90 protein-coding genes and 17 pseudogenes (2 of these 107 running past the window's edge) are annotated in these 115343 nt (G+C 69.0%); 48 read left to right on the top strand and 59 right to left on the bottom strand.

Annotated features, from left to right (window positions below):
• On the bottom strand, positions 1 to 922 hold the 5' portion of the coding sequence (locus tag ACH4TV_RS33000; protein ID WP_398404569.1) for a recombinase family protein. Its footprint begins 80 nt before the window's first position; only the first 922 of its 1002 coding nucleotides appear in the window; the start codon lies at positions 920 to 922; its stop codon lies beyond the left edge, outside the window.
• A gap of 265 nt (positions 923 to 1187) precedes the next feature.
• Here ACH4TV_RS33000 and ACH4TV_RS32995 point away from each other — a divergent pair.
• Positions 1188 to 1571, top strand: a pseudogene (locus ACH4TV_RS32995) (transposase); the annotation flags it as partial.
• Positions 1572 to 1781: 210 nt separating this feature from the next.
• Here the strand turns inward: ACH4TV_RS32995 and ACH4TV_RS32990 are convergent.
• Together ACH4TV_RS32990 and ACH4TV_RS32985 are read right to left on the bottom strand one after the other, a co-directional pair.
• Positions 1782 to 2156, bottom strand: a complete 375-nt coding sequence (locus ACH4TV_RS32990) for an ArsR/SmtB family transcription factor (protein WP_398404567.1) — start codon at positions 2154 to 2156, stop codon at positions 1782 to 1784.
• 198 nt (positions 2157 to 2354) lie between these two features.
• The gene (locus tag ACH4TV_RS32985) at positions 2355 to 2729 is read right to left on the bottom strand and encodes a hypothetical protein (RefSeq protein ID WP_398404565.1); all 375 of its coding nucleotides are present in this window, start codon (positions 2727 to 2729) and stop codon (positions 2355 to 2357) included.
• 650 nt (positions 2730 to 3379) lie between these two features.
• Between ACH4TV_RS32985 and ACH4TV_RS32980 the strand changes: the two genes are divergently transcribed.
• The 4 genes from ACH4TV_RS32980 (at position 3380) to ACH4TV_RS32965 (ending at position 4639) form a co-directional block, all read left to right on the top strand.
• Entirely contained in the window at positions 3380 to 3586 is a 207-nt protein-coding gene (locus tag ACH4TV_RS32980) for a hypothetical protein (RefSeq protein ID WP_398404563.1), read from the top strand.
• 5 nt (positions 3587 to 3591) lie between these two features.
• Positions 3592 to 3930, top strand: a complete 339-nt coding sequence (locus ACH4TV_RS32975) for an ArsR/SmtB family transcription factor (protein WP_398404561.1) — start codon at positions 3592 to 3594, stop codon at positions 3928 to 3930.
• Between the two features lie 62 nt (positions 3931 to 3992).
• Positions 3993 to 4400, top strand: coding sequence for an ATP-binding protein (locus tag ACH4TV_RS32970; protein ID WP_398404559.1), 408 nt, complete (start codon positions 3993 to 3995; stop codon positions 4398 to 4400).
• Between the two features lie 53 nt (positions 4401 to 4453).
• Positions 4454 to 4639, top strand: a complete 186-nt coding sequence (locus ACH4TV_RS32965) for a DUF6126 family protein (protein WP_398404557.1) — start codon at positions 4454 to 4456, stop codon at positions 4637 to 4639.
• A gap of 124 nt (positions 4640 to 4763) precedes the next feature.
• On the opposite strand, the gene ACH4TV_RS32960 is transcribed toward ACH4TV_RS32965, so the two are convergent.
• The 7 genes from ACH4TV_RS32960 to ACH4TV_RS32930 all read right to left on the bottom strand — a co-directional run bounded on the left by ACH4TV_RS32960 (position 4764) and on the right by ACH4TV_RS32930 (position 12726).
• Entirely contained in the window at positions 4764 to 6242 is a 1479-nt protein-coding gene (locus ACH4TV_RS32960; RefSeq protein ID WP_398404555.1) for an NADH-quinone oxidoreductase subunit C, read from the bottom strand.
• Between the two features lie 3 nt (positions 6243 to 6245).
• A complete protein-coding gene (locus tag ACH4TV_RS32955; RefSeq protein ID WP_398404553.1) occupies positions 6246 to 8009 on the bottom strand; it encodes a proton-conducting transporter membrane subunit in 1764 nt (587 codons plus the stop codon).
• Positions 8009 to 8713, bottom strand: a complete 705-nt coding sequence (locus ACH4TV_RS32950; RefSeq protein WP_398404551.1) for a hypothetical protein — start codon at positions 8711 to 8713, stop codon at positions 8009 to 8011. The genes ACH4TV_RS32955 and ACH4TV_RS32950 overlap by 1 nt, the downstream gene beginning before the upstream one ends.
• Entirely contained in the window at positions 8710 to 9675 is a 966-nt protein-coding gene (locus ACH4TV_RS32945) for a respiratory chain complex I subunit 1 family protein (RefSeq protein WP_398404549.1), read from the bottom strand. Before ACH4TV_RS32945 ends, ACH4TV_RS32950 begins: the two co-directional genes overlap by 4 nt.
• Positions 9672 to 11708 (bottom strand): proton-conducting transporter membrane subunit, encoded by a 2037-nt coding sequence (locus tag ACH4TV_RS32940; protein ID WP_398404547.1) that lies wholly within the window; start codon positions 11706 to 11708, stop codon positions 9672 to 9674. The genes ACH4TV_RS32945 and ACH4TV_RS32940 overlap by 4 nt, the downstream gene beginning before the upstream one ends.
• Positions 11705 to 12187 (bottom strand): NADH-quinone oxidoreductase subunit B family protein, encoded by a 483-nt coding sequence (locus ACH4TV_RS32935; RefSeq protein ID WP_398404545.1) that lies wholly within the window; start codon positions 12185 to 12187, stop codon positions 11705 to 11707. The genes ACH4TV_RS32940 and ACH4TV_RS32935 overlap by 4 nt, the downstream gene beginning before the upstream one ends.
• Positions 12188 to 12375: 188 nt before the next feature.
• Entirely contained in the window at positions 12376 to 12726 is a 351-nt protein-coding gene (locus tag ACH4TV_RS32930; protein ID WP_398404614.1) for an ArsR/SmtB family transcription factor, read from the bottom strand.
• Between the two features lie 254 nt (positions 12727 to 12980).
• Here ACH4TV_RS32930 and ACH4TV_RS32925 point away from each other — a divergent pair, with 254 nt between their 5' ends.
• On the top strand, positions 12981 to 13166 hold the full coding sequence (locus ACH4TV_RS32925) for a hypothetical protein (protein ID WP_398404543.1): 186 nt from the start codon (positions 12981 to 12983) through the stop codon (positions 13164 to 13166).
• 39 nt (positions 13167 to 13205) lie between these two features.
• A complete protein-coding gene (locus ACH4TV_RS32920; protein WP_398404541.1) occupies positions 13206 to 14036 on the top strand; it encodes a 2-phosphosulfolactate phosphatase in 831 nt (276 codons plus the stop codon).
• 61 nt (positions 14037 to 14097) lie between these two features.
• Here the strand turns inward: ACH4TV_RS32920 and ACH4TV_RS32915 are convergent, their stop codons facing one another.
• The 7 genes and pseudogenes from ACH4TV_RS32915 to ACH4TV_RS32885 all read right to left on the bottom strand — a co-directional run.
• The gene (locus ACH4TV_RS32915) at positions 14098 to 14469 is read right to left on the bottom strand and encodes an STAS domain-containing protein (RefSeq protein WP_398404539.1); all 372 of its coding nucleotides are present in this window, start codon (positions 14467 to 14469) and stop codon (positions 14098 to 14100) included.
• A gap of 35 nt (positions 14470 to 14504) precedes the next feature.
• Complete coding sequence (locus ACH4TV_RS32910; protein WP_398404537.1) at positions 14505 to 14942, bottom strand: ATP-binding protein; 438 nt, start codon at positions 14940 to 14942, stop codon at positions 14505 to 14507.
• Entirely contained in the window at positions 14942 to 15352 is a 411-nt protein-coding gene (locus ACH4TV_RS32905; protein WP_398404535.1) for a pyridoxamine 5'-phosphate oxidase family protein, read from the bottom strand. Before ACH4TV_RS32905 ends, ACH4TV_RS32910 begins: the two co-directional genes overlap by 1 nt.
• Positions 15349 to 17085, bottom strand: coding sequence for a SulP family inorganic anion transporter (locus ACH4TV_RS32900; protein WP_398404533.1), 1737 nt, complete (start codon positions 17083 to 17085; stop codon positions 15349 to 15351). The genes ACH4TV_RS32905 and ACH4TV_RS32900 overlap by 4 nt, the downstream gene beginning before the upstream one ends.
• On the bottom strand, positions 17082 to 17423 hold the full coding sequence (locus ACH4TV_RS32895) for an ArsR/SmtB family transcription factor (protein ID WP_398404531.1): 342 nt from the start codon (positions 17421 to 17423) through the stop codon (positions 17082 to 17084). The genes ACH4TV_RS32900 and ACH4TV_RS32895 overlap by 4 nt, the downstream gene beginning before the upstream one ends.
• Before the next feature lie 163 nt (positions 17424 to 17586).
• Positions 17587 to 17943 carry a zinc ribbon domain-containing protein YjdM gene (locus ACH4TV_RS32890; protein ID WP_398404529.1) on the bottom strand — a complete coding sequence of 119 codons (357 nt, stop codon included), beginning with the start codon at positions 17941 to 17943 and terminating at the stop codon, positions 17587 to 17589.
• A 98-nt stretch (positions 17944 to 18041) separates the two neighbouring features.
• Positions 18042 to 18392, bottom strand: a pseudogene (locus ACH4TV_RS32885) (lipid II:glycine glycyltransferase FemX); the annotation flags it as partial.
• Positions 18393 to 18480: 88 nt separating this feature from the next.
• On the opposite strand from ACH4TV_RS32885, the gene ACH4TV_RS32880 reads away from it, so the two are divergent.
• The 3 genes and pseudogenes from ACH4TV_RS32880 to ACH4TV_RS32870 all read left to right on the top strand — a co-directional run.
• Positions 18481 to 18642: a hypothetical protein gene (locus ACH4TV_RS32880; RefSeq protein WP_398404527.1), complete on the top strand. Its 162-nt coding sequence runs from the start codon at positions 18481 to 18483 to the stop codon at positions 18640 to 18642.
• 303 nt (positions 18643 to 18945) lie between these two features.
• Entirely contained in the window at positions 18946 to 19272 is a 327-nt protein-coding gene (locus ACH4TV_RS32875; protein WP_398404525.1) for an ArsR/SmtB family transcription factor, read from the top strand.
• Positions 19272 to 19355, top strand: a pseudogene (locus tag ACH4TV_RS32870) (cation transporter); the annotation flags it as partial. The gene ACH4TV_RS32875 and the pseudogene ACH4TV_RS32870, both read left to right, overlap by 1 nt.
• Positions 19356 to 19840: 485 nt before the next feature.
• On the opposite strand, the gene ACH4TV_RS32865 reads toward ACH4TV_RS32870, so the two are convergent.
• Positions 19841 to 20047 (bottom strand): hypothetical protein, encoded by a 207-nt coding sequence (locus tag ACH4TV_RS32865; protein ID WP_398404523.1) that lies wholly within the window; start codon positions 20045 to 20047, stop codon positions 19841 to 19843.
• A 450-nt stretch (positions 20048 to 20497) separates the two neighbouring features.
• On the opposite strand from ACH4TV_RS32865, the gene ACH4TV_RS32860 reads away from it, so the two are divergent.
• Together ACH4TV_RS32860 and ACH4TV_RS32855 are read left to right on the top strand one after the other, a co-directional pair.
• Complete coding sequence (locus ACH4TV_RS32860; protein ID WP_334447345.1) at positions 20498 to 20815, top strand: helix-turn-helix transcriptional regulator; 318 nt, start codon at positions 20498 to 20500, stop codon at positions 20813 to 20815.
• The gene (locus tag ACH4TV_RS32855; protein WP_334447346.1) at positions 20802 to 21320 is read left to right on the top strand and encodes an ImmA/IrrE family metallo-endopeptidase; all 519 of its coding nucleotides are present in this window, start codon (positions 20802 to 20804) and stop codon (positions 21318 to 21320) included. Before ACH4TV_RS32860 ends, ACH4TV_RS32855 begins: the two co-directional genes overlap by 14 nt.
• Before the next feature lie 24 nt (positions 21321 to 21344).
• On the opposite strand, the gene ACH4TV_RS32850 is transcribed toward ACH4TV_RS32855, so the two are convergent.
• A complete protein-coding gene (locus ACH4TV_RS32850) occupies positions 21345 to 22943 on the bottom strand; it encodes an IS1634 family transposase (protein WP_398404520.1) in 1599 nt (532 codons plus the stop codon).
• A 777-nt stretch (positions 22944 to 23720) separates the two neighbouring features.
• On the opposite strand from ACH4TV_RS32850, the gene ACH4TV_RS32845 reads away from it, so the two are divergent.
• Together ACH4TV_RS32845 and ACH4TV_RS32840 are read left to right on the top strand one after the other, a co-directional pair.
• Positions 23721 to 24728, top strand: coding sequence for a cyclic GMP-AMP synthase DncV-like nucleotidyltransferase (locus tag ACH4TV_RS32845; RefSeq protein WP_398404518.1), 1008 nt, complete (start codon positions 23721 to 23723; stop codon positions 24726 to 24728).
• Positions 24725 to 26539, top strand: a complete 1815-nt coding sequence (locus tag ACH4TV_RS32840) for a ThiF family adenylyltransferase (protein ID WP_398404516.1) — start codon at positions 24725 to 24727, stop codon at positions 26537 to 26539. The genes ACH4TV_RS32845 and ACH4TV_RS32840 overlap by 4 nt, the downstream gene beginning before the upstream one ends.
• Here the strand turns inward: ACH4TV_RS32840 and ACH4TV_RS32835 are convergent.
• Positions 26467 to 27600 (bottom strand): SAVED domain-containing protein, encoded by a 1134-nt coding sequence (locus tag ACH4TV_RS32835; protein WP_398404514.1) that lies wholly within the window; start codon positions 27598 to 27600, stop codon positions 26467 to 26469. The two genes, ACH4TV_RS32840 and ACH4TV_RS32835, sit on opposite strands and share 73 nt — an antisense overlap.
• 922 nt (positions 27601 to 28522) lie before the next feature.
• On the opposite strand from ACH4TV_RS32835, the pseudogene ACH4TV_RS32830 reads away from it, so the two are divergent.
• Positions 28523 to 28676, top strand: a pseudogene (locus tag ACH4TV_RS32830) (ATP-binding protein); the annotation flags it as partial.
• 251 nt (positions 28677 to 28927) lie between these two features.
• Here the strand turns inward: ACH4TV_RS32830 and ACH4TV_RS32825 are convergent.
• Positions 28928 to 29746, bottom strand: a complete 819-nt coding sequence (locus tag ACH4TV_RS32825) for an NPP1 family protein (RefSeq protein ID WP_398404512.1) — start codon at positions 29744 to 29746, stop codon at positions 28928 to 28930.
• Between the two features lie 301 nt (positions 29747 to 30047).
• On the opposite strand from ACH4TV_RS32825, the gene ACH4TV_RS32820 reads away from it, so the two are divergent.
• Entirely contained in the window at positions 30048 to 33866 is a 3819-nt protein-coding gene (locus ACH4TV_RS32820; protein ID WP_398404612.1) for a helix-turn-helix domain-containing protein, read from the top strand.
• 69 nt (positions 33867 to 33935) lie between these two features.
• On the opposite strand, the gene ACH4TV_RS32815 is transcribed toward ACH4TV_RS32820, so the two are convergent.
• The 3 genes from ACH4TV_RS32815 to ACH4TV_RS32805 all read right to left on the bottom strand — a co-directional run bounded on the left by ACH4TV_RS32815 (position 33936) and on the right by ACH4TV_RS32805 (position 36525).
• Complete coding sequence (locus tag ACH4TV_RS32815; protein ID WP_398404510.1) at positions 33936 to 34163, bottom strand: hypothetical protein; 228 nt, start codon at positions 34161 to 34163, stop codon at positions 33936 to 33938.
• 16 nt (positions 34164 to 34179) lie between these two features.
• The gene (locus tag ACH4TV_RS32810) at positions 34180 to 35316 is read right to left on the bottom strand and encodes an IS30 family transposase (RefSeq protein ID WP_398404610.1); all 1137 of its coding nucleotides are present in this window, start codon (positions 35314 to 35316) and stop codon (positions 34180 to 34182) included.
• Between the two features lie 336 nt (positions 35317 to 35652).
• On the bottom strand, positions 35653 to 36525 hold the full coding sequence (locus tag ACH4TV_RS32805; protein WP_398404608.1) for an IS701 family transposase: 873 nt from the start codon (positions 36523 to 36525) through the stop codon (positions 35653 to 35655).
• Positions 36526 to 36563: 38 nt separating this feature from the next.
• Between ACH4TV_RS32805 and ACH4TV_RS32800 the strand changes: the two are divergent.
• From ACH4TV_RS32800 to ACH4TV_RS32790, 3 genes and pseudogenes are all read left to right on the top strand, one after another.
• Positions 36564 to 37550: pseudogene (locus tag ACH4TV_RS32800) on the top strand (ISAzo13 family transposase); the annotation flags it as partial.
• A gap of 468 nt (positions 37551 to 38018) precedes the next feature.
• Entirely contained in the window at positions 38019 to 39578 is a 1560-nt protein-coding gene (gene ltrA, locus ACH4TV_RS32795; protein WP_398404508.1) for a group II intron reverse transcriptase/maturase, read from the top strand.
• Between the two features lie 122 nt (positions 39579 to 39700).
• Positions 39701 to 40527: pseudogene (locus ACH4TV_RS32790) on the top strand (ISAzo13 family transposase); the annotation flags it as partial.
• Here ACH4TV_RS32790 and ACH4TV_RS32785 read toward each other — a convergent pair.
• The 7 genes and pseudogenes from ACH4TV_RS32785 to ACH4TV_RS32755 form a co-directional block, all read right to left on the bottom strand.
• Positions 40410 to 40742, bottom strand: a pseudogene (locus tag ACH4TV_RS32785) (transposase); the annotation flags it as partial. The pseudogenes ACH4TV_RS32790 and ACH4TV_RS32785 overlap by 118 nt on opposite strands.
• A gap of 35 nt (positions 40743 to 40777) precedes the next feature.
• A complete protein-coding gene (locus ACH4TV_RS32780) occupies positions 40778 to 41287 on the bottom strand; it encodes a transposase family protein (RefSeq protein ID WP_398404606.1) in 510 nt (169 codons plus the stop codon).
• Between the two features lie 235 nt (positions 41288 to 41522).
• Entirely contained in the window at positions 41523 to 41663 is a 141-nt protein-coding gene (locus ACH4TV_RS32775) for a hypothetical protein (protein WP_398404506.1), read from the bottom strand.
• Between the two features lie 264 nt (positions 41664 to 41927).
• On the bottom strand, positions 41928 to 43670 hold the full coding sequence (locus tag ACH4TV_RS32770) for a LamG domain-containing protein (RefSeq protein ID WP_398404504.1): 1743 nt from the start codon (positions 43668 to 43670) through the stop codon (positions 41928 to 41930).
• A gap of 112 nt (positions 43671 to 43782) precedes the next feature.
• A complete protein-coding gene (locus tag ACH4TV_RS32765; protein ID WP_398404502.1) occupies positions 43783 to 44877 on the bottom strand; it encodes a ribosome-inactivating family protein in 1095 nt (364 codons plus the stop codon).
• 149 nt (positions 44878 to 45026) lie between these two features.
• Positions 45027 to 47330, bottom strand: a complete 2304-nt coding sequence (locus ACH4TV_RS32760; RefSeq protein WP_398404604.1) for a LuxR C-terminal-related transcriptional regulator — start codon at positions 47328 to 47330, stop codon at positions 45027 to 45029.
• Positions 47331 to 47685: 355 nt separating this feature from the next.
• Entirely contained in the window at positions 47686 to 48336 is a 651-nt protein-coding gene (locus tag ACH4TV_RS32755) for a TetR family transcriptional regulator (RefSeq protein ID WP_398404501.1), read from the bottom strand.
• Positions 48337 to 48434: 98 nt separating this feature from the next.
• On the opposite strand from ACH4TV_RS32755, the pseudogene ACH4TV_RS32750 reads away from it, so the two are divergent.
• Both ACH4TV_RS32750 and ACH4TV_RS32745 read left to right on the top strand, forming a co-directional pair.
• Positions 48435 to 49429: pseudogene (locus tag ACH4TV_RS32750) on the top strand (aldo/keto reductase).
• 324 nt (positions 49430 to 49753) lie between these two features.
• Positions 49754 to 50125 carry a hypothetical protein gene (locus ACH4TV_RS32745; RefSeq protein WP_398404499.1) on the top strand — a complete coding sequence of 124 codons (372 nt, stop codon included), beginning with the start codon at positions 49754 to 49756 and terminating at the stop codon, positions 50123 to 50125.
• A gap of 78 nt (positions 50126 to 50203) precedes the next feature.
• On the opposite strand, the gene ACH4TV_RS32740 is transcribed toward ACH4TV_RS32745, so the two are convergent.
• Positions 50204 to 51232, bottom strand: coding sequence for an aldo/keto reductase (locus tag ACH4TV_RS32740; RefSeq protein WP_398404497.1), 1029 nt, complete (start codon positions 51230 to 51232; stop codon positions 50204 to 50206).
• A 126-nt stretch (positions 51233 to 51358) separates the two neighbouring features.
• Here ACH4TV_RS32740 and ACH4TV_RS32735 point away from each other — a divergent pair, with 126 nt between their 5' ends.
• Positions 51359 to 51985, top strand: a complete 627-nt coding sequence (locus tag ACH4TV_RS32735) for a TetR/AcrR family transcriptional regulator (protein WP_398404495.1) — start codon at positions 51359 to 51361, stop codon at positions 51983 to 51985.
• 230 nt (positions 51986 to 52215) lie between these two features.
• On the opposite strand, the gene ACH4TV_RS32730 is transcribed toward ACH4TV_RS32735, so the two are convergent.
• From ACH4TV_RS32730 to ACH4TV_RS32720, 3 genes and pseudogenes are all read right to left on the bottom strand, one after another.
• Positions 52216 to 54609, bottom strand: a complete 2394-nt coding sequence (locus ACH4TV_RS32730) for a SpoIIE family protein phosphatase (protein ID WP_398404493.1) — start codon at positions 54607 to 54609, stop codon at positions 52216 to 52218.
• 448 nt (positions 54610 to 55057) lie between these two features.
• Positions 55058 to 55171 (bottom strand): annotated as a pseudogene (locus ACH4TV_RS32725) (pirin-like C-terminal cupin domain-containing protein); the annotation flags it as partial.
• A 534-nt stretch (positions 55172 to 55705) separates the two neighbouring features.
• On the bottom strand, positions 55706 to 58588 hold the full coding sequence (locus tag ACH4TV_RS32720) for an FAD-binding and (Fe-S)-binding domain-containing protein (RefSeq protein ID WP_398404491.1): 2883 nt from the start codon (positions 58586 to 58588) through the stop codon (positions 55706 to 55708).
• A gap of 223 nt (positions 58589 to 58811) precedes the next feature.
• Here ACH4TV_RS32720 and ACH4TV_RS32715 point away from each other — a divergent pair, with 223 nt between their 5' ends.
• The gene (locus ACH4TV_RS32715) at positions 58812 to 61106 is read left to right on the top strand and encodes a molybdopterin-dependent oxidoreductase (RefSeq protein ID WP_398404489.1); all 2295 of its coding nucleotides are present in this window, start codon (positions 58812 to 58814) and stop codon (positions 61104 to 61106) included.
• A gap of 211 nt (positions 61107 to 61317) precedes the next feature.
• On the opposite strand, the pseudogene ACH4TV_RS32710 reads toward ACH4TV_RS32715, so the two are convergent.
• The 3 genes and pseudogenes from ACH4TV_RS32710 to ACH4TV_RS32700 all read right to left on the bottom strand — a co-directional run.
• Positions 61318 to 62133 (bottom strand): annotated as a pseudogene (locus ACH4TV_RS32710) (CocE/NonD family hydrolase); the annotation flags it as partial.
• The gene (gene rraA / locus ACH4TV_RS32705) at positions 62099 to 62584 is read right to left on the bottom strand and encodes a ribonuclease E activity regulator RraA (RefSeq protein WP_398404487.1); all 486 of its coding nucleotides are present in this window, start codon (positions 62582 to 62584) and stop codon (positions 62099 to 62101) included. The gene rraA and the pseudogene ACH4TV_RS32710, both read right to left, overlap by 35 nt.
• A gap of 199 nt (positions 62585 to 62783) precedes the next feature.
• A complete protein-coding gene (locus ACH4TV_RS32700; RefSeq protein WP_398404485.1) occupies positions 62784 to 63479 on the bottom strand; it encodes a GntR family transcriptional regulator in 696 nt (231 codons plus the stop codon).
• A gap of 537 nt (positions 63480 to 64016) precedes the next feature.
• Here ACH4TV_RS32700 and ACH4TV_RS32695 point away from each other — a divergent pair.
• The 8 genes from ACH4TV_RS32695 (at position 64017) to ACH4TV_RS32660 (ending at position 75028) form a co-directional block, all read left to right on the top strand.
• On the top strand, positions 64017 to 64883 hold the full coding sequence (locus ACH4TV_RS32695) for an ABC transporter substrate-binding protein (protein ID WP_398404602.1): 867 nt from the start codon (positions 64017 to 64019) through the stop codon (positions 64881 to 64883).
• A 32-nt stretch (positions 64884 to 64915) separates the two neighbouring features.
• The gene (locus ACH4TV_RS32690) at positions 64916 to 66694 is read left to right on the top strand and encodes an ABC transporter permease (protein WP_398404483.1); all 1779 of its coding nucleotides are present in this window, start codon (positions 64916 to 64918) and stop codon (positions 66692 to 66694) included.
• Positions 66687 to 67817: an ABC transporter ATP-binding protein gene (locus ACH4TV_RS32685; protein WP_398404482.1), complete on the top strand. Its 1131-nt coding sequence runs from the start codon at positions 66687 to 66689 to the stop codon at positions 67815 to 67817. The genes ACH4TV_RS32690 and ACH4TV_RS32685 overlap by 8 nt, the downstream gene beginning before the upstream one ends.
• Before the next feature lie 33 nt (positions 67818 to 67850).
• A complete protein-coding gene (locus ACH4TV_RS32680; RefSeq protein WP_398404480.1) occupies positions 67851 to 68942 on the top strand; it encodes an isocitrate/isopropylmalate dehydrogenase family protein in 1092 nt (363 codons plus the stop codon).
• Positions 68939 to 69655: an aspartate/glutamate racemase family protein gene (locus tag ACH4TV_RS32675; RefSeq protein ID WP_398404478.1), complete on the top strand. Its 717-nt coding sequence runs from the start codon at positions 68939 to 68941 to the stop codon at positions 69653 to 69655. The genes ACH4TV_RS32680 and ACH4TV_RS32675 overlap by 4 nt, the downstream gene beginning before the upstream one ends.
• A 127-nt stretch (positions 69656 to 69782) precedes the next feature.
• Positions 69783 to 72470, top strand: a complete 2688-nt coding sequence (acnA, locus tag ACH4TV_RS32670; protein ID WP_398404600.1) for an aconitate hydratase AcnA — start codon at positions 69783 to 69785, stop codon at positions 72468 to 72470.
• A 31-nt stretch (positions 72471 to 72501) separates the two neighbouring features.
• Positions 72502 to 73779, top strand: coding sequence for a lactonase family protein (locus tag ACH4TV_RS32665; protein ID WP_398404476.1), 1278 nt, complete (start codon positions 72502 to 72504; stop codon positions 73777 to 73779).
• A gap of 61 nt (positions 73780 to 73840) precedes the next feature.
• Complete coding sequence (locus tag ACH4TV_RS32660) at positions 73841 to 75028, top strand: MBL fold metallo-hydrolase (protein ID WP_398404474.1); 1188 nt, start codon at positions 73841 to 73843, stop codon at positions 75026 to 75028.
• A 116-nt stretch (positions 75029 to 75144) separates the two neighbouring features.
• Here the strand turns inward: ACH4TV_RS32660 and ACH4TV_RS32655 are convergent.
• The 4 genes and pseudogenes from ACH4TV_RS32655 to ACH4TV_RS32640 all read right to left on the bottom strand — a co-directional run.
• Positions 75145 to 75246: pseudogene (locus ACH4TV_RS32655) on the bottom strand (IS5/IS1182 family transposase); the annotation flags it as partial.
• A 38-nt stretch (positions 75247 to 75284) separates the two neighbouring features.
• A complete protein-coding gene (locus ACH4TV_RS32650; protein ID WP_398404472.1) occupies positions 75285 to 76403 on the bottom strand; it encodes a nitronate monooxygenase in 1119 nt (372 codons plus the stop codon).
• A complete protein-coding gene (locus tag ACH4TV_RS32645) occupies positions 76403 to 78064 on the bottom strand; it encodes a choline dehydrogenase (RefSeq protein ID WP_398404470.1) in 1662 nt (553 codons plus the stop codon). The genes ACH4TV_RS32650 and ACH4TV_RS32645 overlap by 1 nt, the downstream gene beginning before the upstream one ends.
• A 28-nt stretch (positions 78065 to 78092) precedes the next feature.
• On the bottom strand, positions 78093 to 79631 hold the full coding sequence (locus ACH4TV_RS32640; RefSeq protein WP_398404468.1) for a class I adenylate-forming enzyme family protein: 1539 nt from the start codon (positions 79629 to 79631) through the stop codon (positions 78093 to 78095).
• A gap of 252 nt (positions 79632 to 79883) precedes the next feature.
• Here ACH4TV_RS32640 and ACH4TV_RS32635 point away from each other — a divergent pair, with 252 nt between their 5' ends.
• From ACH4TV_RS32635 to ACH4TV_RS32595, 9 genes are all read left to right on the top strand, one after another.
• Complete coding sequence (locus tag ACH4TV_RS32635; RefSeq protein ID WP_398404466.1) at positions 79884 to 81110, top strand: NAD(P)/FAD-dependent oxidoreductase; 1227 nt, start codon at positions 79884 to 79886, stop codon at positions 81108 to 81110.
• Positions 81111 to 81186: 76 nt separating this feature from the next.
• Complete coding sequence (locus tag ACH4TV_RS32630; RefSeq protein WP_398404464.1) at positions 81187 to 81684, top strand: MaoC/PaaZ C-terminal domain-containing protein; 498 nt, start codon at positions 81187 to 81189, stop codon at positions 81682 to 81684.
• 6 nt (positions 81685 to 81690) lie between these two features.
• Entirely contained in the window at positions 81691 to 82533 is an 843-nt protein-coding gene (locus ACH4TV_RS32625) for a polysaccharide deacetylase (protein WP_398404462.1), read from the top strand.
• A gap of 3 nt (positions 82534 to 82536) precedes the next feature.
• The gene (locus tag ACH4TV_RS32620; RefSeq protein WP_398404460.1) at positions 82537 to 82875 is read left to right on the top strand and encodes a hypothetical protein; all 339 of its coding nucleotides are present in this window, start codon (positions 82537 to 82539) and stop codon (positions 82873 to 82875) included.
• Positions 82876 to 82894: 19 nt separating this feature from the next.
• Entirely contained in the window at positions 82895 to 83695 is an 801-nt protein-coding gene (locus ACH4TV_RS32615) for an electron transfer flavoprotein subunit beta/FixA family protein (RefSeq protein ID WP_398404458.1), read from the top strand.
• Between the two features lie 13 nt (positions 83696 to 83708).
• A complete protein-coding gene (locus ACH4TV_RS32610) occupies positions 83709 to 84662 on the top strand; it encodes an electron transfer flavoprotein subunit alpha/FixB family protein (protein WP_398404456.1) in 954 nt (317 codons plus the stop codon).
• A gap of 184 nt (positions 84663 to 84846) precedes the next feature.
• Positions 84847 to 85002 carry a hypothetical protein gene (locus tag ACH4TV_RS32605; protein ID WP_398404454.1) on the top strand — a complete coding sequence of 52 codons (156 nt, stop codon included), beginning with the start codon at positions 84847 to 84849 and terminating at the stop codon, positions 85000 to 85002.
• A 457-nt stretch (positions 85003 to 85459) separates the two neighbouring features.
• Positions 85460 to 87715 (top strand): ATP-binding protein, encoded by a 2256-nt coding sequence (locus tag ACH4TV_RS32600; protein ID WP_398404452.1) that lies wholly within the window; start codon positions 85460 to 85462, stop codon positions 87713 to 87715.
• Between the two features lie 366 nt (positions 87716 to 88081).
• Positions 88082 to 90004, top strand: a complete 1923-nt coding sequence (locus tag ACH4TV_RS32595; RefSeq protein WP_398404450.1) for a pectinesterase family protein — start codon at positions 88082 to 88084, stop codon at positions 90002 to 90004.
• Between the two features lie 122 nt (positions 90005 to 90126).
• Here ACH4TV_RS32595 and ACH4TV_RS32590 read toward each other — a convergent pair.
• Positions 90127 to 90270 (bottom strand): annotated as a pseudogene (locus ACH4TV_RS32590) (SpoIIE family protein phosphatase); the annotation flags it as partial.
• A gap of 380 nt (positions 90271 to 90650) precedes the next feature.
• On the opposite strand from ACH4TV_RS32590, the gene ACH4TV_RS32585 reads away from it, so the two are divergent.
• Entirely contained in the window at positions 90651 to 91328 is a 678-nt protein-coding gene (locus ACH4TV_RS32585) for a transposase family protein (RefSeq protein WP_398404448.1), read from the top strand.
• Here the strand turns inward: ACH4TV_RS32585 and ACH4TV_RS32580 are convergent.
• The 4 genes and pseudogenes from ACH4TV_RS32580 to ACH4TV_RS32565 form a co-directional block, all read right to left on the bottom strand.
• Positions 91255 to 91450: pseudogene (locus ACH4TV_RS32580) on the bottom strand (IS982 family transposase); the annotation flags it as partial. The gene ACH4TV_RS32585 and the pseudogene ACH4TV_RS32580 overlap by 74 nt on opposite strands.
• Before the next feature lie 128 nt (positions 91451 to 91578).
• Positions 91579 to 92508, bottom strand: coding sequence for an aldo/keto reductase (locus ACH4TV_RS32575; RefSeq protein WP_398404446.1), 930 nt, complete (start codon positions 92506 to 92508; stop codon positions 91579 to 91581).
• A 222-nt stretch (positions 92509 to 92730) separates the two neighbouring features.
• Positions 92731 to 93408, bottom strand: a complete 678-nt coding sequence (locus ACH4TV_RS32570) for a nuclear transport factor 2 family protein (protein WP_398404444.1) — start codon at positions 93406 to 93408, stop codon at positions 92731 to 92733.
• 403 nt (positions 93409 to 93811) lie between these two features.
• Positions 93812 to 94414 (bottom strand): isochorismatase family cysteine hydrolase, encoded by a 603-nt coding sequence (locus tag ACH4TV_RS32565; protein WP_398404442.1) that lies wholly within the window; start codon positions 94412 to 94414, stop codon positions 93812 to 93814.
• 402 nt (positions 94415 to 94816) lie between these two features.
• Between ACH4TV_RS32565 and ACH4TV_RS32560 the strand changes: the two are divergent.
• Both ACH4TV_RS32560 and ACH4TV_RS32555 read left to right on the top strand, forming a co-directional pair.
• A pseudogene (locus ACH4TV_RS32560) lies at positions 94817 to 94918 on the top strand (hypothetical protein); the annotation flags it as partial.
• A 223-nt stretch (positions 94919 to 95141) separates the two neighbouring features.
• A pseudogene (locus ACH4TV_RS32555) lies at positions 95142 to 95474 on the top strand (IS630 family transposase); the annotation flags it as partial.
• 216 nt (positions 95475 to 95690) lie between these two features.
• Here the strand turns inward: ACH4TV_RS32555 and ACH4TV_RS32550 are convergent.
• From ACH4TV_RS32550 to ACH4TV_RS32495, 12 genes and pseudogenes are all read right to left on the bottom strand, one after another.
• Positions 95691 to 96602 (bottom strand): annotated as a pseudogene (locus ACH4TV_RS32550) (FAD binding domain-containing protein); the annotation flags it as partial.
• Positions 96599 to 97138: a (2Fe-2S)-binding protein gene (locus tag ACH4TV_RS32545; RefSeq protein ID WP_398404440.1), complete on the bottom strand. Its 540-nt coding sequence runs from the start codon at positions 97136 to 97138 to the stop codon at positions 96599 to 96601. The pseudogene ACH4TV_RS32550 and the gene ACH4TV_RS32545, both read right to left, overlap by 4 nt.
• A gap of 432 nt (positions 97139 to 97570) precedes the next feature.
• A complete protein-coding gene (locus ACH4TV_RS32540; protein ID WP_398404438.1) occupies positions 97571 to 98281 on the bottom strand; it encodes a TetR/AcrR family transcriptional regulator in 711 nt (236 codons plus the stop codon).
• A gap of 40 nt (positions 98282 to 98321) precedes the next feature.
• Positions 98322 to 99083, bottom strand: a complete 762-nt coding sequence (locus ACH4TV_RS32535) for an SDR family oxidoreductase (protein WP_398404436.1) — start codon at positions 99081 to 99083, stop codon at positions 98322 to 98324.
• Positions 99084 to 99279: 196 nt separating this feature from the next.
• Positions 99280 to 99660 (bottom strand): MmcQ/YjbR family DNA-binding protein, encoded by a 381-nt coding sequence (locus ACH4TV_RS32530; RefSeq protein ID WP_398404434.1) that lies wholly within the window; start codon positions 99658 to 99660, stop codon positions 99280 to 99282.
• 218 nt (positions 99661 to 99878) lie between these two features.
• The gene (locus ACH4TV_RS32525; protein WP_398404432.1) at positions 99879 to 101483 is read right to left on the bottom strand and encodes an alpha/beta hydrolase; all 1605 of its coding nucleotides are present in this window, start codon (positions 101481 to 101483) and stop codon (positions 99879 to 99881) included.
• 758 nt (positions 101484 to 102241) lie between these two features.
• Positions 102242 to 102394, bottom strand: a pseudogene (locus ACH4TV_RS32520) (MmcQ/YjbR family DNA-binding protein); the annotation flags it as partial.
• Between the two features lie 1207 nt (positions 102395 to 103601).
• Positions 103602 to 104744 carry an alcohol dehydrogenase family protein gene (locus ACH4TV_RS32515; RefSeq protein ID WP_398404430.1) on the bottom strand — a complete coding sequence of 381 codons (1143 nt, stop codon included), beginning with the start codon at positions 104742 to 104744 and terminating at the stop codon, positions 103602 to 103604.
• A 25-nt stretch (positions 104745 to 104769) separates the two neighbouring features.
• On the bottom strand, positions 104770 to 106215 hold the full coding sequence (locus tag ACH4TV_RS32510; protein WP_398404428.1) for an aldehyde dehydrogenase family protein: 1446 nt from the start codon (positions 106213 to 106215) through the stop codon (positions 104770 to 104772).
• Positions 106216 to 106238: 23 nt separating this feature from the next.
• Positions 106239 to 107027 (bottom strand): thioesterase family protein, encoded by a 789-nt coding sequence (locus ACH4TV_RS32505; protein WP_398404427.1) that lies wholly within the window; start codon positions 107025 to 107027, stop codon positions 106239 to 106241.
• Between the two features lies 1 nt (position 107028).
• Complete coding sequence (locus ACH4TV_RS32500; protein ID WP_398404425.1) at positions 107029 to 107928, bottom strand: nitrilase-related carbon-nitrogen hydrolase; 900 nt, start codon at positions 107926 to 107928, stop codon at positions 107029 to 107031.
• Positions 107929 to 108115: 187 nt separating this feature from the next.
• Complete coding sequence (locus ACH4TV_RS32495; protein WP_398404423.1) at positions 108116 to 109822, bottom strand: PucR family transcriptional regulator; 1707 nt, start codon at positions 109820 to 109822, stop codon at positions 108116 to 108118.
• A 214-nt stretch (positions 109823 to 110036) separates the two neighbouring features.
• On the opposite strand from ACH4TV_RS32495, the gene ACH4TV_RS32490 reads away from it, so the two are divergent.
• The 5 genes from ACH4TV_RS32490 to ACH4TV_RS32470 form a co-directional block, all read left to right on the top strand.
• The gene (locus tag ACH4TV_RS32490) at positions 110037 to 110876 is read left to right on the top strand and encodes a citryl-CoA lyase (protein WP_398404421.1); all 840 of its coding nucleotides are present in this window, start codon (positions 110037 to 110039) and stop codon (positions 110874 to 110876) included.
• Between the two features lie 57 nt (positions 110877 to 110933).
• Positions 110934 to 112163, top strand: a complete 1230-nt coding sequence (locus ACH4TV_RS32485; protein WP_398404419.1) for an NAD(P)/FAD-dependent oxidoreductase — start codon at positions 110934 to 110936, stop codon at positions 112161 to 112163.
• Positions 112164 to 112205: 42 nt separating this feature from the next.
• On the top strand, positions 112206 to 112463 hold the full coding sequence (locus ACH4TV_RS32480) for an alcohol dehydrogenase catalytic domain-containing protein (RefSeq protein ID WP_398404417.1): 258 nt from the start codon (positions 112206 to 112208) through the stop codon (positions 112461 to 112463).
• A 519-nt stretch (positions 112464 to 112982) separates the two neighbouring features.
• Positions 112983 to 114419 (top strand): carboxylesterase family protein, encoded by a 1437-nt coding sequence (locus ACH4TV_RS32475; protein WP_398404415.1) that lies wholly within the window; start codon positions 112983 to 112985, stop codon positions 114417 to 114419.
• A gap of 59 nt (positions 114420 to 114478) precedes the next feature.
• On the top strand, positions 114479 to 115343 hold the 5' portion of the coding sequence (locus ACH4TV_RS32470) for an alcohol dehydrogenase catalytic domain-containing protein (protein ID WP_398404414.1). The gene runs 158 nt beyond the window's last position; only the first 865 of its 1023 coding nucleotides appear in the window; it begins with the start codon at positions 114479 to 114481; its stop codon lies beyond the right edge, outside the window.

Here is a 115343-nt window from a genome sequence, read left to right as displayed (position 1 = left end):
GCGGGCAAGTACACCAGCCAGTCCTCGCGCGGCTTGCGGACCCGGCCGGTGCTCGGGCGGTGCTCGGGCGGCCCGGCACCCGGCGGCGGGGGTCGGTGCGGCTGCGGCCATAGACATAGACCCCCGCGTAGGCCGGATGCCGGAGCATGTTCCGGATCACGATCCGGCTGGGCCGTCGCCACACCAGCAGCCCCTTCTCCGGCCCCTCGCGGGTGCGGATGCCCATCTGGATGCCGTGATCGACCAGGAACCGCAGCACCCCGTTGATCAGACCGAGTTCGTCGAACAGGTCGAAGACCAGGCGGACCACGGTCTGCACCTGCTCGTCCGGGTCCTTGACGACCTGGCCGTCCGCGAGCCGGAGATAGCCCACCGGCAGGGGCACCGCCAGCTCGCCGCGACGGGCCTTGCCGATCCTTCCGTTCCACATCCGCTGCTTGATCAGATGCAGTTCGGCCTCGCTGATCGTGCCCTTGAGCCCGAGCAACAAGCGGTCGTTGTGTCCGGCCGGGTCATAGACCCCGTCCGGGTCGGCGAGCAGGGCCCCGGCCAGAGCGCACAGTTCCAGCAGCTGGTGCCATTCACGGCCGCTTCGTGCCAGCCGGGACATCTCCACGCCGAGGACCAGGCCCACGTGGTCCAGGCCGACCTCGGAGACCAGCCGCTGAAAGCCGGGCCTGTCCACCAGACCGGACGCCGAATGGCCAAGGTCCTCGTCGATCACCAGGACCCGGGACAGCGCCCACCCCAAGTCGACCGCACGCTGGGTGAGTCCGTACTGCAGCCGGGTCGACTCCGCGTGGTCGAGGACCTGCTGCGGAGTCGACTGACGGACATAGACGACCGCGAGACGGTCGAGATGCCAGGGCTGGATCTTGCCCTCAAGCCGTTCCCACGGAGCCCTCACCACCACAGGACTCACCCCCGCCCCGTCCGGCCTCGACCACCATCCGTGTCGTCAGCTCGGCCAGCAGACACACCACCAGCTGACGGCTCAGTTCCGGAACGCTCTCCCACCGCGGCATCTGGGGAGCTCAGCGGACACTCCGACCCACCACCCTCGCCACCACCGACCTGTCGCTCCCGCAACCGCTGAACAACAACAGCGGCACGAAGCACGGCATCCACCTCTATGACAGGCACATTCCCCGCCCCAGAGTCGTCTATGTATGCATTACGGCTTGCTCCTTGAACACACCTTCCGGCTGTTCAAACAGACCCTGGGCTGGACGGTCCCCAAGGTCCGCGATCCGCACACGGCCGACCTGTGGACCTGGCTGATCATCGCCGCCCACACCCAACTCCGCCTCGCCCGGCCCCTCGCCGAGGACCTCCGCCGCCCCTGGGAACGACCCGCCGAGCCGCGCCGGCTCACCCCCGCCCGGGTCCGCCGGGGGTTCCGCCACCTCCGCGTGAAGACCGCCCGTCCCGCCGACGTGCCCCAACCCTCCAAGCCCGGGCCCGGACGCCCACCCGGCTCGAAGAACCATAGGTCAGCCCCACGTCACGAGCCGGGGAAGACCGTGAAACGAATCGAAACCCTCACCGAACACGTCCGCCTGAAACAGTAGCGAGGTTAATGATCAAGCTCAGTGTCCTCCCCGGAGTGAGCGAGCCTGGGCTCCCGCACCCGTGTCACGGGCCGTGGCCGCGTCCCCGCGATGCGTGTTCTCCTCGCAAATGCGGGTGGGATGAGCGGCACGGCGGCTCGCTGGCGCGGAGTCCGGCACGGCAGTGTGCCGGGGCGGAGAATGAAGGGTGGTGTCCAGCGCCGGAAGGAGTCAGGAGCGTCGGTCGGCTCCGCCCGCGGGGGTGAAGGTCGGCGGGGGGTCTGCCTGCTGGAGTTCGGCGAGCAACTGGCTCTGGCCGGTGATCAGTTCGGTCAGGATCCGGCGGGCCGCCCGCAGTAGCTCGGCGACATCGCCGCCGGCCAGGGCGTAGCTGACGGTGGAGCCCTCCCGGATGGACACCACGATCCCCGAGCGGCGTAGGACGGCCAGCTGCTGGGAGAGGCTGGAGGGTTCGATCTCGATGTCGCCGAGCAGGTCGCGTACGGGGACGGGGCCGTTCTGTAGGAGTTCCAGGACCCGGATGCGTACCGGGTGGCCGAGCATCCGGAAGAACTCGGCCTTGGCCTGGTAAAGGGGGACCTGCATGGTGAATCGCTCGCTCCCTGCCGCATTCGGCTGGCGCATCCGGGTTCGGTGGCCCTGTGCGTACCACCGCAGGCGGTCCTGTGGACCGATCCTCGTGCATCCGGCCCCGCACGCCCATGAGATTGATCTGATCTCGATGTTCCCATTTGAAGAAATCTTCAAGTCGTGGGCGTGCGGAGCTACGGAGCACGCGGCGTTCTACACGTCCAGTTGGCCTTCGATACTCCTGAGCTGGTGGCGGGCCATGGCGAGGTTCGACTTCTTCCTGTCGAGCACGAGGTAGAGGAACAAGCCGTTGCCGCCGCGGCCCTTGAGCGGCCGGAGGACGTGGTACTGGTTGCCGAGTGTGATCAGGATGTCCTCGATCTCGCCCTTGAGCCCGAGGTGTTCCATGGTGCGGGTCTTGGCCCGGATCACGTCCGTGTTGCCCGCGGCGGCGATCGTCAGGTCGAGGTCCTTGCCGCCCCCCAGCGTGCCCAGCGCCATCCCGCTGGTGTAGTCGACCAGGGCAGTTCCCAACGAGCCCTCGATCGACGTCATGATCTCCTTCAGGCAGATCTCCACATTGCTCATACGGGCATCTCCTCCTTGTCGCTGCGAGGCTCGGGCGCGGCCCTCCTCGCCGGTGCCCAGGACCCTACGTAGATGCCTGCGGCCGGCAGCCCTGTTGTTCCCGTACTGGCCGAGGGAGCCCTAAAAAGTCTGATGATGCGGTTTCTGTGACCGCTCGTGCTCGGCGAATGACAACCGCTACCGCAGGGGCCGAGGCAGCCGGCGTGGGCCGTGATGGCTGCTGCGCCGCCATCATCAGGCGGGAGAAGACACCTCATTGACGATGTGCGCCATGGCCCGTTGCGGGGCTCTTTCCACTCCGTCCCGCTCACCGTTCGAGGCTGCATGGCCCCCTGCGAAGGGCCGGTCGGCCCCTCCCCGTCCGGAGCGCCGGTGGCGACGGAGGGTTGGCGGAACGGGTACGGCTCCGGCTCCCACGACCGGCTGGACGTCGACCAACCGGTGACGTATGCCCACCGCCACAAGGTGCCGGTCCACGTACTGGGGCCGACCGGTGGGCGGCGCATCGCCCCCCTGTATGGCCCCTGCCGTCTCGGTGGACGGCGCGTGGGCCTGAAATGCGCCGTCCCACCTGCCCGCACCGGATCCCGACGGGGTGCGGAGCGTACTCTTGAAGAGTTCTTCAATTGGTTAGTTGCGGTGGTTTATAGATGATCCAGGGTGTGGAGGTCGGGGTGGGCGAGTTCGCCGAGGCGCTGCTGGCGCGGGTGCGGGCGGCCCGGGCCGGGCTGGCGGCCGCTGTGGCGGCCGAGGACGCGTACGCCGTCGCGGTGGCGCAGGACGACTTGGACGACCTGATGCGGCTGGCCCAATGGCACGGACTGGACGTCGAGGCGACGGGAACGGACGAGGAGTGAACGGCATGCCGGTACCGCTGTACGAGGCGAAGGCGGAGTTCTTCCGGATGCTCGGGCATCCGGTGCGGATAAGGGTGCTGGAGCTGCTGCAGGACGGGCCGATGCCGGTGCGTGACCTGCTGGCCGCGATCGAGGTCGAGCCGTCGAACCTGTCGCAGCAGCTGGCCGTGCTGCGCCGCTCCGGGATCGTCACCGCCACCCGGACCGGCTCCACCGTGGTGTACGAGCTGGCGGGCGGGGACGTGGCCGACTTGCTGGCCGCCGCTCGCCGGATCCTGTCCGTTCTGCTGGCGGGCCGTCAGGAGCTGCTGGCGGAGCTGCGTGCCACGGAGTCGGTGCGGTGATGGGCGCTGGGCGCTCGTTCCGGCCGTGGCACAGAGGCCGGCCCGTAGCGGTGACACAGCACGTGCCGGCGCCGGCACGGCGCTACCTCGTCTCGGTGCTGGTCGGGCCGGAGGCGGTGAGGCAGGCCCGTGAGGCGGTGGCCGAACGCTTCGGCGAGGTGGGCGTCGCGCCGGGCTCCGCGTTCGCCGACACCGTGCTGCTGGTGGTCAGTGAGCTGGTCGTGAACGTGCTGCGGCACGCGCCACAGTCCCCGGTCGCGGACGTGGGCATCTCGGTCGGGGAGGGACAGCTGGTGATCAGCGTCGCCGACGCCGAGCCACGCCTGCCGGACCTCGAACCGGGCGCGATGGGCGCGGGACTGCTGATGGTGGCCGAGCTGGCCGCCGAGTACGACGGCGACGTGCGCGCGGAACCTGCCGTCGGCCATGGCGGCAAGGTGGTCCTCGTCCGCTTCCGCGTGCCGTCGTAGAAACCATGCCTTCGTAAGAGGGACGTGGCGATCACAGGAAGCAGGGAGACACGATGACCGATCGGACAGCCAACGAGCCTGCGGGCGAGCGGCGCGAACGGAAAGCCAAGGACAGGGACAGGGAGTCGTGGATTGAGCGCGGTGTCGCGATCCGGGCGGGCTTCTACATCTTCGGCACCCATCTGTTCGCCGGGTTCGTGTGGCTGCTCTTTTATCTGGGCGAGCACGCGAACAAGTGATCGCTGTTGTGGGGCACGCGGATCTCACGCCCTGGATCGACACGGAGACGGAGCACGTGGTGCGGATCAGGGCCGACATCGTGACCGGGTTCCGGCTGGTGGGCGGGGGCCGGATTCCTCACCGTCAGAGGTCGTTGCCGGCGTAGGAGAGGTTGAAGCTCTTGTTGGTCAGGGGGAAGTCGGGGACGATCGTGTCGTTGAGCGCGACCGGTAGCGCGGGCCAGTTGAAGAAGGACGGGTCGACGGGCTTGACCCGGGACAGGGTGCCGTCATCGGCGAGTTCGACGCGGGTGGCGATGGTGCCGCGCCAGCCCTCGACGAGGCCGACACCGCTGCGCGGACCCTTCCCGGGGGCGGGCGGGGGGCCTAGGACCGGGCCGGTGGCGACGCGGTCGCCCAGTTCCCGGATCAGAGCGAGGGAGACGTCGATCTCCTCGGCGCGGACCAGGAAACGGGCCAGGACGTCGCCGCTGGTGTGGACGGGGACCCGGCCGGGTTGTCCGTGCGGGGTGAAGGGGTGCGCGATGCGGGCATCCATGGGCAGGCCGCTGGCGCGGGCGACGTAGCCGAGGCAGCCGATGCCGCGGGCGGCTTCGGCGGGCAGGATCGCGGTGCCGGTGAAGCGGTCGTGGACGGTGGAGTGGCCCAGCGCCAGCCGTACGATCTCGCGGATGTCGTCCCCGATGGCCTCCAGCTGCGTACGGTCGGGCAGGGTGCGCAGGGCGCTGCCGCCGGGGACGACGCCGCCGCGCAGGAGACGGTGTCCGGTCACCGTGTCGTTGAGGCGCAGGAGTTGTTCGCGGACGCGTTGGGCGTGGGCGTTGAGGATGCCGTGGCCGACGTCGTTGCAGAGCATGCCGAGGTCGGCGACGTGGTTGTGGAGGCGTTCGAGTTCGAGCAGCAGGGCGCGGGCGCACTGGGCCTGTTCGGGGACGCTCTGGCCGGTGGCCTCCTCGACGGCCAGGCAGTAGGCCAGCGCGTGGCCGACGGCGGTGTCGCCGCTGATGCGTTCGGCGAGCGGGAGCCCGGCGGTCAATGAGCGGCCCTGGAAGAGTTTTTCGATGCCCTTGTGGACGAACCAGAGGCGGGCCTTGAGTTTGAGGATGGTCTCGCCGACGACGGAGAAGCGGAAGTGGCCGGGTTCGATCAGTCCGGCGTGGACGGGGCCGACGGGGATCTCGTAAACGCCGTCTCCGGTGACTTCGAGGAAGGGGTAGGGGCCTTCCTGTTCGCCGAAGGCGGGCGGGTCCCCGGCATCGGGGTGCATGGGGTACCAGCCTTTGGGCCAGTGGAAGTGGCGTACCAGGCGGTGGGGCAGGGGGTGGTCGAGGGGGACGATGCCGTGCAGGTCGTGCATCTCGCGCTCGAAGCGGCCGGCGGGGAAGGAGAGCTGGGCCAGGCTGGGTACCTCGGGTCGGGACGGGTCGAGGCGTACGTGGAGTTCGGTGCGGGTGTCGGGCGGTCCGGAGACGAAGAGGTAGACGAGGCGTACGGCGTCGGTGTCGTGGTGGGCGGCGACCAGGGCCAGGCGGTGTCCGTCGCGCAGTAACGCCTGGGCCCGTTTGGGGAGTTCGGCGGTGTGGACGTCGTGCACGGTGCGCATCGGTCAGGGCCTTTCGAGGACGGCGGCGGCCTGGGTGAGCAGGTCGCCCAGCGGGCCGGCGGCGATACCGAGGGCTGCGCAGGCCGTCAGGCCCAGGGCGAGGGGCCACAGCGCGGCGGGGCTCTCGCGGGTCGGTTCCCCGGGGCCGAGGAGCATCCGTGCGGTGCGCACGGCCAGCGCGGCGAAGGCGATCAGGACCAGGAGGAGGGCTGCGGCCATGGCCCAGGCCAGGCCCGTTCCGGCGGCGAACCCGGCGCGGGCGATGGCCAGTTCGGAGGCGAAGAGGCTGAACGGCGGGAAGCCCAGGAGCGCGAGGACCGCGAGTCCGAACAGCGCGCCGAGCCAGGGTGCTTGGGCGATCAGCCCGCGTACCCGTCCGATCTTCGACGTGCCCCGCAGGTGGAGGATCTGGCCGGAGGCACAGAACGCGGTGGCCTTGGCGAGGCCGTGGCCGGCGATGTGGAGCAGGGCGGCGGACAGGGCGAGCGGGCTGCCGATCGCCGCGCCGAGGGCGATCAGGCTCATGTGCTCCATGCTCGAATAGGCCAGCATCCGCTTGTAGTCCCGCTGGGCCAGCAGCAGGCCGGCGGCGAGGGCGAGGGTGAGCAGGGCGATCCCGGCCAGCAGGACGCGGGTGAAGTCCGCGCCGAGGGCGGCGTCGGCGATGACCCGGTAGCGCAGGATCGCCGCGAAGGCGACCGACAGCAGGACGCCGGACATCAGCGCGGAGACCGGGGCCGGGGCCTGGCTGTGCGCGTCGGGCAGCCAGGCGTGCAGGGGCACCAGGCCCGCTTTGGCGCCGTAGCCGAGGACGACCAGGGTGATGCCTAGGCGGGTGACGGCGGGGTCGAGTTGGTGGGCGCGGGCGAGCAGGGTCGGCCAGTCCAGCGCCCATGCCTCGGAGATGCCTGCCTGCCGGGCTGCGTAGTAGATGAGCACGGTGCCCAGGAAGGCGAGCGCGATCCCGGCCGAGCAGATCACCACGTACTTCCAGGCGGCCTCCACGGAGTTGCGGGTGTGGCGGTGGCCGACGAGGAACGCGGTGACGATGGTGGTGGCCTCGATGGCCACCCACAGCACGCCGAGGTTCGCGGTGACCACGGCCAGGCACATCGCGGCGAGGAACGCGTGCACGAGGGCGTGGTAGCTCCCCCAAGCTTTCGACTTCTCCCCCACTCTCGGCTTCGCTCGAGCGGGGGGACCCCCATGACCAGTGGGGACCCCCGTCACGGCCGGGTCGGTGGCCCGTCCGGTGGCCTGTTCGCCCGCCAGGTAGGCCGGGGCCGAGGCGCAGGCGATCAGCGCGACCGTACCGACCACCAGCAGCATCCACACGGTCAGCGCGTCCGCGCGCAGCAGACCGGAGTATGCGGCCACGGATCCGCCGTCGCCGACCTCAGCGGCCAGCAGCGCACCGCAGGCCAAAATCGCCGCCGGAGACGTCAGCCCGGCCCAGTCGGCCGGATGGCGCCCGTGCGCCCGAGACGCGCCAACCGGCTTCCCGGACGCGGAGGCGTCTCCCGCTTCCCCTCTGTTGTCTGCCAGGCTCGCGCTCCCTCGCGCGGTTCCACGCGAGGGAGCGACGGCGCCTTCCTCCACCAACTGTGGACGGCGGCCCGCCTCCTGCCGGACCGTCGGCACCGCAAGGGGAGCTCCGCGCCCGGTCACGCCGATGAGGGCGTACGCGGCGGCCACGGCCAGCGGTGCAGCGGCCGGGGCGGTGAGCAGGAGCGCGGTCAGTGCGGGCTCCTGGGAAAGACGCAGCATCAGTCGTGCAGCTCCCGCAGGTCGTCGATGTCGGTGGTGCCGAACGCCTCCCGCACCCGCACGGTGAGCAGTTGCAGGACCAGCACGGCGAGCAGAACGTCGAAGGAGACGCCGAGTTCGACGATCAGCGGCACTCCGGAGGCGGCCAGGAAGGCGGTCGCGGTGATGCCGTTGTCCAGCAGCAGGAACCCGACCACCTGGGCGAGCGCCCGGCGCCGGGTCACCAGCACGAAGAAGCCGATCAGGACGACGGCCAGGCCGACCGGCAGGGCGCGGGTCGCCGGGGTCGGGTTCAGTTCGACCAGGGGGCGGGCGACGGCGTAGGCGAGCAGGGTGAGGGCGGCGGCCGTCAGCAGCGAGGCGGCCACGTTCACCAGCGGCTGCGTCTCGCGCACCTCCTCGCTGCGCACGTACCCCTGCCCCTGGTCGTCGGTCCGGCCGACGACGAGCGCGGCCAGGGCGCGGCGGATCAGGTACGGCAGCAGTCCGGCCCGCAGCGCCCCGATCCCGGCGGCGACCACGATCAGGTCCCAGCGCTCCTCGTGCAGCCCGAGCAGCAGGGCGATGGCGGCGAGGGCGAGTCCCTGGAGGGCGAAGAGCCGGACGATCGCGGCGAGTTCGCGCCGCCACAGCACGATGACGGCGGCCAGCAGGAACGCCCCGCAGGCCAGATTCAGCAGCTGGGTGAACAGGCTCTCGCTCACTGCGGTCCTCCTTCTCCGCCCAGGAAGTACGAGGCGGTCACCGCGAGCAGCGCCAGCAGGAAGGATCCGGCGAGGAGTTCGGGCACGCGGAACAGCCGCAGCTTCGCCCAGAACACCTCCGCCGCCGCCAGCGCCATCCCCAGCACCGTCACCTTGAGCACGACCAGCACCAGTGCCAGCAGGACGGCCGTGAGGGAGGCGCCGGTGGCGATGCCCCACGGAGCGAACAGCGAGGCCAACAGCCCCAGCAGTACGGTCAGGCGCACCTGGGCGCCGAACTCGACCAGCGCCAGGTCGGGTCCGGCGTATTCGAGGACCATGGCCTCGTGGACCATGGTCAGTTCCAGGTGGGTGGAGGGGTTGTCCACCGGCAGCCGGCCGCTCTCGGCCAGCACCGCCACCGTGAGCGCGGCGATGGCCAGCAGTCCGGCCGGGGAGGTCAGCCGGGCGGGCTCGTCGGCGGCCCCGGCGACGATGACGGGCAGGTTGGTCGACCCGGCCGGTATCGACAGGGCGAACACCGCCATCAGGATGGTCGGCTCCACGAGTGCGGCGATGGTCATCTCCCGCGAGGCACCCATCCCGCCGAACGCGGTGCCGGTGTCCAGACCCGCGAGCGCCAGGGCGAGTGTGCCCAGTGCGAGGAGAGCCACTACCAGGATCAGGTCCGCCCGGCCCCGGACCGGGGTGTCCGTGGAGATCAGCGGTACCAGGACGGCCAGCACCAGTGAGGTGGCGACCAGCAGCGGGGGCGCCCACCGGAAGGCGGGGCCGGTCCCGACCGGGGTGATCGCCTCCTTGCGCAGCAGTTTGCGTACGTCCCGCCAGGGCTGGAGGATCCCGGCGCCGGCCCGCCCCTCCAGGCGGGCCCTCGTTTGCCGCATGAGGCCGGTCAGCAGGGGTGCCCCTGCTGCCACCGCGCCGGTCTGGAGGGTGAGTGCCGTGTATCCGACCGTGTTCACCAGCCCACCACCAACACCACGAGCAGAGCGACCAGGCCGAAGAAGCCGTAGCCGAGATAGGCGTGCACGCTGCCGCCGGCCAGCCTGCGCGCCGACTGCCCGGCGGTGGCCAGCAGATCGAGGACGGGCCGGTACAGGCGGTGCTCGATCCGGTCAGGCACCCGGTTGCGGAAGTTCACCCGCTGAACGAGGTACGCCGACTCGCGCACCGGTGTGACGTCGACGTCCTGCTCGGGGGCGAGTACGTCGTCGAAGACCCGCTGCAGCGGCTCGGCGAACGAGGTCGCCGTATACGCCATGCGTGGCGTCGGTGCCCCGCCCCCGCAGTCCCACAACCGTGCCTGCGTACGCCGCTGTCGGCGCCGCCCTGCCCAGCCGGCCGTCGCCGTGACCGCGCCCAGCGCCACCGTCAGCGCGGCCACCACCCACAGCGGGGACAGGGTGGCGGACACCTCGTCCAGCCGCACGTGGAGCCCGCCACCGGACACCGGCCGTGTCCCCGTATGCCCGGCCGCCGCCACCGCGCGGTCCAGGCCCTCGCCCAGCAGCCCCGGTACCAGGGCCAGGGCAACGCACAGGGCCGCGAGCAGCCCCATTCCCACCCGCATGAGCAGCGGCGACTCCCTGGCCGCCGCGGCCGGTTCGCCGCGCGGCCGGGCGAAGAAGCCCACGCCGAGCGCCTTGACGAACACCGCCGCCGCGAGACCGGCCGACAGGGCGATCACCGCCACCGCGAGCGGCAGCACGATCGCCGTGGTCACCCCGGGCACCGTCAGCCCGTGGATCATCGACTGCAGCAGCAGCCACTCGCTGATGAATCCGTTGCCCGGCGGCAGTGCCACCGCCCCCAGCGCGCCGACCGCGAACAGCCCAGCTGTGACCGGCATCCGGGCCCGCAGTCCGCCCAGCAGATCCAGGTTCCGCTCGCCGGTGGCCCGCAGTACCGAACCGGCGGCGGTGAACAACAGGGCCTTGAACGCGGCGTGGTTGACCACGTGCAGCAGCGCGGCGGCCAGGGCCAGCCCGGCCAGCGGCGCGTTCCCGGCGTGGGCGAACAGCCCGGCCGCGCCCACGCCGAGCACGACCAGTCCCATGTTCTCGGACGTCGAGTACGCCAGCAGCCGTTTCAGGTCGGAGGCCATCGCCGCCTGCAGGATCCCGTACACCGCCGACAGCCCGCCCATGGCCATCACCAGCAGCCACCACCAGGCGGGTCCCCCGCCCAGCAGGTCGAACCCGACCCGGACGAGGCCGTAGATCCCGAGGTTGACCATGGCCGCGCTCATCAACGCCGAGACGGGGCTGGGTGCTTCGGGGTGGGCCCGCGGCAGCCAGGCGTGCAGCGGCACCAGACCGGCCTTGGAGGTGAACGCCACCGCCGTGAGCACGAAGACCAGCCCGCGGACGGTGGGCGAGATCCCCGCCGTACCGGCCCGCAGGGCGGCGAAGGTCTCGCCGCCGGCCTGGGCGGCGTACACGGACAGGCCCACCAGCAGCAGAACGAGCCCCAGGTGGGTCATCACCGCGTACCAGAGGCCCGCCTCCCGCACCGAAGGGCGCGCCCGGTGTTCGGCCAGGACCAGCAGCAGGGAGGTGAGCGCCATCAGTTCCCACAGCAGCAGGAACGTGGACACCGAGGCCGCCGCCGGCACCAGGATCAGAGTGAGTGCGAACAGCGGCAGTGCCGTCTGAGCGCCGTGCGAGCCGAACCCGTGCGAACCGTGCCCGGCCACATAGCCGATGCCGTAGACCGCCACCGCCGCCACCACGGCTCCGGCGACCGCCATGAACAGTCCGGACAGGGCGTCCACCGCGAAGTGCGCCCCGGCCAGCGGGAGCAGCCCGGGTACTGGGGCCGACCAGCGGCCTCCGCCCAGTGCAGCCACACCCGCCGTGCCACCCGCCACCCCCACGCCTGTTGTCAGTACACCCACCACCCAGCCGCGCACTTGCTGCGGCAGGACCAGCCCGGCCGACGCGCCCGCCCCGGCCAGTGCGGTAGCCGTCGCGAGGGCGGCCGGGACCGCGCTCATCTACCGGTCACCCTCCGCAGCGCCGCGACGATCTCCTCCGGCCGGGGCGGACACCCGGGCACCGCCAGATCCACCGGCACGACATCGCAGACGGCACCCTCGACGCCGTAACCGCCCGCGAACTCCCCGCAGTCGATCGCGCAGTCCCCGACCGCGACCACCAGCCGCGGCTCGGGCATCGCGGCCACCGTGCGGCGCAGCGGCTCGGCCATGTTCCGGGTCACCGGCCCGGTCACCAGCGCCACGTCCGCGTGCCGGGGCGAGGCCACCAGCCGGGCCCCGTACCGCTCCGCGTCGTACACCGGGTTGAAAGCCGCCGCGATCTCGATCTCGCAGCCGTTGCAGGACCCGGCGTCCACGCAGCGCACCTGCACCGAGCCGCCGAACTCGCGGGCCGCGGGCGGCTGTTCGCCCTCCGGCCTGGGCGGGGCGGGCTCGGCCGCCCGCCCGGTGTCGCGGATCCTGCGCAGCAGACTCATGAACGTCCCTCCCGAGCAGTGGTGAGGACTTGCTTCCGCGGATGCCTAACGGCTCTTTCCAGGGCCGGAGTTACGTCACTTTTCCTACGTTTTGCATTATTTGTGCCGTGCGGGCTTGAAGGTGACCGCCTCCCGCCGCACAGAGCGCTGTCAACTCCCGGGAGGCGGTCACCGCTTGAGGGGCGTCGTCACGACGGCGGTTTCGCCTGTATCTGGGCGGCCTGCAGATCGGCGAGGAGTTCGGCCTGCCCGGCCAGTACCCCGGACAGGATGGTGCGGGCGACCCTGAGCAGCTCGGCTACGTACGGGCTGGTGAGCGAGTAGTAGACGGTCGAGCCCTCCTTGCGGGTTGTCACCAGGTTCGCCCGGCGCAGCACCGCGAGCTGCTGCGACAGATGCGCGGGCTCGATGCCCACCTCGGGCAGCATCTCGGCGACCGCGTGCTCGCGTTCGCTCAGCAGCTCCAGGACTCGGATGCGCGCCGGATGGCCGATCGTCTTGAAGAACTCGGCCTTCAGTTGGTACAGCGGCGTCGTCATCGCGGCATCCCCTCCCCGGCCCAGCAGTACGGCCGTCCCGGCCGGTCCTCGGCGCATCCCATCCACCCTCGCCCACCCGTCGGGCGGGGAGACCCCCACCTGGCTTCGCTCGTCACACACATGCGGCCCATCCTCGCGCGCGGCCACGGCCCTGCCGAATCCGTGCACAAGAAGGGAACCGCCCGAAGGCTGTAGTGACGACCTCGACAATTGCTAAGATTAGCAAGTCTATACGTGATGTGAGGGAGGCTTGCGTGAGAATCATTCCGCTGCGCGGCGCCGGCGTCGCCTGGTACAAGTGCCCCGCCTGCCGCCTCAAGTGCCGGCCCAACGCCGTCGGCCCGGACGGCCACTGCCCCCGGTGCGAGCACACCCACATGATGAGGCTGTCCTTCGGCGGCCGGACCACCACGCCCGCGCCGGACCGCGAGCAGAACTGACCCGCACCCGCCACACGGATCCGCGAAGAGGGGTGGGGCATGGGTGACTGGGCCGTCCAGTCCGGCAGCGGGGTCCGCTTCGAATGGGAGCCCGCCGGAGCCGGCCGCCTCGCCGCCCGGGCCGCCTGCCTGGTCATCGTCGACGTGCTGTCCTTCACCACGGCGGTGAGCGTCGCCGTCCAGCAGGGCATCCGCATCCTCCCGTTCCGGCTCCCGGACGGCCCCGCCACCACGCCCGAGCGCAGCGAGATGAGGGTCCCCCCGGCCGAAGGCTGGGGGAGGGCCGCGGCACAGAAGGCCGCCGCAATCTACGCCCGCCAGTCCGGCGCGCGGCTGGCCGTCGCCCGCCGCGCCGTCACGCCCGACAGCCCCTGGTCCCTCTCCCCGGCCCACCTGCGCCGCGCCCCGTACGTCGCCCGCCTGGTCCTGCCGTCCCCGAACGGTGCGGCCATCGCCGCCGCCGCACCACCCGGCGTGCGGGTGGTCGCCCGCCTGCGCAACATCACCGCGGTCGGCAGCTGGCTCACATCCCATGGCTACGGCACGCCCGAGCGCCCGGTGGCTGTGATCGCCGCCGGTGAGCGTCGGCCGGACGGCAGCCTGCGTCCCTCGCTGGAGGACCTGCTGGGCGCCGGCGCCCTCATCTCCGACCTGTATGCCCAGGGAGCGGGGTCACTGTCCGCCGAGGCGTCCGCCGCGAAAGCGGCCTACGAGGGCACCGCCGACCTCCCGCACGCGGTCGCCGCCAGCGCCTCCGGCCGCGAGCGGGCCGCGGCGGGCTTCGTCGAGGACGTGGCCATCGCCGTGGAGGAGGACATCTGCACCGTCGTCCCCGTACGGGACAGCGACGGCGCCTTCGCCCCCGGCTGATCCCGGTGAACCCAGCGGGGCACTCGGCCGCGTCGTCTCCGCTCGGCCACCCCGTCGTCCGTTACTCGTGGCGGCCGTTCGACGGCTCGCTGTGCCGTGCACTGTGTGCCGCGAGTGCCCCGGCCAGGCCGGCGTGCACAGGGATGGGCGGGCAGTCGCCGTCGGGGACGAGGGAGCCGTCGGCGGGAATCGCGGCCAGCTCCAGGCTGCGGCCCGCTTCGGCGAGACGGCGCGCGGCCTCGATGATCGCCAGCTGTCCCTCGGCCGACCAGCCGCGCAGTCCGGTCAGGTCGACGACGACCGGACCGCTCCCGCGTCCCACCGCCCAGCCGACGGCGCCCTCGAAGCGGCGGACGGCGTCGGGGCCGAGGTATCCGGAGACGGACAGGATGCCGAGGTCCTGCTCGACGGTGTAGCGCCACTCGATGGTCATGCTCGTCAACTTCCTTGCGCGGTCAGCCTGTTGGGTCAGAGGGGGAGGGTGATCCAGATGCTTTTGCCCTGTCCGTCGGCGTCGCCGCGGACGACGGCGCTGCCGCCCAGGCCGAGGGTGAGTTCCATGACGGTGGCCAGGCCGCCCGTTCCGGTGCTGACGTCGGCACCGGTGACCGACGTGTACAGCAGCGGCTGGTAGGGGTGGCGGTCGTGCACGGCGAAGGCCAGGCAGTCCGTGCCCGCCGCGTAGATCACCGTCATCTCCGGCGAGAGCAGGGCGGCGTGGCGGACGCTGTTGGTGACCAGTTCGCCGAGTATCAGCAGGGCCGGGTCGATGGCGGGGTGGCGCAGGCTGATCCCCCACTCGGTCAGCGCCCGCTCGGCGGTCTGCCGGGACAGCCGGACGGCGGAGGGCTGGGTGGGCAGGGTGAGCACATGCCGGTGGGGCAGGGCTTCGAGGCGCGTGGACATCAACTCTCCGTCCCCCGGGCCAGCCGGAATCCGGAGACGGTCTGGGGATGGATCCGGATGATCGTGTCGTGGGGGCCGTACGTCCAGCCGGTGAGCGTACGGCGGTAGTGGGCGTCCTCGTTCGGATCGGTGATCACGTCGGCGGGCCCGGCCACCGTCACCGTCCAGCCGGTGCTGGTCGCCACACGTACCTCGTCGACCTGGTAGGTCGCCGTCAGCGGGATGGCTGCCGCCTGCACCGGAGTGCGCACCACCAGGCGGCCGTACTCCCAGGTGTGCCGGGCGGGCCGGATGACGGTCATCTCCCGCTGCACGTAGACCAGCCGTCCCAGCGTGCTGCCCTGCAGCAGCCACAGGGCTTCCGCGCCGGAGACCTCGACCATGCGCAGCGATGCGGGCTCAGTGCTCATGCGACGGTTTCCTCTGTTTCCTCGCTGATGGACCGGGACGCCTGGACGGGCAGCGGCGGAGGCATGACACCGGCGCACTCCAGGTAGATGCGGGCGCTGTGGATCGCTTCAGGCGTGGTGGCGTGCTCACGCCCCTCCCGGCACAGCAGCTCCAGCGCACCGACAGAGTCCAGGACCTGGCGCTGACCGGGGCGTACCCCGGAGGTCATGACGACGATGCCGCGCCGGTCGAGTTTGGTGACCGCGTCCTTGAGGACCAGGGCGCCGGTGGCGTCGATGGTGCTCACCCGGGACATGCGCAGGATGACCACGCGGACGTCGGCGACCTCGGCCAGCTCCAGCAGGAAGCGGTGCGCGGCGGCGAAGAACAGCGGGCCGTCGATGCGGTAGGCGACGATGTGCTCGGCCAGCAGGGCGTGCTCCTCGGCGCTGTGGTCGCCCCTGTCGAGGGGGATCTCTTCGAGGCGGGCCTGTTTGGCCACCGCGCGCAGGGCGAGGAGGCCCGCGACGGCCAGGCCGATGATCACGGCGTAGACGAGGTCGAGCGCGAGAGTGGCGACGGCGGTCAGGACGAGGATCAGCGCGTCGGAGCGGGTGGCCCTGGCCATGGCCCGCAGCGAGCCGACCTCGACCATACGGATCGCGGTGGCCAGCAGCACGCCGGCCAGCGCGGCGAGCGGAATCCTGGAGACCAGCGGCGCGGCGGCGAAGACGATGACGGCGAGGATCGCGGCGTGGACGAGGGAGGCGAGCCGGGAGGACGCGCCGGTACGGACGTTGACCGCGGTCCGCGCGATCGCGCCGGTCGCGGGCACGCCCCCGAACAGCGGGGCGGCGATGTTGGCCAGGCCCTGGCCGAACAGCTCCCGGTCCGGGTCGTGCTTCTGGCCGACCGTCATGCCGTCGGCGACCGAGGCCGACAGCAGCGACTCCAATGCGGCCAGCGCCGCCACCGCGACCGCCGGGGCGAGCAGCGAGCCGAGCGCACCCGGGTCGAGGAAGGCGAGGGACGGCGCGGGCAGACCGGACGGCAGGTCACCGATGGGCGTCGCCGCGTCCAGACCGGCGACCTGGGCCACGACGGTGGCCGCGATCACCGCGAGGATGGAGAAGGGGATGGTGGGCCGCCAGTGGGCGCCGGCCAGCATCACGGTAGCGACCGCCAGGGCGAAGGCGATCGCGGTCCAGTTCGGGTTCGTCGCGAAGTCCTGCAGGGCGTGCCAGGTCACCACGAGGACCCGGTCGCCCTCCGGCTTGGGCACCCCCAGCGCGTTCGGGATCTGCTGCAGGCCGATCACACAGGCGATGCCGAGGGTGAAGCCCTCCACGACGGGCGCGGGCACGTACTGCATGTACTTCCCGGCCCTGAGCAGGGCGAGTACGACGAGCATCACGCCCGCCATCAGCCCCACCATGAGCACCCCGGACGGCCCGTGCTCCGCGACGATCGGCACCAGCACCACCGTCATCGCACCCGTCGGCCCGGACACCTGCAAATTCGACCCGCCGAACACGGCGGCGAACGCACCGGCGATCACCGCGGTCGCCAGGCCCGCCTCGGCGCCCAACCCGGAGGAGACACCGAAGCCGAGCGCGAGCGGCAGCGCCACGATCGCCACGGTCAGCCCGGCGAGGAGATCCCGGCGCGGGTCGCGGCGCATCTCTACGAGATCACGGCGGCCGGGCAGCAGCGCAGCGCACCGGCCCCACAGCCGGGTGAAGGCGGGCGTCATCGTGCGGTGACCTCGCCTTCCCGCAACTCGGCCAGCAGCTCGCCCTGTCCGGCCAGCATCTCGGTCAGGATCCGGCGCGCGGCCTTCATCAGGTCCGCGACATCCCCGCCGGCCAGCTCGTAGACCACGGTCGAACCCTCCCGCGTCGCGGTGAGGATGCCCGACCGGCGCAGCACCGCCAGCTGCTGCGACAGACTGGAGGGCTCCACCTCGATCGCGGCCAGCAGCTCCCGTACCGGCAGCGGCCCGTCCTGCAGCAGCTCCAGCACCCGGATCCGCACCGGATGCCCCAGCATCCGGAAGAACTCGGCCTTGGCCTGGTACAGCGGAACGGACACGATGAGCCCCTCATTTCCCCGACAGCGCCCCCCACCCGGGGCAAGCGAAGGCTGTACCCGCGACACCTGCGAGTACAGCCAGGACAGCATCTAACCAATTGCGAAATTTTGCAATTCAGCATCAGGCCCCTGCCCGGCCGCCCCGGCGGGCGGGGCGGGCGGATCAGCCCTTCTTGACCACGCTCGACTTGAGCTGCATCGCCCCGAACCCGTCGATCTTGCAGTCGATGTCGTGGCCGTCGACCCCGTCGACCAGCCGGATGCCTCGCACCTTGGTGCCGGCCTTGATCCCCGAGGGGCTGCCCTTGACCTTGAGCGCCTTGACCACGACCACGCTGTCGCCGTCCTGGAGCACATTGCCGACGGCGTCCTTGACGACCCGCTCCCCGGCGGAGCCGGAGCCGGTGTCGCTCTCGGCCGGGTCCCATTCGTGGGCGCACTCCGGGCACACCACCAGGGCGTTCATCTCGTACGTGTACTCACACGAGCACTTCGGACAGGGAGGAGGATTCTCGATCACCCCGCCAGAATATCCGGCGCCAGCGTCCGCCTCGACGAACAAGAACGACCACGGTCGACCGCCGTCGGCAGGGAACCGCGGGACGGCTCGCTGCCGGCTCAGCGCCGGAACATGTAGAGGTCCAGGGCCATGTGGAGGGCCTTGTTGAGCGGGTAGTCCCACTCGCCGAGGTACTCGACGGCCTCGCCGCCGGTGCCGACCTTGAACCGCAGCAGCCCCAGCAGGTGGTTGCTCTCCTCCAGGGTGTCGGTGATGCCACGCAGGTCGTAGACGCGTGCTCCGAGTCCGTGGGCGTCGGCCATCATCCGCCACTGAATCGCGTTGTTCGGCTGGACCTCATGCCTGCGGCTGGTGGAGGCGCCATAGGAGTACCAGACATGCTCGCCGACCATCAGCATCGTCGCCGCCGCGAGCACCTCGCCCTCGTGACGGGCGAGGTAGAGACGCAACACCGCCGTCCAACAGACCCTCTACGGCGGCCGCGAAGACACCGAGGCCGGCTTCTCCCAGTTCGACCGCTCCCTCTGGAACCGCCGCATGATCGCCTTCGGCGCCGAAGCCCAGAGCCTCGTCGTCCTCGGCTTCCTCCTCGCCCAGAACGCCACCAGCGCCGCCCGCTACCAAGAAGGCCCCACCTACACCGACGCAGGCACCGAGACCACCGACCTCAGCGCCGACGGCAACCCCCGCCGATCATGAACCCAGCTGAGGCATCAGCCCCGGCCCAACACCCCACCCCGATCCGATACCCTGTCAAGGACCGCCACCTGAGTGGCGGTCCCCCCTTGCCGAGACCGGGGCGAATAGTCACTCAGAGTATTCAGCCACGTTTCACGCAAGGCCCCGCCTTCGTGGGCCTTGCGGAAAATTACGAAGCCGCAGGTCAGAGGCCTTTCGCAGAACCGTCCGGGAACGCGGCTCCTCAATTCCGGGAACGCTTCCGACGAGCGGATGATGGCCGAAGGTCTTCTTCCACGTTGGGGTGGCGTCCTGCTTCTCGGAGTGCGCGAGGACCAGCAGGTGCTGGCCCGCTTCGGCCGCGCGCTCGCCGACCCCATTCGCTGCCGGCTGCTGCTCGCCCTGCGCGAGGCCCCAGCCCACCCTTCCGACCTCGCCGACGCGCTCGGCATCTCCCGTACGAGGCTGTCGAACCACCTGGCGTGCCTGCGGGACTGTGGACTGGTCGTCGCCGTGCCTGTCGGTCGCCGCACCCGCTACGAGCTGGCCGATGAACGCCTCGGGCACGCGCTGGACGACCTGCGCAACGCTGTCGTCGCGGTCGAGGCGGACCGGACCTGCCCGGACGCGGAGACGGAGGGCTGCTGCTGATGGCCGCGACATCCCTCGGGCCGTCCCCGGCCCGGCGTGATGCGCTGGCCAAACGGATACGACTGCTGGTCGCCGCGACCATCACCAACATCCTCATTGGTACCTCCTGTAGACGTTATCAGACGAGCCGCTGACCTGCGTTTTTGCTGGTCAACGTAGGTTTGGTCAATTATTGATCTTGGCGGTTGATAGCGGTCCTGGGCGGGCTCTGGCGGTACTGATGCTGACTTAATGCTGACTTTGGTGACGGTGTGTCAGATAGTGGGGGTGGTCGGACATGGGTCGGCGCGATCGCGTCTGCTGGAAGTATCGACCTTGCAGCAGTGAACGTCACGCGCGTGGGCGCTCATGAGCGTGCCGGGGCGCCCGAGGCTCGCTGTCGGTCGCAGCGTGGGCGGTTCAGAATGAGGGGGTGATGCGTGCGCGCGGGCGACCTGGCGCGGCAGTGATGGGGAGGAGTCTCTGTCATGAAATTCAGGAGGAGAACGCTCGAATCGCTGGGTGAACTCGTGTGCGGGAACCCCGGTTCTGACGACGCGGGTGACTCGTCGGAGCCGAGGTTCTTCCCTTACCGATCGAGCACGGCCAGAATCGCGGCGCCGACCTCGCATAGGTCTGCTGCTCCCGTGATCAGGAACAGCGTCTCGCCGGTGTTCCTCGCCTCGCTGTACGCCACGAGGCTCGGGTAGCTGACTTTCTGCAGCGCTTGCTCCGTGTAGGTGGGGACGAGACGGCGGCCCGGGTGTACGGACTTGGCCTGGCCGACCCATTCCACCCGCCCCGCCAGGACAGGGGCCGCGGCTCTGATCGCAGAGGGGGCTGGTCGGGGCCGCCGTTCTCCGTATCGGTCCGGTGGCTACCGCTGATGACTAGGTATTGATGGACAGTGTTGTTGTCGCCCGTGATGCCGATGCCGAGATCGCCGCCGACGGCGAGGCGGCGACGGCCTGAGGACTCCCCCGGCGGTGTAGGAGGAGGTGGCGTGGCATCCGGCTCCATCACAGCGCTTGTTCCCCGCTTCCAGCCCACGAGTTGGTATGACGACAGTACCTGTGAGCTGTGGTCGGCTCCTGCGCGTCGGAGGAGTGCGTCGGCGTATGTGGGCCGCCGCGGCATGTGCCCGGGACGTCGCGCCGCATGATCGATCGCACGTTCGTTTTGGGCCTGGTAGTGCCGGAGTCAGGGAAGTAGGTTGTCAGTGGGGCTGGCATTGCTTGGGGGCAGTATGGAGGAGAAGGCGTTCAACGCCGCCGTGGGGCGGCTGATCCGGGAGGTCAGGATCCGGGCGGGGCTGACGCAGGAACTGCTCGGCCGGCGGGCCGGGCTGTCGCGCGGGTCGATCACCAACATCGAGAGCGGGACGCAGGCGCCTCCGCTGTACCGCTTGGCCCGCATCGCGGCCGTATTGGACGTGGCGCCCGCCGACCTGCTCCCGCTGCTCCGGCCGGAGGAGGCCGCGGGGCTTCCGGCACGCCACGCGGCCGATGTTGCGTCGGTCTGGTCGGAGGCGGACAAGCTGAAGGATGACCATGGCCAGGGCTGATGCTGCCGCACGGGCCCTGTTGCAGGAGTTCCAGGTCGTCACCGCGCCGATCGACCCCTTCGCCCTGGCGCGCCGTCTTGATGTTCAGGTGGTGCCGCAAGACCTGGATGACGACGTCTCCGGCATGCTGCTGCGACGGGACGGCCGATGCGTGATCGGGGTGAACCGCACCCATTCCCTGCTGAGGCGCCGCTTCACGGTTGCTCACGAGCTCGGGCACTTGCGCATGCACCGCGGCCGGCCGCTGATCCTGGACACGGACACTCGGGTGAGCTACCGCAACTCGGTGTCGAGCATGGCGACCGATCGCGAGGAGATCGAGGCCAACCGCTTTGCCGCCGCCTTGCTCGCGCCGGAGAGGCTTGTCCGCGATGTGGTGCACCGGACCACCTTCCGTACGGTTGATGATCTGGTGACCCAGCTGGCAGGCACCTTCGAACTGAGCGAGATCGCGATGACCTACCGCCTCATGAACCTGGGCATCATCTCCGGCCCGGCACACTAGACCCGTACTTCGCAGGTCACCGATTCAGGTGATTGGCCAGCGGGTTTGGGTGACTTCGATGCCGAGGAGGTCGAGGAGGTGGAGTTGGACTCCTCGGGTGATCTGGACGGTGGGCGGGTCGGTGACGTTGCCGATCCGCAGGGTGAGTTCGCTCAGGTGGCAAAGGATCATCCGGCCGGTGGGTCGCACCCGGCGGTTGTCCGGGTAGAGGCCGGCCATCGTCTGTTCGGGGCCCAGGGCTTGTCTGACCTGGCGTTCGATCAGGCAGAAGACCAGCAGGGCCAGGCAGATGACCTGGATCAGGGCCGCGACGCGGTGGTTGTGCTGCACGAACAGCGGTGTGACGGCCAGGGGGCCCTTGAAGTCCGCGTAGCGGCGTTCGACCGAGCCCTGGCCCTTGTACTGGATCAGGACCTGGCCCGGGCCGGCCTGCTCGGGTGTCAGCGCGGTCAGCAGCGCGTACCAGCCGTCGGCCGCCGCCTCGTCGTCCAGGACCTTCTGGTCGAAGTGCCAGGCCAGGGTGGGTTTCCCGGTGTCGTCCTGGCCGATCTCGGTGCGCAGGCAGGAGGCGACTCTGCGGGTCTTGGTGATCACTCCGATGCGGGCGGTGATCTTCTCCGGGGTGTTGTAGTACCTGCCGCCGGCCCCGCGCCGGACTTTCTCCAGGTCCTCGGTGGCGCGGGCGAGACGTTTGGCGCGAGCGGCCTGCTGGCCTGCGGCGTTGCCGGTGGAGTGGACCAGGATCCGGCGCACGGACAGCACCGGGTCCCGCTTGCGGGGGCCGTTCAGGGTGTGGACGTCCTCCAGCACCCGGTAGACCTCGCGCTGGCCGGGGTCCTTGCCCGCGTCGCGGTCCGGGATCCAGTCCACGACTGTGGCCCTCTCCAGGTCCAGGGCGGCATAGAACCCGTCCTTGACCTGGGCAGCGGGGAGCGGGGCGATGAACGGCACCTGGGTCTGCAGCAGCGCGGCCACGTTCGGGTAGGAGACCAGCTTGGAGTCCGCGACCAGCAGGAACTCCTGCTCGCCGGCCAGCTTCCGCAGGTCCTTCATGGCCCCCACGACCTGGGAGACCTCGGCCGCGCCGCCGCCGAAGACCCGGGCATGGACCGGGATCCCGCCGTCGCCGGACACCGCCAGCCCGGCCTGGACCTGCTTCAGGTCCACCCTGCGGTCCTTTGGGTGCCCGTGCTTGATGACCGGGTACTGCTCGTCCTGGTCCCCGACGGGGTAGGCGCCGTGGACGGACATCGAGGTCATGTCCCAGTGCAACCGGGAGACATCGATGCCGAACTCGGTGATCGCCCGCGCCCCGACCGTGCCCGCGATCTGCTCCAGCTTCGGAGCGATCGCGTCCAGGGCTCTCGCCAGGCGGTCGTCGTTGAGCTGGCCGGCCTCGATGCCCAGCACTTCCTCCACCGCCCAGGTCCGGCCCCAGTCGGCGACCCGCATCAACGGCGCCGGCGAGGTCAGCCGGTTCGCCACCAGCGCCTCGACAACCTGGCCATGCGTCAGGTGCGCGCTCGCACCACCGGGGCACAGCTCATCGACGATCCCGGCCAAGTCCAGGCGGCGCAGAAACTCGGCAGCGACAGGCAGAGCGCCCAGACGCTTCTCCACCACAGACGTCACCACACACTCAAGGCGCTGACGCTGGGACCGAGGCCGCGGGGACCGGGAAGTCATCGACACACCCAAGTAACGCCCACAACCCCGCCCCGGACACCGCCGAGCCCACTACTCCATCCGATTCAACGACCTGCGGAGTACGGGACTAGATTTCAGCCGCTCGACCCATCGCCGTCTAGTCGTCGATCGTCCGACTCGCCCCGACCACGCACTTCGTGAAACGATGTCAGGGAAACTGACCATCAATGAATGCCTTGCGGTGCTGTTGCTCCGTGTGGTGTGATAGTCACGCCAGAGCGCAGACGCGCTCCTGGGGACGATGTGCACCCTGTTCGGTCAATGTCGACAGGCGTACACCTGACTGGGCCGTACCGCGCGATGTATGCCGGCCGTGACGACGGACCGCAGCATTGACCTGACGGCACCACTGCACATTCCGGCCTGCCGCGCCGGTGCCTCATTCAGCCGCGCACAGCGGCCGGTCGACCTGATCAGTCGCTGGGGCAAGCGCCAGCGAGTCGGTCGTACTTACTGTCCGCGGTGCCGATCCGCGACCTCTGGACGTACGGCACTTCGCCACCTCTGCTCAGCTCGGACAGCCCCGTGACACACCGTCCAAGTGTGTCTACCGCAGCGCATCCGTCAGCAAGCACGTGATCCTACTTCCCAGAACCATGCCCCAGGGGCGCTGAGAATCCCGGCGCCCGGGGCACCGTTCTGCAGCCGCGTGAAGAGGGCAACTCACCACGCCAGCATAGGAAGAGAACTCTCATGCAACACGTCAACTGCTTCAACACGTTCCTGCGGGACGTCGTCAACCTCAGCCAGGCCAAGCTCGATCTCCTCGCCGCCCGGGTGGAGGCCATCTACAAGGCCCTCAAGGACGACCCCGAACTCAGACCGCTCGTCCTCGGCAAGAAGCCGCAGGGGTCGTGGGCGCAGCGCACCATCATCAACCCGGTCGGCGACAAGGAGTTCGACGCCGACTTCATGCTCCACCTCCAGGAGGTGCTGGAGTGGGCGGACGACCCCGCGACCTACATCGACAAAATCTATGCCGCGCTCCACCGGCACAGCATCTACAAGGACATGCCGCACACCCGCAAGTGCCGCTGCGTGCAACTGACCTACGCCAACTCCATGCACGTCGACATCGTCCCCTACCTGATCCTCGCCGACGGCCGCGAAGTCATCGTCAACCGCGACGAGAACCGCTTCGAGGCGACCAACCCCGCCGGGTTCACGGCCTGGATGAAGGAGAAGGACGACATCGCCGACGGCAACCTCCGCAAGGTCATCCGCCTGATGAAGTACCTGCGGGACCACAAGAACTCCTTCACCGGCACCCGCTCCATCATCCTCACCACTCTCCTTGGCGAGCGCGTCACCAAGACCACTGCTCTGCTGGAGCCGGGCTGCTACGCCAACGTGCCCACCGCGCTGCTCACCATCGTCGAAGACCTCGACGAGTGGCTGCAGGCCCGTCCCCACAAGCCCTCCATTCCCGACCCGTCCCAGTCGGGTCTCACCTTCGACCACCGCTGGGACCAGGCCACCTACGCCTACTTCCGTGCCCGCATCCACACCCATGCGGGTCAGATCCGCGCCGCCTACGACGAAACGGATTCCGCCACCAGCGTGCGCCGGTGGCGGGAGCTCTTCGGCAGCCGTTTCCCTGAGCCCCCTGGGCCAGCCACGTCATCCACTGCGCCGACCGTCGGCCCCAAGTTCCCGGTGCCGCCGCTGTTCATCCCCCCACGCACCGGGCGTGCCGGATGACCAAGCGCCGGCCTCTCCGGCCCGCGGCGAGCCCGTGGCAGCAGGACATGCTGTCCGGGCTCAAAGCCCTCGCCGCCCAGCACCCCGCAGACCTCGAGGTGCTGGGCGGCCCGGAGCCCCTTCCCGACGGCATGATCCTCGTCCGGATCCGTCTGCACACCGCCGACATCCCCCATGTCCAGGGCGGTCTCGCACTCGGCGAGACCGAGGAGTTCGGCCTCCGGCTCCCGCCCGCATACCCGCTGCCACCGCAGGTCATCACCCCGCACGCCCGTTTCGCCGGCACCCCGCATGTGCTGGAAGGGAGTCGCTTGTGCATCTACCTCGACGTCACCCGTGAGTGGAACCCGGAAGGAGGCATTCCCGCGGTTCTGAACCGGCTGTGGGAGTGGCTCACCGACGCCGCCGCCAACCGGTTCGACGCCACCACCGCCTTGTACCACGCCGTCGGGGGAGTCCTCCACCGGACCGACGGCACCCCCACCATCGTCGCCAGGGAAGCAGCCTGGCGCCGCACCTGGCACACCGGCTGGCTCACCCCGCGTTCCGACAGTCGACTCGACCTGGCCAGCCACCTGGTCAACGAACACAGCATGCGGCTCCCAGTACTGCGCCTCAACCACCACCTGCCGTTCGCGGCCGGCCACACGCTCGCCGACCTGTTCGACCGCATCGACGACCGTGCGTCACTGCGAGAACCCACCGCTCAGCAGCAGGCCGGACTCACCTCGCCGGCTTTCCTGACCGCCCTGACCCACGCTGCCCGCCGCAACCCGGAAGGAACCAACCAATACTTCGTCCTCGTCGTCCCCCACCCCCGAACTTCGTCAGGGACTGACTTCCTCCTGGCCGGCCGCCTTCCTGTCGCAGCTACCGACATCCTGCGCCGCACACCCCGCACCGCCCAGGACATGGCCGCACTGCCCGCCGACGTCCGCAACAGCGCCATCGAGTGGTGCTACCTCTCCGACGAAAGGGAGGCCGTCACGACTCGCCGCGACGCCCGACGACCCGTCAGTGCCTTCCGTAATACCCACGTCCACGTCTGGGGCTGCGGCGGCATCGGCTCCTGGGCTGCCGAGTTGATCGCGCGCGCCGGAGCCGCCCGCATCACCCTGAGCGACCCCGGCACCCCCATCACCGGCGGACTGCTCGTACGACAGAACTACACCGAGACGGACATCGGCACGAACAAGGCCATCGCGCTGGCCAAGCGACTGCACAGCCTGCGCGACGATCTCATCGTCGACATCTGCCCGTCACCCCCCTCCTTCGAACTGGTGGACGCAGCCCAACAGGCCGGCGTCATCATCGACGCTACCGTCAGCGTCGCCGTCGGAGGTTTCCTCGACATGCTTGCGTGCGACCCCGACCGCAGAGCCCTGCTTGCCCAGATGACCACGGACACGACGAGCGCCAGTCACGGCATCCTCACCGTCTCAGCACCCGGTACCAGTCAAGGTCCTTCGCGCATCGACCACCACATCGGTCAACGCGTCCTGGCCGAACCCGCTTTGGAGCCCTACCATCCGCTCTGGACCGAACCGCAGCCGGGCGACGAGATCAGACCCACCCTCGGCTGCTCCGTGCCCACCTTCCACGGATCCGCTGCCGACCTCGTCGGCGTCACCGCCAACCTCGTTACCCTCCTCGGCAGCCAGTTGCTCCGCCCCGTCTCCGGAACCCACCTGTGCGCCCAGCCCCACACAGGTACTCGGCCGGCCCACCACTTCGTCCCCTACGCCCCCCACCCCGACGATCCGCCCGCCCCTGCACCACCGTCTCCGCCCAGCTCGAACGTCGGCACGTAATACCCGGCCAGCCGCTCGTACACCACGAGTTGAGGGTGGACCTGCGGGTGATAGGCGCGGCCGAGCGCGATTGCCGCGGACATTGGTACCGCGGGCAGCACATGCAGCCGCTTCAGCACTTTCGCTTCCGGCTCCAGCCCCGCGAAAAATGTCCGCAGCGCGCTTGCGAAACGTTCCAAGCAGCTTTGGTCACGCACGATGTCCGGGCCGGTCGGCGCCCCGACCGCACGGATTTCCCAACGCCGCAGTCCCGCCAGAGGCACTGGCACCTCCTGCGCCCCGATCACCCCCGAAACGTTCATGACCACCACAGCCTCGGTCGTGGTCGGGACATCGTGACCGATCCGGATGGCGAACTCCGCGAACGGGCCCTCCGCGTCGCGCCACGCCCACGACTCGTCCTCCCGATGTCGCTGGTAGATGTCAGTGGGCACCGTGTCCTCCAGTTTGGAACCCAGGTGCACCAGCAGCGGCAGCCGCGCGAAGCCGAACACACTCACGTGCCGCACCGCATCGCGCATCACGCCGGGACGCAGTTGTCGCTCGATCACATCATCGATCTGTCGTACAGCCACGCGGTAGTGTGCCCGACTGGCCTCTGCGGCCTCTGACGCTGTGAACGGGCGGGTCGGAGATTCTCCGAGCGCACCCCGCAGGTCGATCTCCAGGCCATGACGCGTGTACGACTCCAGGAACAGCGGATACCGGCCCCTTGCGATGACCGCGGCCGCAGCCGTCTGCCGGGACAGTTCCACAGGGTTGCCGTGGACGGGCCCAACCATCCGCACCACCGTGGTGGCGCGGTCCGGCCCCAGACTCGTCAGATGCCGGATCCGGTCCTCGTGTTCCTGCTTGACCTGCCGCAGTCGCTCCACCGTGAACAGGTCCAGACCGCCCGCCGCATCGACCTCCGAGTGCTGATCGGCGCAAAGCAGCATCAGGTTGTCGGCATCCCCCCGCCGCGTGGGATCGAGGGGGTACTTTCCCCGCGGAGAGCGGACACTGCTGCTGCGGCCGACGATGTGAGCCAGCTCGCCCAGGTTCAGCGTGCGCCCCGACATCGACCCCTCCAACAGGTAGGTGTTGCACAGTGCGCACCTGCCCCCGCTGCGCACCCACACCTCCCGGCGCACGTGCTCAAGCAGTTTCCCGCTCGCCTGGCGTGCCCTACACGGACCTTCCACTGCACCTACCCTTCGAACCGGTCACCTCTGTTCTCCGACGCTATGCCGCAAAGGCCCCCGCGACGACGAAACTTGACAAACCAGATCCCCGTGGGCTCGGCATCGCCAAGATGCATACAGCGGTCACCCCCACAAGGCGAGTTGTCGGCGGTGACCAGGCAGTAGTGAGGATGGCATCGTGTTGGTCACTTCGCCGTTCAGAGTAGATCCGAAGAGGCGGTGTGCAGTGCCTCCACAGCGGTCATGACTCGCTCCCACTTGGCAGAGGAGCAGGCCAGTTGCACTACAGCGCACCAGTATCGGTCGCGACGAAGACAACCGCCTGCTCTTTGGGAAGCGGCTTGACTCCACCTTGGCGGACAGCAGGTTCTTCGTCTGCTGGTGGTACGCGGGTTGCGTGCCATTTGAGCTGCGCAAACGGAGACCGCCGACACCTGTCGTGGTCTGTTGGCCCGGATATGGTCCGGATCTTGTCATTCGGGCCGGAGCAGCACGGGGGTACGGCGCACCGGAATTCCCCATGACCTGGCAGCAGGCTGCCGATTTCGGCGCATGCCGTCCCCGGCTACGGCCCCGGGTGCCTATTGATCAGAAACTCAAAGGGTTCTCTTCGAGGGTGTAGCGGACGTGGGGGCCGACGAAGTAGCCGCGGACGATGTGGGGCTGGCGCTGGCGCCGGTGGAGGGTGTTCGTTCAGGGCCTCGGCGGGTGTCTTCCGGCTGAGGGTCTTGCGGGGCCTGTTGTTGAGTGTGAAGGCGACGGCTCGTCTGGTCGCTGATGCCGAGGAACTGGGCCACCTCGGCGAGCACGCACGACTGACGAAGGCGGTCGCGGTCTGTTCCTCGTTGCCCAGCTCACCAGCCGTTGGGGCAGCCGCTATGGGCACCGCGGGAAGACCGTGGGCCGAACAGCCCATTATTGGCGCTGCTTTGCCTTCCGCACTTCCCACTTGACGTCCGTCGAGGTTGGAGAACAACCATCGGTTCGTGCATCGAACGGGCGGCCAGGTCCGCCAACGGTGACCTCGTCGGGCACTTCCCATGGGCTGAGTCCCACAGCGGCAGGACCGCCTACGGCGCTGGCTACAGCCACTCCGACGCGAGGGCGAGCAGCCGGTCGGCATGGTTGTCCCGCCGTGGTCCGTCCACAAGCCGAACGAACGGCCCGCCGGGTGCCTCGCACCGGGCGGGCCGTTCGCGTGCCGTCAGCCGGCGCTGTACGGGTCGAAGGCGATGCCGGACGGCTTGGCCGCGTTGAGCTCGTCGTTGTAGCGGCCGTCCTTCAGCGGGAAGTTGGCGTCGCCCCAGGTGGCGTTCTGCATCCGGGCCTGGAGGTCCACGCCGTTGTTGCCGGCCGGGAACCTGGTCCAGGTGACCAGTCGGGGGAAGTCCCAGCCGCCGTCGCCCCAGGCCTCCGCCGTCTCGTTCTGCCCGGCGAAGCGGAAGGCGTGGCTCTTCACGCCGTCCTTGTGGTAGACGACCTTGGCGCGGACCCCGTCCTTCGCGACGTTGCTCCACTGCCAGAACACGTAGTTGCCGTGGGCGGAGGCGGACGCGCCGTAGGGCGTGCTCGCGCCCTGCCGTATCCAGATCACGACGGTTTCCCAGTCGTGGCGGTGCGACCCCGCGGTGATGTAGTCGCCGATCATGTCCTTTTCGAAGTACAGGGTGTAGGCGATCCCGCACCAGCCGTTGTTGCACTTGGCTCGCGAGTAGGTGTTGGCCTTGCCGAGGTGGTTGCTGCGGCACTGGCCGGTGATGGTTCCGCTGTCGTCGAGGCCGCCGTTGAGGTTGCCGTTGATGTCGATGGCGGCGACCGGGAGACAGCCGTCCGCGTCGTAGTCGAAGACCGGCTGGAACTGCTTCTGGAACGTGGTGGTGCTCTCGGGCAGGGGAGTCGGTACGGAGGCGTGCGCGCTGCCGGTCAGGCCGATGGTCAATGCAGCGGCGCTGGCCGCGACGATCGCGACACGCCCGAGGCGGCCGAGGCGGGACTTCCTGCTCTTCGTCAGTGCTTGAGGCATGAGGGGTTCACTCCACTTGCTCTGCGCGGGGACGCCGGTGATCCGGCTTGGCGGGACAGACACTGGCAAGCGGAGAGTTGATCGGCACCTGGTTTCACCAGGGCATTCAAATCCGGGCAACGGTTCCGGGTTGTTCGGCGGCGCGTACCGCCGCTGTCATCAACACCACACTTTGTGTACGCAGGGTTTCGGCTGGTCAGCGGACTACGTATGTTGATGCCTCCTGGCCCCGCCTTACTTGACGTATCAATAAATGTCGTAAATGTTGGAAATGCCGCACTAGTCGGAAGTGGGTAAGTCTGTGGGGCGTCCGGAAAGAGCCGTTGACCCGGCGGCCGGGCCCGTTCAGCTACTGGCTCACCGGTTGCGGGAGTTGCGCGGGGCCGCTGGCAGTCCCTCGTACCGGGCGATGGCCGAGGATGCCGGATTCTCGGCATCAACCCTGTCCCAGGCGGCGGCCGGGGAGCGGCTGCCCTCGCTGGCGGTCGTACTGGGGTATGTGAGGGCGTGCGGCGGGGACTCCGGCGAGTGGGAGCCGTACTGGAAGGAGGCCGAGGCGGCGGCCGCGGCGGCTCCCGTGGACGACGAGAAGGCCGCGTCGGCGCCGTACCGGGGCCTCGCCCGCTTCGAGCCGGACGACCACGAGCTGTTCTTCGGCCGCGACCGGATGGTGGCGGAGCTGTGCGAGCTGATGACCGCGCACCGCTTCGCCGCCGTGTTCGGAGCCTCCGGTAGCGGCAAGTCCTCGCTGCTGCGCGCCGGGGTGGTTCCCCGGGTGCGCGCGGACATCGCGCGGCGGGAGGGCGCGGCGGTGCTGCGGGTGTTCACGCCGGGCGCCCGACCGGCCGAGACGTACGGACATCTGCTGACCCCCGCGGCGGACGAGCCGGAGAGCTGGGTGGCGGTCGACCAGTTCGAGGAGGTGTTCACCCTCTGCCGGGACGAGGCGGAGCGGGCCCGCTTCATCGACCTGCTGCTCACCGCCAGAGAACCCGGCTCCCGGCTGCGCGTGCTCATCGCCGTACGCGCCGACTTTTACGCCCGCTGCGGCGAACACGCGGAACTGGCGAACGCGCTGAGCCGAGCCGGGCTGCTGGTCGGCCCGATGAACGCGGACGAACTGCGTGAGGTGGTGGTGCGGCCCGCGCAGGCGGTCGGTCTCCAGGTGGAACGGTCGCTGGCCGCGACGCTCATCGAGGAGGTCCTCGACCGGCCCGGCGCGCTGCCCATGCTCTCGCACGCCCTGCTGGAGACCTGGCGCCGCCGCAAGGGCCGCATGCTGACGACGGCCGCGTACGAGGCAGCCGGCGGCCTCAACGGCGCGATCGCGGCCAGCGCCGAGGCAGTGTACGGGCAACTGTCCGAGTCCCAGGCCGCCGCCGCACGGCAGTTGCTGCTGCGGCTGGTCGAGCCGGGCCGGGGCACCGTCGACACCGGGCGCCCGCTGACCGGGGACGAACTCCAGGAGTGGGTCCACCCCGACCTGTCCGTGGTGGTCGAACGACTCGCCCGCGCTCGGCTGTTGACGGTCGACGAGGACGGTGTACACCTCGCGCACGAGTCATTGATCGGTTGCTGGCCTCGGCTGCACGGCTGGATCGAACAGGACCGTGAACGGCTGCGCCACCACCGTCGACTCACCGAGGCAGCCCGCGCCTGGCTGGAGCACGCCCACGACCCCGGCAGCCTCTACCGGGGGACCCGGCTGGCCCGTACCGAGGAGCTTTTCCCCGACCACCCCCATGACCCCGCGCTCACCGAGGCCGAACGGGCCTTCCTCGCGGCCGCGTTCGACGCCCGAAATGCCGAACGCCGGGCCGCCGCCCGTGCCACGCGCCGCTCCCGCGTGCTGGTGGGCGCGCTCTCGGCGGTCCTCGCGGTGGCGCTCGTCGCGGGGCTCGCTGCCTGGTGGCAGCACGACGACAGCCGGAATCAGCGGACCCAGAACACCGCACGCCGGATCGCGGCCGTTGCCGACGGCCTGCGCACCACCGACCCACGCGCCGCCCTCCTCCTCGGTGTCGCCGCTTGGCGCATCGCCCCCCTGCCCGAGACGCGCCGGGCCCTCCTCGGCTCCCTCGCCCAGCCTGAGGTGGACGCCTTCTCCGACCCCGCCTCCGGATTCCGCTCTCAGCGGTTCCTCGCCAACTCCGGCCGCACCCTCCTCAGTGTCGACGACCGTGCCTGGCAGACCTGGAACCTCGGCACCCGCCGCAGCACCGCTCACGGTGAACTGCCCGAGGGCGAGGTCCTGGCCGCCGGCCCCGACGCCCGCGTCCTGGCGATCGCGGGGCCGGACGGCCACGTACGACTGTGGGACTTCAGGGCGGGCGGGTGGACGGGGGGAGCGTCGCTGGCGGTGGGACGCGATGGGATCGCTTTCGGGTCGAGCGGGCGCAGCTTTGTGGTGGGTGAAGCCGGTGGGGGTGACGCCGACTCCGCATCCGGGGCCGACTCCGAAACCGACTCCGGCGCGGACGCCGTACGCGTGCGGGCCGTGGCCGATGGTGCCGTGCTGTTCGAGACGCGGGGGGCTACCCCGGCGAACGTTGCGCCGAGCGGTGACGACCGGCTGGTGGCCGTCTGCCGGACAGGGAAGGCGCCACAGGTCCGGGAGGTCGGTGGGGGCCGGGCGCGACACGGGAAGTGGGAGCGGGAGCAGGGGGTCTGCGATGCCGACTCGGCGGTGGTGTTCGGAGCCGACGGACGGTTCGCCGTCGTAGCGGGGGACCGGGTGCGGGTGTGGGACGTCCGTACTGGTGTCCGGGTCGCCGAGGTCCGTGACCCGGGTGTGCGGTACGCGTCGCTCAGCCGGGACGGACAGTTCCTGGCAACGGCGGGCTCCGCCGACGAGATCAGGGTCTGGCGGCTGTCCGTCCCGGCCGCCCCCGTTCTGCGGCACCCTCTGAACAACCAGCACCCGCACGGTGGTCCTGCCTGGGACCCTGACCTGCCGGTGTTCCGCTACCTGGAGGGCGGCACCGTCCACACCCTCGACCTGACGACCACCGTCACCGCCGCCTGGCGTGACCACCCCATGGACGCCGTTCTCATCAGCCCGGACGGCCGTCGATTCATCACCGCTCGACGCGCGACCGACGGCTACGTCTTCGAACTACGCGCCACCGACAACGGCCGGCTCGTCCGCACGCTGCCGCGCCAACCCTCGCCGGTCGCCGCCGCCGGCGGACGGGGCGGGACACCGCTCGCGCCCGCGGACACCGTCGCCCGAATGGCGTTCAGCCCCGACAGCAGCCGGTTGGTCTACGGCGTCACCGCGCCCGGCGGGCGGGCCGTGTCACAGTGGTTCACCGTCTGGGACCTGACCCGCGACCGGGAACAGAGCACGCTGGACGTGGGTTCGACCCAGTCCGGCACGGCGGTGACCGCACTCGCTCTGACCCCCGACGGCAGCATTCTCTTCACCACCCGCACCCCGCCCGGCGGCGAACCCGCGAACGAGATGTGGGACACCACCACCCGCCGACGGACGGAGTTGCTCACGGGCTCCGGCCTGGTCAGCGCCCGCCTCGCGCTCAGTCCCCGCACCGAACTGGTCGTCGGCGACAACCGGGTGGCCCGCAAGACCACCGACAGCATCGGCGCCCTGGACCTGGTCCAGGGCGACCGCATCAGCGCGCTGGCGTTCAGCCCCGACGGCAGCCGCGTGGCGGCGGGCGACCGCACCGGCCGCGTCGCCCTGTGGGACGGCGACATGCGCCGCCGCACGGGCATCCTGCGCAACGTCTTCCCGGCCCCGCTCGGCGACACTCCCGAAGCGGTGAGCGCCCTGGCCCTCAGCCCCGACGGCCACACCCTCGCCGTCGGCGGCGACGCCGGCACCATCCAGCTCTGGGACACCACCACCCAACAGCCTCTGGGCGGCCCGCTCCCGACCCATGGTGAGCCCACCGCCTCCCTCGCCTTCAGCCCCGACAGCACCACCCTTCTCGTCGCCGGCAGCCACGTCCCCCTCCGCCGCTACACGGTCGACGCGAGCCGAGCCGTGGCCAGGATCTGCGGCCGCGCCGGCAACACCGACCTGACGAGAGCGGAGTGGAGCACGCACGTACCTGACGCGCCGTACAGAAGGGTGTGTGGCCGGCCGGGCCGGTCCTGACAGGGGGCTTCGTCCCTGACGTGCCGGTCCCGGCTTCGTACACCGCCCGCACCGGGCGGCGTCGGCCGGTCAGCCGCGTTGTTGCCGGCGGGCACGTAGAGCGGCCCAGTGGCGCAGGCGCTCGGTGATCTGGGCTTCGTAGCCGTTGCGGGTGGACTGGTAGTACGTCTCGCGGTCCATGTCGTCGGGGAAGTAGTCGTCACCGGAGAAGCCGTCGGCTGTGTCGGGGTCGTACTGGTAGTCCTTGCCGTAGCCGAGGTTCTTCATCAGTCGGGTCGGGGGGCGGATTCCAGTCATCGTCGCAACACGGTGATCATTCCAGTGTTGCGACGAGCTTAGCGAAGAGGTTCGCGGGGGTGTTCCAGTTGAGGGTCTTGCGGGGGCGGCTGTTGAGTTCGGCGGCGACGAAGGCCAGGTCCTCGGCACCGAAGACGGACAGGTCGGTGCTCTTGGGGAAGTACTGGCGCAGGAGGCCGTTCGTGTTCTCGTTCGAGCCACGTTGCCAGGGGCTGGCGGGCTCGCAGAAGTAGACGGGGATGCCGGTGGCGCGGGTGAACTCGTCATGTCGGCTCATCTCGCTGCCCTGATCCCAGGTCACCGAGCGGGCCAGCTCGGCGGGGAGGTCGCCGAGGGCGTGGACGAGCGCGTCGCGGACCTGCTCGGCGCCACGGCCACCGGGCAGGTGGAGGAGTTTGACGTAGCGGGTGGAGCGGTCGACCAGGGTGCCGATCGCGGACCGGTTGTTCTTGCCGACGATCAGGTCGCCCTCCCAACTGCCTGCTATTTGGCGGTCGTTGAGCTCGTCCGGGCGGTGGCTGATCAGGGTGCCGGGGTCGATGAAGCGGGTGGCGCGCTCGTCGGGCCGGCGGCGTCGGCGGCGAGCGGGCCGGCCGCTGCGCAGGACGCCGGGGGTGCGCTCCAGGCCGCCGCGGTGCGGCAGATAGACGGCCTGGTAGACGGTCTCGTGCGCGAGGTGCCGCTCGGGATCGTCCGGGAAAGCGGTGCGCAGGGCCTGGCAGATCTGCTCCGGGCTCCACCGCCGGTCCAGACGCTGCTGGATGAACTCCTTCAGCTCCGGGTCACGCCGTATCTTGCCCTCCTTCGAGCGGGCCCGGCGCACGGCCGCCCGACGCTGCGCCTGAAAGGGGTGGTACTTGCCGGTGCGCGGGTCACTGTTGCGCCGCACCTCCCGGCTGATCGTGGCCGGGCTCCGGCCGAGCTCCCGGGCGATCGCGCGCAGCGAGTTCCCGGACCGGAGCAAATCGGCGATGACGAGCCGCTCGTCCTCGGCAAGGAACCGGTCTGAGGTCCCGTCGCGATGCCGCTCCTCGGTGATCGGCGCGTAGACACGCTCACGCCCGGTCTGGTCGACTTCCTTGCGTCCGTACCGCCAGCGAGTCCCGGTCCTGCGGTTGATCCCCACCTCGCGGCACGCCGCCGAGTTGCTCATCCCTTGCGCCATGAGGCGAAGGTAATGATCACGCTTGTCCGCCAACGGAGCAGGTCCGCGCTTCTTCGATGTTCGCCGCGGCTTGGCCATCGCAACACCCCGCAGGGTCAGGTGTTGCAACCACCTCTAGTACTCCAGCAGGATTTCGCTGTCTGGCCTGGTCTTTCGCCGGGTGGCGGGAGTGTAGCGGGACTTCAAGCGTGCGGGGGCGGTCTCACGGAGACCGCCCCTCGATCGTGCGACAACGCCGCAAGTAGTGACAGCGGCGGGCGACTGCTTGGCGTTGGCGGCGCCAGTTCGACCAGCTCAGCGCGTGGTGTCGTCTGCGGTGTCCGCTCAGGTGCGGGGGTAGGGCCCGACAAGCTGCCAGGAGTCGCCGAACCTCCGCCACTGTGAGCCCGATGACCCCGGGTGCCTCATCTGTTCCGCCCCCTTTTCCGAGAGCTGGTGTGCCGTGGCGGACAGGAAGGCGTGCGCGAGCATGGCCAGGGTGATGTGCCGGTACCAGCCCGTGTAGCGGCGGACCTCGTACTGGTCCAGGCCGCATTCGTTCTTCGCGGCCTGGAAGCACTCCTCGATCGCCCAGCGTGTGCCGGCGACCCGCACCAGCTCCTGGACGGTGACCTGAAGGGGTGCGTAGGCGAGGTAGTAGGCGATCTCGTGGGGCTTGCTGATGCTGCGCCGGGCCAGTGCCCATCGCATCCGGTGGGGGACCTCGCCCTGATAGTCGAACTCGGCGACGGCCGGCAGCCGCACTGCCGCCCAGTGGTAGACGCGGGGCCCCTTCGCGCCGTTGCCGCAGGAGATCTTCTCCCACGCTTCGTCCGGGGCCTGCGCGAACAGACCCTCGATCCGTGAACAGCCCACGCTGAACTGGGACTTGGGGACTGCCAGTACGTAGCCGACACCCGACTGCTCCAGCAGCCGGCGGAACCGGTTGTCCTGACCGTAGGCGGAATCCGCGGTGACCCAGGCGATGGGCAGCGTCGAGGCGAGGGCCCGCAGCACCATGTGCCGGGCCAGTTCCCCCTTGGTGGCGAACTCCCGCTCGTCGGGGACCCTTGCGGTGCGGCAGCGTTCCCGGTCCTCGGTCCATGTCTTCGGAAGGTAGAGCTCGCGGTCGACCAGGGCCCGGCCGCGGGCGGAGGCGTAGGCAGCGAAGACGCCGATCTGGCAGTTCTCGGTGCGGCCGGGGGCCCGTACTTCAATAAGTGCTCGGCAGAGGGGTGTTGGTGGGAGTCTGAGATATGACCCCGTGTCTGTCAGGCCGCGTTGCCGCTCGTGCTCTGCGGGCCAAGTTCGATCAGATCCTGCCGCACCTCGATGAGCGCCGCCGTCGGTTGTACCTGGCCAGTGAGGCGACGGCCCTCGGCCGCGGCGGAATCGTCCGGGTCGCCGCCGCCTCCGGCACCAGCACTGCAACCATCGCGCGAGGCATGGCCGAGTTGGCCGGTTGCCCCTCACCGACCCTGCGGGTCCGGGCTCCAGGCGCGGGCCGCAAGCGGCTGACAGACACCGACCCTGGTCTGCTGCCCGCGCTGGAGTCGCTGATCGAGCCGCACACCCGGGGCGACCCCGTCTCCCCGTTGCGGTGGACCACGCTGTCGTTACGGGCCCTGGCCACGACCCTCACCACACAGGGCCACCCGGTCAGCGCTTCAACCGTCGGACACCTGCTGCACACCCTGGGCTACAGCCTGCAGGGAACCGCGAAGACAACAGAGGGCATCAGCCATCCGGACCGCGATGCCCAGTTCACCCACCTCAATGCCACCGCCGCCGCGTTCCTCAACGATGCCCAGCCGGTGATCAGCGTCGACACCAAGGCCAAGGAATGGCTCGGCAACCGGGACCGGCCCGGTCGCACCTGGCGCCCGGGCAAGAACGCGATCAAGGTGGACTGCCACACGTTCACCACCAACGACCAGCCCATGGCGATCCCCTACGGGATCTACGACATCGCCAACAACAGCGGATGGGTCAACGTCGGCACCGACCACGACACCGCCCAGTTCGCGGTGGAGTCCATCCGACGCTGGTGGCAGCACCGCGGACGAACGGACCACCCGAATGCCACCCGGCTCCTGATCACCGCCGACTCCGGCGGCTCCAACGACCCCCGCCGCTGGACCTGGAAAAGCAACCTTGCCACCTTCGCACGAGAGAGCGGCCTGGAGATCACGGTCTGTCACCTACCGCCGGGAACTTCGAAGTGGAACAAGATAGAGGTGCGCCACGAGGCGTCACTGTTACCGGGCAGGGGTGAAAGAACCCTGCCGCCGGGCTGTCGCAGCAGCCCGGTGAAGCTGAGGGCAGCCGATCCGTGGAGACGCACGGAGAGGTGGGAGCAGCCCTGACAACGACGGAGCGCGTCGGTACTTCCAGACGGCGCGTGTCCGGCAAGCAAGACGAGACGCCGTACGAGAGGAACCAGTGCCTGACGTCCCGTAAGTGTTCCACCGGCTCCAATCTGGAGGATATGGGCCGGGTGCAGCGCACGCCGCCTTCTCGTGGGCGGCGACTTCGAAGCCGGTCTTTCGATGCTGGTGAGGAGGCCACGCTGAATGCCTGCGGCGTAGGTGTGGCGATGCTGTCGGGGTAGAGCTGGGCGGCTCACTCGTCGACCGGAGAGTGGTGAACGTGGGAAGCGTGCTGGAGGCGCCCTTCCCGGCTGACATCCAGTCAGCCGGTGGGCAGGCCCGTTGTCGGCCGACGGCTCCAGGACGTGGCGGAGGCCCCGTAGTAGTCCGAGCGCACGAGAGGTGCGCACATGGCGAAGGGGGCCAGCAAGTCAGTGGCCGAAGTACTGGAAGACCAGGAGGTTTTCGCCGGTGAATACCGACGAACTTGAGGCCGCCACGTATGTGGCGGAGCGACGGGTACTGGAGATCCAGACCAAGCTGCACCGTTGGGCCCGTGATGATCCTCATCGCAGGTTCGAGGATCTGTTCAACCTTGTCGCCGATCCCGCGTTCCTGCTGGTCGCGTGGGATCGGGTGCGGGGCAACAGGGGTGCGAAGACCGCCGGGGTGGATGGCCGTACTGCGGCCTCCATCGTGGAGCGGACGGGCGTCGAGGAGTTCCTCGGCGGGCTGCGGGACAGCATCAAGGACCGTAGTTTCCGTCCGCTGCCGGTGCGGGAGCGGATGATCCCCAAGCCGGGGGGCAAGTTGCGCCGGCTGGGGATCGCCACGATCGCGGACCGGGTGGTGCAGGCATCCCTGAAGCTGGTGCTGGAGCCGATCTTCGAGACGGATTTCCTCCCGTGCTCCTACGGGTTCCGTCCGAACCGCCGGGCTCATGACGCGGTGGCCGAGGTGCGCTTCTTCACGTCCAAGTCATATGAGTGGATCGTGGAGGGTGACATCAAAGCCTGCTTCGACGAGATTTCACACTCCGCTCTGATGGATCGGGTGCGCAATCGCGTCGGAGACAACCGCGTCCTGGCCATGGTGAAGGCGTTCTTGAAGTCGGGCATCCTCGGGGAGGATCGCCTGCTTCGGGAGACCACCGCCGGTACCCCACAGGGTTCGATTCTCTCGCCGTTGATGAGCAACGTGGCGCTGTCGGTCCTGGACGAGTACATCGCCCAGTCACCGGGAGGGCCGGGGTCCACGCCCTGGGCGAGGGCCAAGCGACGTCGTCAAGGTCTCCCCAACTACCGGCTTTCCAGGTACGCGGACGACTGGTGCCTGATGGTCTCCGGCACCAAGGACGACGCCGAAGCTCTGCGCGAGGAGATCGCGGAGGTGTTGTCCACGATGGGTTTGCGCCTGTCCGTGGAGAAGACTTTGATCACCCATATCGACGAGGGGCTGGACTTCCTCGGGTGGCACATCCAGCGCCACCGCAAACGGGGCTCCAGCCGCAGCTACGTCTACACCTATCCCTCGCGCAAGGCCCTCAAGGCCGCGATGGACAAGGTCAAGACGATCCGCCGCGGAACAGCCACCGGCCTGCCGCTGGACGAACTGCTCATCCAGATCAACAAGATGCTGTTCGGCTGGTGCATGTACTTCCGCCCCGGGGTGTCCAGCGCGACCTTCCAGTACCTCAGCTCGTACACATGGAGCCAGGTCATGAAATGGCTGCGCCGCAAACACCACCGGATCAACAGGAAGGACCTCCGCCGCCGCTACTGCGGTGGAGGTTGGTGGCCATCAGGAGAGGAACGGACATTGTTCGATCCCGGCAAAGTGCGCACCACGCGCTACCGATACCGGGGAACGGTCATCCCTTCACCCTGGCCGACCACCGGATGAAGACAACTGTCCATGGCTGAACGGGACTTGTGGAGCGCCCGGTGCCGTGAGAGCGGCACGCCGGGTGCGGGAAGCGGCTCCGGGGAAACGGCTCGATCGAAAGACGAGACCGCGCCCCGGGCCGACTTCACCACCGGATGTTCTGTCACATCACCGCGAACTGGCGGGGGCGGCCGCTGACCAGCTACCAGGTCGTCCTCGAGACCATCGCCGCCACAACAACCAAGACCGGCCTGACCATCGGGGCCGAACTGGACACAGGCAGCTACGACCTCGGCATCAGCGTCACACCCGCCGAGTTCCACGCCCTTCCGATCACACCCAACACCTTCCACGGTGACTGGAACTACACACTGTCTCCCGTTCCACCGCGAGCGCCAGACGCGCTGGCAACGACACACCGGACCGACCCAGCCCTGACCGCGATGCTCACCGATCCGGCCCTGACCGGCATGTCACGAACCGCCTTCGAGTCTTTGGTGGCGGTCTCGGAGCCTTTCTGGGACGCCTTGGCCGAGGCAGCATTCCAGCGACGCTTCCACCGCCCGCGCACCTACCGCCACCCACAGACCAGCAGCGTGGACCACACCCACCGGCTCCTGGCAGCCATCCTCCGCCGCCGCAGAGCGATGACCATGACGTTCCTGGCTCAACTGCTGGGCGTCAACCGCACCAACCTGTCCATCCAGTACCAGGACGCAAAACGGCTTTTGGACCTGCATCGGATCCTCGTCACGCCGATACCCGGATCGCCCGCCCGCACACTGGAACAACTACACGCCCGAACAACCCCCGCGGAAACCCGCCGCTGACAGTTATTGAAGTACGGGCCCCGGCGGTGCCGGAGTACTGCCTTTGGACTCCGGCGGATGTAGTGCCCTTCTTCAGGAACCCGGTGTCGTCGATGATCAGTACACCGTCGGGGCGGCCGAGGTGTTCGGCGACGTAGGCCTGCAGGTCGTCGCGGATGTCGTCGGGGTTCCAGCGGGCTCGGGAGAGCAGGTGCTGCAGTCCGTCCGGGGTGGCGTGGCCAGCGTGTTCGGCCAGTTGCCAGCTGTTTTTGCGGGCCACCGGGGCGAGCAGTGCGCGCACGTAGTCCCGCATGCGGCGGCGTGGTTCGACACGGCCGAAGTGGCGCCCGATGGTGGTGAAGAGGTGGTCCAGGTTGCGGTCCCAGGTCTCGGCTGCCTGTTCGGTGATCACGACCCGAGGCTTCCCAGGCCCGGGGCGACCTTGCCATCGGGGGCACTCCTTCGAGGGACGTGCGGGCAGAAGCCGTCCGTGACGACTTCCCGCCCACTACACTCCCACCGCTCGACGTTTCCCCAGGTCAAGCCACGAAGTACTGCTGGAGTACTAGAACCCAAGTCGTTCCCATGGGGCCAGAGAAGTCGTTCACAGCAGCCGTGGATGCCCCGGATGACCTTGTTGTAGGTCTGCTGGGCCTCGGTCAGCTCACCTCCTGCTTGCTTCTTGACGGGGTGACGGAAGCCGGGGCCGGCGTTCTCGTAGCCGAGGTCGACCAGGGCCGGTATGCCCGGTTCAGCGGAGATGCGGTCCAGGGCGTCGGTCAGGCCGTGGTGGCGGGCGCGGGTCGGTGTCGTGCTCACGGCCGTGCCGTACCGGGAGATCCAGATCCGCCAGCCGTCCGGAGTGGCAATGACCTGCACGTTCCCGCCATGGTGCTTGTGTTTTCCGGACCACCACAGGTCCGCGCGGTTGGGACCGGTGGCGGAGACGCGGTCGGTGCCAGTCGGTAGTGATCCTGCGCTGGTTTTTCGACGACATCCGTCTGTCGCTGGCGGCGACGGTGCCGGTCGGCCAGGTAGGTGCCAACCGCCCGGTCAAGGGCGTCACCGTCAACAGCCCTCAGAACACGGCTGCTCGTGGCCGCCGAAGGAGTGCGCCGCCGCCTGAGCAGGTGGCGCTGGATCCCGATCAGTGTCATGAGTGCGTTCGCGGCACGCCTACCCACTCTGCCAGTTCGTCGATGCTCCTCGTTCCCGAGACGACCGCGCGGGCACACAGCAGCAGGATCGCTGTCAGCGAGTACCACCGGCCCCGCCGTACGCGTGTGTCGGGCATCGAGTCGAAGGATGGGCGCAACTCTGCGACCCGGCCGGTGTCCCGCCGACCCCGCTTCACCCGCACGGCAGGGATGGGAGAAGACGCAGCAGCAGGCACGGGCCACCTCGTGATCATCGGGCTTGGACACCACAATGATCACGAAGCCCGTGCCTGCCCTGCTGTCCACCCCGACTGGTCACAACCCGACCAGCCGCACGACTCCGGAACTTGCAACCGCCCTGCCGGTCCTCCCTCTCCGTCCTGCCTGACTTGCGGGCCGGCCTAGCTGTCGCTGAAGGTGTCTGCGGACACGGTGGTGATCACCACCTTGCCGGGGTAGGCGGTCACCAGCGGGTCGGTGACGGACGCGGGAGCGTCGGTCTTTACCACGACCTTGTCGTTCACGCCGTCGTAGCGGACGGTCACGCCGTAGTTGGTGGTGTCGCTGCTGGCGCCCGCGATCCGGTCGACGGCCGCGGTCTGGATGGCCTTGATCTGGGCGAAGGTGAACTGAGCACTCTTCGCGGTGGTCGGGGTGGGCCAGTCGGTCGGGATCTGCGCGTCCGTGGAGGTCCAGTAGGGCGGCTTCGCCAGGTTGTTGATGTCACCGGTGTAATCGGAGGGGAAGATGAGCACCGGTCCCCTGGCGGGGTCGTCGAACGCGGTGAGCGCGCAGTTGTAGTCGGCCAGGGCCTGGACCTGCTGCCACTGCAGCGACGTCCGTCCGTCACTGACACCGCTCTTCGGCGCCGCGGGGTCGGCGATGTCGTTGGCCATGGCGGTCTCGTACGGTGCGCACCTGCCGTCCGGGGCCTTGTCGCTCTCGATCCTGAGCTTGCCCGGGTACTGGGTGGTCAGCGGGGCGGTGACCGAGGAGGGGGCGTTGGTCTTCACCACCACCTGGTCGATCGACCCGTCGTAGGAGACGTCCAGCCGGTAGGTGCTGTCGCCGTCCGGCTGCACCTGAGCTGTGACCGCGTCTTCGAGGGCGTAGAGGTCACTGGTCGTGAACAGTTGGCTGATCCCGCGGGTGAAGTCGGGCCAGGAGGTGGGGGTGTTCCCGTACTCGTCGGTCCACCCAGGCGGCATCTCCGGGTTGTTCCAGTCGCCGGGGTAGTCCTTGGGGAAAATGATCACCGGTCCGTATCCGGTGTTGTCCTGGAAGGCCGTGAGTGCACCGTTGTAGGAGGTGATGGCCTGTATCTGCGCCCACTCCAGTTCGGTGGCGCCGGCGTTCGTCAGCACTTCGGAGGGGGACAGCGCCCGGTTGTAGAGGCGGAAGTCCCGCATCCGGCCCTTGAAGTACTTGTCGTTGGAGTACAGCGACCGGCCAATGTAGTTCGCGAGGGTCGTCCCGTTGCCGATCGAGCCGGGGGTGATCGTCACATTGGTTTTGCGGGCCTTCTCCGCGCCGTTCTCGTAGAGGATGCCGGTGGTGCCTGTCTGGGTGTAGGTGATGTGCTTCCACATGCCGCGTGTCAGCTGGTATGTCGTGTCCGACGGCTGGATGTCCTGCTTGGCGGTGTAGTCGGTCATCGACAGTGAGGTCCGGAAGTTGTTCCCGGTGGTGAACAGGTAGCCGTTGCCCATGGAGCCGCTGGTGTTGCCCATCCCGTACAGGAAGTACGGCTTGCCCATGGTCGGGTCGATCCATGTTTCGAAGTCGACGGTGATCGAGTTCAGTCCGGCCATGATGCTGTCCGGCATCTTGACGTAGGTGTTGGAGCCGTTGAAGCTCAGCCCCTGATCGCCCTTCCAAACGGCGGTGCCATTGACCGTGCCGTCGTGGTTCTGGCCGGAGGAATCGTGGGCGACGGTGCCGGAGGTTTCGTCTAGCTTGTAGCGCAGGATCAGACCGTTGGTGATGTCGGCCTGTGCGGGGGCGGCGGTCATCAGTGCCGTGCCGGCCCCCAGGAGCAGGCACAGGCCGGTGGCGAGGAGACCGGCGGCCCTCCGTCGCCGTCTCGGGGTGGGGGCGGCGGTGCCAGCGGCGTGCACCGTGTCGGCCGGATTCCTTCTTCGCATCGTCTTTCCTTTCAAAGCTTCACGGAGCTGTGCCCGAGCAGGGCTTCACTCGCGGCCTGTCGGCCTCGCTCTGCTCAGAAGCCTCGTTGCGGGAGCTTGGAGCGGTAGGAAGTCAGCGGCCCTTCGAAGTCGCGAGGACGTACTGCGCAAACTGGTTAGCCGTGACGAGGACGACCAGCGCGATGGCGCCGGCCTCGGTGATTCTGTAACCATTCATTGGGCGGTCATCGCGGGCGCCCTGGGGCCGGCGGAGGAGCGCGTTGAAATGGGCGCTCAGTGTGCCCCAGTTGTTTTGCTGCGCGACCAGCTGTGGTGGGATCCGGAGGTTGGCGTCACGGCCCATGATCGGGGCTATGAAGTCCCGCATGGGGCGGAACCGGGCGGCTTCCGAGATGAACTGAGCCATCCTCAGCGCACCCCGTGCCATGTTCCTCGTGTTGTTGGAGTCGTACAGGTACCAGGCGGCAGAGCTGATGGTGGCGCGGCTGACGTTCATGCGCGAACGGGTCTCGCCGGCTGCGTTTTCGAGGGCGCCGTAGCCTTCCCCGAAGGGAGTCCGAGCGACACTGGCGGGGAGGCGCGTGACTTGGTCTTGTGTCCGCGCGGCCTCCCTGGACTCCCGTGTGACAGTGCGGTTGCCCATGTAGTGGTAGACGTTGTTGTGGTCCCACCAGCCGAGGAGGTACAGGTCCCCCCGGTTCAGTTGCAGGCGCACGAAGTCGTTGCTGCCCCACATTTGGATGTCGACCTGGTAATACGGCTGGGCAGGGTTAGTGGGGGTGTGGATTGTCTGGGCGCCCCCAGCACCTGGTACTTGGGTGCTGCCGCCGTCAGCGATGCCCAGGCGGATGTTGTTGATGAAATTCACGTAGGCCCAGCGGCCGTCAGTTCCGATCCGGAACAGGGGGTTGTCGTCGTAGGCTTGTGCGGACGGCAATTTCCCCATGGGGCCCACCAGCGTGGCGACCAGCCCCAGCACAATGGCGACCAGCAGGGTGATGGTGCGGGGCCTCGCGAGGGGCCCGCTGCTGACCAGGCTCAGGGACCGGCTCGGCGGTGCGGCCGTTGGTTTGTTGTGCGAGGCGGGGGCCTCGTTGATGACAGGTCTGTTCATGGGCTCTGCGCTCTCCAGGTGCGTGATGTGCGGGATTGCGGCTGACCGCTTCGGGGCGTCGACGGACGGCTGCGGCAGGCGCGTACCGGACATCACGACTCCCCTCACGGCGCGGTGCCCGGCAGGCCTTCGAGGCCGCCGTGTGCCGGGAGTTCGGCCTGCCGTGACGTGGCCCAAGGGTGGGGCCCGGGGCACCTGCCCCACCACTCGTGCGAATACCGGTTCCCGCCGACCCGGTAGTTCTACGAGGCAGGGGGCTCCTGCGTGGCCCACCAGACAGCCACCTGCGCCCGACTGCCGAAGCCGAGCTTGGCCCGGATGTTCCCCACGTGGAAGTCGACCGTGCGCGTCGAGACACTGAGCTCGGCGGCGATCCGCCGGTTGCTCATGCCCTTGGCCACCAGCGCGGCCACCTCCCGCTCCCGGCCGCTGAGGATGCTCGGGGCTGGGGCTGGGGCTGGGGCTGGGGCTGGGGCTGGGGCGGCGGTGCCGGTGCCGGTGCTGGTGTCCAGGGCGTCGTCGATGGCGCGGCTCGGGCTGTCGTGGCCGCCTCCGACGACGAGGGCCCGCTCGTACGCCTCCGGACCCAGTGCTCCTATGACCGACTCCGCGCACCGCGCGTGGTACTCGGCCATCGGCGGGCCGAACACGGAGACGCTGGTGCCGATGTCCTGCCACAGCCCGCGCGCGGCACCCAGCAGCAGTCCCGCCCGCTCGTGCTCGCCGTGCAAGGCGGTGACCCAGGCGAGCGTCTCCAGCATCAGTGCGGCGCTGAGCGGCTCGTTGAAGCCCCGCTCGATCTCCAGCCCGGCCCGGTTCAGAGCCAGGCTCTCCTCCAGGTCACCGCGCTGCAGGGCGTCATAGCCCAGCGTCCACAGCGCGTGCGCGCGACCCCACCGCTCACCGTGCGCCTCCGCCAGAGCGAGCGCCTGCCTGCCGGCCTCCGCCGCACGCGGGTCCCGGAGGTGGTTCCGGGCGGCGGCCAGCTGGAACAGTGCGAAGACCGCCGAGGCTCCCCCCTCGGCCGCCGCGTGGGCGGCGACCGCGCCCTCGTGCAGGGCTACGGCCTCCTCCAGCCGCCCCTGGAAGCCCGCCAATGAGCCGAGGAGGTTCATGACGTCCGCGCGCACCACCGGATCGTCCTGCCGCTCGCCCAGCTCACCGGCCTCGGTGAGCCACTGGCCGGCCGCCCCATGGTCGCCCTGGAGCAGTGCCACCCAGGCCGCGGCGCACAGCGCCCGGGCGCGGGCGGGGGTGGGCTCGGGCGCGGCGGCGAGCGCCCGTTCGAGCTGTCGCCGTCCTTCGCCGAGGAATCCGCCGGCGCACCAGTGGAAGCGCAGTGCCGCGGCCAGCGCGAGGGTGGCCTGCGGATCGTCGTCGTGGCCGAGTGCCGCCAGCAGATCGGGGTGTTCGGCGCGCAGCCGGGCCAGGGCCTCCTCCTGGCCGGGGCCGTACCAGTGGTCGGCGATCCGCTCGGCGAGGGCGAGGTGGAAGTCGCGGTGCCGCCGCAGCAGGCGCTCCTCCTCGCCGGACTCCGCGAGCCGCTCCCGGCCGTACTGGCGGATGGTCTCCAGCAGCCGGTAGCGGGGCAGGCCCTGGCCCTCGGCTTCCGTGGGCAGGACGACGGACTGGGCGACCAGCCGGTCGAGGAGGTCCAGCACCTCGTGTGGAGGGACGCCCTCGTCGCCCTCGTCGGCGCAGACCTCCTCGGCCGCGTCCAGGCCGAAGCCGCCGGCGAAGACCGACAGTCGGTTCCACAGCAGCCGCTCGGCCGGGGAGCACAGCTCGTAACTCCAGTCGATCAGCGCGCGCAGCGTGCGCTGCCGAGGTCGTGCGGTCCGGCTGCCGCCGGTGAGCAGCGCGAAACGGTCCTCCAGCCGGTTCACCACCTGTTCGACGCTGAGCGTGCGCAGCCGGAACGCTGTCAGCTCGATGGCCAGTGGCAGGCCGTCCAGGTCCGCGCACAGCCGGGTGACCGCGTCCCAGTTCGCGTCGGTGATGCGGAAGTCGGGCCGTACGGCGGCGGCCCGGTCCCGCAGGAGTTCGACCGCGTCGTCGGGCACCTTCAGGGGCGGCACGGTGAACACGTGCTCGCCGGCGATGCCGAGCGTCTGGCGGCTCGTCGCCAGGACGTGCACCCCGGGGCCGGCCGCCAGCAGCGTGCCGGCGAGCTCGGCGGAGGCGTCGACGACGTGTTCGCAGTTGTCCAGGACGATCAGTGCACGGCGCCCGGCCAGGTGCTCGGCGAGCCGGCCGAGAGTGGGCCGGGTGCCCTGCTCCACCATCCCCATGGCGGCGGATGCCGCACTCGCCACCGCCGAGGGCTCCCGCACGGGCGCGAGATCCACCAGCCAGGCTCCGTCGGGAAAGGCATCCCCGGCCCTGGCCGCCACCTCCAGTGCCAGCCGCGTCTTTCCCACGCCGCCCATCCCCGTGAGCGTCAGCAGCCGCGCCGAGCCGAGGACGCGGTGGACTTCGGCGATGTCATGGCGCCTGCCCACGAACGTGGTGAACGCCTCGGGCAGGTTCCCTGCCCGGGACGTCATGACGGTCACGTCCGTCGCCTCCAACCCACCTCAGGACCCACCCACACAGTACAAAAGCGGCATCAATATCACATCCTAGGGTGCATCCCGCAAATGGGAGCCGCACGGCCCCGTTGCCCGCACGAACCGCATGCCGTCCACGCCGGCCGGCCGGGTCCGTCCCTCGCGGACGGAATCGACATCATCCCGGGCCGGCCAATCACCGCCATTGGTCAGCCGCGCGACATCGCGGCGATGGCGGTGTTCCGCGCTTCTCCCGCTACCCGGTACATCGCCGGTGCCGAGTTTCTGGTGGACGGCGGGGCCAAGGCATAGCGGAAACTCGCACGAATGAAGCCGCCCGGTAAGGGGGCCGCTAGAAATCGCCTGAGAGTGTCTTCTCGGCTCCGCCACTGACACCGACACCGACGTCGGCGTCACCTGCGGCGGCGGCAGGAAAGAGTCGCTGCACGGCAGCGACGACGGCGGCGCGGCGGGCTGACGGGGAGGGGTCGCGGACCTGGTCGGCCGCCGCGTCCACGAGGTCGAGTTGGCCGGCCCAGGCCGTGGCGAGCTGGCCGACGAAGACGAGGACGTCGATGGGGTCCCAGGCGGGATCCAGGTGACCGGCCTCCTGCGCCTTGCGGAGCTGCTCTGCCTTTCTGCGGAAGGTTTCCTGGGTGACGGAGTCGGCGGCGTCGCCGGCGAGTTCCAGGCGCCCCCAGCTCATGAACCGGAAGCGGTCGGGGTGCCGGAGGAAGTAGTCGTGCACTCGCCCCGCGTACTCGGGCAGATCGGTGGGGTCCAGGTGGGTCGCCTCGAGCACTGCGGCCAGCTCCTGTTCGGCGACGAACCGGTAGAGCTCTTCCTTGCTGCGGAAGTACGCATAGAGGCGTTCCGAGCTGGTCTTCGCGGTCTTGGCGATGCGGGTGATCCGTGCGCCGGCGATTCCGTACCGGGCGAACTCGGCCCGTGCCGCGGTGACGATACGGTCACGGGTCGAGTCTGCGCTGGTCGAAGCTTCCATGTTTGAAGACTACCCAACCAAAAAGATCTGTTTGGCGGAGGCTGCCCGCAGGGCGTACAGTAAAAACAAATATTTTGGTTTGACCTGAGGAACGCGTCATGCAGCAGCGGACACTCGGCGGCCAGGGCCTGGAGGTCTCGGCGATCGGCTACGGCTCGATGGGCCTGACGATGGCCTACGGCCCCGGCGACGAGCAGGAGGGTGTCGCCGCCATCCGGCGCGCCCACGAGCTGGGCGTCACCTTCTTCGACACCGCCGAGGTCTACGGCTGGGGCTCGAGCAACAACGAGGTTCTGCTCGGCAAGACGGTGAGCGACTTCCGTGACGAGGTCGTACTGGCCACCAAGTTCGGCTTCGCGCAGACCGAGCAGGGACTGGGCCTCAACAGCCGCCCTGGCCACATCCGCACCGTCACCGACAACAGCCTGCGCTACCTCGGCGTCGACCAGATCGACATCCTCTACCAGCACCGCGTCGACCCGGACGTGCCGATCGAGGACGTCGCGGGCACCGTCAAGGAGCTGATCGACGCGGGCAAGGTCAAGTGTACTTCGGTCTGAGCGAGGCCGGCCCGCAGACCATCCGCAGGGCGCACGCCGTGCAGCCGGTCTCCGTCCTGCAGACCGAGTACTCCCTGTTCGAGCGGGACGTCGAGCAGCTCTTCTCGCTCCTCGACGAACTGGGCATCGGCTTCGTCCCCTATTCACCGCTCGGCTATTCACCGCTCGGCCGCGGCTTCATCACCGGCACGGCCAAGCCCGCCAGCGAATACGACGCCACCGACATACGCAACGTCGACCCCCGCTGGCAGCCCGGCAACTTCGAGAAGAACGTCGAGGCCGTGGGCAAGCTCGGCGACCTGGCCGCGACCAAGGGCATTTCCGTCTCGCAGCTGGCCCTGGCCTGGCTGCTCACCCGGGGCGAGCGCATCGTGCCGATCCCCGGCACCCGCAGCGTCCAGCGCATCGAGGAGAACGCCGGCGCTGCCGACGTCGCTCTGACGGCGGCGGACCTCGCCGCGATCGACGAGATCCTGCCGCACGGCGGCTTCGGCGCCCGCTACTCCGAGGAGCACGCGCCCGTCTGGATCTGAGTCCGCCCCGCAACCCGATCCGACCTTCCCGACGGACACCGCTGGGCCCCTCACCCCGAGGGCCTCGGTAGCCCGCGCACCTGCCGCCCGGAGCCAGCAGATGGGTTTGGCGCTGTAGGAAACCACGGACCAGGACCCCGATCAGGAGCAGCAGACCGTCGTCATCACCGGCGCCGGCGACAGCATCTGCCCCTCCGCCGCACGGACGCCGGCCGCCGAGGGCGAGGAGGTTGTCCTCGTGGGCCGGCGACCGGCCAAGACGGCGGCCGCCGTGCAGGCCCTGGGCGCCCGCGACTACGTGGCGAACTCGCCGTCCTGGCGCAGGTGTGCGACCTCGCCACCAAGCTGCAGGCGGCCTACCCGTGCCGCGGCGGGTCGGCCAACAACGCCGACTTCGTCCACTACAGCCGGGCACTCGCCGCCGGCTGGGCCATCGCCGGCGGCATCATCGAAGGCGCTGCCCGCCACCTCGTCGCCGACCGACTCGACATAACCGGCAGCAGGTGGAGCGTCCCAGGCTCCGAGGCCCTCCTCAACCTCCGCGCCGTCATCGACAACGACGACTTTCCGGCGTACAGCCACTCGAAGGCCGCGTCGAGCACCCGTAGACCCGGCACCGGCGGTATGGGTTGCCGTTGTCGTTCAGGCATGCCCTGGCAACCGGAAGGAGGATGCCGACGGAGCCCAGGCCGGTGACGTAGGCGGCCACCCCGACGGCGGCCGCGAGCGACGATCAGCCGCCGGGAGGCCGTCTCACCGACCGCGCGCTGGTGGTCAGGCGGCGGCTCGCTCGCCGGCGGGCCGGCGGCGCAGGGTGGGCTGCTGGAGGGCCGGAGGGAGGTAGGCGGACTGGTCGGGCGAGCCGACGTTGGTGCCGGGTGGAACGATCTTGTCGATCCGGTCGAGGATCTCGTCGGTGAGCGTGACGTCGACGCCGGCGAGCAGGTCGTCGAGCTGCTCCATCGTGCGGGGCCCGATGATCGCACTGGTCACACCGGGATGGGCGATCGCGAACGCCATGGCGAGGTGGGTCGTCGGCAGGCCCAGCTCTTCGGCGAGCGGGACGATCTGTTCGACGGCGTCGAGCCGACGCTCGTCACTGAAGCTGGTGAAGATGGCGGCGCGGCGCAGGTCGGTCTGCTGACCCTTGCGGATTCGCCCGGTGAGCATCCCCTTCGCGAGCGGGCTCCACACGAGGACGCCCATGCCGTAGCGCTGGGCGACGGGCAGGATCTCGGCTTCGATGCCACGGTTGAGGATCGAGTAGGTCGGCTGTTCGGTGCGGAGCCGTTCCAGGCCGCGCCGCTCGGCCACCCACTGGGCTTCGACGATGTCGGAGGCGGGCATCGTGGACGAGCCGATCGCGCGGACCTTGCCGCTGCGGATCAGGTCCGTGAGCGCGGAGAGTGTCTCCTCGATGTCGGTGTCCGGGTCCGGCCGATGGATCTGGTAGAGGTCGATGTGGTCGGTCTGCAGGCGGCGCAGCGACTGTTCGACCGCGGTGATGATCCAGCGCCGCGAGTTGCCCCGTTGGTTGGGATCGTCGCCCATCGGCATGTGCAGCTTGGTCGCGAGGACGACGTTGTCGCGGCGTCCTTTGAGGGCCTTGCCGACGATCTGCTCCGACTCGCCGCGGCTGTAGGCGTCGGCGGTGTCGACGAAGTTGATCCCGGCGTCCAGGGCCTTGTGGATGATGCGGATCGAGTCGTCGTGGTCGCGGTTGCCGGCGGCTCCGAACATCATGGCGCCGAGTGCGTAGGGACTGACCTTGATGCCGGTCCGGCCGAGGGTGCGGTACCGCATGAGGGCTCCTGAGATGTGGTCGAGGTCGTGGTGAGCACCCTGTCGGTGCCGTACCCTTGACCTAAGCGGAAAGCTATTCCGGAACTATATGGAAAGCCTTTCCGGTTATGCAAGAGGGGAAGTGTCGTGGCAGAGAACTCAGTGCCGACTGGAGTCGGCTCGGCGGGTCCGGGCGGTCTCGAACGCGCTCCGCGCCGGTTGCGTGCCGACGCGCAACGCAACATCGACGCCCTGCTCGAAGCGGCGAAGGCCGTCTTCACTAGCTCGGGCGTGGACGCACCGGCGAAGGAGATCGCCGATCCGGCCGGCGTCGGAGTCGGAACGCTGTACCGGCACTTTCCGCAGCGTTCGGATCTGGTGAAGGCGGTGTATCAGCGCGAGGTGGATGCCTGCGCCGACGCGGCCCCGGCACTGGCCGCAGCTCACGAGCCGGGAGTGGCACTCGCGAGGTGGCTGCACCGGTACACCGAGTTCCTCGCGACCAAACGGGGACTCGCCGCCGCACTTCACTCCGGAGATCCGGCGTTCGACGCCCTGCCCGCCTACTTCATGCAGCGCCTCGGACCTGCTCTCGGGTCACTGCTCGCCGCCGCCGCAGCGAGCGGCGAGATCCGTGCCGACATCGGCGCCAAGGACCTCCTGTACGCTGTCGCCAACCTGTCTCAGCCCGCAGGCGACGACGGAGTCGCGTACAGCCAACGCATGGTCGCGCTGCTCATCGACGGATTGCGCTATGGCGGCGCACACTCTTGACCCGCGGGTTCTGGGGTTCCCAATTCCGGGTGCCCGGCCGTCCGTCGACCATGGCGTCACACCACGCCTCGCGATGTACCGGGCCCTCAGCACACAGCCGGACCACTCGATCACAGCCGAGCGCTCCGCCCAGAAGCTCCTCGGTGTGACACCCCGGACGGCGAGCAAGTGGCTGGCTGACATCGATCTCTGAGCCCGGCGGGCCGGAGGGGCGGGACGGCCGTCGGACGTCAAGTGGGAAGTGCGGAGGGCAAAGCAGCGCCAATGAGGGGCTGTTCGGCCCAGACGGTCTTCCCGCAGCTCCCATAGCGGCTGCCCCAACGGCTGGTGAGCTGGGCAACGAGGAACAGACCGCGACCGCCTTCGTCAGTCGTGCGTGCTCGTCGCAGACGCGGCTGGGTGTTGCTGGGGTCGGTCACCTCGCAGACGAGGCTCTCGTTGTAGATGAGGCGCAGGCCGATCGGTCCGCCTGCGTAGCGGACCGCGTTGGTCACCAGTTCGCTGACCACGAGTTCCGTGGTGAAGGCAGCCTCCTCAAGTCCCCACTCGGCGAGCTGGCGAGTAACGACCTCCCGAGCTTGGCGCACGACAGCGGGATCGGCCGGGAACTCCCAGTAGGCCGTGGTGTCCTCGGTCAGTGCGCGGACACGGGCGAGGAGGAGAGCGATGTCGTCGCGGGGCGGGGGGTCGACGGCATCGGCGAGTACCGAACGGCCGACGTCGATCAGCAGCGGCTCTCGGCAGGAGAACGTGGCAAGGCTGTCGGCCAGGTACCGCAGGCCAGCATACGAGTCCGGGTGGAAGCGGCGGAGGAGACCGTCGGTGTAGAGGGCCAGGATGCTGCCCGGCTCCAGATCGACCGTGGTTGTTTCGAACGGCATGCCACCCACCCCCAGGGGCGGCCCGGGGGAGAGTTCGACGTCGCGGACGGTGCCGTCAGGCCGCAGGACAAAGGGCGGCGGGTGGCCGGCACTGGCCAAAGTGCAGCGGCGGGTCACAGGGTCGTAGACGGCATATACGCAGGTGGCGCCGATGGCGTCCTGGCGCGTGGGGTCGGCTTCGGCCGCGAGGCGGATCACAAGGTCGTCGACGTGGGTGAGGAGTTCGTCGGGCTCCAGCTCCAGGTCGGCCAGAGTCTGGACAGCGGTGCGCAGGCGCCCCATGGTGGCTGTGGCGTTCAGACCATGACCGATGACGTCACCGACAACGAAGGCCACACGCAGCGACGGCAGAGGAATGACGTCGAACCAGTCGCCGCCGATTTCGGCACCGTCGGCGGCAGGCAGATAGAGGCCCGCTGTCTCCGCCGCCGGGCTGTCGGTGATGGAGCGCGGGAGAAGACGTTGCTGCAGGACGACCGCCGCGCGGTGCTCGCGCGTATAGCGGGGGGCGTTGTCCACACTCAGCGCTGCCCTCGACGCGACCTCCGCCAGCAGCTCCGTCTCCTGCTGATCGAAGGGCCGGGATTCCCCGGTGCGCCACAGAGTGACGGAGCCAAGCATGAGGCCACGGGCGAACAGCGGGGCGGCGACAAACGAGTGCGCTTTCTCGGGGACGAACAGGCGATCCAGTTCCGGATCACCCATGCGAGTGGCCTTCGTTCGATCGGACATCGTGAAGACCGCACCTTGCTGAAGCGCTCGCATGACAGGGAGGTCCGGGAACGAGGGAACCACCTCGCCGGGCTGGAGGAGCGTTGCGGGCCAGGCCCCCTCAGCCGAAGCCACTGCGGCTCTGCGCAGGTGAAGCTGCCCTCCGCCGAGGATCTTGGGGGGCTCGTCGCCGTCGAACACCGCCTCGGCCAACTCCATCCAGGCCATGTCTCCGAGAGCGGGGACGAGCACGTCAACGAGGTCCTGGGCCGTGCGCTGGACGTCGAGGGAGGCGCCGATCAGGACAGACGCCTGGTGCCGCAGTTCGAGGTCACGGCGTGCCCGCCACCGCTCCGTGGCGTCCGTGACGAACGTTGCCACTCCCGCCGGGAGTCCCCGGGAGTCCTTCAGCCGGACGGCGGACAGGTAGAAGTGACCCTGGAACCCAAGGTCCTGTGACGAGCGTCTGCGCTGCTCGTACGCGACCAACGGCGCTCCTGTGGAGAGCACCTCGCGCAGCGCTGCCTCGGCATCCCCGGCATCATGCGGATCCAACAGGTCCGCCAGACACTTGCCCACAGACAGAGCGGGACCCATGTTGGTTCGCACCAGCCGCAGATCCGTGTCGTGAATGCCGATCCCGGTCCGTTCCTGGGACAGCAGCGCCTGCAGGACGCGTACGCCCTGTTCCCAGTCGGTTGTGCTGTGCAGTGGTGCGGCCAGAACGAAAAACTGAGAGCACCCTCCCAACTGCTGCACCCGGAAGGCGACCTCGATCGAGCGGCCGGAGCGGTGCCGTATCAGTGCCTGCCCTGACGCCGATCTCCCAAGATCGTTGGCGTCAGCTCCCCAGCGCTGCCCGGAGGGGCCGACGAGTAGATCCCTGACGGGCCTCCCGTAGACCTCTGCGGCCGTCCAGCCCACGAGCTCTGCGGCTTCGGCGGACCAGCCCACCACCGCACCCTGGATGTCGAGCAGGGCCGTTGCGATGGCGTCCAAGCCGGACGGCGAGTGGCGATTCGAATGGTTCATCTAGTTCGATCTCCTTACGGAGTGAACTATCCCATTATGTCCTGCCTGGAGTCGACGCGCCGATGCGGCGGCACGGCCGCCTGCGCCTGCTTCTCCATGCGGGTACGTTACTCGGTACGCTGGTACTCCTTATCAGGGATCGATGTTCGTGCCCGGAGGACCACCCACCGCTTCCGGCGGGGGATGCTCATACGAGGCTGTTGCGGTGACGGCCCAAACCCGCGCGGCGGTACGGACGCGTCGGGACGAGTTGGTGCATACCCGGCCTGGTACCCGGCCCGGTCGTGCCGACTGAGCTTCCCACGGGGGAGTCGTAAGGGGAGTTTCCTCCTGGTCGCACGGGCGGCGGCCAGTGGCACGGCATACGCGCCCTGGCCGATTCTTCCGAGCGTGTGCATGGTTGAGCTTTCCCGCGCGAAGGGTTCAGGAGGTGTGAGGGAGGTACTGGGGCGGGGATGACGCCGAGGCGCCTTGCCTGGTAGTCCTTGGAAGCCTGCTGCACCTCTTCGCGGGTGTTCATGACGAACGGGCCGTGCTGGAAGGCGGGTTCGCGGATCGGGCGGTTTCGGCTGGCACAAAGAGTTCCAGTGCCCGGCACCATCGGGAACGTGCCGGGGAACATGACGCGCCAGTCCCCGCGCGGGCTTGCGGTCGGTGGGGTTGACGGCCGCTGTCCGCAGCCTGATCAGCACCTGGCGGGGGCCCGATCGTGGGGTGGGCACCTAGCCTCGTACTTCGCAGGTCACCCGCTCGTGAAGGTCAAACGGTCGCAGCCGATCACTGGTCGATCGGAGCCGTAGCGGCGAGAGCCGTGCCGGTCCGAATCGGTCGAGATCGGTGGCCCGGAGGCCGACGCGGCGAACCTTTTCGGTGACCTGCGACGTACGGGCCCTAGCCCAGGACCGGGGTCTGGCCGTAGCCGTTTACAATCACCGCGCGCATCGCTCTCCTCGAGGATGGGCGGGGCTGTCCGCGAGGGAAAGTTTTGTCCTGGCAGTGGGACACTCTTATAAGCCAGGGCACAGTGCGGATGGCCAGTCATGCTGGACGGACCGCCAAAGCCACCTGACGGGCTGGTGCCCGCGAGCCGCTGACCTCAGTCGCCGGCAGCCCCTGGATCGATGAGTTCGGCCAGGTGCAGGCTCTGCCGGTCGGGGGCGAGTTGCTTCACCTGCATGGAGCAGCTGAAGCCGTCGGCGAGGACAGGTGTGCCCGGTGCGGTCCGCTCGAGGGCAGGGGCGAGAGCCTGTTGGGCGACCTTCATGGAGACGTCGTAGTGCTCGGACTCGAATCCGAAGGTGCCCGCGACGCCGCAGCATCCCGTGGCCTCGTCGACCTGGGTGACCCCTAGGGCCGCCAGCGTCTTTCGCTGGACGGCGGCGCCGAAGGCCGAGTATTCGTGGCAGTGGGTCTGCACGGTGACAGTCGAAGGCACTGCCGGTGGCTGCCAACCGTCGTCGACCCACTTCAGCACGGCTTCCGCGAAGCTGCGGACCCGGGAGGACACCCGCTCGGCCGCCTGTGTGCCCAGGAGTTCCGGGGCCTCTTGCTTCAGCGCGGCCGCGCAGCTCGGTTCGATGACGACGATGGGGGTGTCCGTGCCGTCGTCGAGCTTCGAGACGGTCTTCGACAGCACCTTCTTGGCGGTGTCGAGCTGGCCCGTCGTGATCCAGGTCAGCCCGCAGCAGGCGTCGGTCTCACAGGTGACCCGGCGGCCGGAAGCGGCCGCGACCCGTGCGGCGGCACCGGCCACCTCCGGGCGGAATCCCTTCGTGAAGGAGTCGACGAACAGGACGACATCGGCGCCTCCCGCGTCGCCACCGAAGCCCGCCAACTCTCTGCGGAGCCTGCGCCGGGAGGAGAACCGGGGCAGCGCCCGTTCGGTCGTCAGGCCCCCGGCCCGGGCCACGGTCTTGCCGAGCGGCGAGGCGAGCACCGCGTTGACCAGCGGGCTGACGCGCCCCGTAAGCCCGAGCCAGCGCGGCAGCCAGCCGAGCGAGAAGTGCGACATGGGCCGCATACGACCCGTGTAATAGTGGGAGTAGAACTCGGACTTGTAGGTCGCCATGTCGACGCCCGCGGGGCAGTCGTGCGAGCAGGCCTTGCACGCCAGGCAGAGGTCGAGAGCGGCGCGGACGTCGTCCGACCGCCACCCCTCACCGACGCTCCGCGCCCCGCGGACCATGTCCTGCAGTACTCGGGCACGGCCGCGGGTGGAGTCCTTCTCGTCCCCCGTGGCCCGGAAGCTCGGGCACATGACGCCGCCGGTGTCCGCACGGCACCGTCCCACGCCGATGCATCCCTGCACCGCGTGGACCCAGGGGTCCGCCCCGGCCTCCTCGGCGTCGACGGGGCTGAGCGTGAAGTGGGTGCGCCACTCACGGTCGGGGACTCCGGCAAGCGCGAGGTTCGCGTCGATCGGGTCCGGCTCGGTGATCGACCCGGGGTTGAGCAGGCCAGAGCCGTCCCAGATGCCGCGGTAGGCCTCGAAGGCGGCGAGTACGGACGGGCTGTACATGACGGGCAGGAACTCGGACCGGGCCCGTCCGTCGCCGTGTTCGCCGGAGAGCGAGCCGCCGTGCCGCACGACGAGTTCGGCGGCGGCCGCGGTGAAGTCCCGGTACACTTTCCGGCCGGCGTCGGTGCGCAGGTCGTAGGTGATGCGGATGTGCATGCACCCGGCCCCGAAGTGCCCGTACATGATGCCCGTCAGCCTGTGCTCGTCCAGGAGCAGGCGGAAGTCGGCCAGATAGTCGGCGAGCTGTTCCGGCGCGACGGCGGAGTCCTCCCACCCCGGCCAGGATTCCCCACCGCTCGCGGGCCGCGACGACAGACCGGCACCGTCCTCGCGCACGCGCCACAGCGTCGCCCGCTCGTGAGGATCGGGAACCGCGCGGCCGTCCACCAGGCGCCCGCCCGCCTTCAGCCGTTCCAGCAGTGAGGCGGCAGCGGTGGCCACGTCCTGCGGACGCTCTCCGTCGAGGTCGACGTAGAGGAACGCCTTGCCCTCGGGCAGGCCCAGGACGGAGTCAGGGCCGCGGCGCAGCCGCATCGTGTCGACGATGGTGTCGTCGATGCCTTCCACGGCAGCGGGCGAGAACTCCAGGATGGCGGGGATGTCTCGTGCGGCGTCGACGACGTCCGCGTAGCCCAGGCACACCAGGAGCGCGCTCGGAGCCTTCGGTGCGAGCCTCATCCGGGCCCGTACCACGAGAGCGCACGTGCCCTCCGAGCCGACGAGGGCCCGGGCGATGTCAAAGCCTTTCTCGGGCAGCAGGTGCGAGAGGTGGTAGCCGGACACCTGCCGCTGGATGCGTCCCAGCTCCGTACGGAAGGGAGCGAGGTTGGCCTGTGCGAGTTCCTTGAGCTGCTCGCTCAGCTCGAGGGCTCTCGCCACCGCGGGCGGGTCCTCGGGGGCGGTCGCGCGCAGTCCGCCGGCGAACGCCGTGAGCCGTGTGCCGTCCGAGGTGACGATGTCGAGTTCGACCACGTGGTCCGAGGTCCGCCCGTACCGCACGGAGTGATTGCCGCACGCGTCGTTTCCGACCGCGCCCCCGACGGTGGCGCGGGTCTTCGACGAGGGGTCGGGCGCGAAGGTGAGAGCACCCTCGGTGGCGTGCTCCACCGTGCGGCTGAGCACCGAGAGCACGACGCCCGCATCGACGTCGGCCGTGCCGGACGTCTCGTCGATCGTGTGGATCCGGTTCAGATGGCGGGAGAAGTCCAGCACGACGCCGGGCCCGATCGCGTTGCCGGCCATGGACGTACCTCCGCCCCGGCCGACCACGGGCGTACCGGTGGCGGCGCATGCCTTCACGACCGCCACGACATCGTCGGCGCTGCGCGGGAAGACGACGGCCAGCGGTGGAACGCGGTAGTTGGACGCGTCGTAGGAGTACGCGGAGAGCCGGAGTGCGGAGGTCTCCACGACCACACCGGCCGCCTCGATCCTCGACAGGACGTCCATGGGGCCGGTCACGTCAGCGCCCGTCCTTTCTGCCCGGGGGCCGCAGTGGAAACTGGTCGTGCCACATTCGGACGCACCGAAGGTGGCTCGTCCGGACGTTACTGGCCGGCTTGTCAGCCTGCACTCGGAAGACGCACCGGTCATCAGCCGAAGCCTCGGCTTTTCACCAATGCCTGCCGCCGCACGCGCCTGCATAGCCTGTAGAGGCCAGCAGTCTGTGACAACGGAGCTGATCATGCCGACGCATCTGACCCACTGGGGAGCTTTCGAAGCGGAAACGGACGGCCGGTCACTGACCTCCGTCCGGCCGTGGTCAGGTGATCCCGACCCGCGTGACCTCATCCACAACGTGGCCTCCGCCCAGCACCACCCGACGCGGGTGCTCCGGCCGGCCGTCCGCCTCGGCTGGCTGGAGAACGGCCCCGGCAGCGGCTCGGGCCGCGGCACCGAACCCTTCGTCGAGGTGTCGTGGGAACGGGCCATCGACCTGGTGAGCGGTGAACTCGGGCGCGTCTACGCCGAGCACGGCCCGTCCGCCGTGTACGGGGGGTCGTACGGCTGGGCCAGCGCCGGCAGGTTCCATCACGCCCAGAGTCAGATCCACCGGTTCCTCAACTCCCTCGGCGGCTACGTCGCCGGATGGAGCGACTACAGCTTCGGTGCCTCCGGGATCCTGCTCCCGCACGTGGTGGCCAACGCCAACGCCATCATGAAGAGTGCCACCTCCTGGGACGTGACCAGCCGGACCACGGACCTGTTCCTCTCGTTCGGCGGCCTGTCCGAGAAGAACAGCGGCATCAACGCCGGCGGGATCGGCCGGAACCCTGCCCGGGACGCGATCCGGCGGGCGGTGGCCCGGGGATGCCGCTTCATCGACATCTCGCCGATCGCGGACGACACGTACGCCGAGGCCGAAGCCGAGTGGATCGCGCCGCTGCCCGGCAGCGACGCCGCCCTGATGCTGGCCCTCGCGTTCGTACTGGACGCCGAGGACCTCGCCGACCGTGCTTTCCTCTCCACCCACTGCGTCGGCTTCGATCAGTTCCTGCCGTACCTGCGCGGCACGGTCGACGGCGTCCCGAAGAATCCCTCCTGGGCAGAGCGTCTGACCACCGTCCCCGCCGATCGGATCGTCCGCCTCGCCCGGGAGATGGCGGCGTCGCGGACGATGATCAACCTGAGCTGGTCCCTTCAGCGCCAGCAGCACGGAGAGCAGCCCATCTGGCTCGGGGTGACCCTGGCGGCGATGCTCGGCCAGATCGGGCTGCCGGGCGGTGGTTTCCAGCACGGTTACGGCGCGTCGGCCGAGATGGGGCTTCCCAGGTGTGTGGCCAGTGCTCCCTCGCTCCCGCAGGGACGCAATGCCGAGACGTCGGGGATCCCGGTGGCGAGGATCGCGGACATGTTGCTGACGCCGGGCCGCGAGATCGATTTCGATGGGCGGCGCATTACTCTTCCGAAGATCGAGTTGATCTACTGGGCGGGGGGAAACCCCTTCCATCACCACCAGGACCTGGCTCGTCTGCGCAGGGCGTTCACGAAGCCCGCCACCGTCGTCGTCCACGAGCAGTTCTGGACCAGCACGGCACGCCACGCCGACATCGTGCTACCGGCGACGATGACGATCGAGCGCGACGACTACGGTGCCGGCCGCAACGACCAGGCCTTCTTCCCGATGCCGGCCCTCACGGAGCCGGCCGGTGAGGCCCGGGACGACTACGCGATCTTCTCCGACCTCGCGGAAAAGCTCGGCCGAGGGGAGAGCTTCAGCGAGGGCCGGGACGTCAGGAGATGGCTCCGCCATCTGTACGACGGGTGGCGGAGCAGGCTCGCGGAGCGCGACATCGAGGTCGTCGACTTCGACACGTTCTGGAGCAGCGAGCACATCTCGATCCCCGTCGTCGACAGGGACCAGGTGCTGTTCTCGGAGTTCCGGCGTGACCCCGGCGCGAGTCCGCTGCCCACGGCCAGCGGAAAGATCGAGGTCTATTCGTCGATGATCGCCGGGTTCGGCTACGACGACTGCCCCGGCCACCCCGTCTGGATCGCTCCTACCGAATGGCTCGGCAGTTCCGGCGCCCACCAGCTGCACCTGATCGCGAACCAGCCCAAGACCCGATTGCACAGTCAGCTGGACGTCGGCGACACGAGCCAGAAGGCGAAGGTCGCGGGCCGGGAGCCGCTCCGGATGCATCCCGAGGACGCGGCAGCCCGTGGCCTGTCCGACGGCGATGTCGTGCGGCTCCACAACGAGCGCGGGAGTTGCCTGGCAGGCCTCGTGGTGTCGGACGCGGTCCGGCGCCGAGTGGTCCAGCTCTCGGCGGGCGCCTGGTACGACCCCGACCCTGACGACCCGTCGTTCTGCCGCCACGGAAACCCGAACGTGCTGACTGCGGACCGGCCGGCGTCGAGCCTGTCCCAGGCCACGACCGCGCAGCACGCGCTCGTGGAGGTCGAGAAGTGGCTGGGCGACGTCCCGGAGGTGACCGTGACCACCAGGCCGCCCAGGCTTCTGGACGCGTCCCCCTGATCTGTCGTCGGGAACCAGCGAGGCTCCCGAGCCGATGAGCTGAGACGAACAACGTCTCTCTCAACGGCTCGGGAGCTTCGTGTCTGTCAGGTGGTCTGCTGTGCCTGTCCGCCCGTTCAGACGAGGGGAAGCGTGACGAACGACCCGGCGTCCCTGCCGACATGGAGGGTCTGGGACGCCACGCGCGTCTCGCCGGTGCGTAGGCCGTCGGCGGTGTCAGGTTGCGGTCCCAGCGGGGGAAGCTGCTGGAGGTCACCTGTACGCGGATGCGGTGCCCCTGTTTGAAGAGCATGCTCGTGGACCACAGGTCGACCTCGACGGTGGACGCTTCGCCGGGGGTGCTCTGGACGCAGGTGATGCCGTCGACGACGTTGTAGGAGCGGCCGTCGGGGTGGACGTCGCACAGGCGCACGACCCAGTCGGTCGTGGGACCGTCGGTCGCGGCTGTCAGGGACGCGGTGATCCGCCCCGTCACCTCTACGTCCTCGGTCAGCACGTCGGTGGTGAAGACGAGGACGTCGTCCCGCTCCTCCACCACGCGCTGGTCGTAGGAGCCCGCCGGCGGATACGGCATGGTGGTGGCGCCACCGACGGTCGGCACAGGGTTCTGCGGGTCGTACGTGAAGGCGAGCGTTGCCGAGGCCGGCTCGCCGTCGGCGGCCAGAGTGCCGTCGGCGCCGAGGTGGAAGCGCGTGTCGACCGCGCGGCTCAGGGGCCACTCCGGCTCGGAACGCCATTTGCCCGCACCCATGACGTAGATCTTCACGGGCAGTTCGTCGTCCGGGGCCTCGCCGGTGGTCAGCCAGGCGTGCAGCCAGTCGAAGGTGAGACCGAGAACGGATGTGCGCGCGGGGAGACTACGGGCACGTCGTCCCTGGGGCTGGCGTGTCCGTCTGGCGGACCCTCCGCTGCTGGAACGGGCCGGTACCGGCCTCGGCCCGCCTCGCGGGGAGGTTTTCCGCGATGGGCGGCGCGGTGGTCTCGGGCGGAAATCAGGTTGTCGGCAGGAGGACGACTCCGTCGTGATCGGCGTGCAGGATGTCGCCGGTGGTGAAGGTGACCCCGCCGAACGTTATGGGTACGTCGACGGTGCCCGCGCCAGCTTTCCCGCTCTTGCGGGGGTTGGTGCCCAGGGCGTGGATTCCTATGTCCATGCCGGCGAGGACGGCGCTGTCGCGGACGGCCCCGTGTACGACGACGCCGGCCCATCCGTTGTCACGCGCCCGCTCGGCCATCAGATCCCCGAGGAGCGCGGCGTGCAGCGAGGCTCCGCCGTCGACGACCGCTATACAGCCCTCGCCGGGTGTGCGGAGCAACTCGTGCAGCAAGGCGTTGTCTCCGGGGCAGGAGATGGCGCGTACGGGGCCGGCGAAGGAGTGGACGGCGCCGTACGAGGTGAACTGCACGTCACAGACCCGCAGTTGGTCGCCGTACTTGTCAGCGAGGTCGGCGGTGGCAACGGGGGATGTCCTGTGCATTGCTACTCCAGGGTGTGGTGTCAAGGTTCACCGCGAGGTACGCCGGATTCCAGTGAGGGCTGGTGAGGGCCAGAAAGGCCGGTACGGGGCGGGGGTGGGCGTTGAGAATTGGGCGAACCCAATGTTCAGGAGAGCGCTCGCCTGTTCCCCCCGCCCCCGCCCCTGTCGGTGCCGGCCGGCTGGTGCCGCCAGGACCGAGTCAGGTTCCGTGAACGGCGTCAGCGGCGTCAGCATGGCCAAGTCGCCACACCGCTGTCGCTCCGAGGCTGGTGTCGATGTGCTTGCGCATGATCTCCGCCGCGCCGGCGGCGTCACCCAGGGCGACGCATTCGACGAGCGCGTCGTGCTCCTTGGCCTTCTGGTCCCGGGCGTTCTGGCCCGGGTCCGTACGAAGCGCCAGACGGCGATAGCGGTCGGCTTTGTCCCACAGCGCCTCCAGCGTTCCGATCAGCAGGTCGTTGTGTGACGCCGTGTAGATCGCGGCGTGGAAGCGGCGGTGTGCCACCAACTGCTCGACGCTCGGGTGGGGGTGCAGCGGGGCCAGCCCCTCCGCCGCCGCGCGGATGGCCCGGATGTCGGCGTTGGTGCGCCGTTCGGCGGCAAGCGAGGCGGCCAGTGGGTCCAGGGACCGTCGGATCTCCAGCAGATCGCGCGCCTCCTCGGCCCGCAACGGTGCGATCCGGGCGTCCCGGTGGGCGTCCAGCTCGACCAGCCCCTCGCTCTTGAGGCGCCGCAGCGCCTCGCGCAGCGGCGTGGTGCTGATGCCGATGAAGCTCGCGAGCTCTCGTTGCTGGATCACCGAGCCGGGCTCCAGCTCGCCGGAGAGGATCCGGTCGCGGACCTGGCGGTAGGCGAAGTCGCTCTTCGTCTCGAAAGCCTCAACCGGCTGCGACATGCGGTCCCCTCTGAGCGTCGATGGTTATAACCTACTGAGTCGACCTCGACTCCGCCAGAGGGCATCTTACTCCGTGGGCCCTCTAGACGCGCCTCTCTCACATTCCCTGCAAGGGTCTTCCTCCAGGATTCCCCCTCTCCGGCAGCGTGCGGATCCCGCCGCGAGGGTTGACGTCATAGGTTATAACCGTCACTGTTTGCGGCGACTCGCCTGAGGCGTATGTCTGGTCTCTTCAAGGAGGAAGAGCATGACCGCTAACTTCCGCAGCATCGCGCCGGATGCCGGCCGGGCCGCCGCGACCGCACCCCGCCGCGGGTTCCGGACCGCTCGTGTTCTCGGCGCCATGGCGTGCCTCGTCCTAATCGCCGCCTGCGGCTCCGGAGGTGAGGAACCGGGTGCCGACAACGTCATCGAGTCCGGCAAGGCGCCCTCGTACTACCCGGCCGCGTACAAGGACGTCATCGCGGCGTCGAAGAAGGAGGGCGGCACTCTCACCATCTACTCGACTTCCAGAAGAAGTACCCGTGGGTCAAGAAGATCGACGCGAACAACCTCGACAGCGACGAGGTCTTCCAGCGCGTCCTCAGCGAGCAGGCCACCGGCGGTTCACCTGTGGACGTCATGGTGTCGAACGCCTCGCAGGCATGGGCCGACTTCGCCGAGCGCCCCGGAACCCTGCTGCCGTACAAGTCGCCCGAGCTGGCGAAGCTGCCCAAGAACGCCACACTGCTGCCGAACGTGTACTCGATGTCGATGGACCCGTTGTCCATCGTCTACAACTCCACGCTTCTCAAGGAGAAGCCGACCGGGCTGAAGTCCCTCGCCGACATCGTGTCCAAGGACCCGGACAAGTTCAAAGGCAAGATCACCACGCGTGATGTGAACGGTGCCTTCGGGTTCTCGGTCTCCCATGCCTTCACCGACGCCCGGCCCGAGGCGTGGTCGCCGCTGGAGAAGCTGCTGCCCCTCGGCAAGGCCGAGTCGTCCTCCGGCACGCAGTTGGAGAAGATTCTCTCGGGTGAGTACGTCGCCGGCTTCTTCATCAGTGCCGCGCCCGCCTACCCGAAGGCGGACGACAGCGGTGGCCTGCTGTCCCTGACGTTCCTCGACGACGGAACCGTCGTCCTGCCGCGCGGTATCGGAATCGCCGCCAAGGCTCCGCACGAGGCGACGGCGAAGCTGTTCACCGACTTCCTCCTCTCCGCGGAGGGCCAGCGCGCTGTCGCCGAGGGCGGTCTCACGTCGTACCGCGAGGGCATCGAGGCCACCGACGGCCGCCACACCTACCAGGAACTGGTCAAGGCGGTCGGCACGAAGAACGTCATCGACGTCAAGTACACCAAGATCCCTGACGCCGAGGTGAAGGCGTTCACCACCCGCTGGGACGGGCTCCTCGGCCGCTGAGCCGCCAGACCGACGAAGGGCGCTGAGAACCCATGTCCACCACCAAGCCGCCTTCGCCACCGAGCAGCGAGAGCCCACCACGGACCGAGGCGTATCCGGCCCCCCGCTACCGCCGTCTCCTCGGACGGGGACGGGAGGTATGGCTGCACTACGCGGTCATCATCGTCCTCGCACTGCTCGTCCTCGCACCGGTCGTGCCGACGCTCTACCAGTCACTGCTCGACCGACCGCTGTACGAGGCCGGCGGCGTCCTCAGCCTGGACAACTACACCAAGCTGTTCACCGAGTCCGGCTTCGGACGGGTGGCGCTCAACACGGCCCTCTTTGCGGGGCTCACCACCGTCTTCACCCTGCTCATCGCCATCCCCATGGCGGTGGCCGTCGTACGGACGAAGATTCCCGGCGGACGTCTGCTGGCAGCCGCCATGCAGTGGCCGTTCTTCATCTCCTCCCTGATCCTCGGCTTCGGCTGGATCACCATGTACGGGCCCGCCGGCTTCGTCAGCGTGAAGGTCGCCGACGTGCTGGGCACCGTCCCCTGGAACCTCTACTCCATCCCCGGGATGGCGCTCACCGAGGCCGTCGCCCTGGCACCGATCGCCTACACGTTCTGCGCGGGCGCGCTGCGCCAGAGCGACGCCTCGCTGGAGTCGGCAGCCCAGGTCTGCGGAGCGGGACCGCTCCGCATCCTGTTCCAGGTCATCCTGCCGATGCTGCGCTCGCCGATCGTCTACAGCTCCATCCTGGTCGTCTCGATCTCTGTGGAGACCCTGAGCGTGCCTCTGCTGTACGGCCAGCCGGCCAACATCCAGGTCTTCTCGACCTTCCTCTACCGCAACGGACTTCAGTCGATCAACCCCGACTACGGAGTACTCGGCGCGGCCTCCGCCATCATCCTGTTCGTCACCGTCGGCCTGGTCGCCGTGCAGGCCAAACTTCTCAAGGACGCCCAGCGGTTCGTCTCGGTGCGCGGCAAGGCCACCCGTCCCCGGCGGCTCGACCTGGGCTGGCTGAAGTGGATCAGCCTGTTCTCCATCGTCTTCTACGTCGTGATGGGCGCCCTCGTGCCCATCGTGGGCCTGATCTTCCGCTCCTTCACCCTGATCTTCACCCCGCTCCAGTCCCCGCTGAAGACCCTGACCACGGCCAACTACGAACGCATCTTCAACTACACCGCCTACACCGACTCCATCATCAACAGCCTGATCGTCGCGGGCGTCGGCTCGGTCCTCGTGAGCGTCCTCGGGCTGCTGGCCGTGATGGTGGCGCGCCGCTCCACCTTCCGCTTCAGCAGGGCCACGGAATACCTGGCACTCGCCCCGCAGGCGATGCCCGGGATCATCGTCGGCATCGGCCTGTTCTGGGCCTTCGCCTACGCCCCGTTCGGGATCGGCAGCCTGCTCCAGGGCTCCCTGTGGGCCATCATCATCGGCTTCGGCCTGCGGGCCCTGCCCAGCGGATTCGGCTCCCTGGCGCCGTCGATCATGCAGATCGGCCAGGAACTCGACAACGCGGCACGGGTCTCGGGCGCCGACTGGATCAAGGCGTTCACCATGATCCTGGCCAAGCTCCTCACCCCCGCCTTCGCCGGCGCGCTCATCCTGACCTTCGTCACGATGCTCAAGGAGTACTCCCCGGCCGTCTTCCTCGGCTCGGCCGACAGCAAGATCATCGGCACCACGATGCTCGAACTCTGGGTCCAGGGCAACACCGGCTCCGTCGCCGCACTGGCCACCTTGCAGATCGCGATCACCGCGGCCTTCGTCGGGCTCGCCGGACTCCTCCTGAAAGGACGCCACAACGATGCCTGACGTCAAGGTCTCGCACCTCAACAAGCAGTTCGGCGGCAACGTCGTACTCGACGATGTCGACTTCACCATCCGGGACGGCGAGTTCTTCACCCTCCTCGGGCTCAGCGGCTGCGGAAAGTCCACCACCCTCAACTGCATCGCCGGGCTCGAACAGCCCACCAGCGGCGCGATCTCGGTCGGCGACACCCCCTTCGTGGACACGGAGAGGAAGCTCTTCGTACCGCCCGAGGGCCGCAACCTGGGCATGGTCTTCCAGTCGTACGCCCTGTGGCCGCACAAGACCATCGCCGCCAACCTCGCGATGCCGCTGCAGATCCGCAAGGTCGACAAGGCCGAGCGGCGCCGGCTCATCGACGATGCCCTCGACAAGGTCGGCCTGCTCCACCTGCGAGAGCGCTACCCCCACCAGATGTCCGGCGGCCAGCAGCAGCGCGTCGCTCTAGCCCGGGCACTGGTCTACTCGCCGAGCGTCCTGCTCCTCGACGAGCCGCTGTCCAACCTGGACGCCAAACTGCGCGAGCAGGCCCGTGCCTGGCTCAAACGGCTCCAGGAAGACCTCGGCATGACCACCGTCTACGTCACCCACGACCAGGACGAGGCCCTTGCCCTGAGCGACCGCATCGCGGTCATGTCGAACGGCCACATGCTCCAGGTCGGCACCCCCCAGGAGATCTACGAGACCCCGGCCACCGCCGAGGTCGCCGCCTTCGTCGGCCGCTGCAACTTCCTCAAGGCCACGGTCACCGAGACGACCCGGAACGGGGCCGTCCTGAAGCTGGAGGCCAACGGCCAGCGTCTGACCGTCACGACGGCCCGGTCTCTGAGCACTTCCGAGAACGTCACCGTCGCAGTCCGTCCCGAGCGTCTGGGCGTCCTCGCCGCCGACGGCAAGGCGGCCCCGGGTGCCAACGTCATCAGCGCCGAGGTCCTGACCACCTCCTACCTCGGCTCCCGGTTCGAGTACGACCTGAAAGTCGGCGACCTGGTCGTCCAGGTCGTCAGCGACCACGGCAGACTCACCGGCCCCGTCAGCCTCGCGGTCGAGCCCGACGCCTGCCTGGTCTACACCGACACGGTCGAACTGTCCGAGGATGCCCAGGCTCTCCTGACCGTCACCGGCTGAATTCCCCACTCCTCCAGAGACACAAGGAGTCCCGTGACCCCCACCGGCACCCCCCGCCGCTACACCCTCGGCGTCCTGTACGGCGACGGCATCGGCCCCGAGATCGTCCCCTCCTCGGTCCTGATCGCCGACGCCGCCCTCGCGGCCGCCGGCGCCCCTTCCATCGACTGGAGGGAACTGCCCCTGGGCTTCCGGGCCATCGAGGAGTTCGGGGAGGCGACCCCCAAGGCCACCCTCGCAGCCCTCGCCGAGACCGACGGATGGCTGCTCGGCCCCCACGACAGCGCGGCCTACCCCGAACCGTTCCGCTCCGAGCTCAACCCCAGCGGCACCATCCGCAAGCACTTCGACCTCTACGCCAACGTGCGCCCCGCCAAGGCGTTCGAGGGCGGCAACGCAGTCGTCCCCGGCACCGACCTGGTCATCATGCGGGAGAACACCGAGGGCTTCTACGCCGACCGCAACACCCACCGTGGCACCGGCGAGTTCATGCCCACGCCGGACGTGGCCATCGCGATGGGCATCATCACCCGCAGCGCATGCGAGCGCATCGCGCGGGAGGCGTTCGAGCTGGCCTCTCGGCGTCGCAAGAAGGTCACCATCGTGCACAAGGCCAACGTGCTGAAACTGACCACCGGGCTGTTCCGCGACGTATGCCGTGAAGTCGCGCTGGATTACCCCGACATCGCCGTCGACGACTTCCACATCGACGCCATGACCGTGCATCTGGTGCGGCGGGCCCATGAGTTCGACGTCCTGGTCACCGAGAACATGTTCGGCGACATCCTCTCTGACCTGGCCGGCGAACTGGCCGGATCGCTGGGTATCGCACCTTCCCTGAACGCCTCCCAGGACCGCGCGATGGCACAGGCGGCACACGGCTCCGCACCGGACATCGCCGGACAGGACCTCGCCAACCCGACCGCGATGATCCTCTCCACCGCGATGCTGCTGGAGTGGCTGGGCACCCGGCACGAGGACAAGGCGCTGGTGCGCGCCGCGCGGATCGTCGAGGAGGGCGTGGCCTCGACCCTCGCGCAGGGAACCGGTACCAAGGACATGGGCGGGTCCGTGGGATGCCGTGAGTTCGCCGAAGCGGTCGCGATCTCGATCGGGCAGCTGTGAGCGGGCACCGGGCCGACCGGCCGCCTACGGTAGCCGTCATCCATGCCACCCCGGCCTCGGTCGAACCCGCCGGGACCGCCCTCGCCGAGGGCTACCCCCAGGCATCGGTGTGGAACCTGCTGGACGACCGCCTCATCAGCGACGCCGAGGCGGCCGGCGGGCTCACGGCCGCCCTGTCCGACAGGATGCTGTCCCTCATCGGTCATGCCGTCCACGGAGGCGCCGACGCGGTGCTGCTGTCCTGCTCCCTCTACGGGCCGGTGCTGGAGCAGGCCCGCCGGGCACATGCGGTGCCCATGCTGAGCTCGGACGAAGCACTCTTCGCCGAGATCGTCCGCCGGCGGTTCGGGAGCGTTCTGCTCCTCGGCCACCTCGCCCCAGCGGTCCAGGACTCGGTGAACCGGTTGCAGCGGGTGCTCCGCTCCACGGAGGGCTGCGAGCGGACGGAGGTCATCGGCCGCACCGCCGACGGGGCGGCCGAGGCCGCCACCCACAAGGACCTCGATGCCCTGGAGAAATCACTGACCGATGCCGCCACCCCTTATCTGAAGGATGTCGACTCCGTAGTCCTCGGCATGTTCTCCCTCGCTCCCGCGCGCACGGGTGTGGAGAACGTGCTCGGTGTGCCGGTCCTGAGCGCTCCTCCGCTTGCCGCCCGCACCCTGCGTGAGCGGGTCGCGGCGGGTGCCGGCGCTTCGCGGGGAGGCCCGTGATGACCAGCCACCCGTGGCCCGACCGGGCCGCCGGCCCCGGCCACGCCACCACCTTCTTCGTACCGTCCGCCCCCGCGGACACCCTCGAATCGTCCGCCGCGGAGGCATTGTGATGGGCCGTAACCACCTGGCGGGATCCGGGCTCGACGCACTGGGCACCCGGGCCCGCCTCGACGTCGTCGGCCAGTCGCTGACGTACCACCGCATCGATCGGCTGGCCCCTGCCGACCTCCCGGTCAGCCTGCGGATCCTGCTGGAGAACGTGGCCCGCTTCCACGAGGGCACGAGCCGGGGCGACGACCAGGTGCAGGCGATCCTGGCGCGCGGGAGCTCGGGAACACCCGTCGACCTGTACGCCTCCCGGGTGTTCCTGCACGACACCAACGGGGTGCCCACCGTCGTCGACCTGGCGGCCATGCGTGACGCCATGGCCGCCTTGGGCGGCGACCCCGGACTGGTCAATCCCGTCATCGCGTCGGAACTCGTCGTCGACCACTCGGTCATCGCCGATGTCTTCGGCCGCTCCGACGCGCTGACCCGCAACGTCGAGCTGGAGTACGCCCGCAACGGCGAGAGGTACCGCTTCCTCAAATGGGGACAGCAGTCGCTCAAGAAGTTCGCGGTCGTTCCCCCGGGCACCGGGATCATGCACCAGGTCAACGTGGAGCGTCTCGCCCGGGTGGTCATGGTCGAGGACGGCCTCGCGTTCCCTGACGTGTGTCTCGGCACCGACTCGCACACCACGATGGTCAACGGGCTCGGTGTGCTCGGCTGGGGCATCGGTGGTATCGAGGCCGAGGCCGCGATGCTCGGCCAGTCCATGTCCGCCCTCGTCCCGGACGTCGTCGGCGTACGCCTCTTCGGCCGACTCCCCGCCGGAACCACGGCCACCGACCTGGTGCTCACCATCACCGAGCGGCTCCGCGCTCACGGAGTCATCGGCAAGTTCGTCGAGTTCCACGGCGACGGTGTCACGGCCCTGCCGGTCGCCGACCGCGTCACCATCGCGAACATGAGCCCCGAGTTCGGCTCGACCTGCGCACTGTTTCCCGTCGACGACGAGACCCTGCGCTATCTGCGGTTCACCGGGCGGTCCGAGGACCATGTCGCGCTGGTCGAGGCGTACGCCAAGGAACAGGGACTGTGGCACCAGCCTGACAGCGCGCCCCGGTTCACGGACACGGTCGACCTCGACCTGTCCACGGTCGTCCCCTCACTGGCCGGGCCGTCCCGCCCCGAGGACCGCGTCCCGCTGGACCAGGCCAAGGCCCGCTTCCGGACGGCCGTCGCCTCCATCCGCAAGCAGAACACCGCCGGCGACACCACCGCCACGAACACGCCCACCGCCACTGCCACCGTCGTCATCGACGGCACCGCGCACGAGCTGCGCGACGGCGCGGTGGCGGTCGCGGCCATCACGTCCTGCACCAACACCTCCAACCCGGCAGTCATGGTGGGCGCGGGCCTGCTGGCCCGGAACGCGGTACGGGCGGGACTGCGCAGCAAGCCCTGGGTCAAGACCACCCTCAGCCCCGGCTCACGGGTCGTCATGGACTACTACCGGCGCGCCGGCCTCATCCCGGACCTGGAGGCTCTCGGCTTCCACCTGGCCGGGTTCGGCTGCATGACCTGCATCGGTGCCTCCGGCCCGCTCATCGGCCCGGTGTCCGAAGCCATAGCCGACACCGGTCTGACCGTCACGTCCGTGCTGTCGGGAAACCGCAACTTCGAGGGCCGTATCCAGCCGGACGTAGCCATGAACTACCTGGCCTCCCCGCCCCTCGTCGTCGCCTATGCCCTCACCGGCACGATGGACATCGACCTCCGCACCGAGCCCATCGGCCACACCCCGCAGGGAGCCCCTGTCCACCTGCACGACATCTGGCCGGACCCGGCCGAGATCGAGGCCGTGATGGCCGGGAGCATCGACGCGGCGATGTTCACCGACGCCTACGCCAACGTCTTCACCGGCGACCAGCGGTGGCAGGACATCAGCGTGCCCGCGACCGAGAGCTTCGCGTGGGACGAGGACTCCGCCTATGTCCGTCGGCCGCCCTACCTGGACGGCATGACCAGGGGACCCGAAGCCGTCAAGGACATCACCGGAGCCCGGGTGCTGGTCAAACTCGGCGATCAGGTCACCACCGACCACATCTCCCCGGCCGGCGCCATCACCGCTTCCAGCGCGGCGGCCCGATATCTTGCGCAACTCGGCGTATCCGGGGGCGACTTCAACACCTACGCCTCCAGGCGCGGCAACCACCAGGTGATGATGCGGGGCGCGTTCGCCAACGTAAGGCTGCGCAACCAGGTCGCCCCCGGCACCCGTGGCGGCCGGACCCTCGACTTCCTCGCGGACGGGCGGGAGAGCTCGATCCACGACACGGCGGCTGCCTACCGTGCGGCTGGAGTCCCCATGGTCGTCGTGGCCGGGAAGGACTACGGCGGCGGGTCCTCGCGGGACTGGGCCGCCAAGGGGCCCGCGCTGCTGGGTGTCCGCGCGGTGATCGCGCAGTCCTTCGAACGCATCCACCGGTCGAACCTCATCGCCATGGGCATCCTGCCGCTCGAACTCATCGACAGCGGCCCCCAGGACCTGGCTCCCACCGGTGCCGAGACGATCACCGTCTCCGGGCTTGAGGTACTCAATGCCGGACATGCCCCGGCCACGGTCCGCGTCCTCTCCGACGGCCGCGAGTTCACCGCCCGAGTCCGCCTGGACACACCCCGCGAAGCCGACTACTTCCGCCACGGAGGGGTCATGCCGTACGTCCTTCGCGGCCTGCTCGCCACCACAGCAGAGACCGACCGGTGAGATGCGCCGATGCGACCAGTGAGGTGTGCCGATGCCCCCCCCGCCCTCCCGGAGGACCGTACTGCTGGCAACAGCCGGCTCCACGCCGTTCTCAGCAGCCATCGCGCCCTCGGCGACGGCGGCCACCCACGCGAGTGCCTCCGCCGCTCCCCGGGGACCTTCTCCGGTCCAGTACGCCTACGTGGGCTCCCGGACGACGAAACAGCGCAACGCCCGGGGCGCCGGCATCACCGTGTGGCGGGTCGGCCCCGGCCAGGATGCCTGGGAACTGCTCCAGACCGTTCCCGCCGACGACGGGGACCCGGCCACACCGACGCCTACCGGCGCGATCCCGGTCAATCCGTCCTTCCTCACCCTCAACCCCGAAGGCACCCGCCTGTACGCCGTCCACGGTGACGCCACGAGCGTCAGCGCCTTCGCCGTCGACCTGTCACACGGCACCCTGACGTTGCTCAACACCGTCGACGCCGGCCGCGGCAACCCCGTCCACCTCACGCTCGACCCCACCGGAAACTGGCTGGTCGTCGCCTTCCTCGCAGTCCCCGGATCCGTGGCGACCCTGCCGGTCCGGGCCGACGGCTCCCTCGGAACCGTGGCCGATGTCCTCGAACTCCCCGGAACACCCGGCCCGCACAAGACCGCGCAACTGGGCCCCAATCCCCATCACGTCGTCTTCGACCCCACGGGGCGGTGGCTGGCAATACCCGACCGCGGTCTGGACCGCGTCTTCGTCGCCGCCCTCGACACCACCACGGGCGCGCTGACCCTCAACGCCCCCGGAGGGGCGCAGACGAGGGAGTTGGAGGGCCCCCGGCACATCGCGTTCCACCCACACCGCCCCCTGGCGTACGTCATCAACGAACTCCGCTCCACGGTGCATACCTACCGATGGAACGCGGAAGCAGGCACCTTGACGCCTCTCCAGCTCATTGCCTCGACCGAGCCGTCGATGACCGAAGACACCCGCGCCGCCGAGATCGCCGTCTCACCCGGTGGCGGACACGTCTTCGTCTCCAACCGTAGCGGCGCGGGGGACTCCACTCCGGGCGGGCCCGACCCCGACACCATCGGTGTCTTCGCCATCGAACGCCACGGTGGACTCAAGCCCGTCGGCTGGGTCTCCACCCAGGGGATCCGACCGCGCTTCTTCGGTCTTGAGCCCTCAGGACAGCGGCTGTTCGCCGCCAACGAGGTCACCGACACCATCGTCGGCTACGCCCTCGCAGGCGACGGCCGTCGCCTGCGCCCCCTAGGCATCCTCGCCGAGACCGGTTCCCCCACCTCCATCGTCTGGCGCGCAGCCCACTGACCCGCTAACAGAGCCCGGTCCACCAACCAGTTCCAAGACACAGGTCGGCAGGAGAAAAACGATGACACCAACCAGGCGTACGTTCGGGGCGGCTGTGATCGCCGGCGTAGGCGCGGCGGCGATCCCATCGACGCTGCTTGCGGGATCGGCCGAGGCCCAGACTGCCGAGGAGGTGCCGTGGGGCGGCCCGCTGGCGCCCGACAAACCGCTGGCCAGGGCCTACGACGACGCGGCCAGGGCACTGGCGGAGGTGGACGACAACCCCATGATCCGCTGGCAGTACCGCGTGTGGTGCCAGACCGGCTATCGCAGTCCGAGCAGCGCGGGCACGGGGCAGCCTGTCGATCAGCTCACCGACCCGGCCGTCGACTTCGTGTCCCTCAAGGGTTTCCTCTACCGGGACCATGTCCGGCCCATGCCCGCCGGTGGGGTGCGGTTCCTGGACAACGCCTGGTACTTCGGCACCGACTTCACCGGGCTCGTCATCGTCCGTACGCCAGACGGGCTGATCATGCTCGACGCGCTCACCACGCCGGACGACATGCGCACCCAGTTCCTCGACCAGGCCGCCGCCGCGGGCCTCGACCCCAGGGACATCCGTTACGTCTTCCTCGGCCACGCTCATCCCGACCACGTCGGCGGCGCGAATCTGATCAGGGACGAGTACGCGCCCAGAGCCAAGTTCGTGATGGGGCAGCCCGACGCCGCGGTGATCGCGGCCCGGCGCGCCGACCTGAGGAAGCGGAAGGACGAGTACACCAGGGAGGAATACCTCGCACGGCTCGCCGCAGTCCCCGATCGGATCGACGTCGAGATCGAGGCGTACCCCGGGCACACCGTCGGCATGGAACGGATCCGGGTCGGCCGCAGGACCACGGCTGTCGCCATCCTCGCGCCCGGGCACACCGTCGGCCAGATGTGCGTCATCGTGCCGGTCGTCCACCAGGGTGAGACCCACAAGCTCGTCGTGTGGAGCGGCAACGACAACATCGAGGCCGCGGCCCAGTACGCGGTCTCGGCCGACTTCGTCCAAGGGCTCGCCGACCAGGAGGGCGCGGACGCCTTCATAAACACCCACGCCTACCAAGGCGCCGCCTACAGCCACCTACGCGCGCTCAAGGCCGACCCGTCTGCCCCCAACCCACTGCTGATGGGCCGCGCCGGGGTGCAACGCCACATCGAGATCTTCGGCAACGCCCAGCGCGCGCTCGCGCGACGCCTCATCGACGGCACTTGGAACGCGATGTAGCAGGGGATCTCCGGAAGCCCGTCGGGGGGTCCGCTGTTCGTCACGCGGGCCCAGGGCCGCTGCTGGGGAACAGTGCGCGGGCGCGGTCGGGGTCCGGTGAGACGAAGACGCCGTCCGCTTCCGCTGCCTTGCGGCCGCACCTTCGACGGCGGGATCAGCGGCTTGGCGATCTCCCACAGTCCGTCCGGAACAATCCAACTCCATGTACCCCGCCCCATGAACAGACCAACGTCCGCCTCACACGTAGGACACGGTCTTAGTCGACGTCCGTGACCTTCTGGAGATGGTCGAGGGCGTCGACGTACTCGTTGAGCAGCCGCGTGATCTCGGACTTGACGGTGGTGTGGCCCTTCATGTCGCCGACCACCTGGCCGACGGCGTAGGTCCAGTAGTCGAGATCGCGCGCGTGCTCGGCCCGCTTGTAGGAGTAGCCGTTCAGGATCGACTGCATGGGCCATGTCAGCGGCTCGGGAGCGGTGGGAGCCTGCCAGGCGTCGATGTACTTGGTGCGCAGCATCCGTCCCGGCTTGCCGGTCATGACCCGCGCCAGGAGTGCGTCCTCCGACTCGGCGGCGAAGAGCTTCTCCCGCATCTCCTCGCTGAGCTCGCTCTCGGCGGTCCCGAGCCACAGCGACCCGGTCCACACGCCCTGGCAGCCCAGGGACAGCGCGGCGAGGAGGTGCGAGCCGCGGGACACGCCGCCGGCGGCCAGCACCGGCACGCCTCCGGCGGCTTCCACGACCTGCGGCCACAGCACCATCGAGGCCACGGTGCCCACGCTGCCGCCCGCCTCCGTGCCCTGCGCGACGATGAGGTCCACGCCGGCTTCCCGCTGCTTGGCCGCGTGCCTGGCGGTGCCGACGAGCGCCCCGACCTGGACGTTCCGGGCGTGCGCCGCCTTCACCACCCAGTCCGGTGTGACCCCGAGGGCGCCGACGATCAGACTCACCGAACCCCGGGCCAGCGTGACATCGAGCTGGTCACGGCTCTTCTTGTTGGTCATCGCCATCTTCCTGGCGTTCTCGACCATGTAGGCGTCGCGGTCCTCGGCAGTCAGATCGCCCAGCCCGCCGCCGTCCAGCATGTCCTTGACGAACGCCAGGTAGCGGTCCGGGATCGAGGCCAGGTACTCCTCGGGGCTCTTCTCGTCGTCCATCGCCGTGCCGGGGAAGACCAGGTCCACGCCGAACGGCTTGCCGCCGACCTCCCGCTCGAGCCACTCGATCGACATGTCGAGTTCTTCGGGAGTCATCCAGGCGGCGCCGAGCACGCCCATGCCTCCGGCCTTCGTGATGGCCGCGACGACGTCCCGGCAGTGGGAGAAGGCGAAGAGGGGGAGCTCGATGCCGAGGTTTTCGGTCACATCGGTTTGCATTAGGAAACCTTCTCGTGGCGGTAGAAGTCGACGTATTCGGGAGCAAGGGGCTCATTACCGAGGATGAGGTCTGCGGCTTTCTCGGCGATCATCATGACCGGGGCGTAGAGATTCGCATTGGGAATGACGGGCATCACCGAGGCGTCCACGACGCGGATCCCGTCCAGACCGTGTACCCGCATGGTCTGCGGATCGACCACGGCCTCGTCATCGGTGCCCATCTTGGCCGTGCCGCAGGGGTGGTACGTCGTCTCTGCGTCGCGGGCCACCCACGCGAGGATCTCCTCGTCGGTCCTGACGTCGGGTCCGGGTGAGAGCTCGCCGCCGTTGAACGGCGCGAACGCGGACTGGTTCAGCACATCCCGTGTGACGCGGACACCGTCGATCCAGTCCTGGCGGTCCTGCTCGGTCGACAGGTAGTTGAAGGTGAGGATCGGGGCCTGGAGGGGATCGTTGGCGCGCAGCTTCACATGCCCCTTCGACTGGGGAGTCTGCGGACCGAGGTTGATCTGGTAGGAGTGCTCCGTGGGCGCGGGCGTGCCGTCGTTGCGGACGCCCAGGGCGAGCATCGTCAGCATCTGGTTCGGCATCGGCGCGTCGTCGTTGGAGCGGACGAACCCGCCGGCCTCGAAGTGATTGGTGGCGGCCGGTCCCTCACGCTTCAGCAGCCACTTGGCCCCGATGCCCGGCCATGACTTCACCTTGAGGATGCCGGCCATGGAGACCGGCTGCGTACAGGCGTACATGACGAACGCTTCGAGGTGGTCCTGCATGTTCTCGCCGACCCCCGGCAGGTCCTCGACCACGTCGATGCCCAGTCGGCTCAGCTCCTTGCCGTTGCCCACACCGGACAGTTGCAGGAGCTGGGGCGAGTTGAACGCTCCGCCGCAGAGGATGATCTCCTTGCCGCGGACGACCGTCCTGCCGTCCCGCCGTGAGGCGAGTTCGACGCCCACCGCGCGCTTGCCCTTGAAGACGACACGGCTGACGAGCGCGCCGGTCATCACCTCAAGGTTCTTCCGGTCGCGGACCGGCGCGTAGTACGTGCGGGCCGCGTCGTAGCGCTCGCCGTTCTCGATGTTGCAGTCGAAGGGCGCGAACCCCTCCTGGCGGTAGCCGTTGACGTCGTCGACGACTTCGTGACCGGCCTGCCGTGCGGCTTCGAAGAGCGCGCCGAACAGCGGGTTCTCGGCCTTGTGCCGGTGGACCGGGATGGGTCCGGAACGGCCGCGGTAGACACCGCGCGGATCACCGCCGACGAGGCGTTCGATGCGTTTGAAGTAGGGCAGGGTGTGGGCGTAACTCCAGGTCTCCATCCCTGCGGCCTCGGCCCAGCCCTCGTAGACGAGGGGGTTGGCGCGCTGGAAGAACATGCCGTTCATGGAGCTGGAGCCGCCCATGAGCTTGCCCCGGTAGTGCGCGATCCTCCGGTTGTCCAGCATGGGCTCGGGCTCGGACTCGTACTGCCAGTCGTAGAGCTTGTGGCCCATGAGGAAGAGGAAGGCGGCCGGGACCCGCACGGGGTAGTCGAATCTGGAGTGCCGTCGGCCGGCCTCCAGGACCAGGACCCGGCTCCGGCCGTCGGCCGACAGACGGTTGGCGAGCACACAGCCGGCCGAACCGCCGCCGACGATGATGTAGTCGTAGCCGTCGTGCTTCATGAGAGGTCCTTCTTCCGGGTTTCCTGTGTCATGCCGGTCCGCTCAGGTCGGTGAGCAGCGCGGCGACGTCTTTCCGGTTGAGCTTTCCGGTGGTCGCGTTGACCGGGAGGGCGTCGACCACGACAAAGGCGCTGGGTACCTTGTAGGAGGAGAGCCTCGCCTTGCAGTGCGCCCGGAGCTCGGCCTCGTCCACGCCCGAGGCGGTACCGGGGACGACTGCGGCGACGACCCGCTGGCCGTAGATCTCGTCGGGTAGGCCCACGACGGCGGCCTGGCCGACCGCCTCGTGCTCGTTGAGGACGCGCTCGATCTCCGAGGGGGAGATGTTGGTGCCCCCGCGGATGATGAGGTCCGACAGCCGCCCGACGACGTACACGTAGCCGTCCTCGTCGACCCTGACCAGGTCCTTCGTCCGGTACCAGCCGTCGTCGGTGAGTGCCTCGCGCGTCAGCTGCTCGTCCCGCCAGTACCCCAGCATCAGGCCGGGGCCGCTCGAGTACGCCTCGCCGACCTCGCCCGGCGGGACTTCGGCTCCCTCAGGGTCGAGGATCCTGAGCCGGGAGTGGGGAACCAGCTTCCCGGCCGAGCCCGACCTGGGGACAGGGTCCGTGAAGGGGTCGTAGGTGACGAGGGGAAGGCACTCCGAGGCGCAGTACGCGTCGAGCACCGAGACACCGGTCAGGGCCGTCCAGCGGTCGAACACCGCCTCGTTGCGGGGCTCGCCCCCCGAGATGCACAGACGGAGCGACTCGAACACGCGCGTACCCGGCTCCGGATCTCCCACGTGCTGGACCAGCTTGGCGAACGTGGCGGTGACGCCGGCCACGAACGTCGCCCGGTGCTTCTCGATCACCGGAGCGATGAACTCCGGACGCGCTCGCCGTACCACGATGACGGTGCCGCCCCGGAGGAGAACCGCCAGCGAGGTGCTCGCGAGGCCGTACAGCCACGCCATCGGCAGGCAGATGATCGCCCTGTCGTCGGGGGAGAGGTGCCAGACCTCGCCGTAGGTGTCCGCGCAGTTGAAGATCGCGGTGGCGGACACCATGATCGCCTTCGGTCGGCTGGTCGTGCCCGAGGAGAAGCAGATCAGGGCCAGCGGCTCCCGCAGGTTCTCGGGGTTGGGGGAGCGGTCGTGACGAACCACGCCGACGTCGAAGGACACGATCTCCACGACGGGCGTTCCGGGCGCCCCGGCCTCGACGGCCTCGCGATCGACGCCCTCCGAGACGACGATCAGCGAGGGGTTGCTCGTCTCGATGGCGTAGCGCATGTCGCCCGGGCCCGACGAGGGGTAGACGGTGACGAGGACACCGCCGGCCCGCCACACGGCGAGGGCGGTCATCAGATACTCCGCTGAGCTCTCGGCGACCAGAGCCACCCGGTAACCGGGGCCCAGGCCGGCTTCGCGCAACGCTGTCGTCCGGAGCTCGACCGCCGCCTGCAGATCGCGATAGGTGATCGTCGCGTCGTTGTCGATCACGGCGGTGCGGTCGGGCTGCTCACGAGCGACACGCTCGAAGGCCGACACGCAGTCGCCACGCACGGTGGCGGGCTGGAACGCCATCCAAAGCTCCAGTTCCTTGATCGGGCGAGGCTGTGCAACGAGCCTCCCGAGTGAGTGGTCGGGCGCCTGATGATGAACCACAAGGTAGGCGGTGGGACCGTGGGAGGTAATTGGAAATTCTTCCGACAGGCTGCTCCGATCCTCTGGGAAGTTCCAATGCGGTCCGGACGCCTGCGGGGAGATAGTTCCGAAGGACGCTCAGGCAACCGGTGACATGCCGAGTCGACGGACCGATGGCAGGGAGATCGCAACGTGAAACTGGACCAGGCGGACGTGGTCGTGGTCGGCGGCGGCATCGTCGGAGTGTCGACGGCGTACTTCCTCGCGACCAAGGGACATGACGTCGTCCTCTTGGAGCAGCGGGAAATCGCCCATGGCGCGTCCGGTCGGAACATGGGTTTCCTCCACATGCACAACCGCAACGGAGATTTCTCTCTGGCGCTTTCCCGGGCCGGCCGCGCTCTGTACGACGATTTCTCCCAATTGCTGGGCCCGTCGTTCGAGTACCGCGCGAACGGCGCGATGACGTATTTCTTCACCGACGACCAGCGCCAGGTCTACAAGGAATTCGTCGAGGACCGCAACCGTCACGGCTTCACCATGGAGCTGCTGGACGGCCCGACGGCCCGTGAAGCGGCGCCGATCCTGCCGCCCACCGTCCTGGGCGCCACGTTCTGTCCGGAGGACGGCCAGATCCGCACCCCCAAGTTCGTCCGGGCCCTGGCCCAGGAATGCCGCCGCATCGGCGTGCGCATCCACGAGCACACACCCGTACTCGGACTGACGCGCGACGGAGCGAAGGCCACGGGTGTCCGGACTCTCGGCGGAGACGTGCACGCGGACCGGGTGGTCTGGGGTACGGGGGTCTGGTCCCAGATGCTGGAAGCGGAGGGCATCCACGTGCCGATCAAGCCCGAACGGCTCGGCGCGGTGCTGTTCGCTCCGGTCGAGGAGCACCTCGACAAGATCCTCAACGGTCCCCTGGCCGCCAAGCAGTATGGGCACATCCGAAGCCTCCCGAGCTATCGCGACGAGTACTTCACAGCGCCCTACGAGGATTCGAGCCACGGGATCGAGCACCTGGAGTGTGTCGCCAAGACGGAGGACGGCAACCTGTTCGTCGGGTGTCCGATGGACTATCCCGAGCAGCTGGACGACCGTATGCCGCTCGGCGGTCTGAAGATGACCATCGACGCCCTTCTGGAGACCTTCCCGCACTACCGGGGACTCGGTGTCGAGGGTGTCTGGACGGGTCTCCTCCCGGCCACCGCCGATTCACTGCCGATCGTCGACGAGGTCGACGAAGTACCGGGCCTGATCCTCGCCACCGGACACGTGTACGGGAACTTGGCCGGGCCGATCACTGGACAGCTCGTGGCCGAGCTGATTTCCGGCGAGGAACTCAGCCTGCCGATCGACGAGATGGCCTTGGACCGGCCGGCACTCCGCGACAACCCCGACGGCGTCATCCGCTGGTGACCTCGCCGAGAGCAGAGAACTTCCCGACGAGGGCCAAAAGCGTCCCGTTGTCCCCATCAGCTTCTGAGGAGCATGAATGACCACCAACACCCTCGGCGCGGCGCACACCTCGGATTCTGTTCGGTACCTCGACGAGATCGAGGTAGGGCAGACCTGGCTGACGCTCGGCCGGACGGTCACCGAGACCGATGTCGTCACGTTCGGCACCTGGTCGGGCGACATGCATCCGCTCCACATGAACGAGGAGTACGCGAAGCAGACCCAGTTCGGTGGCCGGCTCTTTCACGGCCCGGGAGTCCTCGCTATGGCGTTCGGCCTGGAGATGGGCCTGGGGTGGAAGAATCCGTCGGCGATCGCCTTCCTCGGAATCCAGGACTGGAACCTCCTCGCGCCGGTGCGCATCGGGGACACCATCAGGGTGAGCGAGGAGATCGTCGAGATCCGGCCCTCCGCGAGCAAGCCCGATCGCGGCATCGTGACCACACATGTGCAGGTCCTGAACCAGAACGGGGACGTGTGCCAGGAGGGCAAGTGGATCGTGCTGCTGTCGCGCCGCCCCGACCGGTCGGAGTGATCCGCCGTGACGCTACGACTGCCCGAGGGAAAACGTCTCGCCGTCTGTCTCAGCCCGGATTTCGACGCCCAGAGCGTCTGGATGGGCACGTTCAGGTCCAGGTCCCAGACGAATCTGTCGCGAGGCGAGTTCGGTGCCATGGTGGGGGCCCCGCGCCTGCTGGACGTGTTCCGCCGCTACGGGATCACCACCACGTGGTGCGTGCCGACGCACACGATCCAGACGTTCCGCTCCGCCGTCGACGCGATCATCGAGGACGGCCACGAGATCGGAGCGCACGGGGTGTATCACGAATACGTCCCCGCGCTGGACCGGGACGAGGAACGGCGGCTGCTCGACCTTCAGCTGCATCAGCACGAGAAGCTGCTGGGCACGCGGCCGAGGGGCTACCGTTCCCCGGCCCTGGACGTCACCAACGACACCCTCGACCTGCTGGCCGAGTTCGGCTTCGACTGGGACTCGTCCCTGATGGGGCGTGACTTCACGCCCTACCGACCGCGCATGGTCGCGGAGCTCGACCAGGAGAACGGCAACAGCTTCGGGCCCGAGAGCCGGGTCCTGGAGTTCCCCGTCTCCTGGTTCCTCGACGACTTCCCGGAGCTGGAGTCCTTCAAGGGCAACGCGCTGATGCAGTCCAACGAGGTCGTCCTCACCCGCTGGAAGGACAGCTTCGACTTCGCGCATGCGCGCTGTCCGGGCGGCGTCGCGACCTGGACGCTGCATCCGCAGACCATCGGCAGGGCCCACAACCTGCTGATGCTCGAGAAGTTCCTCGACCACGTGACGTCCTTCGACGACGTCTGGTTCCCGACGCTCTCGGAGCTCTTCGACCGCTGGGAAGACGGCTGAACAATGGACGCCGACGACAGAGCGCTCGTTCCGGACCGCGGACCGAGCGCTCTGACCGGCCCTCGACGACGTGCTCAGCAAGCTGCTGACCGGGCGCGCGGCGACCAGGCCGTCGACGTACGGCACGTGCCCGCCTTCGAGTCCGAGGACACCGACTACGAGGAGTCCGGGCTCGTGGCCTACCTGGCCACCGTCGGTGAGGTGCAGTCCTTCGCCATCGCCCGCACCATCGTCTCCTCGGCGTACGAGCGCTACCGCGAGCAGTTCCCGGACCGCGGGGTCGTCGTGCTCAACAGCAATCTCCTCGCCCTCAAGGGCGCGGCCGAACTGGCCGTCAACTGACGGAAGGGTCCTACGTTTCATGAACATAGTCGTCCTGGTGAAATACGTGCCCGACGTCACAGGGGAGCGCCGGTTCACATCCGACCACACCGTGGACCGCGACGGCGTCGACGGCCTCCTGTCCGAACTCGACGAGTACGCCGTCGAGCAGGCGCTGCAGATCAAGGAGCAGCGTGAGGACGAGGAGATCACGGTCACCGCACTGACCGTCGGCCCCGAAGACGCCGCGGACGCGCTGCGCAAGGCACTGCAGATGGGCGCCGACCGGGCCGTCCACGTCGAGGACGAAGCCGTCGCGGGCTCCGACGCGATCGCCACCTCGCTGGTGCTCGCCGAGGCGGTGAAGACGGCGAGCGGCGGTACCGTGCCCGACCTCGTTGTGGCGGGGATGGCCTCGACCGACGGCGGCGCCGGGGTCGTTCCGGCCATGCTCGCCGAACGCCTCGGCGTCCCGCAGGTCACCTTGGCCTCCCAGGTGGAGACCTCCGGCACGCAGGTCCGCATCCGCCGCGACAGCGACGCCGCCACTGAGGTCATCAGCGCCACGATGCCGCTGGTCCTGTCGGTGACCGACCAGTCGGGGGAGGCTCGCTACCCCTCCTTCAAGGGCATCATGGCCGCCAAGAAGAAGCCTCTCGAGACGGTGGATCTCGACGACATCGGTGTCGACGCCTCCCTCGTCGGTCTGGGAGCATCTCGCACCACCGTCACGGGCACCACCGCCCGCCCGCCGCGCACCGTCGGCGAGATCGTCAAGGACGAGGACGGGACCGGCGCCGCGGCGCTCGCCGCCTTCCTCGCGAGCAAGAAGTTCATCTGAGAGGGCACGAGAGATGTCTGAGGTTCTGGTTCTCGTTGACCACGTGGCGGGCACGGTCAAGAAGCCGACGTACGAACTGCTCGCCATCGCCGGGCGGCTCGGTGAGCCGTCGGCCGTCTTCATCGGCGGTGTCGATGCCGCGGAAGCCGTCGCCGACGCGGTCAGAGGGTACGGCGCCGAAAAGGTCTACGTCATCGACGACTCCGACATCGCGGGTTACCTGGTGGCCCCCGTGGCGGAGGCACTGCAGCAGCTCGCCGCCGGGAAGGAGCTGGCCGCGATCCTGCTGCCCTCTTCGGCGCAGAGCAAGGAGATCGCCGGCCGCCTGGCCATCAAGCTCGGCTCGGGTCTGATCACGGATGCCGTCGACGTCGCTGCCGACGGCACCACCACCCAGTCGGTCTTCGCGGGCAGCTACACCGTCGCCGCGCAGGTCACCACCGGCATCCCGATCATCACGGTCAAACCCAATGCGGCCGCTCCGCAGGAGGCCGACGGTGCCGGAGTCGTCGAGCACGTCACCGTGACGATCTCCGACGCCGCGAAGGCGGCTCGCGTCGAGGACAGCCGGCCGCGCGCCGCCACCGGCCGCCCCGAGCTGACTGAGGCCGCCGTTGTGGTCTCCGGCGGCCGCGGCACCGGAGGCGACTTCGGGCCCGTCGACGCTCTCGCCGACGCGCTCGGCGCCGCCGTCGGCGCCTCACGCGCCGCCGTGGACTCGGGCTGGCTGTCCCACACCTTCCAGGTCGGCCAGACGGGCAAGACCGTCTCCCCTCAGCTGTACATGGCCAACGGCATTTCCGGGGCCATCCAGCACCGGGCCGGTATGCAGACCTCGAAGACCATCGTCGCGGTCAACAAGGACCCCGAGGCACCCATCTTCGACCTGGTCGACTTCGGTGTCGTAGGCGACCTTCACACCGTTCTCCCTGCCCTGACCGCACAGATCAGCCGGCGCAAGGGCTGACCCCCCTCCCGCTCACGGGCCTCGCTATCCACACGACTGCGCCCCCGGAACGTCGACTCGATGGGCCTGCTCGGCCACGCCGCCATCGTGGGCCTGGCGAAACCCGGCAGTGAGTCGCCCCTCGACATCGGCAGCTCGATGCTCAGCGGTGCCAGCGTGGCCTTCGTCCTTGGGGGGCGACTCCGTGCCACAAGTACTGATTCCGCAGCTGATCTCCCTCTGCGAAGCCGGCAAGTTCCCGTTCGACAAGCTCATCAAGCACTACGCATTCGAGGACATCAACCAGGCCTTCGAAGACAGCGAGAACGGGGTCACGCTCAAGCCGGTGGTCGCCTTCTGAGCACGCGCGTGCAAGAGGGCGGATAGGAGGGACGGCGTCGAACCTTGGCTGTCGCGTGGCAGCACGGAGAACGAGCGGGTGCCCATGCTCCGTGCTGCCACATCCCTACCGCCGACAGCGCTTCCGAGGAGATCTTGTTCGCCTGCGGCGAGGTGTGATGCGGCTGCCGATGTCTGGGCAGCGGGCCGCGCGCGGCCATCAGGCTGTCCTGCTCGCGCCGGCGATCTCGGCGTCGTACAGTGCATTGTCGAGTTATGAACCTCGGCCAGGCCCGCGCGGCCATGTCCCATCACGTATGCCGCAGGCTGTCATGGCTCGGCGACCGGCGGCGCCAGGTGGGCGCTGGGCCACATCCACATAGGTGTTGACCGACCGGCTGCTGGTCACCCCGGTCCACCTGCGCACCGGTTTGAGCCGTTGGAAGGCGAGAAGTCCCGTGACCGCCCGGATATCAGACGTGGGGAATCTGCCCGCGGCCCTGACCACGTTCGTGGGCAGGCACCGAGAGCTGGCCGAGGTGCGCCGGGGGCTGGGGACGACGCGCCTGCTGACGCTCACCGGTGCGGGCGGGATAGGCAAGACCCGGCTCGCGCTGGAGGCGGCCGCCGCATCGGCGCCGGACTTCGCGGACGGGGTCTGGCTGGTGGATCTGGCGCCGGTGACGGACCCGTCATCGACGGCGAACGCCCTGGCGACCGCACTGGGGGTGCCGGACCCGGGCACCAGAACAGTCATCGACCAGCTCACCGACTTCCTGGCCCACCGCGCTCCACTGGTCGTGCTCGACAACTGCGAGCACCTCATCGACGCCTGCGCCGAGCTGGCACACACGCTGTTGTCGGCCTCCCCCGGGCTGCGCATCCTGGCGACGAGCCGCCGTACGCTGGGAATCCCCGGCGAGCGCGTCTTCATCGTCCCTCCGCTGGCGCCGGACGACGCGCTGGAACTGCTGCGGGACCTGGTCACCGCCGTGCGCCCGGAGTTCCGGATCACCGACGGCAACCGCACCCAGGTCCGCCAGTTGTGCGACGGTCTGGACAGGCTGCCGTTCGCCATCAAACTGACCGCGTCCCGGCTGCGGACCCTCACCGTCGACGAGGCGTTGAACCGGCTGGAGGACCGTTTCAGGCTGCTCACGACCGGCAGCCGGGTCCACCGGCCGCACCAGCGGACGCTACGCGCGCTGATCGACTGGAGCCACGAGCTGTGCACCCCCGCCGAGCGGCTGCTGTGGGACCGGCTGTCGGTCTTCGCCGGCGACTTCGGCCTGGACGCGGCCGAGGACGTCTGCGCCGGCGACGGCATCGACCGGGACGAGGTGCTCGATCTCCTCGACCGGTTGGTCGTCCAGTCCATCGTCCTGCCCACCGAGCACGAGGGCCGGCCGCGCTACCGGCTGCTGGAGACGATCCGCCAGTACGGAAGGGAAAGGCTCGCCGAATCGGGTGAGGAGGAAGAACTGCTGCGGCGGCACCGTGACTTCTTCCTCGCCCTCGCCGAGCGCCTCGCCGACCGCTGGTGCGGCCCCGGCCAGCAGGAGGGCCTGGTCCGGTTGCGGGCCGAACACGCCAACCTGCGGGCGGCACTGGACTGCGGCGGTGACCCGCAGGCCGTGCTGGAGCTGGCCGCGGCGCTGCGCTTCCACTGGTGCGTCGGCGGGTTCCTCGGCGAGGGGCGCCGCCAGTTCGACCGGGTGCTCGCCGCCGCGCCCGAGCCCACCCCGGCCCGGGCGCGGGCGCTGTGGGCCGCCGCCTGGGTGGCGCTGCTGCAGGGCGATCTGGCGGCGGCCCACCGGTGGCTGGACGAGGCCGGAGAGCTGGGAGAGCGGCTGGACGACCCGGTGGTGCGCGCGTATGTCCAGAGCCTGCGTGGCTCCCATGCGTACTTCGGGGGGCAGCTGGAGGAAGCCGTGTCGTGGCTGGAGAGCGCGGTGGCCGCCCACACGGCGCTGGACGAGGAAGGCGGCACGGTCTTCACGTTGTTCCTGCTGACCGCCGCCCACACGGCCAGCAAGGACCCGCGGGCCGTGGAGACCGGCAGGCAGGCGGTCGCCCTCGCCGAGGCGCACGGGGACCGGTGGGGCCGCGCGCAGGCATTGTGGGCACTGGGCCATGCCGTCTGGGCGCGCGGCGACGATGAGGAGGCCATGACGCTGGCCCGTCTCTCACTCGAGGCTCAGCGGGGCTTCAACGAATACCTCGGGGCCGCGGTGGCGCTTGAGCTGCTCGCCTGGTCCACCGCCTCCGGCGGCGACCACGAGAGGGCGGGACGGCTGTTGGGCGCCGTGCGCGCACTGTTTCGGGACATCGGGGCGAGCCTGGAGACGTTCGGTCCGTACAGGTCCGAGCAGCACGCGCGGTGCGAGGAAGCCGTCGTACGGGCCCTGGGCCCGGCAGCGTACGAGAACGCCCTCGCGGAGGGCGGCAGCCACCGCAGTCCCGACGAGGCCATCGCCTACGCCCTGCGCACCGAGCCGGCCGCGGCGGTCCCGGCCCCCGCGCCTGCTCCCGCCCCGTGCCCGCTGACCTCCCGGGAGCGGGAAGTGGCCGCGCTGGTGGCCGAGGGCATGAGCAACCAGCAGATCGCCTCCGCGCTCGGACGCTCCCCGCGCACGGTCCACACCCACGTCGAGAACATCCTGGCCAAACTCGGCTTCGCCTCCCGCGCCCGCATCGCGTCCTGGTGGACAGCGAACCAGGCACCCACCCCGTAGGGCAACTCCGTAGAAATACCCAGGCCCGGGGGTGGGGCCCGGGTCCGTACTAGTACCGATGGCCTCGGGGCAGATCCCACGCCGATTCTTGAGCCATGACACAGAACAAGGCGTGCCCTCCTGCGGGTGCGCCCCCTCCCGGCACACGTCGAGGGCGGTCGGCAACCGGATCCGTGACAGGAACGCGCCCGACCGATGTCAGTCACTGTTTCCGTGCCCGTCGCATGCGGCACCGGAAGCGACAGCCGGCCAGGCCCGCCAGCAGTGCGTGAGCGGCCCGTGTCGGCATGAAGGCCACCGTCAAGATCGGCAACCGCCGCACGCCGCAATCCAGTCAATGGACTGCTCACAGCAAAAGGAACTCATGTGACGACCGAGATGCAGGGTGGACTCTCCCGGAGATCCTTTATCGCCGCCATGACGGCCGCCGGAATACTCGCCGGCGGGGGCCTGGGCCTGGTAGTCGCCGCCGCCCCCAGCGCCAGCGCCGCGACCGGCGCGGACGTCACCTGGCGGATCAGCAGTGAGCCCGCCGAAGCCAAGGCCGACTACGCCAAGCTGCTCAACGACATCAGGCAGGCGATCAGGGCCGGCAGGCTCGACTCAATGGGCGGTGCCACCGTCGACGTCACCGACAGAAACGGGGGCACCCAGTACATCAGCGTCGACATTCACGCCGAGGACAGGCCCGAGTTCATCCGGGTATTCATGCGCCGGTCGGACTCCTACGTCATGGGATGGCGGCAGGCCACCGAGAACGGTGTCGGAGACATCGCCTGGGGCAGTTTCTTCACGCTGGACGCCGCGGTGGCGCCACTCCTGGCGAACAACACCCTCAACCCTGCTCGGCTGCCGGATTCCACGGTCGCGAACACGAACACGCAGTACGGCACGCTCTCGAGCTACGTCAACCTGCAGCAGCAGGGCGCCACCCGCGACGGCATGCAGATCTCTCCGTCCAGCCTCCACAACGCCGTGCTGCAGCTCCAGGCCGCTCCCCAGCCCCAGACCAGGTACATCGCGCAGTCGGTACTCCAGATCATCGTGGGGGTCGCCGAAGCCTCTCGGTTCCGGAGACAAGCGGGTGAAACCGTGATGGCGTTCGGCAGGGGCGCGGCGTTGAGCATCACCACGACACACATGGCGTTCCACAACGACTGGTCCACGCTCAGCAGGTCGTTCCTGCTGGCGGTCATGGCGGGGACCGCCGTCTTCGCGGCTCCTCTCGAGATCGCCGGCATCGTCATCGGGACCACGGCGGTTGCTGCGGCCTGGCTCATGACGGCCCACCACTCGGACGTAAATACCGAGGGCAAGCATCTTACCGAGGAGGGCAGCCTGCTGTATGTCTCGCAAGACGGCACCGGCGACCACTGGACCGTTCAGGAAGCGATCGACGCCGCTCCCAACAGCGGCGCGAACACCATCCTCATCGAAAAGGGCGTCTACCACGAGGTCATCAGCGTCCCGAAGGACAAGAGCTGGCTGACGATCAAGGGCGTCACCGGCAACCGCGCGGATGTCGTCATCTACAACACCAGGTGCCACGGGATGATCAACCCGGCGACCGGCGCGAAGTACGGCACCCAGGGCAGCGCCGTGGCCACCTTCAGGCCGCCCAACCTGACCGTTCAGGACCTCACGATCAGCAACACGTTCGACCGCGCGGCCCACCCGGAGATCAACCAGTACGAGACCCAGGCCGTCGCGGTTGCCGCCATGGGCGACCGGCAGGTGTTCAGCAACGTGGCGATCTGGAGCCATCAGGACACCCTGCTCGTCAAGGGGGAGACACCCACGACCCAGGCCCGGCAGTGGTTCATCAACTGCCACATCCGGGGCGACGTGGACTTCATCTTCGGCAACGCCACCGCGGTGATCGACCGGTCCACGATCCAGGTGCTCCCGTGGCCCGGCGGCACGATACTGGCGCCGAACACCGACTATCGGAAGCAGTACGGGATCCTGATCAGCAGCTGCACGATCACCACCAACGGCGTGGCGAGCGACACGATGTACCTCGGTCGGCCGTGGCGCAACGTGTTGGAGGTCCAGCCTCAGGCCCTGGTGCGCAACTGCGACATCCAGGCGGGCATCACGAACGCGCATCCCTGGACCGACATGATGCCCGACTACTCCTGGACGCAGGCCCGGTTCAGGGAGTACGGGAACTTCGGCGCCGGAGCCGGTACCGGCTCGAACGCACCGCAGCTGACCGCCACGGAGGCGGCCGACTACACCGCGCAGAAGTACCTGGCCGGCACCGACGGGTGGAACCCGCTCGCGTGACCGAGACCGAGGTGACAGGCGCACTGCCCACCGGCAGCGACCCCGCCGTCGCGGCGGGGTGAGCAACCAAGGCGGGGCCGGGACAGCACGACCGTCCCGGCCCCGCCGCCGGGTCACGAAGCGTCCGATTCCTCTTCACACCGCAGGCGGATGATCACGTCATTGAGGTGGGTGAGTAGATCGTCGGGCATCAGGTCGATGTCCGCGAAAGCACGGACAGCCGTCCGCAGTCGGCTCATGGTGGCGGAGGCGTGGAGGCCGCGGCCGGCACCGCCAGCGCGCCTCGCCCACGCGGTGCGGGGCGCTGCGGCGGGGCCGTGGACGGCATGACCGTCCCCGGCCCCGCCGTCGGCTGTCGCTTCACCCTCGTGCTGCTGCGGATTCGGGAACAACTGTCGGTTGATCTTCTTCTCTGCGGCGACCTGTTCCTCAAGCTCCTCCAGCAGCCGCCGCTTGGGCAGCCGCCAATTGCAGACGTCAGCCAGGAACGTCTTGTACGGCTTCGGCCCTGACTCCGTCCAGGGCGGTTGCAAGTTCCGGGATCGCGTAGATCGTCCGCGCCCGGGGGGAGTTGACGTGGCAGCAGCACAGGCACGAGACCGGTGATCATCAGGGTGTCTAGGTCAGATGGTCACATCGAGGTCCCGTGCCTGCCGCTCCATCCTCCCCGGTCCCTGCCGTTCTGGCGAAACTGGGTCACCTCCGCCAGCATGACACCGGCCGCCTGCGCGCCCACCTCCAGCGTGTCCCCGATCCGCGTTCACGTCGAGGGCGGCGGTATCCCCTGGTCGGCCTGCTGTTGGTCCGCGCCTGCGCAGTCGTCTCCGGCGCCCGGACCATCACCGAGGTCACCGAGTGGGGACAGCGCGCCACCACCACGGTGCTGGAACTGCTCGGCCTCCGCCGGCCACCGCCCGGACGCCGCCGCGCCCCGTCCCATGCCACCCTCACCCGCCTCCTGGCCGCCCTCGACGGCGATGCCCCGGACGCCGCGACCGGCGCTACCTGGCCGAACGCGACCACACCAACATCGGTGGCACCAGCCCGGCGCCGCGGCGGGCGATTGCGGTGGACGGCAAGGCACTGTCCGGCTCCGCGCACCAACAGCAGCGCCACCGGCACCTGCTGTCCGCCGTCACCCACGCCACCACAATCCCAACGGTTTGGACGCGAATCCCTTGTCCGAGATGAGCAGGAACCCGAGCGAGCGGCGACCAGGCCAGCGTCGACCTCCAGCATCGCGGACAGCACCTCGCGCCCGCCGAGCTTCGCGGACGCCAGCGCCCACATGATCGGCATCCCGGTGGGCGTGCAGACCAGGTAGAGGCGAAGCCCCCAGAAGAACCGCGAATGTGACGTGCAGTAGCCGTACTGCGCCCAGCCGGCCATGTCCGATCGCCGCACGGTCGGGCGCGACATCCCGCACGGGGCCGGCGTCGAGTCGACGATCCAGTGGTTGTCGAACCAGAAGTCGCCATGGCCAGCTCCCTGATCATGCGCTTGACCAGGGGAAGAGCGGCGCGCAGATGTCTGGAGTAGCAGGCCGCAGCGCCGGGTACGGGAACATACCCGGCCTAGTGGGCGTGTCCCCCGTTCGGTGCGATCTGGTCGATCAGGGCAAGGTCGTCGGCGCTGAGCTCGAGCTTGGCGGCGAGGTTGTTCTGGGCGACGCGCTCGGCGTTTCCCGATCCTGGGATGGGCACGATGTACGGCTTTCGGGCCACCAGCCACGCCAGTGAAAGTTGCGAGAGTGTCGCCCCCTTGCTCTCGGCCAGCCTTGTCAGCTGTTCGACGATCCGAGTGTTCGCGTCGAAGTTCCGCGGCGACCACCAAGGGGAGTTCCTGCGAAAATCGCCCTCGTCGAAGGCCTCGCGGGGCGTGATTGTGCCGCTGAGGAACCCTCGAGCGAGGGGCGAGAAGGCGACCACGCCGATCTCGAGCTCCTCGAGCACCGGGAACGCCGCTTCCGACTGGCGCGAGAAGATCGAGTACTCCGTCTGCAGGACGCTGATCGGGTGCACGGCGTGCGCCTTGCGAACGTTCTCGAGGGTTGTGTTGGAGAGGCCGAGATACTTGACCTTGCCCGCGTCCACGTACTCCTTCATCACGCCGACGACCTCTTCGACGGGCACGGTGGGGTCGTGCAAGTGCTGGTACAACACGTCGATGTGGTCGACCCCGAGGTTGCGCAAGCTGTTGTCGACGACCTCGCGCACGTGGCCCAGCTGTGAGTTGGGCCGGAGCGGGAACTCGAAGCCGAACTTCGTGGCAATCGTCACCTGGTCGCGAACCGGGCCCAGCGCCCGTCCCAACAACTTCTCCCCTCGACCCCAGCCGTACAGCTCTGCGGTGTCGAAGTGCGTGACGCCGTCGTCGTAAGCGCGACGGATCGCGGCGATGGACGCGGAGTCCGTGCTCTCGTCGTCGCCGAGTGCGATGCGCATCGCTCCGTAGCCGATCACGGATGTGGTCAGGCCCTGTCGCCCTAGTGCTCGTTCCTGCATGGTCCGGTCCCTTCGATTGATGATGGCGGTGGGCTGTTGGTGATGCCCCAGATCCAGAGGGCGTGTTCAGGTGCGTCCCGGATGGCTCGGGTGGTCTTGGCGATGTTGTCTGCTCCCAGCGGCCGCAGCCTGCCGATGGCCGGATTCCGCAAGGCGGCCGTCGCCCGTGGTGCGTTGCCGGTGTCCTCGATGGTTCTGGACCCTGAAGCGAGCGTCTTGCGGTCACCCGATCCCGAGCTCGCGACGTTCGGCGTGCAGCACGTCCTGGTCGTCGCGCCTGTCACTCGTCCATCCCATCGGTGCCTCAAAGGGACGGACGGTCGGCAGAACGACCGTAGGACCAGCGACCACCGTGCGGCGGATGATCTTCCACTCACCGTCTCGGCGGAGCATGCGATCGACGAAGCGACCCCATGTCATGAAGTGGAGCGCCCCATCGGACCTGACGGCACCCTCGCCGAGGAACTGTTGGAGGGAAGCCCGGGCGTCAGCGGGGTAGTGCTGCACGATTGAGTTGTAGCTCTCGACCAGGGCCAGGTCGTCATCTGCAAACTCGATGAGGATGTTCCCACTGATGTGCAGTGAGTACGGGATGGTCTCGTGTCGGCGAGCTATCCAAGCGATGAGTCCGTCGATGTCGCCCTGGTAGGCGCCGTGATTGTCATAGGCGTCGTGGTGGTAGCAGCGCCGGAGCTCGTCCAGGTCGAGCCTGTCGACTGATCGGCAGTACCGGTTGAGCACATCTCGGATGGCCTCCCGGTCGATGAGTCGCCTGAGGTCCGGGTCGAGAGAGTCGGTCGTCATCGGTGAGTACCTGTCTTCGTGGTCGATGTCGTGCCGCGCCCGCTCGGCGAGCTCTGAGGAGGCAGGGCCGACCTGAGCCACTTGCCCCTCGGGCATCCGGCGACGCTACGCGGCGGCGCGAGATCCGATGTCCAGACGCCTGTCATGGCAATCTCCTGTTCTGTGGTTTTCGGAGTAGTGATGTCCAGAGGGGCAGGACGGGTCGTCGCTGCGTGAGCTTCGCCCGGTCGACCCGGGTACGACAGCAGCTCCCTCGCGCGCGATGAAACGCACGGTGCGCGCGGTCCAGCCCCGCAAGATCCGCGGTCTCCCCGAGCTCATCGACGGCTCGTTCAAGTAGGGCAGTCGAGCGGCACTCAGTGTCTGACCAGGGCGAAAATCGCATCCATCATGTCGGCCGCGGTCAGTGGACCGTCGGCGCACGTCACAGGGCTGCCGATCGCGCCCCGGCCAGGAATCGTGCCCTGCTCCACCGACGGGAAGCAGGGCACGAGCGCTGTCAGTCCTGGTTCAGGAACTCCTGGGTCGTGACTGCATTCGCGTAGAAGGGGATGATGTCGGTCAGGAACGAGGTCTGCTGCTCCTTGGTGAACGCCGCGGACGCATCCCAGATGACATTGGTGTGGTAGCCGAGGTCATGAGCGTTGCGCATGGTCGACTCGACGCACTGCCGCAACGCGAAACCCATGACATAGATGTCCTGGATCTGGTTGTGGCGCAAGTAGCTGTCCAGCGTGGTGCCGGCGAAAGCGCTGCTGCCTCCGGTGCGCTCGCTGATCACGTACTCATCCGCGAGAGGCTCGAATCCGGGGAAGAACTCCGTCTGCTCGCCCAGGAAGGAGCCGTAGTCGCGCATCATCTTGCGCAGACCGTACTTGGCTGCGCCGAGCGCTCGGTACGTCGGCTCCAGCACCATCCGCACGTGGATGACTTCCATGTTCTGGCGACGCGCCTCGGCCAGGACCTCCTTGGAGTTGGCGACAGCGGCGTCGACCTGCTCGCGGTCCTGGAATTGCCCATTGATGGTGCCGGTGGGGGCGAGCCAGTCGTTCATGTACTCGATCAGGATCAGCGCGCTCTTCTTCGTGCTCTGCTCGCTCACTTAATTACTCCTCGTGTTGAATGGTATTTCGGCCGCCCGAGCTGAATTTCGTGTATGCCATTCAGCGGGCCAGCATCGCGACTAGGCGCGCCAGTTGTTGGCTGCGGCGGCTCGTATGTTGCAATTCTATCCGGAAACAGTCGTTCCGTCAGCGCAGTGGGACACCGATCACCAATCACGCCGACTCGTATGACCGAGACGCTGACGGCTCAGAGAAGTTTCCCATGTTGACTCATCGGTGGAAGGCCGCAATTCGCGAGGATTGCGGGTGGAAGTTCCTAGTGTCTCGTGATCCGGTTCATGTCACCTGAAGCTCTTTGACTCGTTGGATACTCGTGAACCTCACTTCGGAATAGGCCGTGGAATTGCGGACGTTGGCGGCGGACGGGCACGTGACGGCGGATGTGGCCCTGCGGGGCCCGCATCGTGTTGTGGGCGGGCGAGGGCCGCCGCCGCAGGGACATCGCCGGACTTGCGGGGGTGTCCGCCCGGATGGTGGACCGCACCAGGGTCTGGTACGAGGAACACGGAGTTGCGGGCCTGGTGGAAAGGAAGCGCGGGGGCACTTCGCCGCCGGAATCGGGCGCGCACGCTGGCCGATCATCTGAAGCGGCGCGAGGGTTTCAAGGTCTCTTTCTACTATGTCGCCCGTATCTGGCGGGAGGAAAACCTGCAGCCGCACCGGTCGGGCCTTCAAACTGTCGAAAGGCCCGGCGTTCGCGGAGAAATGTTGCCGATATCGTCGGGTTGTACCTGGACCCGCCCGGGGGCGCTGTCGTCCTGTCGGTCGACGAGAAGACGCAGGTGTACGAACCTGTTCGCCGCACTGAACATCGCCACCGGCGAGGTACTCGGCGAATGCAAGCCGAACCGGAACGGGGCGAACTTCCTGGCCTTCCTGAAGAAATCGGTGAATCCGCACGCCGGCAAGGACATCCATATCGTGCAGGACAACCTGTCCACGCACACCACCCCGGACGTGAAGGCGTGGCTGGAGAAGAACCCTCATGTCCACTTCCATTTCACCCCCGTCGGCTCCTCCTGGTTGAACCAGATCGAGACCTGGTTCGGGATCATCACCCGGCAGTCGATCCGTCGCGGCACGTTCTTCAGCGTCCACGTCCTGGTCAAGCCAGGCCCGCCAGGCCGAATCCGCGCAGACCGATGTCCGCCACTGCTCCACCGCAGCCCGCAACAACCACTCAGAGGAGCCTGTAGAACGACCGGCCGCTACGCGCCGGACGCGTGTGCGGCCGTCACCGCGCCCCTGGGGGAGCGGCCCGCCCACCGCGGCGGCGAGTTCGGCTTTTGCCGCCCGCCGGAAGGTTTCCTCGGTCGCTGGGTGGCCGAGGAGCGTGCGTTCGGCTTCGGTGGCGCGCCAGGGTTTGGTGCCGACGCCTCCGAGTGCGACGCGCACCTCGCTGACCATGCCGTCCTCGACGGCCAGCGCGGCGGCGACGGAGACGAGGGCGAAGGCGTAGGATGCGCGGTCGCGCACCTTGCGGTAGCGCGAGTTCGCCGCGACCGTCACCGGCGGCAGCTCTACGGCTGTGATCAGCTCGTCGGCGGCCAGCACTGTCTCGATGTGCGGTGTGTCGCCGGGCAGCCGGTGGAACTCGGCGACCGGGATACGGCGCACGCCGCGTACGCTCTCCACCTCGACGACCGCGTCGAGCAGCACCAGCGCCACCGCCATGTCCGAGGGATGGGTGGCGATGCAGTGCTCGCTCGCCCCCAGGACCGCGCTGCCGCGGGAGAACCCGCCGATCGCGTCACAACCGGTGCCGGGTGCGCGTTTGTTGCAGGCGGAGGTCTCGTCGTAGAAGTACATGCAGCGGGTGCGCTGCAGCAGGTTGCCGCCCACGGTCGCCATGTTCCGCAGCTGGGCGGATGCCCCGAGCAGGATCGCCTGCGCCAGCACCGGGTAGCGGGTCCTGACAAGGGGGTCGGCCGCGAGGCGGCTGTTGGTCACCAGCGCGCCGACGCGGATTCCGCCCCCCGGGAGTTCCTCGATCCCGGTCAGCGGCAGGCGGGTGATGTCCACGACCGTCGCCGGCTGTTCGATCCCCTCACGCATGAGGTCGACGAGGTTCGTCCCGCCCGCCAGGAACTTCACGTCGGCGCCGTCCGCGATCGTGCGCAGCGCCGTGCCCGTGTCCGGTGCGCTGAGGTAGGAGAACGACTTCACTTCGCGACCTCCTGGATCGCCGCGACGATGCCGTTGTAGGCGCCGCAGCGGCACAGATTGCCGCTCATCCGCTCCCGGATCTCCGCCTCGTCCAGCTCCCCGCCACTGTCGGCGAGGTGCTCGGTCGCCGCGCTGGGCACGCCCTCCTTGTGCTCGGCGAGCATCCCGATCGCCGAACAGATCTGACCCGGCGTGCAGTAGCCGCACTGGAACCCGTCGGTGCGGACGAACGCCGCCTGCAGCGGGTGGTCGATCCCCTCGATGGTCGTGATCTCACGGCCCTGGTACTGCACCGCCAGCGCCAGGCACGCGTTGATGCGCCGGCCGTCGGCGAGCACCGTGCAGGCCCCGCACGCGCCCTGGTCGCAGCCCTTCTTGGTGCCGGTCAGGCCCAGGTACTCGCGCAGCGCGTCGAGCAGACTCACCTGCGGCGCGACGTCCAGCCGTTGGGCGGATCCGTTGATCCGCAGCTCGATCTCCACCGTGTTCCTTCCTCCGGTTCGCCCGAGGGCTCGTTCTCTTGAGGGAGGCGCCATCAGGCACATGGGACAGGACCAGAGGGGCTCTGGCCTGAAACACTGCGCCTGCTTAGCGACGCTCGCGGATGATGATCTTTTTCAGGTCACGCGCTGTTGGCGGATAGCGCTGAGCGGCCGTATGGCCGCGGTGGGCGACGCCGCAGAAGGCCAATACCGTCACAGGCGGGCCGACATCGCCTCGGTTCGTACGTGCTGGAGGAATTCGTCGATCATTGGTCGTTGCCCTCGCCCCCGAGGGCAACGACGGGGGCACGCTGCCGTACCGGGAGACCGCGGCCCCTCCCAGCTCAGCTGTCGGCCACTGTCGGTTGCTGGGAGGGTTGGCCGCGCTCGCCCGTGTTCGTTGTCGGTCGGGTCACCCCTACCTGCGCCTGTCCTGGCGGGGATGACGTATCGGGGTCCTTGCAGCGTGAACTGGTGGTCCGGGGTTCAGGATCCGGTGCTGTAGCGGCTGAGCATGAGGGCGACGGCTTCGTCCACGATCGCGGCGTCGGTGGGGTTGGGCGGGACGAAGTCGGTCCGTACGAGTTGGGGCCACAGGAACTGGCTGCAGATCATGCCGAGGAACTGTTCGGCCACTTCGGATGCCGACTGCGGCTGTCCGTCGGCCGAGCGGAAGTCGAGTGTGCCGGCCTGTGCTTCGGCGTCCAGGTAGTCGCGGAGCCGGTCGAAGAAGGGTCCGCGGTCGATGGCGAAGCCGGTGCCGACGATGTCGGCGAGTTCCGGCATCTGGGGAAGTTCGGTGATGATGAGGCGGCACAGCGCCGCCGTGCCGGGCCGCGCGACCAGGCAGGCGTAGTCGCGGCCGATGTGGTCCAGACCGTATCGGGGATCACCGGGCGGGGGCGGTTCGGCGTACTGCACATCCAGCTGCCACTGTTCGGAGGTGACGGCCGCGAACAGCGCGGCCTTGGAGGGGTACCGCTTGAAGAGGGTGCCGGTGGAGACGTGGGCCTCCTTGGCGATCTGGGCCAGGGAGGTCTTGTCGTATCCCCGGGCGAGGAAGAGGTCGCGGGCGGCGCGGATGATGCGCGCGCGGTTCTCCGCTTTGATCTGCGCGTGATACCCGGCTTTGGTCTGTGCGTCATACCCGGCCTGGCACGTATCGCCACCGGTTTCTGCTCGGTCGGCCACCGACATACCCACGCCCCTCGCCCGTCTCCCAGCCGTATCCTCGCTGTCAGAGGACGGTCTGGCCGCCGTCCAGGATAAGGTCCTGGCCCACAACGAAAGCCGAGGCATCCGAGGCCAGGTACACCACGGCTTCCGCGACCTCCCCGGGCATGCCCATACGCTCCAGCGGGATGCCAGAGCTGATCGCCTCCAGAACCGCCGCCTGCTGCGCGGGGTCCTCGATCCCGAGCTTGGAGTAGAGCGGGGTGTTCACCGGGCCGGGGCTGACCGCGTTGAACCGGATGCCGTGCGATTTGAGCAGGTCCGCGTTCCACGACCGCATCAGGGAGGAGACAGCCGCCTTCGTCGCGGCATAGGCGTTCGAATGCCCGTAGCCACCGTGCGCGCTGTTGGACGCGTTGAGGATGACCGAGGACGAGTTGGACAGCACGGGCACCAGGGCCTGTGTGAGGAAGAAGACGCTCTTGACGTTGATGTCGAAGAGCCGGTCGAAACTGTCCTCCGTGTGGTCCTCGAACGGCCGCCAGTCCGAGACGCCGGCGTTCAGGAATGCCACGTCCAGCTCGCCGAAGTGCTCACGCACCTGCTCCGCCAGGCCGCGCTGAGCGTCGAGATCGCGTGCGTCGGCCTGCACCACGGGCACCTTGGCACCGAGGATCTGCCGCGCCCTGTCGATGCTGGCCGGGGTGACGCCTGTGACCAGCACGTCGGCCCCCTCCGCGAGGAAACGCCGCGCGGTCTCCAGACCGATGCCGCTCGTGCCGCCGGTGATGAGGGCGCGCTTGCCCGCAAGACGATTCGTGTTCATTGTTCCTTGCCGAGTCGTAAGGTAAGTCGAAGAACTCACCACATCAAGGTAACCCCGCACCACCCTGATGGCAAGTCGGTCCACTTATCATCGGCGGTCTGGAGCGGTACGGCCACGCCGGAGAAGGTGTGGGCGAGCCTTTGCGCGGGACGCTGGCGAGCGAGGGCTCAGCCGTTCGCGGGGAAGCCCGCGGCGTTCATCGGGCACCGGGGCGGTCGCGTCGCGGCAGCCGCTCGGCGACCAGGTCGTAGGAATCCTCGACCGCGTCGATGGTCAGCCGCTCGGTGATGCCGGGCCCCGGCCCCAGTGAGATCCAGTGCCGTTTGTCGAGATAGCGGCCCGGTGCGATCGAGGCGAAGCGGTGCTCCAGCGCCCGCGCATGCTCGGGGTCGCACTTGACCGTGATGATCTGTTCGTCCGGGTCGTCGGTGACGATCAGGAACACCTTGCCCGCGACTTTGTACACGTCGAGACGATTGCTGTTGATCCGCCACTTCGCAGAGCGGGAAGATGAGTGGAGCATGGCGAGGAGGCTGGCCTCGTGGCCGCCGAGGGCAAGCAGCACACCTCCTCCCATGATCAGCGGGGTGCGGGACGAACCGTCTTGATCCGGCCGGAGAGAGCGTACGCGCTGCCCCGGGAGCCCTCGCGGTCGCGGCCCAGGCATGGCCGGCGGTGCGGCTGCGGGATGTGTGCTGACGGATCGCGTGACACCGGACGCGCCACAGGGCGCGGCCCGGCCGGAACCTGGTCGGGCCGCGCCCGTCGCTCAGGACCGGCTTGGATCAGGCCGTGTCAGGTGGTTGACCGGTACGGCCCCGTTCCCGGCAGTTCGGGCAGCGGGTCGACGAGACCGCCGCTCGTCGACTGCCGCTGGACGGAGGGCCCGCTCGGCCAGACCGCGGGGCAGTGGGTGCCCTTGCGGGGGGCCTTCAGGGTGAGGAGGTAGGTGTTGGTGGCGTCCCGCGCGCACGGGCTCCGCCAGTAGACGCCGTGGCCGACACCGTCGTACGTGAGGAGCACCGCCTCACGGCCGATCTGGCGGGCCGCGTTGGAGGCCCAGACGTGCGGGGTCGCCGGGTCAAAACGGCTGTTGGTCATCAGGATCTTCGGGGTCCCGTCGACGTGGAGCCGGCGCGGGGGGTTGGTCACCTCGGTCGGCCAGTCCTGGCAGCCGGTCTGGACCGTCCAGCCGAGGGGACTGACGCGGGTGACGGGGGCGCGGCGGACGAGTTCGCGTTCGAAGCGCGCGAGGGTGGCGTACGAGGGAACGTCGAAGTCGTAGTCCTGGCACACCACCGAGAAGAAGGGGAACTCCGTCGGCTCGCCGAACTTTTGACGTGACCGTGCCGCCGCCGGGCCCGCGGCGTCCAGGTCGGCGAGGTCCTGTGCCAACTGGAACCAGGTGTTCGGCCTGTACAGGGGGCCCACGATGAGGTTCTGGACTTCCTGGGGAGTGACCGTGTGGGGCGGGTCCCCCGGCAGGACCAACTCACCGGCTTCCGCGCGCTTGTAGAGCGAGTCGAACAGGGCGCGGGCCTCTCGGTCGTGCAGCGCACAGGACGGCGTACGGGCGCACCAGTCGGCGAACTGGCCGTACGCCTCCTCCACCGCCCTGGTCTCGGTCTTCTGGAAGTCCCACATGCCCAGGCTGTGGTCCATGTTGGAGTCGAGGGTCATCGCGCGGACGCGGTGCGGGTAGCGCTCGGCGTACTGCTGGCCGAGCAAGGTGCCGTAGGAGAGGCCGTAGTAGCTGATCCGTTGCTCGCCGAGCCCGGCGCGGATCGCGTCCATGTCGCGGACGACGCTGCCGGTGTCCATGTGATCGACGAGCGGCCCGGTGAGATCGCGGCAGCTGTTGCCGAGCGCACGGTTCGCCTCGCGGAGGGCGGCGAAGGACGAGTCACTGTCCGGGTAGAGCAACTCGCCCTGGGCCGTCAGCAGGTCCGTGTCGCACATCACCGGGTTGCTGCGGCCGACGCCGCGTGGGTCGAAGCCCACGATGTCGAACCGCTCCAGCAGTTCGGGCGAGAAGGCGTCGGGAGCGTCGAACGCGAAGTCCACACCGGAGTTGCCCGGGCCGCCCTGGTTGATCAGCAGCGAGCCGATCCGGCGCTCGGGGTCGGTGGCCAGGTGGCGGGCGAGGGCCAGGTCGATGGTGGCGCCGTGCGGCCGCTTCCAGTCCACGGGCACCTGGAGAGTGGCGCACTCGAAGGCGCCTTGGCCGGAGGGCGACGCACAGGGTTCCCAGGCTATGCGCCCTGGCGACGGGTTCGTGGCCGAGGGAGCGGCAACGGCGGCCCCTGTGAGCAACTGGCCGAACAGAGCGGTGACCAGAGCCCCGACAGCCAGTCGTCTGCGCCCTTTCGAGCGCGGGGCCAGTGGGGGGTTGAATTGCACAGGTATTCCTTCATGAATCAAGAGTTCACAGATGGAGCAAAGTTTGGACTCAACTTGCTTGAAAAATCAAGAACATGACCAACTGTCAGGCTGTGGCCGACTCGACTCCTCGGAGACGCAACCGGGAGGTGGCGTCCGGGCTGCCGGGGAGCACAGCGCGGCGGCGCGAACGGCACAGAAACGTCGGAGTCGGCCCGCTCCGGATCCCGTCCGACCTCACCGAGCTCAGATTTCACGCCTCACCCATGTCACGGCAGCAGCGATCCGGTATCAGACCCTGGCCCCGGTGCGGGGCCAGACGGTGGTCTTCCGTCCGGTCGCCTCTGCTGCGAGCTGACGGCGTCTGCCGACCGGCATCACCCCAGCCGCAAGTGCGGCCCACCCGCCCCGCCTGAACGCTCCACCGGCCTACGGGGCAGGCGGCGGCCACCGAAAACGCGGCTTCCGGCAGGGACTGCCGCCATACCTCTCAGCGGGCCAGGCAGGCGACAACGCGGCACATCCGTCGCGCGGATACATGCGTGACCTCCCCCGACAGGGCCCCTCCTCCGACGAGGTCACCCTTCGGGACGCGCCCCTCCTGCTGACCTCTTCGGGTTGCCTTCGGGTGGTGACGTGGGGTGAGCCCTGCGGTATGCCGGTGTTGTGCGGTACGCGGATGGTGGGGGCCAGTGCCGCCTTGCGGGCGGTGTCCTGGAGGCGTTCACCGGCCGCGTTCACCGGGCCGCCTGCGTGCTGGTGCTGTAGGTGTGCGGGTCGACGGGTCGTCCCGGGACTTCGGTCATCAGCATGAACACCTTGCCTCGCACCTTGTAGACCTCCCAGTCGTCGCCGAAGGGGTGCTCCAGCCGGGCCCCGGGGAGTTCCTCCGCGCAGTCGGCGGCGGTCTTGTGCAGGGCCGAGGCGTTCATGGGCGGTGAGCCTTCCCAGGTGGTGACGGACTGCGGCATCGAAGGAGACGGAGGAGGGCGCGCCGCGCGGGCACGGTGGCAGGTTCCATCCTTGCGTTGAAGCCGACCGGAAGGGCGGTAGGCTGCGGACACGTGATGGTCGACCAGCGACATACCGATGCGGGCGGAACCGCGGCCGGTCCGGCTGCGGTTCCGCTGTACGGTTTCCAGCCTCCGGCCGGTACCCCGCGTACGGCATTGAGGTGAGTACCGTCGAGGACTTCTTCGCGCAGCACGACGACTGGCCGTGGAACCCGCCCTGTCCGGGCCGCGCCACCTTCCACTACCTCATCGCGGTCACCGAGGGCGAGCTGCGGCACGATGTCGACCACGTCACGCGGACCGTCGCTCCCGGCCAGTGGCTGTGGGTGCGTCCCGGGCACGTGCTGTGCTGGCATCCGCCCGGTACGGCCCGCGGCCCGTTCATCCTGTTCGAGCCGGAGGTGCTGCGCCCGGACCTCGCCCGTCTCCTGACCCCGCTCACCGCGCACGAGGCCCCTGCCGTGCTCAACCCGCGCCCCGAGGACGCCGTCTGGCTCCAGCAGACGGCACTCCAGCTCCTGGACGAACACCGGGCGCTGGGACGCCGCCCCCTCGACATCCACCACGCCCTGCGGCGCAGCCTGCTCGAATCACTGCTGCTGCGCCTGGCCAACTCCCCGGACATCGCCCCCACCGGCACGGCCACGACCGGCACCGGCCGCGCCGACCGGTACAGGTGCTTCCTGGACGCCTTGGAGCTGCACTTCCGTGAGCTGCACCAGGCCGCGGACTATGCCGAGTTGCTCGGGACGTCACCGGCACGGGAGTACGTGAACTCATCGACGACCGGCGCCTGTTGGAAGCCCGGCGCCTGCTGGGAGCCGCCCGGTGGGATGCGCGTGCCGCGGCGGTCCACGTCGGCTTCACCGACCCCGCGCAGACCTTCCGGACTCCCGCTGGCCGACCGTGAGGGATCCGGGTTGCGATCAGGCGCGGCCAGCGGGAGTGATCTTGGTAACTCACGTCGCTCTCGACGACCATGCTCCAGCACGCGCGTTCGGCGACAACGCCGCGCGCCTGCTACCTACCTCTGCCGGTTCCTGTGCGGTGCGGGTGGTGTCCGGGGTGGTCCCGATCCGCGTGCCGGCCTCGGGCATCGGCTGAGCCGGCCGAGGCGGCCGCCAGCTCACGTCGTGACCACGAGCTTGCCGATGTGCGTGCGCTTCAGCAGCCGTGCCTGGCCCTGGGCCAGGTCTGCCAGAGGGAACGCCTCCTCCAGTAGCGGCTGGAGCCGGCCGCTCTGGATGAGTTCCACCAGCCGGGCGAAGGTCGCCGCGGTCGGATTGGTGATGCCGTGCATCTCGAGGTCCTTGTAGATCAGGTCGCGCAGGTCGATTCTCGTGACCGGACCCGCGATCGCCCCGGCGCTGGTGTACCGTCCGCCGCGGCGGAGCACTTTCAGGAGCACGTCGAACACCGGCCCGCCGACGACGTCCGCGGCGACATGGGCGCCTCGTTCACCGATGACGCGTTCGATCTCCCGCTGTACGTTCTTGCTCTCGCGGGCGACGAACTCGTCCGCCCCGAGTGCCCGAAGCCGTTTCTCCTTGGCGGCGCCGGCGACGGCCACGACGCGTGCGCCGCGCAGGCTGGCCAGCTGGATGAGTGCCGTTCCGACACCGCCGGCAGCACCGGTGACGACGAGGGTCTCGCCGTCCGTCAGCCGAGCGCGCTGCAGCATCTCCTCGGCCGTGTCGTACGAGCACGGAAACGTGGCCAACTCGGCGTCGGACAGCGGCGAGTCGATGCGGTGGGCATTGCCCTCGGGAACCGCCACATAGTCCGCGTAGCCGCCGTCGCGCTCGCTGCCCAGGTACTGCACCAGCTGTGCGTGGAGCGGCAGTTCGGGGTCGCGGACCGAGGGGTCGACGATCACCCGCTCACCGATGCGGCCGGGGTCTCCCCCCGGCCCCACGCCGGCGATGTGCCCCACCACCGCGGCACCCTGGATGCGGGGGAAGTCGACCGTGGAACTGTTCCACGAGGACGCCGCCCCGTCCGACCGCCCCTGTATGCCGAGTTCCTCGGAGACCGCGGACTCGACGACCGAGTCGTACCAGCCCGTCCGCGTGTTGATGTCCGTGTTGTTCATGCCGCAGGCACCCACCCGGACCAGCACCTCTCCCTCCGCCGGAGCCGGGGTGGGGTGGTCGTCGCGGAAGACGAGCTTGTCGATACCGCCGTGGCCGGTCAGCACGGTGGCCCGCATGGTCGCGGGCACGGGGGCGGCCGGGCTGGCGGAGGCGTTCACCTGTGTACGGGAGTTCATGGAAAGACCGGCGTCCATTTCTCGGCTACTTCGCCAGCTCGGGGTTGACCATCACGTGCTTGAACCTGGAGTACTCGTCGATTCCGTGCGGGGACAGCTCCTTGCCGTATCCCGAGCTCCGGAAGCCGCCGAACGGCATCTCCGAGGCCACGAAGATCTGCTGGTTCACCCACACGGTTCCGAAATCGAGCTCTCGGGTGAAACGCATGGTCCTGGCGAGGTTGGTGGTCCAGACACTCGCCGACAGGCCGTATTCGACTCCGTTGGCCATGTCGAGCATCTCGTCGTCACTGTGCCCGCGCTGGATCGTGATCACCGGCCCGAACACCTCGCGCTGGATGATCTCGTCCGACTGGTCGGCGTCGGTGATGACCGTGGGGGCGTAGAACCAGCCCGGGCGGTCGAGCCGCTGTCCGCCGATCCGCACGGTCGCGCCGTTCTCGCGTGCGCGGTCCACGAAGCCGGCGACCCGGTTCAGCTGACGTTCGGAGATCAGCGGGCCAATCTCCGTCTCCGGATCGGAGGGGTCTCCGACGCGCAGGTTCGCCACCGCTTCGCAGTAGGCCTCGACGAACTCGTCGTAGGCCGCGTCCTCGACGATGATGCGGCAGGCGGCCGTGCAGTCCTGGCCGCTGTTGGAGTATCCGAACTCCACGAGGTCCCGTGCGCTCTCCCGGATCGGGCTGTCGGCGAAGACCAGGACCGGAGCCTTGCCCCCGAGTTCGAGGCCGATCCGTTTCAGCGTCCGTGCGCCCGACTCCGCGACGGCCTTTCCGGTCGCGACGTCTCCCGTGAGCGAGATCATCCGGACGGTGGGATGCGCGACCAGGGCCTTGCCGGTCGACGAGTCTCCCAGCACGAGGTTGAGTACGCCCTCGGGGAGGAACTGATTCGCGATGTCGACGAAGAGGATCGTGCTGGTCGGAGTCAGCTCCGACGGCTTGATGACCGCAGTGTTGCCGGCGGCGAGGGCAGCGGAGATCTTCCACGCCGCCATCAGGAGGGGATAGTTCCACGGGGTGATCAGGCCGACGACACCGATGGGCTCGCGGCGCACCCACGAGGTGCTGTTGTTCGCGTACTCGCCGGTGGCGGGAACCGAGGACGTGCGTGCCGCGCCCGCGTTGAAACGGATGACGTCCCACACCCAGGGCATGGCTCCCTGGGCGACCGTGATCGGCTGGCCGACGTTCTCGCTCTCCAGCTGAGCGAACTCCTCCGCTCGGCCCTGGACCACGTCGGCGATCTTGAGGAGGATCTCGGCGCGCTCGACAGGAGGGGTGTTCCCCCACGCCTTCGCAGCCGCCGCTGCCCGCTGAACGGCTTCGTCGACATCTGCCTCCGTCGCCGTCCGGTAGGCCGCGATCGCCTTCTCGGTGGCCGGGTCGATGACGACCATGGCGTCGGCGTCGGTGATGTCCGCTGCGAACGCCGCGGCGGCGCTCCGGTGTTCGGCCATCGGCTTGCTCATCGTTGCCGCTCCTTGTGTATCGGTCATGCCTGGTTTCGCCAGTCGACCGGTGTGATCGACAGGAGGAGACGCGTTCCCGGAACCGCTCCGTAGCGGACGGTGGTGCCTCGGGGCAGGACGATCAGTTCGTCCGCCTCCCCGGTCAGCGGGACGTCGACGCCGTCCTCCACGACGAAAAACTCCGCCCGCCCGCTGACGACGTAGACCGTCTCCTCGTACTGGAGCGTCCACGGGTCGCTGTGCCCCGGCTCGTCGAACGTCATGAAGTAGGTGCCGAGCCGGTCGAGGCCGGAGCCCGCCGTGCGATGCTCGATCTCGGTGGGGCCGAAACGCTTGACGTTGCCCGGCCCGAAGGCCGGCTTCGAAGCACTGGGGCGGGTCATCTCTGTCTGTCTCCTCGATTGCGAAGGCTCATGGGCGATGGAGTCACGGAGGGCCTGTGCGACGCCCTCGGGCAGCGGGCGAGACCGCGCCGCCTCGGCGTCGACGTTGACGTACACCAGCTCGATCTCCGCGATCTTCGTCCCGCCACGTGCGACGAGCATGTCGAGCTGGAAGCTGGACGTCCCCACACGCCGGCACATGACGTCCACGTCGAGGACGTCGTCGAAGCGGGCCGGCGACAGGAAGGTCTGCCGCGCGCTCACCACCGACGGGTCCGTTCCGCCGTCGACCAACTTCGTGTAGGACCAACCGAGGTCGCGGAAGAACTCGGTCATGGCGACGTCGGCCAGCTCCAGATAGCGGCTGTTGAAGAGGAAGCCCTGTGAGTCGACCTCGTGGTTGCGGACCCGGTGGGCGTGGGCGAACACGTCAGGCTCCCGCCTCGGCCTGGAGCTTCGCGTACAGGTCGGGCCGCTGGAGCGCGAGCCCCGGAGCCTCGGGATTCGCCCGCGAGGCCTGCAGCAGGTCGTGGTCCAGGGACACCACCACCAGGTCCTCCCCGGACGATTCGGACCTGGCCAGCACCCCGTCGTTGATCCCGACGGTCCTGTCGACGGGCCCCGTGACCAGGGCGTTGCCGGTCGCGTGCATGGGTGAGTCGGCCGGCAGTCCGTTGTGGCCGATCAGGGGCGACATCGCGACGTAGAGCTGGTTCTCGATGGCGCGCGCCTGGCATCCGGTGCGGACCCGGTGAACTCCTCGTCGGTTCCAGGTGAGCGAGGGGCACAGGATCAGATCGACCCCCTGGCGCACGAGGTACCGGGACAGCTCCGGGAACTGGATGTCGGCACAGATGAGTACGCCCGCCGTGAACGGCCCGATCCTGGTGACCAGCAGCTCGTCGCCGCCGCGGGTGCCGAGCGCATGCTCCTGGGGCGTCAGGTGGATCTTGTCCTGGGACTCGGCCCGGCCGTCGGGGTGGGCGATGAAGGCGGTGTTGCGCAGGGAGCCGTCGCTTGCCACGCGGTTGTGGCTGCCCCCTGCCACCACGATCCCGTGGTCCTTGGCCATGCTCTGGAGGCCGTCGGAGATCGCTTCGGTGAACGTGGGCAGGACATCCCAGTAGTCGGACCCGATCGTCGCGGTGGTCACCTCGTGGTCGGTGATGGACCCGAGGAGCCCGGTGCTGGAGAGCTCGGGGAAGAGCACGACCTCCGCGTCCTGCTGGGCGGCGCGACGCACGAGGTCCTCGGTGTGAGCGAGGAATTGATCGAGGTCCCGCTCGGGGCGAAGCTCGAACTGGGTGACAGCGACGTTCAGCGACACCATGATTTCTGGAGCTCCTTTTCCGGAGATGAGGCGATGGGTTCTGCCGGTAAAGGCCCCGTCGCCGCCCGTGAAAGCGACGGTATCGGCTCTGTCCCGGCGGCTCACTCGTCGCTTATGACAAGGGCCGGGTGAGTTCCCTGGAATCTTTCCAAGCCGCCTTCAGCCGGTTGTCGATGAGGAAACGCGGTCAGCGTTCCGGCCCGAGCGCCGCACCGAAACGTGGTGAAAGGGCCGGCCCTCGTTCCGGGTCGGCGAGCACGCTGCCCGTCGCCCCGGCGCCCCGGATCTCTCCGCTCTGTTCCTCCCGGCCGATCGGCCTGATCCGGCGCTGGCCCCAGGATTCCGCCTCCACCATGGAAAGCGCGGTCAGCGCCAGGAACAGGGACGAGACCGCCGATGGATCCCGCAGGCTCAGGTCGAGGGCAGACTCGATCTTCGACAGGCGGTAGCGCAGTGAGTTGTGATGTACGGCCAACGCGTCGGCCGTAGTCATGATGTTCTGCCGGTGCTCGAAGTAGGTGGAGAGGGTGGCCAACATGGTCTGGTTGTCCTCCAGGGGGCGGAGAAGTTCCCTCGCCCACTCGCCCATCCGGTCGAGACCGACGTCCGAGAACAGACGGGTGGCGAAGTCGAATTCCTCGTAGGCCATCAGACGCCGCCCCGTGCCGTCGCGGCGCAGCACACGGAGAGCGAGTTGGGCGTCGTGGTACGAGTCGACCACATGCCCGACGTCGGCCGCGTCCCGTCCGATGCCCAGCAGGAAGCCCTCCGCCGGTGTGCCCGCTTTGACGATGGCACGTCTGACGGCGGACGACGAAGACTGCACGAGGCCGACCAGGGCGGACTCCCGCAGGACAAGAAGGTGGGGGAGCCCTTCGCCGACCAGTGTGCGTTGCAGGCCCGCGTGCAGCGACTCCAGGGCCGCCGAGTCCCGGGCGGTGGTCACACCGAGGGCAGGCTCCGCGACGATCACCCGCATCTCCTGTCCGAAGGACAGCCCCAGAGAGGCGATGCGGCCCGCCAGCTCGGCGTCGTGCCGCTCCAGACGCAGCGCCAGGGCCTCTTCGAGCACGGCGCTGCGCACCGCCCGTTCCTGGCGCTGGGCGACGAGTTCGATCTGGAGGCTGGTCTCCGCGAGCGAGGCGGCGATGTACAGCGCGGCCTCCGCGTACTGGTCCGGGAAGGCCGAGCGGCGGCTGGCCGCGAGGAGCCAGCCGGTCCGCTCACCGCCGGAATCGCTGGTGGCGACCCTGACAGCCATCCCGTACCAGCCCTCGACGGTGAACCTCTGGGCCTCGCTCCGGGTCCGCACGATCTCAGGGAAGAGCAGGGACAACGGCAAAGGTCCCGAGGCATGTTCGATGCCACCCTGGCCGTCGACGAGCGTGACTACCGCGTTGCAGATCTTGGCGACGCGAGCGGTCAGCGCCCGGAGCGGGGCGGGTTCGGCCAGTGCCTGGGTCAGCGAGCGCTGCAACGACGTCAGACGTCTGGCCGGTGCCTGCTCGTCCCGTGTGGTCGACCGGGCGATCTCGGCGATGAGTTCCGCTGGATCGATGTCGGCAGGAAGGCCCAGCAGGATATGGCGGCCCACCACATGCTGAAGGTCTTTGGGATGGGCTCCCGGCGGCAGCCGCACGGCGATCACCCGGGAACCGGGCAGGGCGAGGGCGTCGGCGACACCGGCGAGCAGGTCACCACCGGTGGCGGGCAGGGCCGAGGCCACAAGGACGATGTCTTCACCGAGCTCGGCGAGCCCGGCGGTTCCCGAGGCCAGCCGGGCTCCGTGCACGGGGCGGGATTCCGCTCCCGCCCGTTCGGCGAGGAGGGTCAGTCGCAACCGCTCGTTTCCCAGGAGTTCGCCGAGCGTACAACCAGTCCCGTCATGCGTCATTTGGAAGGTTCCCTACGGTCAATGTGGAACGTTCAGCCACCTACCAGCGGACCGTTGCGTTCCGGACAGGGTAGGTCATATCCGGTCAGGCGGGATCAGGAGATATCCCAAGAACCCGCCGTACGGTGATGACAATCCCAATAGGGTGGAGGCGCGGCCGGGGCTAGCGTCAGGCGGAAGATTCAGCAGATGCCGAAACTGGGTGGAGACACAAATGGAGCCGCAGCACCCCGGAGGGAACGAGCCCTACTGGCGGTCGGCCGTCAGCCAGGTGACGCCGGAGAAGGTCTTCGTCCGGGGCTACGACCTGGAGGACCTTATCGGGGGACTGTCCTTCACCGCTGCCTCCTTTCTCCTGATCAAGGGCCGGTTGCCGAGCCCGCAGGAGACCCGGGTGCTGGACGCCGTGCTCACGGCGGTTCTGGACTACGCCCTGCAGAAGCCCGGCACGGTCGCGGCGCGCTACGTGGTGTCCGCCAACCCGAGCATGGTGGCCGGTCTGGCCGCGGCGACCATGGCGGTGGGCAAGCACACGCTGGCCACCGAGGACACAGCCCGGTACATCACCTCCACCCACGCCCGTTTCCAGGAGTCGGGCAAGGACATGGAGGCCTTCGCCGCCGACGAGGTGGCATCGATGGCCGAGCGCCGGCAGCGCATCCCAGGCCTCGGGCACCCGGTCTTCAAACGGGTCGACCCTCGTGCGGCGATTCTGCGGTCCCTCGCTGTCGACGAGGGGCTATGGACCGAGCCGGTGCGGCTGTACGAGGCGATCCATCGCGCGTTCACCGCCCGGCCGGGCAAGAGCGACATCCCGGTCAACGACGTCGGTGTCATGGCAGCGGTGCTCGTCGGCCTAGGCTTCACACCGGAGGAGACGACCGGCCTCGCGGTGATCTCGACCCTGCCCGGTGTGGTGGCGCACATCTCCGAGGAACTGGCCGCGGCCAGGCCCCTGCGGATCGTCCCTGACCGCGACGTGGCCTATGAGATGGCGGGGGACAGGGACTTCGCCGCCGACCTGAAGCAAGCAGGGTGGTCCGCCGCGCAGTGAGCACTGCCGACGGCACCTCGTAAGATCTACCGGACCGCAGGCGTGCAGGGAGACAGCATGGACCGGCTTCGAGCACTCGACACCGCCGACATCGTCGTTGTCGGTGGCGGCATCGTGGGACTGTGCACCGCGTTCGAGCTCAGCAAGCGCGGATACGACGTCATCATCGCCGAGCAGCGCTTCTTCGCGTTCGGCGCCTCCGGCCGCAACTCCGGGGCGATGTGGCTCCAGACGCGCCGCTCCGGCACGGAACTCCAGCTGGCCCGGCTCGGCCTGGAACGCTATGCCGAATACGAACGGGAACTCGGTCCCACCTTCGAGTTCCGCCGCCACGGCGGGCTGTTCTTCTACGAGACGGACGAGCAGAGGACCGTGCTGAAGGAGTACGTCGAGGACCGCGCCGCCGCCGGACTCGACATCTCGCTGCTCGACGCGCGCGAGGCACGCAGACGCTCTCCGGTGCTCCCGGATTCCGCCCTGGGCGCCATCCACTGTGCCGACGACGCGCAGGTCGACGCCCAGGCGTTCGCCCGCGGTCTGGGGGCCGCCTGCCTGCGCCGTGGCGTGCGGGTCTACGAGAACACCGCCGTGCTGGGCACGCTGCGGCAGGGCGACACGGTCGTCGGCGTCCGGACGGTACGCGGCGACATCCACGCGGGCGGGGTGGTCTGGGCGTCCGGCGCCTGGTCGGTGAACCTGCGCTCGGAAGGCATCGAGCTGCCGATCGAGACCTCGCGGGTGGGCCAGCTGGTCACTCAGCCGATCGCCTACACCCCGGGCCCCATCCTGCGCGGCCCGCGTGGCGTGGCCTGGTGCGGGGCGCTGACCGACCTGGCCGGCTACGACCCCCGGCTCTTCGCCGCGCCGCAACCACCCGGCGCGGACGGCGACTTCGGCTACGACGACACGCTCGTCCAGAACACCGAGGGGGCCCTGGTGGTCGGCAACAGCATCGACGGCACGGGCTCCCTCAACCCGCACATCAGCATGTCCGCCACCCACGCCCTGATCAACACGACGCTGGACCGCGGCACCAGGCGCGGTGAGCTGGGCGTCACCGGACTCTGGGCGGGGCTGGTCGGCCGCACGCGCGATCACCTGCCCATCGTGGACCGCGTCGAAGGCGTCTACGTCAACACCGGTCACTCCTACGGAGTGGTGAGCGGCCCGGCCTGCGGCGAGATCCTCGCACAGTTGATCGTCGACGAGCCCAGCCCGTTGCGGGCCGCGCTCGCCGTCGACCGGCCCGGACTCCACTCCGCGCACTCCGCCGCCCCGTCGTGGTAGCCGCCCTGACCCACTCGTGACGTTTTCGGCGAGGACGTACTGATGCGGGCCGCGCTCCTCACCGCGTTCGAGGGCCAGGACGCCTTGGCCGTACGAGAGGTTCCGGAACCGGAGGCCCAGGAGGGCCAGGTCCTCATCGACGTCGAATGGGCGGGCGTGACCTTCCCGGACCTCCTGGGGACGCGCGGGGAGTACCAGCCCCGCCCCGAACTGCCCTTCATCCCCGGCTGGGAGGTGCCGGGCACCGTCCGTGCCGACTCCGGCGTTTTCCGGGCCGGCGACCGTGGCACGTCTGCTTGATCAGCAGAAGGCTGAACGGAAGACAGATCTGGACAGAGCTCATGGACCACCACGAATACCTGGTCACCTGCCACACCATTCGCCACTACATCAGGTACACACGACCCCGGGCGGCGCCAGCACTGGCAGACACACCAGCGGCCCCAGCATCCTCTCTTTGACAGCGATGGAGTATAAGCCTCGCCCTCAGCCCGCGTACGCAGGTCACAGCCGGCGTAGACGGCGTCGCCACCGAGCCTGCATCGGGCGGCGATGATCCGGAGAGGCAGGCGCGCAGGCAGGACCGGCTATTCGGAGGGGCCGCGCCAGCGGAGGGGCAGCGGAGTGCCGTCCCGGGCGGGAGGGCGCAGGAGCCGCGGGTGGCGAAGCAGAGGAGCGGCGAAGTGTCACCTGGCGACCATCAGGTGACCGCTGCCCGCCGGGCGATTTGTCGGATCCCCGGGAACGATGGGTGACGTCACCAGGACCAACCGCCGACACACTGCGCGAAGCATCCGGATCGCGCTGGAAGGACACGTCATGACCGCCTCTGTTCCCAAGGCCCCGACTGCACCTGGGGTGCGGTCCTGGTGGGGGATCCCGTACGCCACCGCCGAGCGGTACCGCCGCCCCGTGGTCGCGGACTTCGATCCAGGCCTCCCCTACGACCGCAAGGGTGTCGTCTCCGTCCAGCCCGACAGCGGTGACTGGCTCGAAGCGGACAGCGGGATGGGCGAGGACTGCCTGAACCTGAACGTGTGGGCCCCCGAGAAACCGGCTGGCAAGGCGCTCCCGGTGACCGTGTACGTCCACGGCGGCGGATTCGAGTTCGGCGCGAACACGCAGACCACCTCGAACGCCTCCGGTCTCGCCGCGACGGGGCGCGTGGTGGGCGTGTCCATCAACTACCGGCTCGGCGCCCTGGGCCCGCTCTCGCTCTCGCAGTACGGCGGGAAGCTCGCCGAGGCCAGCAACCTCTTCCTCCAGGACATCATCGCCGCGCTCACCTGGATCCAGCGGAACATCGCCCACTTCGGCGGAGACCCCGACAACGTCACCGTCTACGGCCACAGCGGCGGCGCCTACTCCTCCCTCGGGCTGCTCGGCGCTTCCTCCGCCGACGGCCTGTACCGGCGCCTGGCCGGGTTCTCCGGCGGGCCCGCGCGCTCCATCCCGGCCTGGTGGGCCGAGGAACTCGCACGCCTGTTCGTCACCGAACTCGGTGTCGCGGACAACCCGGAGAAGCTGCTCGACCTCGACCCGCTCTTGCTGCGGGACGCCCTGCGCAAGGTCCTCCCGACGGACCTCGGAGTCCGCGGCGGGGTGGACAACAAGGCCACCGGCGTCGTCCTGGACATCGGGCAGCCCGGCGCGGTGGTGCACGCCCACCCCATGGACGTCCTCGCCTCGGGCGCGCACCGCGATGTCGACGTGCTGCTGAGCATGGCAAGTGACGACATGGGCTGGTGGGTGGCGAACGACCTCGACCGGTTCGACCCGGGCACCGTCGACCGGGTCGTCGACGAGGTCGCGGGGTGGCGTATTTCCCGCTCCCGCGCGCAGAGGATCGTCGACTTCTACGACCAGGGCGGCCGTACCCCGGCCGAGGTCCGCGCCGCGGTCATGGCGGACTACCTCTTCGCGATCCCCGCCGCCCGCGGTGCCCTGGCCCACGCCGCCGCCGGCGGCAACGCCCACCTCCTGGTGATCGGGCCTGCCGAGGGCGCGCCGGCGGTGCACGGCACCGAGATGTACGCCCTGGTCGGGCAGGAACAGCCGGGCCGCAGCGCGGAACAGGCCGAGCGTGACAGGCGTATCCGCGACATCGTGCTCGACTTCGCCACCGGCGAGCACTCCCGCCTGTGGCCCGCCGTCACGGACAAGCCCACCTCGGAAACCGTCGGAAACTCTCCCTTCGAGGGCACCGCGCACTACCAGCAGGTCCTCGAACTGTGGGAGGGCATCGCCCGCCCCTGACGGCCGGCGGGCGATACGGAACAGCGCACCCAGGGGCCGGACAGGAGAAGGAACTCGGCATGAGCCAACCGACAGCAGCCGATGGTGCCGCACCGGTGACGATGCGGGCCGTCGTCGTCACCCGGCCCGGCGGCCTGGACGCACTGGAGATCAAGGACGTCCCGGTGCCTGACCGCAAGCCCGGCTGGGTGCGGATCAAGGTCAAGGCGTTCGGCGTCAACGAATCCGAGGTCACCACCCGCAAGGGGGAGTCGGACGCTGAGGTCACCTACCCGCGTGTGCCCGGCATCGAGGGCGTCGGCGTGGTCGATGACGCCGACGAGGACAGCGGCCTGCGACCGGGACAGCAGGTGGCCACGATGATGGGCGGCATGGGCCGCTCGTACGACGGCGCGTACGCCCAGTACGTCACCGTCCCCGCGCAGCAGGTCATCCCGTTCGAGACCACCCTGCCGTGGGACCTGGTCGGTGCGCTGCCGGAGATGTTTCAGACCGCCTACGGATCCCTGACCCGCGGCCTGGACCTCAGGGCCGGGCAGACGCTGCTGATCCGCGGCGGCACCTCCACCGTCGGGCTGAGCGCGGCCACGATCGCGAAGGACCTCGGAGCGACCGTGCTGTCCACCACTCGCAGCGAGGCGAGGGCCGGGGAACTGCGGGCCGCGGGCGTCGACCACCCCCTCGTCGACAACGGCACCCTCGCCGACCGGGTGCGCGAGCTGATGCCGGAGGGTGTCGACGCCGCCCTGGAACTGGTCGGCTGCTCGGTCCTCGCCGACACCCTCCGCACCGTCCGCCGCCACGGCACGGTCTGCTTCACCGGAGCCCTGGCGGGCCAGTGGACGATCCCCGACTTCAGCCCGTTCATGATCCCGGGCGGGGTGCGGCTGACCTCCTACGGCGGTGAGGCCGCCGACCTCCCGG

The organism is Streptomyces sp. NPDC020898, from assembly GCF_044333925.1.
Lineage (GTDB): Bacteria > Actinomycetota > Actinomycetes > Streptomycetales > Streptomycetaceae > Streptomyces.
Note: the sequence above shows the minus strand (reverse complement) of the source record. Positions and strands in the feature narration are given on the sequence as shown.

Coding starts and splice junctions, on each gene's coding strand:
- ACH4TV_RS32990 (WP_398404567.1), bottom strand. CDS start 2,156: ATGCAGGTCCCCCTTTACCAGGCCAAGGCCGAGTTCTTCCGGATGCTC.
- ACH4TV_RS32985 (WP_398404565.1), bottom strand. CDS start 2,729: ATGAGCAATGTGGAGATCTGCCTGAAGGAGATCATGACGTCGATCGAG.
- ACH4TV_RS32980 (WP_398404563.1), top strand. CDS start 3,380: ATGATCCAGGGTGTGGAGGTCGGGGTGGGCGAGTTCGCCGAGGCGCTG.
- ACH4TV_RS32975 (WP_398404561.1), top strand. CDS start 3,592: ATGCCGGTACCGCTGTACGAGGCGAAGGCGGAGTTCTTCCGGATGCTC.
- ACH4TV_RS32965 (WP_398404557.1), top strand. CDS start 4,454: ATGACCGATCGGACAGCCAACGAGCCTGCGGGCGAGCGGCGCGAACGG.
- ACH4TV_RS32960 (WP_398404555.1), bottom strand. CDS start 6,242: ATGCGCACCGTGCACGACGTCCACACCGCCGAACTCCCCAAACGGGCC.
- ACH4TV_RS32955 (WP_398404553.1), bottom strand. CDS start 8,009: ATGCTGCGTCTTTCCCAGGAGCCCGCACTGACCGCGCTCCTGCTCACC.
- ACH4TV_RS32940 (WP_398404547.1), bottom strand. CDS start 11,708: ATGAGCGCGGTCCCGGCCGCCCTCGCGACGGCTACCGCACTGGCCGGG.
- ACH4TV_RS32935 (WP_398404545.1), bottom strand. CDS start 12,187: ATGAGTCTGCTGCGCAGGATCCGCGACACCGGGCGGGCGGCCGAGCCC.
- ACH4TV_RS32930 (WP_398404614.1), bottom strand. CDS start 12,726: ATGACGACGCCGCTGTACCAACTGAAGGCCGAGTTCTTCAAGACGATC.
- ACH4TV_RS32920 (WP_398404541.1), top strand. CDS start 13,206: ATGGGTGACTGGGCCGTCCAGTCCGGCAGCGGGGTCCGCTTCGAATGG.
- ACH4TV_RS32915 (WP_398404539.1), bottom strand. CDS start 14,469: ATGACCATCGAGTGGCGCTACACCGTCGAGCAGGACCTCGGCATCCTG.
- ACH4TV_RS32910 (WP_398404537.1), bottom strand. CDS start 14,942: ATGTCCACGCGCCTCGAAGCCCTGCCCCACCGGCATGTGCTCACCCTG.
- ACH4TV_RS32905 (WP_398404535.1), bottom strand. CDS start 15,352: ATGAGCACTGAGCCCGCATCGCTGCGCATGGTCGAGGTCTCCGGCGCG.
- ACH4TV_RS32900 (WP_398404533.1), bottom strand. CDS start 17,085: ATGACGCCCGCCTTCACCCGGCTGTGGGGCCGGTGCGCTGCGCTGCTG.
- ACH4TV_RS32880 (WP_398404527.1), top strand. CDS start 18,481: ATGATCGCCTTCGGCGCCGAAGCCCAGAGCCTCGTCGTCCTCGGCTTC.
- ACH4TV_RS32860 (WP_334447345.1), top strand. CDS start 20,498: ATGGAGGAGAAGGCGTTCAACGCCGCCGTGGGGCGGCTGATCCGGGAG.
- ACH4TV_RS32855 (WP_334447346.1), top strand. CDS start 20,802: ATGGCCAGGGCTGATGCTGCCGCACGGGCCCTGTTGCAGGAGTTCCAG.
- ACH4TV_RS32845 (WP_398404518.1), top strand. CDS start 23,721: ATGCAACACGTCAACTGCTTCAACACGTTCCTGCGGGACGTCGTCAAC.
- ACH4TV_RS32840 (WP_398404516.1), top strand. CDS start 24,725: ATGACCAAGCGCCGGCCTCTCCGGCCCGCGGCGAGCCCGTGGCAGCAG.
- ACH4TV_RS32835 (WP_398404514.1), bottom strand. CDS start 27,600: ATGTCGGGGCGCACGCTGAACCTGGGCGAGCTGGCTCACATCGTCGGC.
- ACH4TV_RS32825 (WP_398404512.1), bottom strand. CDS start 29,746: ATGCCTCAAGCACTGACGAAGAGCAGGAAGTCCCGCCTCGGCCGCCTC.
- ACH4TV_RS32815 (WP_398404510.1), bottom strand. CDS start 34,163: ATGACTGGAATCCGCCCCCCGACCCGACTGATGAAGAACCTCGGCTAC.
- ACH4TV_RS32810 (WP_398404610.1), bottom strand. CDS start 35,316: ATGAGCAACTCGGCGGCGTGCCGCGAGGTGGGGATCAACCGCAGGACC.
- ACH4TV_RS32775 (WP_398404506.1), bottom strand. CDS start 41,663: ATGCCCGACACACGCGTACGGCGGGGCCGGTGGTACTCGCTGACAGCG.
- ACH4TV_RS32770 (WP_398404504.1), bottom strand. CDS start 43,670: ATGCGAAGAAGGAATCCGGCCGACACGGTGCACGCCGCTGGCACCGCC.
- ACH4TV_RS32765 (WP_398404502.1), bottom strand. CDS start 44,877: ATGTCCGGTACGCGCCTGCCGCAGCCGTCCGTCGACGCCCCGAAGCGG.
- ACH4TV_RS32760 (WP_398404604.1), bottom strand. CDS start 47,330: ATGACGTCCCGGGCAGGGAACCTGCCCGAGGCGTTCACCACGTTCGTG.
- ACH4TV_RS32755 (WP_398404501.1), bottom strand. CDS start 48,336: ATGGAAGCTTCGACCAGCGCAGACTCGACCCGTGACCGTATCGTCACC.
- ACH4TV_RS32740 (WP_398404497.1), bottom strand. CDS start 51,232: ATGCGGTACCGCACCCTCGGCCGGACCGGCATCAAGGTCAGTCCCTAC.
- ACH4TV_RS32730 (WP_398404493.1), bottom strand. CDS start 54,609: ATGAACCATTCGAATCGCCACTCGCCGTCCGGCTTGGACGCCATCGCA.
- ACH4TV_RS32715 (WP_398404489.1), top strand. CDS start 58,812: ATGCCGACGCATCTGACCCACTGGGGAGCTTTCGAAGCGGAAACGGAC.
- rraA (WP_398404487.1), bottom strand. CDS start 62,584: ATGCACAGGACATCCCCCGTTGCCACCGCCGACCTCGCTGACAAGTAC.
- ACH4TV_RS32700 (WP_398404485.1), bottom strand. CDS start 63,479: ATGTCGCAGCCGGTTGAGGCTTTCGAGACGAAGAGCGACTTCGCCTAC.
- ACH4TV_RS32690 (WP_398404483.1), top strand. CDS start 64,916: ATGTCCACCACCAAGCCGCCTTCGCCACCGAGCAGCGAGAGCCCACCA.
- ACH4TV_RS32685 (WP_398404482.1), top strand. CDS start 66,687: ATGCCTGACGTCAAGGTCTCGCACCTCAACAAGCAGTTCGGCGGCAAC.
- ACH4TV_RS32665 (WP_398404476.1), top strand. CDS start 72,502: ATGCCCCCCCCGCCCTCCCGGAGGACCGTACTGCTGGCAACAGCCGGC.
- ACH4TV_RS32660 (WP_398404474.1), top strand. CDS start 73,841: ATGACACCAACCAGGCGTACGTTCGGGGCGGCTGTGATCGCCGGCGTA.
- ACH4TV_RS32650 (WP_398404472.1), bottom strand. CDS start 76,403: ATGCAAACCGATGTGACCGAAAACCTCGGCATCGAGCTCCCCCTCTTC.
- ACH4TV_RS32645 (WP_398404470.1), bottom strand. CDS start 78,064: ATGAAGCACGACGGCTACGACTACATCATCGTCGGCGGCGGTTCGGCC.
- ACH4TV_RS32640 (WP_398404468.1), bottom strand. CDS start 79,631: ATGGCGTTCCAGCCCGCCACCGTGCGTGGCGACTGCGTGTCGGCCTTC.
- ACH4TV_RS32630 (WP_398404464.1), top strand. CDS start 81,187: ATGACCACCAACACCCTCGGCGCGGCGCACACCTCGGATTCTGTTCGG.
- ACH4TV_RS32620 (WP_398404460.1), top strand. CDS start 82,537: ATGGACGCCGACGACAGAGCGCTCGTTCCGGACCGCGGACCGAGCGCT.
- ACH4TV_RS32615 (WP_398404458.1), top strand. CDS start 82,895: ATGAACATAGTCGTCCTGGTGAAATACGTGCCCGACGTCACAGGGGAG.
- ACH4TV_RS32610 (WP_398404456.1), top strand. CDS start 83,709: ATGTCTGAGGTTCTGGTTCTCGTTGACCACGTGGCGGGCACGGTCAAG.
- ACH4TV_RS32575 (WP_398404446.1), bottom strand. CDS start 92,508: ATGCAGGAACGAGCACTAGGGCGACAGGGCCTGACCACATCCGTGATC.
- ACH4TV_RS32570 (WP_398404444.1), bottom strand. CDS start 93,408: ATGCCCGAGGGGCAAGTGGCTCAGGTCGGCCCTGCCTCCTCAGAGCTC.
- ACH4TV_RS32545 (WP_398404440.1), bottom strand. CDS start 97,138: ATGGCGCCTCCCTCAAGAGAACGAGCCCTCGGGCGAACCGGAGGAAGG.
- ACH4TV_RS32540 (WP_398404438.1), bottom strand. CDS start 98,281: ATGTCGGTGGCCGACCGAGCAGAAACCGGTGGCGATACGTGCCAGGCC.
- ACH4TV_RS32535 (WP_398404436.1), bottom strand. CDS start 99,083: ATGAACACGAATCGTCTTGCGGGCAAGCGCGCCCTCATCACCGGCGGC.
- ACH4TV_RS32530 (WP_398404434.1), bottom strand. CDS start 99,660: ATGGGAGGAGGTGTGCTGCTTGCCCTCGGCGGCCACGAGGCCAGCCTC.
- ACH4TV_RS32515 (WP_398404430.1), bottom strand. CDS start 104,744: ATGAACTCCCGTACACAGGTGAACGCCTCCGCCAGCCCGGCCGCCCCC.
- ACH4TV_RS32510 (WP_398404428.1), bottom strand. CDS start 106,215: ATGAGCAAGCCGATGGCCGAACACCGGAGCGCCGCCGCGGCGTTCGCA.
- ACH4TV_RS32500 (WP_398404425.1), bottom strand. CDS start 107,928: ATGGTGTCGCTGAACGTCGCTGTCACCCAGTTCGAGCTTCGCCCCGAG.
- ACH4TV_RS32495 (WP_398404423.1), bottom strand. CDS start 109,822: ATGACGCATGACGGGACTGGTTGTACGCTCGGCGAACTCCTGGGAAAC.
- ACH4TV_RS32490 (WP_398404421.1), top strand. CDS start 110,037: ATGGAGCCGCAGCACCCCGGAGGGAACGAGCCCTACTGGCGGTCGGCC.
- ACH4TV_RS32485 (WP_398404419.1), top strand. CDS start 110,934: ATGGACCGGCTTCGAGCACTCGACACCGCCGACATCGTCGTTGTCGGT.
- ACH4TV_RS32480 (WP_398404417.1), top strand. CDS start 112,206: ATGCGGGCCGCGCTCCTCACCGCGTTCGAGGGCCAGGACGCCTTGGCC.
- ACH4TV_RS32475 (WP_398404415.1), top strand. CDS start 112,983: ATGACCGCCTCTGTTCCCAAGGCCCCGACTGCACCTGGGGTGCGGTCC.